General features: G+C 36.3%; 99 protein-coding genes, 3 pseudogenes, 5 riboswitches and 1 other annotated feature. Of the genes and pseudogenes, 75 read left to right on the forward strand and 27 right to left on the reverse strand.

The genetic code is table 11. The annotated features are described in order from the left end of the window. The first annotated feature begins 110 nt into the window (after positions 1–110). A complete protein-coding gene (locus tag ABDZ63_RS10265; protein WP_343783433.1) occupies positions 111–566 on the forward strand; it encodes a YndM family protein in 456 nt (151 codons plus the stop codon). Between the two features lie 6 nt (positions 567–572). Here the strand turns inward: ABDZ63_RS10265 and ABDZ63_RS10270 are convergent, their stop codons facing one another. Continuing rightward, positions 573–842: a YqhV family protein gene (locus tag ABDZ63_RS10270; protein ID WP_343783434.1), complete on the reverse strand. Its 270-nt coding sequence runs from the start codon at positions 840–842 to the stop codon at positions 573–575. A 103-nt stretch (positions 843–945) separates the two neighbouring features. Further along, positions 946–2,163, reverse strand: a complete 1,218-nt coding sequence (locus ABDZ63_RS10275; RefSeq protein ID WP_343783435.1) for an MFS transporter — start codon at positions 2,161–2,163, stop codon at positions 946–948. A 198-nt stretch (positions 2,164–2,361) separates the two neighbouring features. On the opposite strand from ABDZ63_RS10275, the gene ABDZ63_RS10280 reads away from it, so the two are divergent. Further along, complete coding sequence (locus ABDZ63_RS10280; RefSeq protein ID WP_343783436.1) at positions 2,362–3,969, forward strand: ABC-F family ATP-binding cassette domain-containing protein; 1,608 nt, start codon at positions 2,362–2,364, stop codon at positions 3,967–3,969. Between the two features lie 492 nt (positions 3,970–4,461). Next, positions 4,462–5,586 carry a putative lipid II flippase FtsW gene (gene ftsW / locus ABDZ63_RS10285; RefSeq protein WP_425541983.1) on the forward strand — a complete coding sequence of 375 codons (1,125 nt, stop codon included), beginning with the start codon at positions 4,462–4,464 and terminating at the stop codon, positions 5,584–5,586. A gap of 71 nt (positions 5,587–5,657) precedes the next feature. Here the strand turns inward: ftsW and ABDZ63_RS10290 are convergent, their stop codons facing one another. From ABDZ63_RS10290 to ABDZ63_RS10305, 4 genes are all read right to left on the reverse strand, one after another. Then, entirely contained in the window at positions 5,658–6,068 is a 411-nt protein-coding gene (locus tag ABDZ63_RS10290) for a Fur family transcriptional regulator (protein ID WP_343783438.1), read from the reverse strand. 5 nt (positions 6,069–6,073) lie between these two features. Then, complete coding sequence (locus tag ABDZ63_RS10295) at positions 6,074–6,919, reverse strand: metal ABC transporter permease (RefSeq protein WP_343783439.1); 846 nt, start codon at positions 6,917–6,919, stop codon at positions 6,074–6,076. Positions 6,920–6,940: 21 nt separating this feature from the next. Continuing rightward, positions 6,941–7,693: a metal ABC transporter ATP-binding protein gene (locus ABDZ63_RS10300; RefSeq protein ID WP_343783440.1), complete on the reverse strand. Its 753-nt coding sequence runs from the start codon at positions 7,691–7,693 to the stop codon at positions 6,941–6,943. Between the two features lie 105 nt (positions 7,694–7,798). Further along, the gene (locus ABDZ63_RS10305) at positions 7,799–8,839 is read right to left on the reverse strand and encodes a metal ABC transporter solute-binding protein, Zn/Mn family (RefSeq protein ID WP_343783441.1); all 1,041 of its coding nucleotides are present in this window, start codon (positions 8,837–8,839) and stop codon (positions 7,799–7,801) included. 172 nt (positions 8,840–9,011) lie between these two features. On the opposite strand from ABDZ63_RS10305, the pseudogene ABDZ63_RS15845 reads away from it, so the two are divergent. The 10 genes and pseudogenes from ABDZ63_RS15845 to ABDZ63_RS10355 all read left to right on the forward strand — a co-directional run. Further along, positions 9,012–9,161: pseudogene (locus tag ABDZ63_RS15845) on the forward strand (PCYCGC motif-containing (lipo)protein); the annotation flags it as partial. Between the two features lie 72 nt (positions 9,162–9,233). Then, entirely contained in the window at positions 9,234–9,440 is a 207-nt protein-coding gene (gene copZ / locus ABDZ63_RS10315) for a copper chaperone CopZ (RefSeq protein ID WP_343783442.1), read from the forward strand. 133 nt (positions 9,441–9,573) lie between these two features. Beyond that, a complete protein-coding gene (locus ABDZ63_RS10320; protein ID WP_343783443.1) occupies positions 9,574–10,491 on the forward strand; it encodes a proline dehydrogenase family protein in 918 nt (305 codons plus the stop codon). A 163-nt stretch (positions 10,492–10,654) separates the two neighbouring features. Then, positions 10,655–13,039 (forward strand): 3-hydroxyacyl-CoA dehydrogenase/enoyl-CoA hydratase family protein, encoded by a 2,385-nt coding sequence (locus tag ABDZ63_RS10325; RefSeq protein WP_343783444.1) that lies wholly within the window; start codon positions 10,655–10,657, stop codon positions 13,037–13,039. A gap of 42 nt (positions 13,040–13,081) precedes the next feature. Beyond that, positions 13,082–14,257, forward strand: a complete 1,176-nt coding sequence (locus ABDZ63_RS10330) for an acetyl-CoA C-acetyltransferase (RefSeq protein WP_343783445.1) — start codon at positions 13,082–13,084, stop codon at positions 14,255–14,257. Positions 14,258–14,282: 25 nt separating this feature from the next. Next, a complete protein-coding gene (locus tag ABDZ63_RS10335) occupies positions 14,283–16,061 on the forward strand; it encodes an acyl-CoA dehydrogenase family protein (protein WP_343783446.1) in 1,779 nt (592 codons plus the stop codon). Between the two features lie 264 nt (positions 16,062–16,325). Continuing rightward, positions 16,326–16,682 carry an arsenate reductase family protein gene (locus tag ABDZ63_RS10340; RefSeq protein WP_343783447.1) on the forward strand — a complete coding sequence of 119 codons (357 nt, stop codon included), beginning with the start codon at positions 16,326–16,328 and terminating at the stop codon, positions 16,680–16,682. Between the two features lie 76 nt (positions 16,683–16,758). Further along, the gene (gene gcvH / locus ABDZ63_RS10345; protein ID WP_343783448.1) at positions 16,759–17,142 is read left to right on the forward strand and encodes a glycine cleavage system protein GcvH; all 384 of its coding nucleotides are present in this window, start codon (positions 16,759–16,761) and stop codon (positions 17,140–17,142) included. A gap of 75 nt (positions 17,143–17,217) precedes the next feature. Then, positions 17,218–17,580 (forward strand): toprim domain-containing protein, encoded by a 363-nt coding sequence (locus tag ABDZ63_RS10350; RefSeq protein ID WP_343783449.1) that lies wholly within the window; start codon positions 17,218–17,220, stop codon positions 17,578–17,580. Beyond that, positions 17,577–17,897 carry a thioredoxin family protein gene (locus tag ABDZ63_RS10355; RefSeq protein ID WP_343783450.1) on the forward strand — a complete coding sequence of 107 codons (321 nt, stop codon included), beginning with the start codon at positions 17,577–17,579 and terminating at the stop codon, positions 17,895–17,897. The genes ABDZ63_RS10350 and ABDZ63_RS10355 overlap by 4 nt, the downstream gene beginning before the upstream one ends. A gap of 51 nt (positions 17,898–17,948) precedes the next feature. Here ABDZ63_RS10355 and ABDZ63_RS10360 read toward each other — a convergent pair whose 3' ends face one another. Next, the gene (locus tag ABDZ63_RS10360) at positions 17,949–18,374 is read right to left on the reverse strand and encodes a TlpA disulfide reductase family protein (protein ID WP_343783451.1); all 426 of its coding nucleotides are present in this window, start codon (positions 18,372–18,374) and stop codon (positions 17,949–17,951) included. Between the two features lie 92 nt (positions 18,375–18,466). Beyond that, positions 18,467–18,577: riboswitch (SAM riboswitch) on the forward strand. A 97-nt stretch (positions 18,578–18,674) separates the two neighbouring features. Beyond that, positions 18,675–18,785, forward strand: a riboswitch (SAM riboswitch). Positions 18,786–18,873: 88 nt separating this feature from the next. On the opposite strand from ABDZ63_RS10360, the gene ABDZ63_RS10365 reads away from it, so the two are divergent. From ABDZ63_RS10365 to ABDZ63_RS10460, 20 genes and pseudogenes are all read left to right on the forward strand, one after another. After that, entirely contained in the window at positions 18,874–19,899 is a 1,026-nt protein-coding gene (locus ABDZ63_RS10365; RefSeq protein ID WP_343783452.1) for a methionine ABC transporter ATP-binding protein, read from the forward strand. Then, positions 19,892–20,560, forward strand: coding sequence for a methionine ABC transporter permease (locus ABDZ63_RS10370; RefSeq protein ID WP_343783453.1), 669 nt, complete (start codon positions 19,892–19,894; stop codon positions 20,558–20,560). Before ABDZ63_RS10365 ends, ABDZ63_RS10370 begins: the two co-directional genes overlap by 8 nt. Positions 20,561–20,626: 66 nt before the next feature. Then, the gene (locus ABDZ63_RS10375; RefSeq protein WP_343783454.1) at positions 20,627–21,469 is read left to right on the forward strand and encodes a MetQ/NlpA family ABC transporter substrate-binding protein; all 843 of its coding nucleotides are present in this window, start codon (positions 20,627–20,629) and stop codon (positions 21,467–21,469) included. 208 nt (positions 21,470–21,677) lie between these two features. Continuing rightward, complete coding sequence (locus ABDZ63_RS10380; RefSeq protein ID WP_343783455.1) at positions 21,678–21,848, forward strand: YuzK family famiily protein; 171 nt, start codon at positions 21,678–21,680, stop codon at positions 21,846–21,848. Positions 21,849–22,242: 394 nt separating this feature from the next. Beyond that, positions 22,243–23,028 carry a Fe-S cluster assembly ATPase SufC gene (sufC, locus tag ABDZ63_RS10385; RefSeq protein ID WP_343783456.1) on the forward strand — a complete coding sequence of 262 codons (786 nt, stop codon included), beginning with the start codon at positions 22,243–22,245 and terminating at the stop codon, positions 23,026–23,028. Between the two features lie 19 nt (positions 23,029–23,047). Further along, positions 23,048–24,355, forward strand: coding sequence for a Fe-S cluster assembly protein SufD (sufD, locus tag ABDZ63_RS10390; RefSeq protein WP_343783457.1), 1,308 nt, complete (start codon positions 23,048–23,050; stop codon positions 24,353–24,355). Further along, positions 24,355–25,578: a cysteine desulfurase gene (locus ABDZ63_RS10395; protein WP_343783458.1), complete on the forward strand. Its 1,224-nt coding sequence runs from the start codon at positions 24,355–24,357 to the stop codon at positions 25,576–25,578. Before sufD ends, ABDZ63_RS10395 begins: the two co-directional genes overlap by 1 nt. After that, the gene (gene sufU, locus ABDZ63_RS10400; protein ID WP_343783459.1) at positions 25,568–26,017 is read left to right on the forward strand and encodes a Fe-S cluster assembly sulfur transfer protein SufU; all 450 of its coding nucleotides are present in this window, start codon (positions 25,568–25,570) and stop codon (positions 26,015–26,017) included. Before ABDZ63_RS10395 ends, sufU begins: the two co-directional genes overlap by 11 nt. A gap of 45 nt (positions 26,018–26,062) precedes the next feature. Further along, on the forward strand, positions 26,063–27,460 hold the full coding sequence (sufB, locus tag ABDZ63_RS10405) for a Fe-S cluster assembly protein SufB (protein WP_343783460.1): 1,398 nt from the start codon (positions 26,063–26,065) through the stop codon (positions 27,458–27,460). A gap of 235 nt (positions 27,461–27,695) precedes the next feature. Further along, positions 27,696–27,857: pseudogene (locus tag ABDZ63_RS10410) on the forward strand (DapH/DapD/GlmU-related protein); the annotation flags it as partial. 164 nt (positions 27,858–28,021) lie between these two features. Next, on the forward strand, positions 28,022–28,342 hold the full coding sequence (locus ABDZ63_RS10415) for a GRAM domain-containing protein (protein ID WP_343783461.1): 321 nt from the start codon (positions 28,022–28,024) through the stop codon (positions 28,340–28,342). A gap of 174 nt (positions 28,343–28,516) precedes the next feature. After that, positions 28,517–29,347, forward strand: a complete 831-nt coding sequence (locus ABDZ63_RS10420) for a sulfite exporter TauE/SafE family protein (protein ID WP_343783462.1) — start codon at positions 28,517–28,519, stop codon at positions 29,345–29,347. 20 nt (positions 29,348–29,367) lie between these two features. Continuing rightward, the gene (locus ABDZ63_RS10425; RefSeq protein WP_343783463.1) at positions 29,368–30,741 is read left to right on the forward strand and encodes a bifunctional metallophosphatase/5'-nucleotidase; all 1,374 of its coding nucleotides are present in this window, start codon (positions 29,368–29,370) and stop codon (positions 30,739–30,741) included. 62 nt (positions 30,742–30,803) lie between these two features. Further along, on the forward strand, positions 30,804–31,109 hold the full coding sequence (locus ABDZ63_RS10430) for a YunC family protein (RefSeq protein ID WP_343783464.1): 306 nt from the start codon (positions 30,804–30,806) through the stop codon (positions 31,107–31,109). A 75-nt stretch (positions 31,110–31,184) separates the two neighbouring features. After that, positions 31,185–31,970, forward strand: coding sequence for a sporulation protein YunB (gene yunB / locus ABDZ63_RS10435; protein WP_343783465.1), 786 nt, complete (start codon positions 31,185–31,187; stop codon positions 31,968–31,970). A gap of 59 nt (positions 31,971–32,029) precedes the next feature. After that, positions 32,030–32,198, forward strand: a riboswitch (Lysine riboswitch). Between the two features lie 112 nt (positions 32,199–32,310). Then, positions 32,311–33,852 carry a Na+/H+ antiporter NhaC family protein gene (locus ABDZ63_RS10440; RefSeq protein WP_343783466.1) on the forward strand — a complete coding sequence of 514 codons (1,542 nt, stop codon included), beginning with the start codon at positions 32,311–32,313 and terminating at the stop codon, positions 33,850–33,852. A 480-nt stretch (positions 33,853–34,332) separates the two neighbouring features. Further along, complete coding sequence (locus tag ABDZ63_RS10445) at positions 34,333–35,733, forward strand: sodium-dependent transporter (protein ID WP_343783467.1); 1,401 nt, start codon at positions 34,333–34,335, stop codon at positions 35,731–35,733. A 77-nt stretch (positions 35,734–35,810) separates the two neighbouring features. Further along, positions 35,811–36,173 (forward strand): hypothetical protein, encoded by a 363-nt coding sequence (locus ABDZ63_RS10450; RefSeq protein ID WP_343783468.1) that lies wholly within the window; start codon positions 35,811–35,813, stop codon positions 36,171–36,173. A gap of 42 nt (positions 36,174–36,215) precedes the next feature. After that, complete coding sequence (locus ABDZ63_RS10455) at positions 36,216–36,302, forward strand: hypothetical protein (RefSeq protein ID WP_343783532.1); 87 nt, start codon at positions 36,216–36,218, stop codon at positions 36,300–36,302. Further along, the gene (locus tag ABDZ63_RS10460) at positions 36,268–36,396 is read left to right on the forward strand and encodes a hypothetical protein (protein WP_343783469.1); all 129 of its coding nucleotides are present in this window, start codon (positions 36,268–36,270) and stop codon (positions 36,394–36,396) included. Before ABDZ63_RS10455 ends, ABDZ63_RS10460 begins: the two co-directional genes overlap by 35 nt. A 49-nt stretch (positions 36,397–36,445) precedes the next feature. Here the strand turns inward: ABDZ63_RS10460 and ABDZ63_RS10465 are convergent, their stop codons facing one another. Then, positions 36,446–37,420: a M23 family metallopeptidase gene (locus tag ABDZ63_RS10465; protein WP_343783470.1), complete on the reverse strand. Its 975-nt coding sequence runs from the start codon at positions 37,418–37,420 to the stop codon at positions 36,446–36,448. Positions 37,421–37,535: 115 nt separating this feature from the next. Between ABDZ63_RS10465 and ABDZ63_RS10470 the strand changes: the two genes are divergently transcribed. After that, the gene (locus tag ABDZ63_RS10470; protein ID WP_343783471.1) at positions 37,536–37,808 is read left to right on the forward strand and encodes a YutD family protein; all 273 of its coding nucleotides are present in this window, start codon (positions 37,536–37,538) and stop codon (positions 37,806–37,808) included. Between the two features lie 64 nt (positions 37,809–37,872). Here the strand turns inward: ABDZ63_RS10470 and ABDZ63_RS10475 are convergent, their stop codons facing one another. Both ABDZ63_RS10475 and ABDZ63_RS10480 read right to left on the reverse strand, forming a co-directional pair. Next, complete coding sequence (locus tag ABDZ63_RS10475) at positions 37,873–38,148, reverse strand: cytosolic protein (protein ID WP_343783472.1); 276 nt, start codon at positions 38,146–38,148, stop codon at positions 37,873–37,875. Between the two features lie 23 nt (positions 38,149–38,171). Further along, the gene (locus ABDZ63_RS10480; RefSeq protein WP_343783473.1) at positions 38,172–38,459 is read right to left on the reverse strand and encodes an SAV0927 family protein; all 288 of its coding nucleotides are present in this window, start codon (positions 38,457–38,459) and stop codon (positions 38,172–38,174) included. Between the two features lie 119 nt (positions 38,460–38,578). On the opposite strand from ABDZ63_RS10480, the gene ABDZ63_RS10485 reads away from it, so the two are divergent. After that, positions 38,579–39,028 carry a DUF86 domain-containing protein gene (locus tag ABDZ63_RS10485; RefSeq protein ID WP_343783474.1) on the forward strand — a complete coding sequence of 150 codons (450 nt, stop codon included), beginning with the start codon at positions 38,579–38,581 and terminating at the stop codon, positions 39,026–39,028. Positions 39,029–39,032: 4 nt separating this feature from the next. Next, complete coding sequence (locus ABDZ63_RS10490) at positions 39,033–39,803, forward strand: TIGR01457 family HAD-type hydrolase (RefSeq protein WP_343783475.1); 771 nt, start codon at positions 39,033–39,035, stop codon at positions 39,801–39,803. 1 nt (position 39,804) lies between these two features. Here ABDZ63_RS10490 and ABDZ63_RS10495 read toward each other — a convergent pair whose 3' ends face one another. Then, on the reverse strand, positions 39,805–40,296 hold the full coding sequence (locus ABDZ63_RS10495; RefSeq protein WP_343783476.1) for a phosphatidylglycerophosphatase A family protein: 492 nt from the start codon (positions 40,294–40,296) through the stop codon (positions 39,805–39,807). Positions 40,297–40,415: 119 nt separating this feature from the next. Here ABDZ63_RS10495 and ABDZ63_RS10500 point away from each other — a divergent pair, with 119 nt between their 5' ends. Then, entirely contained in the window at positions 40,416–41,384 is a 969-nt protein-coding gene (locus ABDZ63_RS10500) for a 2-hydroxyacid dehydrogenase (RefSeq protein WP_343783477.1), read from the forward strand. Positions 41,385–41,433: 49 nt separating this feature from the next. On the opposite strand, the gene ABDZ63_RS10505 is transcribed toward ABDZ63_RS10500, so the two are convergent. Beyond that, complete coding sequence (locus tag ABDZ63_RS10505) at positions 41,434–41,655, reverse strand: NifU family protein (RefSeq protein WP_343783478.1); 222 nt, start codon at positions 41,653–41,655, stop codon at positions 41,434–41,436. 177 nt (positions 41,656–41,832) lie between these two features. Between ABDZ63_RS10505 and ABDZ63_RS10510 the strand changes: the two genes are divergently transcribed. The 4 genes from ABDZ63_RS10510 (at position 41,833) to ABDZ63_RS10525 (ending at position 43,789) form a co-directional block, all read left to right on the forward strand. After that, positions 41,833–42,159 carry a DUF1462 family protein gene (locus ABDZ63_RS10510; protein WP_343783479.1) on the forward strand — a complete coding sequence of 109 codons (327 nt, stop codon included), beginning with the start codon at positions 41,833–41,835 and terminating at the stop codon, positions 42,157–42,159. 86 nt (positions 42,160–42,245) lie between these two features. Beyond that, complete coding sequence (locus ABDZ63_RS10515; RefSeq protein WP_343783480.1) at positions 42,246–42,482, forward strand: YuzB family protein; 237 nt, start codon at positions 42,246–42,248, stop codon at positions 42,480–42,482. 25 nt (positions 42,483–42,507) lie between these two features. Further along, complete coding sequence (gene dapF / locus ABDZ63_RS10520; protein WP_343783481.1) at positions 42,508–43,371, forward strand: diaminopimelate epimerase; 864 nt, start codon at positions 42,508–42,510, stop codon at positions 43,369–43,371. 61 nt (positions 43,372–43,432) lie between these two features. After that, positions 43,433–43,789 carry a HesB/IscA family protein gene (locus tag ABDZ63_RS10525; RefSeq protein WP_343783482.1) on the forward strand — a complete coding sequence of 119 codons (357 nt, stop codon included), beginning with the start codon at positions 43,433–43,435 and terminating at the stop codon, positions 43,787–43,789. Between the two features lie 319 nt (positions 43,790–44,108). Here ABDZ63_RS10525 and ABDZ63_RS10530 read toward each other — a convergent pair whose 3' ends face one another. Further along, positions 44,109–45,104: an NAD(P)/FAD-dependent oxidoreductase gene (locus tag ABDZ63_RS10530; RefSeq protein WP_343783533.1), complete on the reverse strand. Its 996-nt coding sequence runs from the start codon at positions 45,102–45,104 to the stop codon at positions 44,109–44,111. 297 nt (positions 45,105–45,401) lie between these two features. On the opposite strand from ABDZ63_RS10530, the gene ABDZ63_RS10535 reads away from it, so the two are divergent. From ABDZ63_RS10535 to ABDZ63_RS10545, 3 genes are all read left to right on the forward strand, one after another. Continuing rightward, entirely contained in the window at positions 45,402–46,622 is a 1,221-nt protein-coding gene (locus ABDZ63_RS10535; RefSeq protein WP_343783484.1) for an NAD(P)/FAD-dependent oxidoreductase, read from the forward strand. A gap of 232 nt (positions 46,623–46,854) precedes the next feature. Then, the gene (locus ABDZ63_RS10540; protein WP_343783485.1) at positions 46,855–47,172 is read left to right on the forward strand and encodes a YuiB family protein; all 318 of its coding nucleotides are present in this window, start codon (positions 46,855–46,857) and stop codon (positions 47,170–47,172) included. Between the two features lie 76 nt (positions 47,173–47,248). Next, entirely contained in the window at positions 47,249–47,908 is a 660-nt protein-coding gene (locus ABDZ63_RS10545; RefSeq protein WP_343783486.1) for a 3D domain-containing protein, read from the forward strand. 264 nt (positions 47,909–48,172) lie between these two features. Here the strand turns inward: ABDZ63_RS10545 and ABDZ63_RS10550 are convergent, their stop codons facing one another. Further along, positions 48,173–48,646 carry a divergent PAP2 family protein gene (locus ABDZ63_RS10550; protein WP_343783487.1) on the reverse strand — a complete coding sequence of 158 codons (474 nt, stop codon included), beginning with the start codon at positions 48,644–48,646 and terminating at the stop codon, positions 48,173–48,175. 137 nt (positions 48,647–48,783) lie between these two features. On the opposite strand from ABDZ63_RS10550, the gene ABDZ63_RS10555 reads away from it, so the two are divergent. Next, positions 48,784–50,271: a leucyl aminopeptidase gene (locus ABDZ63_RS10555; protein WP_343783488.1), complete on the forward strand. Its 1,488-nt coding sequence runs from the start codon at positions 48,784–48,786 to the stop codon at positions 50,269–50,271. 71 nt (positions 50,272–50,342) lie between these two features. On the opposite strand, the gene ABDZ63_RS10560 is transcribed toward ABDZ63_RS10555, so the two are convergent. The 3 genes from ABDZ63_RS10560 to ABDZ63_RS10570 all read right to left on the reverse strand — a co-directional run bounded on the left by ABDZ63_RS10560 (position 50,343) and on the right by ABDZ63_RS10570 (position 52,914). Further along, the gene (locus ABDZ63_RS10560; RefSeq protein WP_343783489.1) at positions 50,343–50,951 is read right to left on the reverse strand and encodes a biotin transporter BioY; all 609 of its coding nucleotides are present in this window, start codon (positions 50,949–50,951) and stop codon (positions 50,343–50,345) included. Between the two features lie 248 nt (positions 50,952–51,199). Beyond that, positions 51,200–51,907, reverse strand: coding sequence for a purine-nucleoside phosphorylase (deoD, locus tag ABDZ63_RS10565; RefSeq protein WP_343783490.1), 708 nt, complete (start codon positions 51,905–51,907; stop codon positions 51,200–51,202). A gap of 203 nt (positions 51,908–52,110) precedes the next feature. Next, entirely contained in the window at positions 52,111–52,914 is an 804-nt protein-coding gene (locus tag ABDZ63_RS10570) for a VLRF1 family aeRF1-type release factor (RefSeq protein ID WP_343783491.1), read from the reverse strand. A gap of 253 nt (positions 52,915–53,167) precedes the next feature. After that, a riboswitch (FMN riboswitch) is annotated at positions 53,168–53,308 on the forward strand. A 35-nt stretch (positions 53,309–53,343) separates the two neighbouring features. Here ABDZ63_RS10570 and ribD point away from each other — a divergent pair. The 7 genes from ribD (at position 53,344) to ABDZ63_RS10605 (ending at position 58,558) form a co-directional block, all read left to right on the forward strand. Then, positions 53,344–54,447: a bifunctional diaminohydroxyphosphoribosylaminopyrimidine deaminase/5-amino-6-(5-phosphoribosylamino)uracil reductase RibD gene (ribD, locus tag ABDZ63_RS10575; protein ID WP_343783492.1), complete on the forward strand. Its 1,104-nt coding sequence runs from the start codon at positions 53,344–53,346 to the stop codon at positions 54,445–54,447. Next, the gene (gene ribE / locus ABDZ63_RS10580) at positions 54,447–55,100 is read left to right on the forward strand and encodes a riboflavin synthase (protein ID WP_343783493.1); all 654 of its coding nucleotides are present in this window, start codon (positions 54,447–54,449) and stop codon (positions 55,098–55,100) included. Before ribD ends, ribE begins: the two co-directional genes overlap by 1 nt. A gap of 11 nt (positions 55,101–55,111) precedes the next feature. Continuing rightward, on the forward strand, positions 55,112–56,299 hold the full coding sequence (locus ABDZ63_RS10585; protein WP_343783494.1) for a bifunctional 3,4-dihydroxy-2-butanone-4-phosphate synthase/GTP cyclohydrolase II: 1,188 nt from the start codon (positions 55,112–55,114) through the stop codon (positions 56,297–56,299). Positions 56,300–56,314: 15 nt separating this feature from the next. Continuing rightward, on the forward strand, positions 56,315–56,782 hold the full coding sequence (gene ribH / locus ABDZ63_RS10590) for a 6,7-dimethyl-8-ribityllumazine synthase (RefSeq protein ID WP_343783495.1): 468 nt from the start codon (positions 56,315–56,317) through the stop codon (positions 56,780–56,782). A gap of 91 nt (positions 56,783–56,873) precedes the next feature. Then, a complete protein-coding gene (locus ABDZ63_RS10595; RefSeq protein WP_343783496.1) occupies positions 56,874–57,080 on the forward strand; it encodes a hypothetical protein in 207 nt (68 codons plus the stop codon). A 167-nt stretch (positions 57,081–57,247) separates the two neighbouring features. After that, entirely contained in the window at positions 57,248–57,820 is a 573-nt protein-coding gene (locus ABDZ63_RS10600) for a superoxide dismutase family protein (RefSeq protein WP_343783498.1), read from the forward strand. A 150-nt stretch (positions 57,821–57,970) separates the two neighbouring features. Beyond that, on the forward strand, positions 57,971–58,558 hold the full coding sequence (locus ABDZ63_RS10605; RefSeq protein ID WP_343783499.1) for a hypothetical protein: 588 nt from the start codon (positions 57,971–57,973) through the stop codon (positions 58,556–58,558). 42 nt (positions 58,559–58,600) lie between these two features. On the opposite strand, the pseudogene ABDZ63_RS10610 reads toward ABDZ63_RS10605, so the two are convergent. Beyond that, positions 58,601–59,770: pseudogene (locus tag ABDZ63_RS10610) on the reverse strand (MalY/PatB family protein). Between the two features lie 288 nt (positions 59,771–60,058). Between ABDZ63_RS10610 and yugI the strand changes: the two are divergent. From yugI to ABDZ63_RS10625, 3 genes are all read left to right on the forward strand, one after another. Next, positions 60,059–60,454 carry a S1 domain-containing post-transcriptional regulator GSP13 gene (gene yugI, locus ABDZ63_RS10615; protein WP_343783500.1) on the forward strand — a complete coding sequence of 132 codons (396 nt, stop codon included), beginning with the start codon at positions 60,059–60,061 and terminating at the stop codon, positions 60,452–60,454. A 318-nt stretch (positions 60,455–60,772) separates the two neighbouring features. Then, positions 60,773–61,936 carry an iron-containing alcohol dehydrogenase gene (locus ABDZ63_RS10620; RefSeq protein WP_343783501.1) on the forward strand — a complete coding sequence of 388 codons (1,164 nt, stop codon included), beginning with the start codon at positions 60,773–60,775 and terminating at the stop codon, positions 61,934–61,936. Positions 61,937–62,080: 144 nt separating this feature from the next. After that, entirely contained in the window at positions 62,081–62,509 is a 429-nt protein-coding gene (locus ABDZ63_RS10625; RefSeq protein WP_343783502.1) for a YugN family protein, read from the forward strand. On the opposite strand, the gene ABDZ63_RS10630 is transcribed toward ABDZ63_RS10625, so the two are convergent. The 4 genes from ABDZ63_RS10630 to ABDZ63_RS10645 form a co-directional block, all read right to left on the reverse strand. Next, a complete protein-coding gene (locus ABDZ63_RS10630; protein WP_343783503.1) occupies positions 62,498–63,502 on the reverse strand; it encodes a potassium channel family protein in 1,005 nt (334 codons plus the stop codon). The two genes, ABDZ63_RS10625 and ABDZ63_RS10630, sit on opposite strands and share 12 nt — an antisense overlap. 114 nt (positions 63,503–63,616) lie before the next feature. Then, positions 63,617–63,958, reverse strand: coding sequence for a TraR/DksA C4-type zinc finger protein (locus ABDZ63_RS10635; protein WP_343783504.1), 342 nt, complete (start codon positions 63,956–63,958; stop codon positions 63,617–63,619). A 9-nt stretch (positions 63,959–63,967) separates the two neighbouring features. Beyond that, complete coding sequence (locus ABDZ63_RS10640) at positions 63,968–64,357, reverse strand: hotdog fold thioesterase (protein ID WP_343783505.1); 390 nt, start codon at positions 64,355–64,357, stop codon at positions 63,968–63,970. 49 nt (positions 64,358–64,406) lie between these two features. After that, a complete protein-coding gene (locus tag ABDZ63_RS10645; protein ID WP_343783506.1) occupies positions 64,407–65,348 on the reverse strand; it encodes a 1,4-dihydroxy-2-naphthoate polyprenyltransferase in 942 nt (313 codons plus the stop codon). A 358-nt stretch (positions 65,349–65,706) separates the two neighbouring features. Between ABDZ63_RS10645 and ABDZ63_RS10650 the strand changes: the two genes are divergently transcribed. The 9 genes from ABDZ63_RS10650 (at position 65,707) to ytkD (ending at position 75,069) form a co-directional block, all read left to right on the forward strand. Further along, on the forward strand, positions 65,707–67,110 hold the full coding sequence (locus tag ABDZ63_RS10650) for an isochorismate synthase (protein WP_343783508.1): 1,404 nt from the start codon (positions 65,707–65,709) through the stop codon (positions 67,108–67,110). After that, positions 67,097–68,830 carry a 2-succinyl-5-enolpyruvyl-6-hydroxy-3-cyclohexene-1-carboxylic-acid synthase gene (menD, locus tag ABDZ63_RS10655; RefSeq protein ID WP_343783509.1) on the forward strand — a complete coding sequence of 578 codons (1,734 nt, stop codon included), beginning with the start codon at positions 67,097–67,099 and terminating at the stop codon, positions 68,828–68,830. Before ABDZ63_RS10650 ends, menD begins: the two co-directional genes overlap by 14 nt. A 1-nt stretch (position 68,831) precedes the next feature. Continuing rightward, positions 68,832–69,629, forward strand: a complete 798-nt coding sequence (gene menH / locus ABDZ63_RS10660; RefSeq protein ID WP_343783510.1) for a 2-succinyl-6-hydroxy-2,4-cyclohexadiene-1-carboxylate synthase — start codon at positions 68,832–68,834, stop codon at positions 69,627–69,629. A 20-nt stretch (positions 69,630–69,649) separates the two neighbouring features. After that, complete coding sequence (gene menB, locus ABDZ63_RS10665; protein ID WP_343783511.1) at positions 69,650–70,468, forward strand: 1,4-dihydroxy-2-naphthoyl-CoA synthase; 819 nt, start codon at positions 69,650–69,652, stop codon at positions 70,466–70,468. A gap of 169 nt (positions 70,469–70,637) precedes the next feature. Next, entirely contained in the window at positions 70,638–72,104 is a 1,467-nt protein-coding gene (locus tag ABDZ63_RS10670; protein WP_343783512.1) for an o-succinylbenzoate--CoA ligase, read from the forward strand. Positions 72,105–72,109: 5 nt separating this feature from the next. Beyond that, positions 72,110–73,216 (forward strand): o-succinylbenzoate synthase, encoded by a 1,107-nt coding sequence (menC, locus tag ABDZ63_RS10675; protein WP_343783513.1) that lies wholly within the window; start codon positions 72,110–72,112, stop codon positions 73,214–73,216. A 57-nt stretch (positions 73,217–73,273) separates the two neighbouring features. Next, the gene (locus ABDZ63_RS10680; RefSeq protein WP_343783514.1) at positions 73,274–73,609 is read left to right on the forward strand and encodes a hydrolase; all 336 of its coding nucleotides are present in this window, start codon (positions 73,274–73,276) and stop codon (positions 73,607–73,609) included. Between the two features lie 395 nt (positions 73,610–74,004). After that, a complete protein-coding gene (locus ABDZ63_RS10685; protein ID WP_343783515.1) occupies positions 74,005–74,562 on the forward strand; it encodes a hypothetical protein in 558 nt (185 codons plus the stop codon). A 30-nt stretch (positions 74,563–74,592) separates the two neighbouring features. Further along, complete coding sequence (ytkD, locus tag ABDZ63_RS10690; protein WP_343783534.1) at positions 74,593–75,069, forward strand: RNA deprotection pyrophosphohydrolase; 477 nt, start codon at positions 74,593–74,595, stop codon at positions 75,067–75,069. A 35-nt stretch (positions 75,070–75,104) separates the two neighbouring features. Here the strand turns inward: ytkD and pckA are convergent, their stop codons facing one another. Next, a complete protein-coding gene (gene pckA, locus ABDZ63_RS10695; protein ID WP_343783516.1) occupies positions 75,105–76,697 on the reverse strand; it encodes a phosphoenolpyruvate carboxykinase (ATP) in 1,593 nt (530 codons plus the stop codon). A gap of 179 nt (positions 76,698–76,876) precedes the next feature. Then, positions 76,877–76,983, forward strand: a riboswitch (SAM riboswitch). A gap of 155 nt (positions 76,984–77,138) precedes the next feature. Here pckA and metK point away from each other — a divergent pair. Next, positions 77,139–78,341 (forward strand): methionine adenosyltransferase, encoded by a 1,203-nt coding sequence (gene metK, locus ABDZ63_RS10700; RefSeq protein WP_343783517.1) that lies wholly within the window; start codon positions 77,139–77,141, stop codon positions 78,339–78,341. 89 nt (positions 78,342–78,430) lie between these two features. On the opposite strand, the gene ABDZ63_RS10705 is transcribed toward metK, so the two are convergent. Beyond that, a complete protein-coding gene (locus tag ABDZ63_RS10705; RefSeq protein ID WP_343783518.1) occupies positions 78,431–78,949 on the reverse strand; it encodes a gamma carbonic anhydrase in 519 nt (172 codons plus the stop codon). 248 nt (positions 78,950–79,197) lie between these two features. On the opposite strand from ABDZ63_RS10705, the gene ABDZ63_RS10710 reads away from it, so the two are divergent. Both ABDZ63_RS10710 and ABDZ63_RS10715 read left to right on the forward strand, forming a co-directional pair. Continuing rightward, positions 79,198–79,335 (forward strand): hypothetical protein, encoded by a 138-nt coding sequence (locus tag ABDZ63_RS10710; RefSeq protein WP_343783519.1) that lies wholly within the window; start codon positions 79,198–79,200, stop codon positions 79,333–79,335. Positions 79,336–79,342: 7 nt separating this feature from the next. Beyond that, on the forward strand, positions 79,343–80,413 hold the full coding sequence (locus tag ABDZ63_RS10715; RefSeq protein WP_343783520.1) for a tetraprenyl-beta-curcumene synthase family protein: 1,071 nt from the start codon (positions 79,343–79,345) through the stop codon (positions 80,411–80,413). A gap of 412 nt (positions 80,414–80,825) precedes the next feature. Here the strand turns inward: ABDZ63_RS10715 and ABDZ63_RS10720 are convergent, their stop codons facing one another. From ABDZ63_RS10720 to mnmL, 3 genes are all read right to left on the reverse strand, one after another. Beyond that, positions 80,826–81,227: a hypothetical protein gene (locus tag ABDZ63_RS10720; protein WP_343783521.1), complete on the reverse strand. Its 402-nt coding sequence runs from the start codon at positions 81,225–81,227 to the stop codon at positions 80,826–80,828. A gap of 186 nt (positions 81,228–81,413) precedes the next feature. Then, complete coding sequence (mnmM, locus tag ABDZ63_RS10725) at positions 81,414–81,977, reverse strand: tRNA 5-(aminomethyl)-2-thiouridylate-methyltransferase MnmM (protein ID WP_343783522.1); 564 nt, start codon at positions 81,975–81,977, stop codon at positions 81,414–81,416. Next, on the reverse strand, positions 81,974–82,933 hold the full coding sequence (gene mnmL, locus ABDZ63_RS10730) for a tRNA modification radical SAM protein MnmL/YtqA (RefSeq protein ID WP_343783523.1): 960 nt from the start codon (positions 82,931–82,933) through the stop codon (positions 81,974–81,976). The genes mnmM and mnmL overlap by 4 nt, the downstream gene beginning before the upstream one ends. 242 nt (positions 82,934–83,175) lie before the next feature. Between mnmL and ABDZ63_RS10735 the strand changes: the two genes are divergently transcribed. The 8 genes from ABDZ63_RS10735 to ABDZ63_RS10770 all read left to right on the forward strand — a co-directional run bounded on the left by ABDZ63_RS10735 (position 83,176) and on the right by ABDZ63_RS10770 (position 91,557). After that, positions 83,176–84,078, forward strand: coding sequence for an ATP-binding protein (locus ABDZ63_RS10735; protein WP_343783524.1), 903 nt, complete (start codon positions 83,176–83,178; stop codon positions 84,076–84,078). 4 nt (positions 84,079–84,082) lie between these two features. Next, entirely contained in the window at positions 84,083–84,805 is a 723-nt protein-coding gene (locus tag ABDZ63_RS10740; protein ID WP_343783525.1) for an ENY2 family protein, read from the forward strand. A gap of 12 nt (positions 84,806–84,817) precedes the next feature. Further along, positions 84,818–85,144: an STAS domain-containing protein gene (locus ABDZ63_RS10745; protein WP_343783526.1), complete on the forward strand. Its 327-nt coding sequence runs from the start codon at positions 84,818–84,820 to the stop codon at positions 85,142–85,144. Continuing rightward, positions 85,141–85,977, forward strand: coding sequence for a PP2C family protein-serine/threonine phosphatase (locus ABDZ63_RS10750; protein WP_343783527.1), 837 nt, complete (start codon positions 85,141–85,143; stop codon positions 85,975–85,977). The genes ABDZ63_RS10745 and ABDZ63_RS10750 overlap by 4 nt, the downstream gene beginning before the upstream one ends. A gap of 12 nt (positions 85,978–85,989) precedes the next feature. Further along, on the forward strand, positions 85,990–88,044 hold the full coding sequence (locus tag ABDZ63_RS10755; protein ID WP_343783528.1) for a flagellar assembly protein A: 2,055 nt from the start codon (positions 85,990–85,992) through the stop codon (positions 88,042–88,044). A gap of 13 nt (positions 88,045–88,057) precedes the next feature. Next, positions 88,058–88,384 (forward strand): STAS domain-containing protein, encoded by a 327-nt coding sequence (locus ABDZ63_RS10760; RefSeq protein ID WP_343783529.1) that lies wholly within the window; start codon positions 88,058–88,060, stop codon positions 88,382–88,384. A 72-nt stretch (positions 88,385–88,456) separates the two neighbouring features. Next, positions 88,457–88,672 (forward strand) — a binding site (T-box leader). A 95-nt stretch (positions 88,673–88,767) separates the two neighbouring features. Next, entirely contained in the window at positions 88,768–91,182 is a 2,415-nt protein-coding gene (gene leuS / locus ABDZ63_RS10765; protein WP_343783530.1) for a leucine--tRNA ligase, read from the forward strand. Positions 91,183–91,245: 63 nt separating this feature from the next. Continuing rightward, positions 91,246–91,557, forward strand: a complete 312-nt coding sequence (locus tag ABDZ63_RS10770; RefSeq protein WP_343783531.1) for a rhodanese-like domain-containing protein — start codon at positions 91,246–91,248, stop codon at positions 91,555–91,557. Positions 91,558–92,071 lie beyond the last annotated feature (514 nt).

Genomic DNA, 92,071 nt, shown 5'->3' on the forward strand with positions numbered 1-92,071 from the left:
ACAAGGCCAAATGGCATAAATAAGGAGTGCTCTTAAGAGAGCACCCCAACATTTGACTTAGAACCAAAATAAATGATGAGAATGTTTAATTAGAGTGAGGAGGTGGATTGATGAACCATTTTGGGCTCATTTTAACAAAGGTTGTTGCGACATTTATTTGGCTATATATTATTTTGGGGTTATGGTATGGTGTTAGCTTTGTTAACATTGTTATGTTTACATTGATCTTAGGTGCCATTTCATATTTCATAGGTGATTTATTAATTTTCCGTAAAACAAATGAGCGTTACAATCATACGGTTGCAACGTTTGCAGACTTTTTCTTAGCGCTTATTGTTGTTTATGCTTTTTTAGACCTATTTGCAAATGTCATCAATATAGTGGCAGCTTCGTTCTTCTCAGCTGTTGGTTTAAGTGTTTTTGAAGCGTATTATCATCGTTCAGTTGAGAAAGGCTTCAAAAAGAGTGAGGGCCGTGATCGAGGTAGGTTAAACCCTAACTTAAAACTTCAAACCGAAGCCTCAGAAGAAATTGACCCACAAGATTATCGAAAGCGCGATCGATAAGGCTATTCATTTTATTCGCAGGCTAATGACAATTAATAATATGCCTGCTACAAGTAAGAGAGCCTTTAGTAAAGATATTCTTCCTGCAAGGCCATATAACCCAATAAAAGTAGTTAATAGTAACACACCTGGTCCAACAAATGCTAACAGACTGTTGATCACAAAGGCTTTATAAAGATCATTGAATTTATACATTAAGAAGGCAGCTGCTACTTCGATTGTCCCTGAAAAGACCCTAATCATTATAATGGCTAGTAGTAGTTTATCTAAGCTCATTGAAAACTCTCCCTAAAAAATCATTCAATCTAATATATGGTAGAAGATGGGGAGCTAGTCCTAAAACAATTAAAAAATCTCCGGAAAATAACCGGAGATTTTATTATGTTTGTTCGGGTTGAATCCATTTCCATGATAAGACGAATAAAAGAACGCCAATTACACCAGCCATGATATAACCTACATTGATATCTATTGGCATCATTAAAGAAACAATGGGTGGTCCTGCTGCAACGCCAATAAACCTTGCAGAACTATAAAAAGATGTAATCGTTCCACGGGTTTCTTTACTTATACTTTCTGTAATCATCGCATCTAAAGTCGGTAGTAAAGCGCCGATTGCTAATCCATTTAAGCTTGTTGAAATTAGTAGTAGTGTAATCGAGCCACTTGAAAAACCAACTGTTGTAATACTAAGGGCTAATAAGGCTAATGCACTCATAATAATAATTTTCATGATTCTAAGATCACCTTTAATATTGCGCCCTGTAATAAATGAAGTGATACAAAGCACGACTAATGGGTAAGCAAGGACAACCCCTTTAGGCACTCCATCGACATTATATTGTTTCTCAAGTATGTCGGATAAGTAAAATAAGATCCCAAACAGTAGTAGCATCGTATAGGCACCAATGAAGAAAATAGTGTACAACCATTTACCTTCTACTTTGAAAATTTTCTTTGTTTTCTTGAGAAATTGGTTGAATTTTAAGGGTTCTTCCTTTTCTTTAGGTACTTTTATAAAGAAGATGACAGCTATTAACGAAATTAAACTGAAGGCAGAAATTGAAAAGAAAGGTAAGTACCATAAAACAGTTGCGAAAAAAGCCCCGATAATCGGGCTTAAAACTTTCCCGAATGTATTTGATGTTTCAACAAGACCTAGGCAACTACTTGCTTTTTCATCATCATCTTTATATAAATCCCCGACTAATGGCAATATAATTGGAAGTGCACCGGCAGCACCTAACCCTTGAAAAATACGTCCTAATATAATCCATCCAAATGGGTTTTCAACGAGTAGTGATGCTACACCGGCAATTAATCCACCAATAAATGTTAATATTAAACCAGGAACCATGATCATCTTTCGTCCATAGCGATCAGATAAATAACCAGCCAGTGGAATGACGAGAATCGCGGCGATTGAATAACTTGTAATGATCATACTTGATTGAAATGGTGTAATCCCGATTTCTTGTTCAAAGACTGGCAAGACAGGGATTAACATTGAATTACCAAGTGTCATGATTAATGGGATCGATGCAATCGTAATGATACACCATATCGATATATTGTTTGTTTGATTAACTTTCTCCATAAATCCACCTCTAAGAGTCAGATGTTCTCTGTTTAATTTCTGCAAATAAACTATTTCTATAAGAGGGATAAAAAGGGAATTTTAGTGAAATGATGAATTAATGAGGTTTAAGTAAGTGAAATAGATGTAAAAGCATCGGCAATTTTGTTCATAAATGTTATACTAGGTTCGGTATATTATGAGAGTGGAGGATATGTCATGTTACAAGCGACTAATGTGGGCTTACGTTTTTCGGATCGTAAGCTATTTGAAGATGTTTCAATAAAATTTACAAAAGGGAATTGTTACGGATTAATCGGAGCTAATGGTGCTGGTAAATCAACATTCCTTAAAATTCTTGCTGGTGAGATTGAGCCGCAAGAAGGTAATGTTTCAGTTGGTAAAGATGAACGAATTGCAATGTTAAAGCAGGATCACTTCGCTTATGAAGAGGAAGTCGTGCTACAAGTTGTCATGAGGGGGCACGAACGTCTTTATGAAGTGATGCAAGAGAAAGATGCGATTTATGCAAAGGGTGAGTTCACTGAAGAAGATGGTATGCGTGCAGCTGAACTTGAAGGTGAATTTGCTGAGTTGAATGGTTGGGAAGCTGAAGGTGATGCGGCTTCATTAATAACTGGTTTAGGTGTCGATGATTCACTTCACCATAAACAAATGAAAGATTTACCAGAAGCGGAAAAAGTTAAAGTCCTTTTAGCGCAAGCATTATTTGGTACTCCAGATATTTTACTATTAGATGAGCCGACAAACGGTTTAGATATTCATGCGATCCGTTGGTTAGAAGAGTTTTTAATTAACTTTGAAAATACCGTCATAGTTGTATCACACGACCGTAACTTTTTAAATAATGTGTGTACACATATTGCGGACTTAGACTTTGAGAAAATTACGCTTTATGTTGGTAATTACGATTTCTGGTATGAATCAAGCCAATTAGCACAGAAAATGGCACATGAACAAAACAAGAAAAAAGAAGAGAAAATTAGTGAACTAAAAGAATTTATCGCAAGGTTCAGTGCCAACGCATCAAAGTCACGACAAGCAACATCTCGTAAAAAGCTCTTAGATAAAATTACGTTAGATGATATTAAACCGTCTTCAAGAAAGTATCCTTACATTGCCTTTACACCAGATCGTGAAATTGGTAATGACTTATTAGAGGTTGAAGGCTTGTCGAAAACAATTGATGGCAAGAAAGTGTTAAATAATGTGACTTTTAGAATGAATAAAGATGATAAAGTTGTTCTTTTAGGTGATGACGTTGCAAAAACGACGCTGATCCAAATCTTAATGGGTGAAATAAAACCAGATGAGGGAACGTTTAAGTGGGGTGTAACAACATCACAATCTTACTTCCCTAAAGATAACTCTGAGTTTTTCGAAGGTAATGACAAGAACTTAATTGATTGGTTACGTCAGTATTCGCCAGAGGATGAAAGTGACACATTTTTACGTGGCTTCTTAGGCCGAATGTTATTTTCAGGTGATGAAGTGTTTAAGAAGGCGAGTGTTTTATCCGGTGGTGAGAAAGTACGTAGCATGCTTTCACGTATGATGTTAAGCGAGGCGAACGTCTTATTATTAGACGATCCAACGAACCACTTAGACTTAGAATCGATTCAGTCACTGAACGAAGGATTAACCAACTTTAAAGGGTCGGCTATCTTTACTTCACATGACCACCAATTCATTCAAACGATTGCTAATCGTATTATTGAAATTACAGATGAAGGCGTTATTGATCGCGAAATGACGTATGAAGAATATTTAGAAGACGTGAAAAAGGTACAAACACCAACAGTATAATGAATCAAGGAAGCCCGTCCGCATTTGCGGACGGGCTTTTTCTTGGTAATATCGTGCGAGAGGCTCAAAGAAAGGCGCGAGAGGCTCAAAATATCGTGCGAGAGGCTCAAAGAATCGCGCAAGAGGCTCAAAGTACGGTGCGAGAGGCTCAAAGAACGGCGCAGAGGCTCAAAATATCGTGCGAGAGGCTCAAAGCATCGCTCAAGAGGCTCAAAGTAACGCGCGAGAGGCTCAAAGAACGGCGCAGAGGCTCAAAGAACGGCGCAGAGGCTCAAAATATCGTGCGAGAGGCTCAAAGAATCGCGCAAGAGGCTCAAAATATCGTGCGAGAGGCTCAAAGAACGGCGCAGAGGCTCAAAGTATAGCGCAAGAGGCTCAAAGCTAACTCTATCAAAAGTTGAATAAGCTTATTTTTTATAAAATAGTCCTAAAATCTACTATCCATATATAGCGTTTTTCCGGTATGATGGTAGATATAGGAGAGTGTTGAAATTGAAAAGGCATTTAAAAAATATAGATTATCCTTTATTTATTATAATTGTGATTCTTTCTTGTATTGGCCTTGTTATGGTTTATAGTGCTAGTTTTGTATATGCAGGGATGGATCCTAATATAGATAACCCTTCACATTATTTTAATCGTCAACGGCTGTGGGTGATATTAGGTTTTATCGTTTTCCTCCTTGTCAGTCTTTTTTCATATAGAAATCTAGGGGGATTAATCAAGTTTTTTATCATCGCGACTATTGTTCTATTAATTCTTGTACTAATTCCAGGAGTTGGGGTAGAACGTAATTTCTCTACAAGATGGCTTAGCTTAGGTCCGGTATTATTTCAACCCTCTGAATTAGCAAAAGTGGCGATGATTCTATATTTTGCGAAAGTATATACGAATAAACAGGATAAGTTACATAATTTTGGACAAGGGGTATTACCGCCTTTAATTGTACTTGGTATTGTGTTTTTATTTATCGTGCTACAACCAGACTTAGGTACAGCTGCGTCAATTATTTTAGCTTGTGGTATGATTTTATTATTTGCTGGGATTAAAGTGAGACACTTACTATTTTTAGGTGCTGTAGCGGTCGTAAGTGTTGTGTTATTAATATGGGGAGCAGATTATCGAGTGGGAAGGTTTACATCATTCTTAGATCCGTTTGCTGATCCGGCTGGGGATGGTTATCAGTTAATTCACTCCTTAATTGCAATTGCAAATGGTCAAGTGACCGGGGTTGGTTTAGCTAACAGTGTCCAGAAGTCAGGGTTCCTGCCAGAGGCTCATACTGACTTTATTATGTCAGTCATTGCTGAGGAGTTAGGTTTAATAGGAGCAATTACGGTGATTTCAATCTACTTTATCTTTATGTTTAAAGGGATTTTAATTGCTAAACGTGCTCAAGATCAATTTGGCCGCTTATTGGCATATGGAATTACCTTTCAAATCGTGACACAGGCGATGATTAACTTTGCTGCTGTATCTGGATTAATGCCTATTACAGGGATTACATTACCGTTAATTAGTTATGGTGGTTCATCCATGCTAATTACCTTTTTCTTACTTGGGATCTTAATGAATATCGCGATTAAAGGGAATATAGCAAGGAGAGAAGAAGCATAAATGCATGATAACAGCTGAAATACGAAAAAAGGTCTTTTCTCAACAGTTTAAGAGAAAAGACCTTTTTCATATTAATGACAACTAGGGCATTGTCCGTAAATTTCAAATTTATGATTTTCAATTGTATACCCTGGAAAGTCTTGTTGAATGAAGTTCATGGGACAAGTGTTAATAGCCTTAGTTTTACCACAAGTTTGGCAAATAAAATGGTGGTGATGTTCATCATGACCGCATGCTAATCTGAAATGCTTTTCACCGTTCAGATCAGTAGATTCTAAAATATTAAGCTCGCGAAATAAATGAAGGTTACGATAAATCGTATCAAAGCTAAGGCCATCATATTTCTCACTCATAAACGTTAATAAATCACCCGCAGTACGATAACCATCTTCTTTAGTAAAGAAAGTTAAAATGTCTTCTCTTTTTTGCGTATACTTATAGCCCTCTTGTTTTAATAAGCTTAAAGCTTCTTGTAAATTCATAAACGTCACCCTTTATAAATGTAAGCCAAATACCATTTTTTAATAAGCAGTGTTGATCCTAGTAATATAGCAGATGTAATCACGATCGTTCCACCTGGTGGAATCTCTAAATAGTAGCCTGAGATTAGGCCGATAATAACAGCTACTTCACCATAAATGATACTATAGATGATTGTTTGTTTAAAGCTTTTAGCAACGCGCATAGCAGTAGCAACAGGTAGAGTCATCAGAGCAGAAACGAGTAAAACACCAACGATTCTAATCGATGCGGCGATGACTAATGCTGTCATAATAATAAATAAATAGTGGATGACTTTAGCCCGAATACCTGATACAGTTGCAAACTCTTCATCAAACGATAATGCAAATAATTCCTTATATAAAAATATGATGACCGTGATGACAAATACTGCCGTGATTAAGATTAAATATAAATCAGAACGGCTAACGGCTGCTACTGACCCAAATAAATAAGCGTATATATCTGTATTAATACCATCAGCTAAAGCAATAAATACAACACTTAACCCGACTCCAATAGATAAAGTGATTGGAATGGCAATTTCTTGAAAGGCTTTATAAACCCCTCTTAAATTCTCAATGACGATCGATCCAATAATTGAGAAAATAATTCCCGTGTGGAAAGGGGTTAATAGTAATAAAGTGTGTTGTTTTTGCATGAATAATCCGAATGAAATACCAGCTAAGGTAACGTGAGATAGTCCATCAGCGATTAAGGACAATCGCCTTACGACAATGAAAGTACCTAATAAAGGGGCAAGTAACCCAACAATTAATCCGGTATAAAATGTGTTTCTTAATATTTCAAAGTTTAATATAGCATCTAGCACATTTGCCCCTCCAATCATTCCTTAATGTTCATGTGTAATCGTGTGCATGTCATGGCCGTACAATGTTGATCTTTGTTCATCAGTCATTTGTTCAAAGTCACTAGGGTTTCCATGATAGTGAACGGATTTATTTAAACAGAGTAAGTCAGTTACATGTGTTGTAATCGTCCCAATGTCATGTGATACCAAAATTAATGTAATGCCTAATTCTTTATTTAACTGAGATAATAGTTGATAGAATTGCTCAACGTTTTCAGTATCGACCCCAACAGTTGGTTCGTCTAAGATTAATAGACTTGGATTATTTACAATAGCTCTAGCAATAAAAATTCGCTGCTGTTGTCCACCTGATAAGTCCCCAATGTTGTGATTAGCATATTCCATCATATTAACGCGGTCTAAGGCTTCAAAAATCATGTACTCATATTTTTTAGTCGTTGGGCGTAATGGACTAACTTTAGAGGTTAATCCCATACTCACGACCTCTTTTGCAGTTGCTGGAAAGCCACGACTAAATGAGTTTGCTTTTTGTGAAACAAAACTAATATGCCCTTTATTGTGAAACTTTTCAATAGGTTTGCCGAATGTTTCAACGGTTCCTTTTTGTAATTTTTCAAGACCAAGCATCAACTTAATAATCGTCGTTTTCCCAGATCCGTTCGGGCCTACTAAGCCTATGAAAGATCCTTTTTTAATCGAAAAGCTGACATCTTCTAATACTTTGTGTTTATCGTAGCGGTGAGTGACACCATTAACCGTTATTAAGTTAGTCATACTTCTTCCTCCTTTCATGAAGGCAATTATTATAACAAGCAAATAAAGGCGATTGATGTACAATAAGGCAATAAGTGTCCGCTTCGCCTTTTAAATCCTACCATACTATTCTTCAATTGTTTCTAGTAATAGATCAAGGTTTTCTAACATAATATCAATGTAATCTTGATCATTTTCGATGTCTTCTTCAGTTAGTGTCTCTAAATTGTGTAATTCATAAATTGCTAAATCAAATTCATTAGCAATGTTATATGCTAGACGGTCTTCACGGTTTTTCTCAAGAAACACGTGATTAATATTCAATTCATCAAGTGACTCAAATAGTTCTTGTAGTTCACGCTGAGAAGGCTCTTGAGATGATGACAAGCCACGAATGCTATATTGATTAATGCCATATGATTGCTCCCAATAACCGAAAGCCCCGTGAGCGACTAAGATATTTACGTCTTGGTCGACTGTTAGTGCTTCTTGGAAATTAGTATCCAATTCAAGCATGTTATTAGCAAACTGTTCATAGTTTTCTTGTAATAGGTCTTCATGTTCTGGGTAAATTTCACTTAATTCGTCTAAAAGAATTTGACCAACTGAAATCATACGTGATGGATCTAGCCAGAAATGAGGATCAAAATCACCATGGTCATGATCGTGATCGTGACTGTGATCATCGTCGTGATTATGCTCATCTTCGTGATCGTGTTCTTCTTCATGGTTGTGATCGTCTTCATGATCGTGATCATGTTTGTGATCATCTTCATATTCCATAAATAATTCTTCTTCAAAGTTTGATAGAGCTAATGTATATACCCCTTCATCTTCAATTGTATTGGCCATCGTTTCAGCGAAAGCCTCCATTCCCTCACCAATATAGAAGAAAGCATCACTATTAGCTAATTCGATCATTTCTCTAGTAGATGGTTCGTAGACATGGGCATCTGCTCCTGGTGGAATGACTGTTTCGACAGTTGCTAAATCTCCAGTAATCTCAGAAATGATATATTCAATAGGATAAAGCGACGTAACGATTTTACCGATTTCTTCTGCTTCAACCTCTTCATTTTCACTAGCAGTAGTGTCTTCGTCTATACTCTCTCCGCAAGCGGCTATAGTTAATAAAAGGCTGATAAATATGAGTCCTTTAAGTTTCAAAATCTTTCTCTCCCTTTAATTTTCCGTTTGTCGTTAACCAAAAATGATTATACCGTAATGGTTACGATTTGTAAATAGTAATAATTACGATTTAAGCTTTGTTTTCAACAATTATTGTTTTGGGTAAACTAATTATAAATGCATAAAATGGAGGGCTTTGTATGTTTGATTAAAGCTATTGACGAGGCGCAGTGATGTACTCGATTATATGCTATGTTATTGTGGTTGTCATGAAATGGGACATGAAAGTAATCGGGATGGTTTTGTAACTGAAGTCAATGGTACAGGGTTAGAGCCAATGCCAACTCCAATGCCTGAATAATAGTTAATGATTGAAAAATATCTGAATATAGGCAATAATGGACATAAAGATTGAAAGGTAGGTATTAATTTAATGGAACTTACGCTTAATGTACAAGGTATGTCTTGTGGGAATTGTAAACAAGCCGTTCAAAGTGCACTAAAAGATTTAACAGGAATCGCTTCAGTTGAAGTTCATTTAGAAAGTGGAAAAGTTGATGTGAGCTTTGATGAAGATACAGTGAGTACAGAAGAAGTGAAAGAAGCGATTGAAGAGCAAGGTTATGATGTAACAAACTAATTAAACACAAACACTAAACTTCAATTAAGAAGTTTAGTGTTTTTTTATAAATAAAAATTAAAATTTCAGTAAAAAGATGATAGAATAGTAAGCGGTTTCAATGAAATATACACACAAACAGGAGGATTGGGTCATGGAGAAAGTATTACGTAAATTTTTCTTATTTTTATCTAACAATAAATTATTAACGTCATTAGCAAAGCGATACGGCTTTCGCTTTGGGGCGAGCCGCTTTGTAGCTGGCACTAATATTGGACATGCCGCTGAGAAAATCCGCGAGCTTAATAAACAAGGTTTATCAGTCACACTAGACCACTTAGGTGAATATGTTACAGATCAGAAAGAAGCACATGAACGTACGAAAGAAACGGTTAAATCGATTAAAGTAATCGATAAGTTAAATTTAGATTCTCAAGTTTCAGTGAAAATGACGTCAATGGGATTAGATATTTCCAAAGATTTGGTCTTAGATAATATGAAAAAAATTTTAGATGCAGGTAAAGAGCATAATGTTATGGTAACAATCGATATGGAAGACCATGAGCGTTGCCAGACGACTATAGATATTTTTGAAACATTAAAGAAAGAATACGAATTAGTTAGTACTGTATTGCAGTCTTACTTATACCGTACCGTTGATGATTTAGAATATTTGAACCAATACAGCCCTAACATTCGCCTTGTAAAGGGTGCGTATAAAGAGCCTGAGGAAGTTGCTTATCCTGATAAAAATGATGTCGATGAAAATTTGAAAAAACTTATTGCAATGCATTTAGATAATGGGAACTTTACAGCTGTAGGTTCACATGACGATGCTATGGTCGAATTTACAAAGCAGTATGTTAAAGAGAATAACATTCCAACTGCTCAGTTTGAATTTCAAATGTTATATGGCATGAGATCAGAGTTAAAAGAACAATTAGTGAAACAAGGTTATAATGTAAGAGTTTATGTACCATATGGTCGTGATTGGTTTGGTTATAATATGCGCCGTTTAGCTGAAAGACCAGCCAACGTATTATTTGTCCTTAAAGGTGTATTTAAAAAGTAGTATTAATTAGTAGAAAAAGAAACTTTAGATAATGTTTGCGAAATATCTGAAAATATTTTATAGTATAAATAGATGAATTTTTTGGATAGCTTGCTATCCAAAATTTTTTACACAAAAATGAATGAGTATTCATTCAAACTAACAATGGATAGGAGGAGCATTCATGAATGGAAGTATAAAGCGCGCAGCAGTCCTAGGATCAGGGGTAATGGGGTCAGGTATTGCAGCGCACTTAGCGAATTTAGGAATTCCTACGTTAATGCTAGATATTGTTCCTAAAGATTTAAAAGAAGAAGAAAAAGAAGACCCACGTGCGCGCAATAAAATTGCGAAAGAAAACAAGAAAAAGTTATTGAAACAAAATCCATCTCCAATCACGACGAAGAAAAGCTTAGATCTAATCTCAGTTGGTAACTTTGAAGATCACATGGAAGATTTAAAAGACGTTGATTGGATCATTGAAGTAGTTGTAGAAAACTTAGAGGTTAAACAAAAAGTTTACGCAGAAGTTGATCAATACCGCAAAGAAGGTAGTATTGTGAGCTCGAATACTTCAGGGATTTCAATTGATGCTATGGCAGAGGGGCGTTCAGAAGACTTTAAGAAGCACTTCTTAGGTACGCACTTCTTTAACCCGCCACGTTACTTAAAACTACTAGAAGTTATTCCGACGAAAGATACGGATACAGAAGTATTAGAGTACATGAAGCGATTCAGTGAAGATGTATTAGGAAAAGGTGTTGTTGAAGCAAAAGACACACCTAACTTTATTGCAAACCGTATTGGTACATACGGCTTACTAGTTACTGTACAAGAAATGCTTAAAGGCGGTTACAGTGTCGGTGAAGTCGACTCGGTTACCGGTCCAATGATTGGCCGTCCTAAAAGTGCAACATTCCGTACGTTAGATGTCGTTGGTTTAGATACATTTATCCACGTTGCTAAAAACGTGTATGACCAAGTTGAAGGTGAGGAGCAGAATGTATTTGACGTACCTGAATTCATGAGAAAGATGAATGAAAAGGGTATGTTGGGTGCTAAGTCAAATCAAGGCTTCTACCTTAAGAAAAAAGGTGAAAAAGGTAGTGTGATCTACGAGCTGAACCCAGAAACGCTTGAGTATGAGCAGGAACAACAAAAGCTTAAAACACAAGCCTCTGGTGCAGCTAAGCAAGAAAAAGGTCCGAAGCGTAAATTAAAAGCGCTTGTATCAGCTAAAGGAGACCGTGCAGGGGATTTAGTTTGGAATATTTCAAAACCAACACTTATATACTCTGCAGAGCTTTTAGGTGAGATTGCTGATGACTTAACGCAAATTGACGATGCGATGAAGTGGGGCTTTGGATGGGAAATCGGACCATTTGAAATGTGGGACGCAATCGGAGTTGAGAAGTCTGTAAAACGCATGCAAGAAGAAGGTCAAGAAGTCCCTGTGTGGATTACAGATATGTTGGATAATGGTGTGGAGTCTTTCTATAAGCGTGAGAATGGCAAACTATATTTCTACCATAAAGGTGAATACGTTGAAAAGAAAGTGAATGAAAAGGAAATTAACTTAAAGCTTCATAAAGAGGTAAATGGCGTTATTAAGAAAAATAGTGGTGGTAGTTTAATAGATCTTGGTGATGACGTTGCTTTATTAGAGTTTACATCACCGAACAATGCGATTGGGTTAGATGTCATTCAAATGATTAACCAGTCCTTAGAAGAGGTTAATAACAATTATCGCGGTTTAGTCATCGGTAACCAAGGTAAAAACTTCTGTGTTGGTGCGAACTTAGCGATGATTTTAATGGAAGCTCAAGAATTTAATTTCTTTGAGATCGACATCGTTATTAACCAATTCCAACAAGCGATGCAAAATATTAAGTTCAATGAAAAACCAGTTGTTGCAGCACCATTTGGTATGACACTAGGTGGCGGTACAGAGATTGTGCTTCCAACAGCTGCACAACAAGCATCACCTGAGACTTACATGGGACTTGTAGAAGCAGGAGTTGGTTTGATCCCTGGCGGTGGTGGTAATAAGGAGTTTTATATTAATCAATTAAAAGACCTTCCAGAAGGTGTTGATTTAGATCTTCAAAAAGTAGCTAATGATGTATTTGAAAAGATTGCAACTGGTAAAGTATCAACATCAGCAGCTGAAGCAGTAGAGCATGGTTTCTTAGATGGTCATGACTCTATTAGCTTAAACAAAGACCACCAAATCTTTGATGCGAAAAACAAAGTACTAGCTTTAGACCAAGGAGGATACCAACCACCAAAACACGAAAAGGTTCCAGTTGTTGGTGAACCTGGTTATGCCACGATGGTATTAGGAGCTAAACAAATGCAATTAAGTGGTTATGCATCAGAGCATGATATTAAAATTGCTAAAAAACTAGCAAACGTATTAGCTGGTGGTCGAGTTAAGTACGGGACTAAAGTTGATGAACAGTATTTGTTAGATTTAGAGCGTGAAGCGTTTTTAAGCCTAGTTGGTGAACAAAAGACTCAAGAGCGTATGATTCACATGCTACAAAAAGGAAAACCTTTACGTAACTAAAGGAAATAGCATATAAAATCCAACCTAAGAGGAGGATCAATCGTGAAAGAAGCAGTTATTGTTTCAGGTGCACGTACACCTGTAGGAAAAGCAAATAAAGGAACGCTTGCTCATACACGTCCAGATGATCTAGCTGCCTTAACTATTAAAGAAACATTAAAGCGTGCAAACAATTACGGCGGTAATATTGATGATGTCGTTATTGGATGTGCTATGCCTGAAGCGGAGCAAGGAATGAATATGGCAAGACAAATTGCTGGTTTAGCTGGTTTAGACCATGATGTCCCAGCAATTACGATTAACCGTTATTGTTCTTCAGGTCTGCAAAGTATTGCCTATGCAGCAGAACGCATAATGCTAGGTTATTCTGATGCGATTATTGCTGGTGGAGCAGAAACTATGTCGATGATTCCAATGGGCGGTAATGTTATAAGACCAAATCCAACTTTAGTTGATGAAGCACCAGAATATTATATGAGTATGGGGCATACGGCAGAAGAAGTAGCTAATCGTTATGGAATTACCCGTGAAGACCAAGATGCTTTTGCGGTTCGTAGTCATCAAAGAGCGGCACAAGCATTAACAGAAGGTAAGTTTGAAGATGAAATCGTTCCAGTTGAAGTAACAGATCGTTCTTTAGGAGAAGACAACACGTTACAAGAACGTACAGTGACATTAACACAAGATGAAGGTGTTCGCCCAGATACGAGTGCAGATGGCTTAGCTAAATTAAAGCCAGCGTTTAATGTTAAAGGTTCTGTTACAGCAGGTAATTCATCACAAATGAGTGATGGTGCTGCATCAGTGTTAGTCATGGACCGTGAAAAAGCGGAGCAAGAAGGACTTCAACCCATGGCTAAATTCCGTTCATTTACAGTAGCGGGTGTTGAACCAGAAGTGATGGGAGTTGGACCAGTAAAAGCAATTCCTAAAGCAGTTGAGCAAGCAGGCTTAACGCTTGATGATATCGGGTTATTTGAATTGAACGAAGCATTTGCTTCTCAAGCCTTACAGGTTTGTCGTGAACTGAATCTAGATCAAGATATTGTGAATGTTAATGGTGGTGCGATTGCATTAGGTCACCCACTTGGATGTACTGGTACGAAATTAACACTATCTCTAATTCATGAGATGAAGCGTCGTGATGTTAAGTATGGTGTTGTAACCATGTGTATCGGTGGCGGAATGGGCGCTGCTGGCGTATTTGAATTACTATAATTTCATTTAATTGGGGGAATTTTAAATGATCGATGAAAAATTATTAAAAGGTGGCTCATTTTTAGTTGAAGATGTGGACCCTGATGAGGTATTAACACCTGAGGATTTCACTGATGAGCATAAAATGATCGCTAAAACAACTGAAGAATATATTAAAAATGATGTATGGCCTGTACTTGAAGACTTAGAAAATCATGAATTTGATAAGTCAGTAACGTTATTACAAAAAGCTGGAGAACTAGGGCTATTAGGAATTGATGTGCCAGAGGAATACGGTGGTCTTGAACTAGATAAGATTACCTCATCACTAGTAACTGAGAAAATGTCACTTGCAGGTGGTTTTTCAATTACCCATGGTGCTCACGTAGGAATCGGATCTCTACCAATTGTGTTTTTCGGTAATGAAGAGCAAAAACAAAAGTATTTACCATCTTTAGCAACTGGTGAGAAGATTGCAGCATATGCATTAACTGAGCCTGGTTCTGGTTCAGATGCCTTAGGTGCGAAGACGACAGCAGTATTAAATGAAGAAGGAACTCATTACGTGTTAAATGGTGAAAAACAGTGGATTACAAACTCTGCTTTCGCTGATGTATTCGTTGTATATGCGAAAATAGATGGAGAGAAGTTCTCTGCATTTATTATAGAGCGTGATTTTCCAGGTGTTTCGACGGGTCCTGAAGAGAAAAAGATGGGGATTAAATCATCTTCTACTCGTACATTAGTACTTGAAGATGCGCAAGTACCAGTAGAAAACGTACTAGGTGAAATTGGCCGTGGTCATATTATAGCCTTTAACATCCTAAACGTAGGTCGTTATAAGTTAGCTATTGGTGGTGTTGGTGGTGCAAAACGCGCATTAGAATTAGCAGTGCAATACGCTAATGAACGTAAACAGTTCCAAACACCTATTTCAAGCTTTTCATTAATTCAAGAGAAGCTAGCGAATATGGCGACACAAACGTATGCGAATGAAAGTGCTGTATATCGTACAGTAGGTTTATTCGAATCACGTCTAGGTCAGCTATCTAAAGAAGAGCTGAATGATGGTTCTGCTGTTGCAAAAGGTATTGCAGAGTATGCGATTGAGTGTTCAATGAACAAATATACAGCAACTGAACTATTAGACTATGTTGCTGATGAAGCGGTACAGATTCATGGTGGTTACGGCTTTATGGCAGAGTACGAAGTAGAGCGTATTTACCGTGATTCTAGAATTAACCGTATTTTCGAAGGTACAAATGAAATTAACCGTCTATTAGTACCAGGCACTTTCTTGAAAAAAGCAATGAAAGGTGAGCTTCCATTACTTGAAAAAGCAATGGGACTTCAAAACGAACTAATGGCAATGATGCCAGAAACACCTGGTGACGAAGCGTTAGAACAAGAGAAATACCTTGTAGGTAACGCGAAGAAAATTGGGCTACTAGCAGCGGGTATTGCCGCTCAAAAGTACCAAGAAAAATTAGAGCAAGAACAAGAGCTGCTATCGAACATTGCTGACATTGCAGCGGACGTTTATAACATGGAATCAGCTGTTTTACGTACAGCTAAAGCCATTGCAAGAGATGGTGAAGAGAAGAGTAGACAGAAGCTTCTTTACACTCAAGTATTCGTAGAAGAGACGTTAAACAACATTGAAGCTCATGCGAAAGAAACGTTAATTGCAGTTGAAGAAGGCGATAACTTACGTATGATGCTATCAGCACTTCGTAAGCTAACACGTCGCGAGCACATTAACGTGATCGAGAAGAAGCGTGAGATCGCAAGCACGTTAATCGAAGAAGAAAAGTATTACGTTTAATATTTAACTAATTAAAGGCACTGACCGCTATAGTGGTTAGTGCTTTTGATTTGGTATAAACTGTTATATCAGCGATTTTGTTGATATTCCGGCGAAAAAAATTATAATCCGGCGAAAATCAAAATAATCCGGCGAAAAATTAAATATATCGGCGAACGCCGAATTATATCAGCGAACGCCGATAAATAGATTAGGAAGCCCTATGCTTATCGAGTGAGGGAATCAATCTCTTATGGTAAAATTACAATGAGGAGGTGCTATAATATGTCTCTAACAGTATATCAATACCCGAAATGCGGTACTTGCCGTAAAGCCTTAAAGTGGTTAGATGAGAATGGGATTAATTATGAATCAGTACATATAGTGGACAATCCCCCATCAAAGGAAAATCTTGAGGAGTTAATTAAGAAGAGTGACTTACCTGTTAAGAAGTTCTTTAACACATCTGGCAAGAAATATCGTGAATTAGGTTTGAAAGACAAGTTGAAAGACATGCCAGAAGAAGAGCAAATTGATTTACTAGCATCTGATGGTATGCTTATTAAACGACCAATCACAACTGATGGAAGTCGGGTAACGGTAGGCTTCAAAGAAGAAGAATTTGAACAAACTTGGAAATAATGAGTTGAATAATGCATTCAACTAAGGATTGTTGTATGATAAACTTGTGAATATTGATAATAATGGAGGGTCAGAAATGAGTTTACCAAAAGACTTACGTTATTCTGAAGAACACGAATGGGTAAAAGAAGAAGGAGAAAAACTACGTATAGGAATTACTGATTTCGCACAATCTGAGCTTGGTGATATCGTATTTGTTGAGCTTCCAGAAGAGGGCGACGAAATTGAGTTAGACGAGCCATTTGGTAGTGTTGAATCAGTTAAAACAGTATCTGAGCTTTATGCTCCAGTAACTGGTAAAGTAGTAGAAGTAAACGAAGAGCTTGAAGATAGCCCTGAGTTTGTTAACGAATCTCCATATGAGAAAGCTTGGATGATTGTTGTTGAACCAAGTGATCGTTCACAGCTTGATGATTTAATGGATGCAGATGCTTATAAAGAAATGACTGAAGACGAATAATATCTAAATAAACAAATTAGAGAGACTGATTCCAAGTAAGGATCAGTCTTTTCTATAAGTCATAGGTGTGAAAGTATGGATCAGTTAACTCAAGTTTTAATCGTCGAAGGTAAACAAGATCGAAAGAAATTAAATAAAGTATTAGCAAATGAAGAAGAAATCATTTGTACATTTGGGACGTTAAGTGCTTATGCATTGGATGAATTGATTGATGAGTATATGCTTTTTGATCGTGATGTATTTATTTTTACAGATACTGATGACTCTGGTGTGAAGTTACGAAAGTTATTAAACCAGGAGCTCTCACATGCGGAGAATTTATTCATCGACCCTAAATATCGTCAAGTTGAAGACACACCGGAATACGTGATAGCATCTATTTTGCAAGCAGCAAACTTTGATGTGAACTTAGAATATTTGAAAGGGTCTGAAACATGATGCAAGAAATTAGCCGAGAACAAGCGCAGTTTATTATACGTAAAAAGGACTACCACACATTATTCGTTAACAGCCCTTTTTGTGGGACGTGTAAAGTAGCTAAGCGGATGCTCACCTATATAGAAGAAACACTTGAAAGAGAGTGTTTTTTTGAATTGAATGCAACATTAGCACCAGATTTCATGCAGCAGTTTAATATTAAAAGTGTACCATGTTTAATTGTGTTTAAAGCTGGTGAGCCGGTAGAGCGGGTTTATACTTTTAACTCTGTACCCTATCTATTAAAAGAAATGGGACCTTACTTAATAGAAAAGTAGACTAAAGAAAAAGCCAAATAGTCATGAAGACTGGTTTGGCTTTAATCTAGGCTATTGAGTTGAAAAATACTGACCTACTATTTTAATCACTTCAACAAAGTCATCTTTATCCCCGAATCTTCCAGCAATATTACCATCTAAATCAATGACAATCGTCGTTGGCACAGAATCACATTCATATAGATCATATACTTCTCTGTCACGATCTTTCAATGTTGGTTGTGATAAAAATTGATCTTGGAACTTATAGGCTTCTTCTTCATCACGTTCACGAGCAGGTACATTAATCGTGATCATTTCAATGTTGTCATTACGCATCGTTTTATAGAATTGTTCTTTTTTGGGCATGTCTCTAGAACAATCAGGACACCATGAAACCCAAAATGTCAGAACGATTACTTTTTGGCCAATGACGTCTTTTAAATTAAACGTTTCATCACGGTCTAAATATGGTAATTCAAATAATGGTGCTTTCATTATCTCACCCTTTTAAAAATTTTTCTGAAATTGAATTGACGTAATTCATTACCTATGCTAACATACAATTTATCGAAAGTTGAATAATTAAATTCTTATCCAGAGTGGTGGAGGGAAAGGCCCTGTGAAACCCGGCAACCGTTATAGAACCGTCTATAATAGGTGCTAATTCCTGCAATGTTATTGACATTGTAAGATAAGATTGAGCTTAAGACTCTTTCTTGTTCTTACAAGAAAGTTTTTTTATTTATTAACACGTTAGTTTAGTAATGTGTGAAGTGATTAAAATATTATATAAATCTCTTATCCAGAGTGGTGGAGGGACCGGCCCTGTGAAACCCGGCAACCGTTATGGAAACGTCCATAATAGGTGCTAATTCCTGCAAAGCGATGAGCTTTGAAAGATAAGAGAACAAAAGGTTAGCCATTCTTAACCTCTCTGTTCTCTTACCTGAGCAGAGAGGTTTTTATTTGACTGTAAAACTAGGAGGGGAACGCATTGATTTCAATCAAGAACCTGTCGAAGGTATTTAATACAAAAGATCAAACGGTTCAAGCTGTTGATGATGTATCGATCAACATTCCAAAAGGGGAGATTTATGGTGTTATTGGTTACAGCGGTGCAGGTAAAAGTACATTTATCCGTTTAATCAATCGTTTAGAAGACCCAACTGAAGGTGAAATATTATTAAATAACCAAGATATTACAGCTTTACGAAAAGGTGAATTGAGAAAACAGCGCCAGAAAATTGGCATGATCTTTCAACATTTCAACTTACTATGGTCACGAACAGTTTTTGAAAACATCGCATTCCCTTTAGAAATCGCAGGTATATCAAAACAAGAGCGTGAACGTAAAGTATTAGAATTAATTGATCTTGTAGGCTTAAAAGGACGTGAACAATCTTATCCTTCACAACTAAGTGGCGGTCAAAAACAGCGTGTCGGTATTGCACGTGCACTAGCGAATGAGCCGACTGTGTTACTTTGTGACGAAGCGACATCTGCATTAGACCCAGAGACGACAGATGACATTTTGGATTTACTCGTTTCGATTAATGAGAAGTTAAATTTAACGATTATTTTAATTACACACGAAATGCACGTAATTCAAAAGATTTGTCATCAAGTCGCGGTGATGGAGCAAGGTAAAGTTGTTGAACAAGGTGAAGTGCTAGATGTATTCGTAAAGCCGCAGTCAAAGACAACGAAACGTTTCGTTCAACAATTAAGCCCATTAGAGCATCAAATAGATCGATTAAATCAATTTATTACAAATGATGAGCAATCTGAAGTGGTCAAACTTCACTTTATCGGAAATAACGCCAAACGTGCACTCATTAGTGAAGTTTCAAAACAGCTCGATGTAGAGATAAATATATTACAGGGTTCAATATCACCAACGCAAGAAGGTGCTTATGGCACGCTTTATGTTGAAATTAAAGGTAAGCCTAGTGTGATTCAAAACAGCATTTCTTATATTGAATCCTCTGGTGTGGAAGTAGAGGTGTTAAGACATGTTTAATGAATTATTCCCGAATGTACAAATGGATCATCTGTGGACAGCGACTTATGAGACATTTTATATGACGATCATCTCTGTAGTTGGAACATTTATATTTGGAATACTATTAGGTCTCTTGTTGTATTTAACAGCTCGAGGAAACTTGTGGCAGAATTCGATAGTTAATTCAATCACAGCAACTGTTGTCAATGTTTTCAGGGCGATTCCTTTTATTATATTAATTTTACTGCTATTCCCGTTTACTGACTTTTTAGTAGGGACTATTCGAGGGCCAGAAGCAGCATTACCAGCCTTAATCATTGGTGCTGCTCCATTCTATGCTAGATTAGTAGAAATTGCATTGAAGGAAGTAGATAAAGGAGTTGTTGAAGCAGCGCAAGCAATGGGGGCTAAAGCACACACGATTATTTTTAAAGTATTACTACCTGAGTCGATGCCAGCACTAATTTCAGGAATTACAGTCACAGCAATTGCGTTAATTAGTTATACAGCAATGGCAGGCGTGATTGGCGCTGGTGGGTTAGGTGACTTAGCTTATATGCAAGGGTTCCAAAGGCGTAATTTTGATGTTGTATTTCTATGTACTGTCTTTATTGTTGTTATTGTATTTATCTTTCAATTTATTGGCGATTGGTTCTCAAGGAAAATTGATCATCGTTAATAACAAGTTTGTGATCATGCAATCTTGTCATTATAAAGGATTTAAAAATGAGGGGAGTTATTTAAGATGAAAAAGTTTTTAACAGTATTATTCGTTTCATTATTAGCTATAACATTACAAGCTTGTGGTACAGGAGAGGCTGAAGGTGGAACAGATAGCGGCTCTAGTGATGAGCCAGTAGAAATTGTTGTAGGTGCATCCAATGTACCTCACTCTGAAGTGTTAGAAGAGGCTAAGCCGTTGTTAGAAGAAGAGGGCGTTATTTTAGAAGTAGAAGTGTATCAGGATTATGTGTTACCAAATGAAGATTTAGATAATGGCACATTAGATGCGAACTATTTTCAGCATATTCCTTATTTAGAGAGTCAAATTGCTGATGTAGGTTATGACTTTGTAGAGCTTGGTGGCGTTCATATTGAGCCGATGGGGATCTATTCTAAAAACGTAACAGACATTGATGAAATTGAAGAAGGTACAGAAGTGATTATGAGTCGTTCTGTTGCAGATCATGGTCGTATATTAACTTTACTACAAGAAAATGGTCTAATTGAAATTGACCCAGATGTTGATTCTGTTTCGGCTGAAATTGATGATATCGTTGAAAACCCATATAATTTAGAGTTTGACCCAAGTATTGAAGCTGGATTGCTACCTGAGTTTTATGAACGTGAAGAAGATGCGCTAGTTGCGATTAACACAAACTATGCTATTGAAGCGGATCTAATTCCAACTGAAGACGCTCTAATTATAGAAGGTTCAGATTCACCTTATGTGAATGTCATTGCTACACGTGCTGAAAATGAAGACTTAGAAGCCTTACACACACTAGTTGAAGTGTTACGTTCAGATGAAATTCAAACATTCATGGAAGAAGAGTACGAAGGTGCAATCGTACCTGTTAGTGAATAAGTTTCTTAGCAAATTTAGAGTATTTACGAAGAAATGAAAGAAACATATATGTATTATACAGAGAAAGGGTATGAACATCTTTGTGGTGTTCATACCCTTTTTTACACAAAATAATCAAGTTAAATGGGGTTTTTGAATCAACTTGTCACATGTTATCCTTAAAAGGTAAACAAAATGAAAGGATGATTTAGTCATTTTACAAATCGACATGAACTACACAAGTGATATGGAGAAAGCGATGCAGCAGTCTCATGGTATCGGATATCAGGAGTATAGTCGAAAATTAGATTATAGGCTAGCTGTTGAGAAGCAGAGAGAACAAGAGTATCTAAAATCACAAGTGATGGTTTCAGAAGTTGATCGAATGATTCACCGTTAGTATAATATATGACAAAACATTGTGATCGTTAATTAAATGCTAGTGATCGTGTAAAAACTTAAACAATTTCTTGTGAGTCTCAGTTATAACCTGAGGCTCATTTTTTATAATGACTTGATTGATCAACTAATTTAGAGAAATTCTGATTTTTTAGATGAAATCAATATATTTGACCTTAAGTTCCATAGTTTTACAATTATATAAGTACTATTTGTAACATCCAAACGCTTATCGTTTAAATTCATCGTATTTTTTACTATAATGGAGAAGGTAGGTATTGGTTGGTTATTCTTATTTGAATAAGTTGATAATAGTTTGGAAATGTTTTAAACTAATAATGATAATAAATTGAGAATGACCAGACATTGTAATAATAGAAATTGGAGGTATTCAAATGGCAGGATCAACTTTAGAGATTAAAGATCTTCATGTTGAAATCGAAGGAGAAGAGATTTTAAAAGGTGTTAACCTTACAATTAATGGTGGAGAATTCCACGCAGTAATGGGGCCTAACGGTACGGGTAAATCAACTTTAGCTAGTGCGATTATGGGGCACCCAAAGTATGAGATCACTAAAGGTGAAGTGCTTCTTGATGGTGAAGACGTACTAGAAATGGAAGTTGATGAGCGTGCTCAAGCTGGTTTATTCCTAGCGATGCAATATCCTAGTGAAATCAGTGGTGTAACAAACTCTGACTTCTTACGTTCATCTATTAATGCCCAGCGTGAAGAAGGTAATGAAATTCCTTTAATGCAGTTCATTAAAGAAATGGATAAAACAATGGATCAATTAGAAATTGATAAAAATATGGCGCAGCGTTACCTAAATGAAGGTTTCTCTGGTGGTGAGAAAAAGCGTAACGAAATCTTACAGCTAATGATGTTAAAACCAGCAATCGGAGTTTTAGACGAAATTGACTCTGGTCTAGACATCGACGCGTTAAAAGTAGTATCTCAAGGTATTAACCAAATGCGTGATGACAAATTTGGTTGCTTAATCATTACACACTACCAGCGCTTACTTGACTACATCACACCAGACCACGTACACGTTATGATGCAAGGTCGCGTTGTTAAATCTGGAGGCCCAGAATTAGCTCAACGTTTAGAAGCAGAAGGTTATGACTGGATTAAAGAAGAACTAGGAATCGATGACGAAACAGTTGGCCAAAAAGCGTAACAAGATAGGAGGGTAACGAATGGCTGTGGAAACACATTTACCTTATGACAAGCAGTATGTCACAGAATACTCTGAAAAACGAAATGAACCAACATGGTTTAAAGATATCCGCTTAAAGGCATTTGATTTAGCTGAAGAGCTGCCAATGCCTAAATTAGAAAAAACGCGCATTCGTAACTGGAATTTTACGAATTTCAAACACGATGTAGCAGGTAATAACATCGAAAGCTTTGATGAACTACCTGAAAAAATTCGTGTACTTCGAGGTGAAGGCGTTGAAGATCGCAACTTAATCGTTGTTCGTAATAGCGATGTTGCTTATGCAAAGTTAAGTGAAAACTTGAAAGCAAAAGGTGTTATATTTGAAGACATCTTTACAGCTATGGAAGAACACAGTGACTTAGTTCAAAAATACTTCATGCAAGATGGTGTTTCTGTTGATGAAAACAAGTTAACAGCACGTCATGCTGCGCTATTAAATAGCGGTGTATTTTTATACGTTCCGAAAAACGTAGTTGTAGATGAGCCAATTCAAGTGGTTTTCTGGCAAGAAGACAATGAAGCGGCGCTTTATAATCACGTATTATTAGTTGCTGACCAGCATAGTCAAGTAACATATGTAGAAAACTATGTTTCAAACAACGAAGAAGAAGAGACTGTAGCTAATACCGTAAGTGAAGTATTTGCTTTAGATGGGGCTAAAGTTTCTTATGGTGCCGTTGATAACTTTGCAAAAGGTACGACTTCTTACGTTAACCGTCGTGGAACAGTTGGCCGTGATGCAACATTAGAATGGGCATTAGGTCAAATGAATGACGGTAACACAATTTCTGAGAATATTACGAATTTAATGGGTGATAATTCATTATCACACGCTAAAGCTGTAACAGTAGGGCGTGGCAATCAAAGCCAGGACTTCACTGCAAATATCCGTCACTACGGTAAAGATTCTGAAGGGTATATTTTACAACACGGTGTTATGAAAGATCGTGCTTCATCGATCTTTAATGGAATTGGTAAAGTTGAAAATGGCGCAACTAGATCAAACGCTGAACAAGAATCTCGTGTGTTAATGCTTTCTGAGGGCGCGCGTGGAGATGCGAATCCAATTCTTTTAATTGATGAAGATGATGTTACAGCAGGTCACGCAGCTTCAGTTGGTCGTGTAGACCCACTTCAGTTGTTCTATCTAATGAGCCGTGGTATTAGTCAACAAGAAGCAGAACGTTTAGTTATTCATGGTTTCTTAGACCCTGTTGTTCGTGAAATCCCTATTGAAACAGTACAAAAACAACTTCGTGAAGTAATTGAAGGGAAAGTATATTAATGACAAACTTGGATCATGTTCGTAACCATTTTCCGATTTTAGATCAGGAAGTTAATGAACATCCATTAGTCTATCTTGATAGTGCCGCTACGTCTCAAAAACCGAAATCAGTAATTGAGGCGTTAGAGGACTATTACAATCGATATAATTCAAATGTTCACCGCGGTGTACACACACTTGGTTCTCATGCAACAGATGGTTATGAAGGTGCCCGTGAAAAGGTTAAAAACTTCATTAATGCACCAAGTATTAAAGAAGTAATCTTTACACGTGGTACTACAACAGCCATAAATACTGTAGCTTATAGTTATGCTCGTGAGAATTTAAAAGAAGGCGATGAAATTGTCTTAACGTTAATGGAGCACCATAGTAATATCATCCCTTGGCAACAAGCCGCAAAGGCAACAGGTGCTACTTTAAAGTATTTACCGTTACAAGAAGATGGAACAATTTCTCTTGAGGATGTACGTGAACTTGTTACTGAAAAGACGAAAATTGTAGCTATGACTCACGTATCTAATGTGTTAGGAACAATTAATCCAATTAAAGAAGTAACGGAAATTGCTCACCAAAATGGCGCAGTAACAGTTGTTGATGGGGCACAAGGTGTTCCTCACATGAGTGTGGATGTTCAAGATTTAGATGTAGACTTCTACGCTTTCTCTGCTCATAAAATGTGTGGTCCTACTGGGATTGGTGTTCTATATGGTAAAGAATCTCTTTTAGAGGAAATGGAGCCAGTTGAATTTGGTGGAGAGATGATTGATTTTGTAAACCTTCATGATTCAACATGGAAAGACTTACCTTGGAAGTTCGAAGGTGGTACTCCAATTATTGCAGGAGCTATTGGGTTAGGTGCTGCTATAGATTATCTAAATGAAATTGGAATGGAACAAATTGAAAAACATGAGCATGAACTGGTACAATATGCATTAGAACAGATGAATACAATCGACGGTATAACAATTTATGGACCTAAAGAACGTGCAGGGCTTGTAACATTTAACTTAGATGATGTTCATCCGCACGACCTAGCAACAGCATTAGATTCTTTAGGTGTTGCTGTTAGAGCTGGTCATCATTGTGCACAACCATTGATGAAACATTTACAAGTCGCTGCAACTGCACGAGCTAGTTTTTACCTGTATAATAATAAAGAAGACGTTGATGTATTTGTCGAAGGACTTAAGAAAGCGAAGGAGTATTTCGGCGATGTCTTTTAATAACCTAGATACACTATACAGACAAGTTATTATGGATCACTATAAAAACCCACGAAAACGTGGCAAGTTAGAAGGTGACCATATTACAGTCGAATTAAATAACCCTACTTGTGGTGACCGTATTGATTTACAGTTGAAAGTAGAAGATGGTGTTGTTAAGGATGCGATGTTTGAAGGGGAAGGCTGCTCTATTAGCATGTCCTCTGCATCCATGATGACACAAGTTGTTATAGATAAACCTGTAAAAGACGCCTTAAAAATTTCTGAAATGTTTTCAGATATGATGCTTGGTAAAGAAATGGAAGGCTATGATTTTGATATCGAAGAACTAGGCGATATTCAAGCATTACAAGGAGTCTCAAAGTTCCCAGCACGTATTAAATGTGCAACGTTAGCTTGGAAAGCAATGGAGCAAGGTGTTGAAAAGGACGAATCGTGAGGTAGTTTATTAACCTCGCATAATCTTTTGAAGGAGGGTGACATTATGGCTAAAAAAGCACCTGAAGTAGGTGATTACAAGTATGGGTTTAATGATCGTGACGTATCGATCTTCCGTACTGAAAGAGGCCTAACAGAAAACGTTGTTCGTGAAATTTCACGACAAAAAGATGAACCTGAGTGGATGTTAGAATTCCGCTTAAAAGCGTTTGAACAATTCCACAGTATGCCTATGCCACAGTGGGGTGGCGACTTAAATGAATTAGATTTTGATGAGATCACTTATTATGTTAAACCTTCTGAACAGACAGAACGCTCTTGGGATGAGGTACCTGATGAGATCAAGCAAACTTTTGACCGTCTAGGTATTCCAGAAGCTGAGCAAAAGTATTTAGCTGGTGTATCAGCTCAGTATGAATCAGAAGTAGTTTATCACAATATGGAGCAAGAACTTGAGGATATGGGTGTTGTATTTAAAGACACGGATACAGCGTTACAAGAAAATGAAGAGCTTTTCCGTGAATATTTCGGTAAAGTCATTCCACCATCTGATAACAAGTTCTCTGCATTAAACTCTGCAGTATGGTCTGGTGGTTCATTCATTTATGTTCCGAAAAATACAAAAGTAGAAACACCTCTACAAGCGTATTTCCGTATTAACTCAGAGAATATGGGTCAGTTTGAACGTACGCTAATTATTGTTGATGAGGGTGCGTCTGTACACTATGTAGAAGGTTGTACAGCACCAGTTTATACAACGAACTCATTACACAGTGCAGTTGTTGAGATCTATGTTCAAAAAGACGCTTATTGCCGTTACACAACAATCCAGAACTGGGCTAACAACGTTTATAACTTAGTTACTAAGCGTGCAACAGCTGGAGAGAATGCGACGATGGAATGGGTTGACGGTAACTTAGGTTCTAAGTTAACTATGAAATATCCAGCTGTCTTACTAAAGGGTGAAGGTGCTCGTGGTATGACACTGTCAATCGCATTAGCTGGTAAAGGGCAGCACCAAGATGCTGGTGCAAAAATGCATCACTTAGCACCGAATACGTCATCAACGATTGTTTCAAAGTCCATCTCAAAACAAGGTGGTAAAGTAACGTATCGTGGTATTGTACACTTCGGTAAGAAAGCAGAAGGTGCTCGTTCAAACATCGAATGTGATACGTTGATCTTAGATAACGAATCAACATCAGATACAATTCCTTACAACGAAGTGCTTAATGAAAACATTTCATTAGAGCACGAGGCGAAGGTATCTAAAGTATCTGAAGAGCAGTTATTCTATCTAATGAGCCGCGGTATTTCAGAGGAAGAAGCAACAGAAATGATCGTAATGGGCTTTATTGAGCCATTCACGAAAGAACTACCAATGGAATACGCAGTTGAAATGAACCGTCTTATCAAGTTTGAGATGGAAGGTAGTATTGGTTAATATTAATATAACTCTCCTCACGACAATTGTGATGGGTTATATAAGGCATGAGTTCTTAATGTGTGCCAATTTAATTTGACTTCTTTTATATAAGAGGCGAACTTTAAAGTTTGCCTCTTTCTTTTTAATGTTCAAGTTATCAATGAAGTGAAGTTGTATTTATCCTATAATTATTTTTAAGTTGAAATTTTAAGGGAAGATGCATGGTGAAAACTGAAAAAATAAGATGCTGGATGGATATAATATATGGATTGGTGGTGGTGCAATAGTAAACCCAGGTGTTCATGTAGGAAATAATGTGGTAATCGCATCCGGTGCAGTCATTACAAAGGATATAGAAGATAATGTATTTGTTGGTGGTAATCCTGCGAAAATAATTAAACAGATTGAAACATAATTTAGCGGCCTATAACGATGATGTGCCTAAATCCCCTTGTTGTATTTATTTGCTGTAAGATCTTTATTCAATTAGTATATTTAGCATATTGAACATCCTCTTTATAAAGGTATAATAGCAATTAAGAAGAAAATACTGGAACTATTATGAGAGGAGAATTCAAAATGGATGAAACTATTAAGCAAGGGCTTTCAAACTTATGGAAAGGTAAAGAAGCTGTTGGCGGAAAACTATTTTTAACTAAACAACATTTGACGCATCAACCACACAAGGCGAATATTAAAAAAGAAAAAGTAGTTATAAAATTAAGTCACATTAAAAATATTGAGTTTTATACAAATAAGGTTTTTGGGGTTCCTTTGATGAAAAACGGGTTAAAAGTTATTTTAAACTCAAATGAAATATACTTCTTTGTTGTAAATAAAAGAGAAGAATGGAAAGAAGCAATAGACCATTTGTTAAGTGAACAAGTTGAAATGATGTGAAGAACTGTATGTGAATATGTATAAATATTTTAATTGGTTGATCATCTTAATAGTATGGTATGATAGTAGGCGTGAGGTTAACCTTACGCATTTTTTAGTTCTCCGAGATTGTCGAGAGATTGGGCTACATAAATATCAACAATGTAAATCTTCTAAGAATGAAGGGATATCGTAATGGTTTTTATTATAATGTTTATTATCGGTTTATTGAGCTCCTTTGTTGGCAGTATTGCTGGATTAGGTGGGGGAGTTATTTTTGTTCCGGTGTTACTATTTTTTGCTGAGTTCAGTGATAGCTTCTCGTGGGTAACACCTCAAAATGTTGTCGCGATGTCATTAATAGTGATGATCTTCACAGGTCTATCATCCACATTAACTTACTTAAAGCGTAAACGAGTTGACGTATTTAGTGGTTCATTATTTTTAATAGGAAGCATTCCAGGAGCTTTAACAGGCGTATATATTAATCAATTTGTTCATCTTGATACATTCCAGTTATACTTCGGTTTACTCATGTTATTCGTTGTCAGTATGTTTTTTGTTAAAAAGAAAGCAGTTAATGAACCGACAATCCCTAATATGAAAACAGGGCGATTTCAGATTACAAGAACATTTGATTTATATGGGAAAAATACAACCTATTCGTATTCAGCTATTTTAGGTATATTCATTGCCTATTTTGTTGGTATGATGTCTGGATTATTTGGCGTTGGTGGAGGCTCATTAATGGTTCCAGCTATGATTTTATTATTTGGTTTTCCAGCCCATATTGCCGTACCAACTTCTATGTTTATGATTTTCTTCTCTAGTGTCGTATCATCTAGTGCACATATTGCAGCAGGTCATGTGTTGTGGGCATTTACCTTAGCTAGTATTCCAGGTGCTTGGCTAGGTGGTTATTTAGGAGCTGTTGTGAATCAACGTTTAAATAGTCAGGTCATTGAGTGGATTTTAAGAATTGTTATGATTATAATCGGCATAAGATTAATAATACAGTCTTTCTAGAATGAAGGGGATTAATCTGTATGAATGAAGAGATCCATTTATATTTCACAAGTGACTTACATAGCCATTTTCAATACTGGCCACATATTATGGCTTCTATTAATGAAAAAATAGAAAACCATGAACAGAACGATGAATTTTACTTAATATTAGATAATGGGGATCATATAGACCGTGTTAACCCAATTACTGAGGCAACGTTAGGTGAAGCCAATGTTAAGTTATTAAACTTAGCTAATTATGATGTCGTCACTCTTGGGAATAATGAAGGCATTACTTTACCTAAAAGCGGCCTTTATCATTTATATGATGAGGCAGAGTTTGAGGTTGTTTGTGCTAATTTAAAGCCGCAGTATGAACATAAGCCGAACTGGTTAAAGGCTTATAAAGTCCTTACGACAAATAATAACACGAGAATCGGGGTAGTCGGATTAACTGCACCATTTAAAACGTTTTATGAGCAATTAGATTGGCATGTTGAAAAACCCTTTACCGTTTTAGATGAAGTGATTCCTCAACTTAAAGCGGAGTGTGACATCATTGTTTTGTTATCACACTTAGGGATTTACGATGATGAAGCTATTTCAGAAAAATATCCGATAGATGTGATCTTAGGTGGGCATACACATCATCTTCTTGAAGAAGGAAAGGTGACAAATGGTACAATCATCAATGCTGTAGGTAAACAAGGTAGGCATTATGGTTATATTAATGTTTCATACAATAAAGCTAAAAGACATGTCGAGTCATTAGTTGGAGAGGCTATTCCAATCTCACCTCAAATTGATGAAGCTACACTAGAATACTTAAATGAGTTAGAAATACAAGCAAATCAACAGTTAAATCAAGTTATAGTAAACTTAAGTCAGCCGTATGAAATCAGTTGGTTTGAAGAGACGCTTATCATGAAGTCTTTTGTTAATACTTTAAAGGAGTGGACAAAGGCTGATGCAGCTGTCTTAAACTCAGGGGTATTATTAAAAGGGTTTAATACAGGTTCAGTTACTAAGAAAGACATTCATGAAAGCTGCCCACACCCGATGAATCCTTGTACAATGGTTTTAACGGGGGATGAATTAATCGAAACGGTGAAATTATTTGAAACAGAACGATTTACTAATTTTAAGCTAAAAGGCTTAGGTTTTAGAGGTCAAGTTATTGGGAAGATGATATATTCAAATATTGATTTTGAGTATAATCATTATTCTAATCAAATACAAAAGGTCTATTTAAACGGAGAAATCGTTGACCCAGCTAAAAAATACACGATTGCAACAGCAGATACATTTTCATTCCCATGGCTGATTCCACCGATCTCCCATGTAGATGAGAAAAAGTATTTTATGCCAGAATTTTTAAGAGATGTATTAGAGAAGTGTTTGTCTGAAAGGTAAAATTATGACAGGCACTTCTTTTTTATAAGTTCATAACTTATAAAAGAAGGAGGTTGGTGTCATTGATTCACGTAGAGCCTATCTGGATTGAAGATGGCGCATTTACCTTTACTCATGTTGAATTACCAAAGACAGATTTACTAGTTATTTCTAATGACATCGGGTATATTATGTGTGGCGCTTTAGACGTTGACTTGCTGAACAACAAATTACATGACCGCCAAATTGTTGCAGCGCGTGCGGTAGGCGTTCGTAACCGAGATGAGTTGTTATATGCCCCTTTACAAAAAGTAACGAAGTACGCTGAAGAGAAGTACGGATGGTATGAAGGCATGATTGGTAAGCAAGCATTAATGAATTTAAATTAAATTTTTGGACCCTCCAACATTTAATACATGCCCCCCTAAACCTAAGCATACAGTTTAGGTAGAGGGGGTTTTTACGTGCGTCGATTCAAACCAAGAACATTTAACAAAAGAAAACCCAAGACGTTAAGTCAAATCCTCATGCTCACATTTGTTTCTTTCATTGTTGCCATTATATTATCAGTCTGGATTATTAACAGAGGAATTGAGCCGACTTTAATTGAAATCGCTGAAACAAAAACCAATCAATTTGCAAGAGAAGCTATTAATGAAGCGGTTAGTAAGAGAATAGCAGATGATTTAGAAGCTGATGAATTAATTGACATTGAAACAGATGGTGATGGAAATATTGTATCTTTAAATTGGAATAGTGTCGTAATTAATCGTGTGTTACGTAATACGACGTTTCGTGTTCAAAACTTCTTAAAAAGAATTGAACGAGGTGAAATAACGCCAGAAGAGACGTTGAACTTTGATTTAGATGATGACATTATTATTCAAGAGGATACTGTAGAAGAACATAGAGCGATTGTGAGGATCCCGATCGGTCAAGCAACCCAAAATGCTTTATTAGCAAACTTAGGGCCTCAAGTACCCGTTCATTTCAGAGTGATCGGTGATGTGCAATCAGATGTAGAGAGAAGAGTTACGGAATACGGAATCAATAATGCGATGATTGAGTTAGATATCCATATTCAAGCTAATGTGCAAATCGTTATACCGTTTGCGACGAAAACAACGCAAGTAGAAACAAATGTGCCAGTCTATGTTGGCGTTGTGCAAGGGCAAGTGCCTGATTTTTATAACCAAGGAGCTTCTGATTCTCCAAATGTTTCTATACCATTTAGGGATTTACAAGATTAACTTGACATGGTATATTAACTTTTGTGTTAAAAATTAAATATAAGCAAGACCTTATCTATCGATGAGGTAGAGGTGCGCTTAGTATCAGTAACATATGTGAGGATGACAACAAGGATCATATGTGAAAGGGTTAAGTGCCGAAATGCTCATTTAGTCGTTATTTGAGCATTGGTGTATTTCTGAATAAGGGGTACACTCTCGCGTGAGAAGCGGGGAGCTACTGATCGAGAAATAACCGACTTTCAAAAGTAATGGTAGATTTCTCTATCATTACTTTTTTTTGGCTTCACGCCGAATTGATAAAAGCGGAGTTCTCGAATAATAACAAGGAGGGGAAATAATGGAAGCAACAGTTTGGTCATTACTTCCACCACTTGTGATGATCGTACTTGTATTATTAACACGCAAAGTACTATTATCACTAGGTGCTGGAATCATTGTTGGGGCTTTAATGGTAGAAAGCTTTAACATTATTGGGACTGCTGAACGCATTTGGAACACCTTTCAGCATTTATTTTACATGGAAGGCGATTGGGATATTTGGAGCCTGCAATTAGTCGCTTTCTTACTATTACTAGGTATTTTAATTGCGTTTCTAACAGCAACTGGAGGAGCAGGGGCCTTTGGTAATTGGGCTGTTGGACGGATTAAAACAAGGAAAGGTTCACAATATACAACAGGATTATTAGGTTTAGGTATTTTTATTGATGATTACTTTAACAGTTTAACCATTGGGCAGGTATCTAGACCAGTTACTGACCGTCAAAATGTCTCAAGAGCAAAATTAGCTTATTTGATTGACTCCACATCAGCTCCAGTTACGGTATTAACACCAATATCAAGTTGGGGTGCCTATATTATTGGAATCATTGCTTCAATCATAGCAACTCATGAATTAGCTAATATGGGAGCATTAGAGGCGTTCATTCAAATGATTCCGTATAACTTTTATGCTATTGCTGCTATTTTGCTTGTATTTTTAGTCATTTACTTTAAATTAGATTTTGGACCAATGAAAAAGCATGAAAAGCGGGCTCAAGAAACAGGTGAGTTAATTGACCCGAACAACACAGATGTACCAGGTGACTTAAAAGGTGGCGTCATCGAAAATACAGGGGGTAAAGTCTATCATTTACTGATCCCAATTCTAGTATTACTAATTACAACAGTGACATCCATGATTGTAACAGGTGTTCAAGCAAGTGAGGGTGAAGCGACATTAGTATCGATCTTCGCAAATACAGATGTTAATTTATCACTTGTTCTTGGTGGTACTATCTCAGTTGTCGTTGCTATGTTGTTCTATAGTGTACAGCAAGGTGAGAAAACGAACTTCTTCTTAGTGACATGGGAAGGCATTAAAGCAATGCTTCCGGCTGTATATATATTAGTATTAGCTTGGATGATTGTATCGATTATTGAAGCCATTGGTACAGATCAATATCTAGTTGGTCTAGTAGAAGGTGCGGATTTAAATGCAGCGTATCTACCGTTAATTATTTTCTTAGTTGCTGGTATTATGGCGTTTGCAACAGGTACGTCTTGGGGCACATTTGGGTTAATGTTACCTATTGCTGGTTCAATGGCTGTAGCATTAGACCCAGGCTTATTAATTCCAGCATTGGCAGCTGTACTAGCTGGTTCTGTATTTGGAGATCATTGCTCACCAATTTCAGATACATCTGTCTTATCATCAACAGGTGCTGGGTCAAATCACTTAGACCACGTCATTACGCAGATCCCATATGCAGTTATGGCAGCATTATCAGCAACTTTAGGCTATCTAGCTTTAGCTTTAACAAGTTCTGTTTTTGTTGGTTTAATCCTAACCATAATTGTACTAGTAGGTTTAGTCTTATTATTAAAACAAATATTGAAATAGTTTCAATTAAAGATAGAGGACAACAATATTAGTTGTCATAATAGAAAATCCGAACGATTCATCATTTATGAACGCGTTCGGATTTTTTTCGTTTCGATTACGCGAAATTAAAGAAGCTTGAATGCTGAAAAAACTACCCAATCGAAACGTAAGATCTTTATAATAGTGTGAAATAATCATCCGTTGCTGCATATCCCTAAAAGGTAGAACGATTATTTTAAATATTTTAAACAACTATTGTCAGTTGGTGTCGATCTTTGTTAATATAAATATCGTTGCTCTCTTTAAAATATTGAATAATTCAAACTTTTTGACTAAGACTTTATAAAGTTTTTCAATTTTACTTGCAAAAAAATTGTCAAAAAATTATAATAAAACAAAATAGTCAATATATTTAAGGTGAGAGGGTTAGTACACTTTTAAATTTAAACAAGCAAAAGATGTACTAATTAAAAAAGTAATTGAAAGGGGAATATGATTATGCAGGGACGTGAACAGTGGGCTACAAGGCTCGGGTTTATTCTTGCGGCTGTTGGTTCAGCTGTAGGTCTAGGTAACATATGGCGTTTCTCTTATGTACTAGGAGAAGGTGGAGGATTTGCATTTTTACTAGCTTATATTATTTGTATCTTCTTAATTGGTTTACCGGTGTTACTAGCTGAGATTACAGTTGGTCGTAAAGGTCAATCAGATGCAGTTGGCTCATTTAATAAGCTAGCACCAGGAAAGTGGTGGAAACTCGGTGGTATTTTAGGTGTTTTATCTGGTACACTAATTCTTTCATTCTATGGTGTAATCGCAGGTTGGGTTATGTATTATGTGTATAGCTATTTAACAGGTTCTGCTGGAAGTGTTGCAGAAGGTGAATATGGTGCATATTTTGAAGGATTTGTTGGAAGTCCGATCGCACCAGTTTTTTGGCAAGTATTATTTATGGCAATAGTAATCGGTGTTGTATACTTCGGTATTAAGAAAGGAATCGAATTAGCAAACCGTACATTCATGCCGTTACTAGCTTTATTAGTGATTGTATTAGCGATTTATGGTTTAACGATGGAAGGTGCTGGTGAAGCATTAAACTTTATGTTTGCACCTGATTTTGCCCAATTAGGTAATATGGAAGTTTGGGGTATGGCAATTGGTCAGGCATTCTTCACTTTATCACTTGGTATGGGTGCTATGATTACATATGCATCTTACTTACCTAAAGAGACAAAGCTTCCAAGTGCTGCTGGTACAATTGTAACGTTAGATACGTTATTTGCGATTTTTGCTGGTTTAATGATTTTCCCAATTGTATTTACTTTCGGTTTAGACCCAGGAGATGGCCCAGGCCTAATCTTTATTACATTACCTGAAGCATTCGGTCAGTGGGGCACTGGTGGTACAATATTCGGTTTGTTCTTCTTCTTATTAGTTGCTGTTGCAGCTTTATCATCTGCAATTTCGCTATTAGAAGTAGGCGTATCGTGGGCGATGCGTCGCTTTGAATGGAGCCGTAAAAAAGCGACTTTAACTGCTGGTATTATTATTACAGCATTTGGTGTTCCTTCAGCATTATCTCAAGGTGGACCATTAAGCCAAGAAATTTTCGGATTACCGTTCTTAGATTTAATCGATACCGTTACCGACCAATACACATTAGCTCTTGGTGGTATGATTACAGCGCTATTTGTTGGTTGGGGTTGGAACAAGATAGAAGTATTACGTGAAACAGGTTTACAAGATACGACTGTTGGTGCTCTTTGGATTTGGTTCCTAAGAATCGTAGCGCCAATTGGAATCCTGTATATTGTAGCAAATAACTTCTATAACATGTTCTTAGCTTCAGAGGAATCAATGAGTTATTTAATCATCCAAATGATTAATTACTTCTTATAAGATAACATTTAAAAGCATGTGACTGTTTAAAAGCAGTCACATGCTTTTATTAATGGCTCTAATATATATGTTGGGGTTTGGATAAAATTCTGGCAAGTTTGGGTGGAGGCATTCGAGGAATTGCTTACCGGCGGACGCTTTCCGCGGGCACGGCCTCAGCTAACTTTGGCAAGAAAAGCATTTGCCAAAGTGGATCTTCGGCTCGCGCTGTTCCCGCAGGAGTCGCCGCCTCACGCAATTCCTCGGATGCTAGAAACGAGAGTGTCCCTTTTTCGACAAACAAGACTGGTATCTTCATCACTAGTGATAAATCCTCCTTATTGACGGAGGCCTATCTATTTAAAGAGCTTTATTGTGACTGGTTCCAAGAAGCGAAAGAGCTGGGACGTGAACATCTAAAGCAAATAAAGGAGCGCTTATACGACTTCTATACAGCGTGAAAAAAAGCAGGAATTCTTGAATTCGAAAAAGCTATAGAAACCATTCAAAACTGGCAAAAAGAAATCATGAATAGCTTTGGTTATAACTTACACAATGGTTACATTGAAGGGACAGACGAAAGTGATTAAGCGCCAAGCGTTTGGTTTTCGGCGGTTTGATCGCCTGCGACGAAAAGTGTTATTGCATCATAAATATAAGGATATACAAAGCCAAATGGCATAAATAAGGAGTGCTCTTAAAAAAGCACCCCAACATTTGACTTAGAACCTATTTATTCCCAACGCCTTAATGAAGGATATGGGTCAAACGCCCATTCGTGCTCTCCGTTATAACGATACATACCATAATGTAAGTGAGGTGGGAATTTGCCGGATGTTCCGACTGGTCCATAGCCTGATGAACCGACATATCCAATCACCTCCCCAGGTTCAACCATTGTCCCTTCTTCAATTCCGTCTTCAAATCCATTTAAGTGTGCATAATAATGATAAATATTTTGTGTATCTCGTATACCTACACGCCATCCTCCATAACGATTCCAACCCATAATTTCCACGATTCCATATGAGACAGAACGGACGGGTGTTCCATAAGAAGCAAAAATATCTGTTCCTTCATGGATGCGGTTACCCCCATATCCACGACCTGCTCCCCATGTTGAGCGATAAGAATAGTTATGGTATTCAGGAATTGGGAAGGCACGTTCATGTAAATCAACCGTTTGAAAGTGGTCAAACACCTTTGCATATTGATTAATTAGTTTTGCTGCTTTTTCTCTTCCATAAAATAATTCGAAAATTTCATCGTAAGTTTTTCCATTTCCTAATTGTTCATAAACATACATTCCCATTGTATATAATGCATCTTCATCATTGTTTGGATCTGCATATCCATTACCATTACCATCTTTTCCAATTCCATCAAAAAGCTGAATGACAGATTCTAGATGCTCTGTTTCAGAATCAAACGCTAATTGTCCGAACCATTTATGGTCAGGAAATTGAATTCCTGTTAATCGCTCATCATCAACTTCATTTATATTTCGTTCGTATTGATCAATGGCAGCTAAGTAGTACCACGGTATACTCGTTAGATTCTCAGTTTTTTTGTATAAATTGACTCTTTCATCATATTCATTAAATTCCTCATCATCTTCTTCAGCTAATATAGAATAGCCAGTAAATATAAAGAAAAGGCATGTGAATAGTATAGCGAATGAAAGCCTATAAGTTCTGCTATAGTTCATTACAGATAAACCCCTTTTATCGTGTTCTAAGATTTAGTGTGTTCATCTTTTTTAAAATCATGAGAGCGTTATTTAATGAATTTATGATACACTAGACTTAATCGAGGTGAATGACATGGAATTATTAGGACAACGTTATGAATTAATATATAGTTATCGAGATGGTTTTCAAGAAGATGTGATTGAGGAACGCTTTACAGACATTTTGACTAAGTATGATTATATTGTTGGCGATTGGGGATTTGGTCAATTAAGGTTAAAAGGGTTTTATGATGACCAGAGTCAAAAAGCTACATACGATACGAAAATTTCAACATTAGAGGATTATTTATACGAATACTGTAATTTTGGGTGTGCGTATTTCATTCTTAAACGTTCAGGAGAATAAGATGACCGGAAGCTTGTGTGATTCCGGTCATTTTTGAATTCGTCATTAAGGATCTTCCACTTAACTAATTCTTTTTACTGTCATCATCTAGCCCTTCGTTATGAGGATAATTTTCTGGCTGATGAGCGAAAGGATATTTACGTGGTAAATCTTCGTGAAGGTTTTTATTTTCATAGTTAAAGTTAGAATAATGACGCCGTTTAGGATCATGCTCTCTAGCTTGAAGGGGCTCATCATTAATGGGATTCCCATATGTCCCCTCTGGAAATTCTTGAGCGGCTTGATAATTTTGTTGGACTTCAACTGTTGCGAAGTCATCATGTTTTTTGCGTTTACCCACTGTATACCACCTCCTTATGTCCTTTAGTTAATAGCAGTAGACTCATTGCTAAAAACATTGCTTAAATAACCATGTAATTCTTCTGCCTCATAGTTATTTAAATGTAAAAAGTGGCAAAAATAATCAATGTCTTCCATTTGTGAGTCACATACTTCAGTGTAGCGAGATTTTTGTAGATCAATAATTAGACTTTTTTCATGATCACGATCGCTTTTAACAATTGCAATATCATAACGTCTTGAATCCCCCATGAAACTTACATAACGAATTTGTGCTTCATTTGTTTCATCTGCAAGGGTTCTGTTTAACATAAAGTCTCAGCTCCTATGGTATTCTTCACCTATAGCATTCCTCAAGTTTTAAGAAATATGAGAACTATAAAATGAAGAATTAATTGTGTTAAACTAATGACTTGAAAGGAAGTGGTTTAGTGTATTTTGTTGACCAGGAAAAAATCGACCAAACGTTATTCTATATGGATCAAATGTTAAATACATATGAAAACAATTCGTTTAATACTCATGTCGAACAGCTTGCTATAGAACGAATTGTTCATATGACAATTGAATCGATTATTGATGTTGGGAATATGATGATTGATGGCTTTATTATGCGAGACCCAGGTAGTTATGATGATATTATTGATATTTTAATCGATGAGAAAGTAATACCCGAACATGATGAAGATTCTTATAAAAGCATTATTGCTCTTAGACATATGTTAGTTCGAAATTATTCTAACGTTAACCATAAAGAGTTGGTTGAGATAATGGACCAACAGATTAATACTTTAAAGAATTTTTCGAAGCATGTATTTGCATACTTAGAGAAGGAAATGGGTCCTATTACAGCTTTTAAAAAAAGAGAAGGTGAAGTTTAAGGTTATGAAAGCATATAAAGCTTATTTTATTGATTTAGATGGAACGATGTATAGAGGGAAAGAGGCCATACCAGAAGCAAAAGAATTTATCAGACAACTGCAAGAAAATCAAGCGCCCTATCTATTTGTGACCAATAATTCTTCTAGAACTAGGATGAAAACAGTTGAAAATCTTAAGAAGCACGGTATCGAAGCTAAAGAAGAGCAAGTCTTAACCCCTTCGATCGCAGCAGCAAATTATATTAAGCAGAATGATCCTCATGCCACAGTTTATTTTATTGGTGAAAAAGGTGTAGAAGATGCATTAAGGAGTGAAGGGGTCGAACTGACAACGAAAAACCCTGATTATGTCGTTGTTGGAATTGACCGTCACAATAGTTATAAGAAGATTAAGGATGCTTGTCTTCATATACAAAATGGAGCTAAATTTTTAGCGACGAACCCTGATATTCGTGTACCAACAGAAGAAGGGTTTGTTCCAGGAAATGGGGCATATGTTAATTTAATAAAAGAAGTAACGAAAACTGAACCCATAATTGTTGGGAAGCCTGATCGTTTAATGATTGATGTAGCTTTAAAAGAATTAAATGTAGAGCCTAGTGATGCGATTATGGTTGGAGATAATTATGAAACAGATATTAAAGCAGGCATTCGAGCAGGTTTGGACACTCTACATGTTCAAACAGGCGTCACTTCAAAAGAGGACTTAAAAGATGTAGAAGTTCAGCCAACGTATTCTCTTGCTACGCTGGCTGAATGGCAAGTGAATGTTTAATTTAATCATCTTCCGGTTCGCGATACTCTTGACTGTGAGCTAAACGACTTGAGGCTGCTGCGGCAATTGCACCAACGATATCATCTAAAAATGTGTGGCAACCGTTTGCTTTGTCATTTAATGCTTCAAGAATACCGGGTTTAACTTTATCTATATACCCATAGTTAGTAAATCCAATTGACCCATAAACATTAATAATTGAAAAAGCTATTATTTCATCTATTCCATATAATCCTTCATCATTTTCAATCATCGTTTGTAATGGTTCTTGTAATTGTTCTTGCTCAGCTAGTTCATCAATTTGAATCCCAGTCAGTATTGCATTTTGGACTTCACGTTTTTGTAGTACTTTTTCTACATTTTCAAAGCATTCTTCTTGTGATAAGTTTTCATGATATTTAGACTGGAGAAAATGAACTAATTCAGCAATATCATTGATAGTAACACCGCGTTTTTCCAACAATTGTATAGCAGTTATTTCTAAAGATTCCATAGCAACTGTTCCTTTCTAGATTATTTCATTTAATTTATGCGAAACTAACACTCAGTATTAGTTAGATTGTACGTTTAAAGTAAAACAATGCAATGAGCTTATAAACTTGAGGTGATGGTATGACTAGACCGTTTGTTTTTATTACACGAAAAATATCTGATAATGTTGTGTCCATGTTAGAGCAACATTTTTTAGTTGAAATGTGGTGTGAGGAAGAAGAGGTGATTCCACGCGAGCTGTTAATGGAGAAGGCGAAACAAGCTGATGCGTTATTAACAATGTTAACAGATAAGATTGATGAAGAGTTACTCACTCAATCACCATATCTTAAAGTCGTTGCCAATTTAGCGGTCGGCTACGATAATATTGACTTAGAAGCGGCAAAAAAGAACAATGTTACGGTGACAAATACACCTGATGTATTAACGGATACAACAGCTGATTTAACGTTTTCATTATTGACGGCAACAGCTAGAAGAATTCCAGAAGCGATTGATTATATAAAGGATGATCAATGGAAATCTTGGTCGCCATATATGCTAGCAGGTTCAGACATTCACCATAAGACAATAGGTATTGTTGGGTTAGGTAATATCGGTCAAGCCGTTGCGAAAAGAGCGACAGGATTTGATATGGAGATTCTTTATTACAATCGATCAAGAAAACAGGATATAGAGTCTGAACTTGGTGTGAAATATGTCTCATTTGAAGACTTGCTGAATAGATCTGACTTTGTTGTTTGTATGACACCACTATCAAAAGAAACAGAAGGTATGTTTAATCGTGAAGTATTTAAACAAATGAAAGACACTGCTATCTTTATTAATTCATCTAGAGGTGGTGTTGTGAATGAAGAAGATCTATTCAAAGCGCTAGAAAGTGGCGAAATAAAAGCAGCGGGATTAGATGTCTTTCAAAATGAGCCGATTGGTGCGGACCATCCGTTGTTAACATTAGATCAAGTTGTTGCTTTGCCTCATATTGGCTCTTCCAGTTTGGAGACGAGAACAGAAATGATGGAATTAGCAGCTCGGAACATAAAACAAGTACTAAACGGGGGAAAAGCTTTAACACCTGTGCACATTTAATTATAAAAAAGAGCTGGTATTTAAAACCAGCTCTTTGGCTTTGGGTGGATTAGAAGATTTGTTCTACTTCTTGTACGCCAGGTACTTCTGCGATTAATGCACGTTCTATTCCAGCTTTAAGAGTGATCGCTGAGCTTGGGCAATTTCCACATGCACCTTTCAAACGAAGAAGCACGATGCCTTCATCTACATCTACTAATTCAACGTCTCCACCGTCTCTTAGTAAAAATGGGCGTAATTTATTAATAACCTCTTGCACTTGATCGAACATCGCTCATCTTCCCCTTTCATATTTATATTATAAATAAGATCTGTAAAAAAATCTATTCTTGAACACGAAAACGCTAAAATTTATTGAGAACCATTTTCATTTTAACTTGAAGCAAAAGTTTTGTAAAATATAATAAAGTATAGTTAAACGTATTTGACTGCTAAAGGGAGGATCATGATGGAGAATCAAATTGAGTTAGTTGTATATGGTGCAGATGTGCTATGTCCAAGTTGTGTTAATTTACCGAGTTCTAAGGAACAATATGATTGGTTACAAGCTGCTATTTCAAGAAAATTTGGCGATAATGGCGTCATTTATAAATATGTCGATATTTATAATCCACCTGAAGAAAAGCCTTATCAACAGTTTGCAACTAAGGTGATTGATGAAGATATGTTTTATCCAGTCGTATTAGTTGAAGGAGAAGTTGTCGGGGAAGGGAATCCTCGTTTGAAAACGATCTATAAAGCTTTAGAGAAAAAAGGTTTAAAACCTGAGTCGTGAGCATAATTGCGTGTAATAATAACCTTATGCTAGCATATCTGCAGGGTTCTATAATTGAAGAAAAGAACTTTAGGAGTGTATGAAAAATGAACCCGATTATCGAATTTTGTGTTAATAATTTAATTAGTGGTTCACAAGCTGCATTTGAACAATTAAGTAAAGACCCAGATTTAGATGTCATTGAATACGGTTGCACGAGTCATTGTGGAATATGTGCAATGGGGCTATTTGCGATCGTAAACGGTGAATGTATCATGGCTGATTCAGCAGATGAGCTTGTTGATAAAGTTTATGAACATTTAGAAGAAAACCCTGTATTTTAATCAAAATAATAGAGAGGTAAGACCGATGAAGATTCCTTTTACGAAGATGCACGGCTTAGGTAATAACTATATTTATATTGATGGTTTTCAATTTGAAATAAAAGAAGACAAAATACCGGAAGTTTCAAAGGAAATTTCCAATGTTAATACAGGTATTGGCTCTGATGGTTTAATTATGGTGTTACCATCAAAAATTGCCGATGTTCGTATGCGTATCTTTAATAAAGATGGTTCTGAGGCTATGAATTGTGGTAATGGTTTACGTAGTGTAGCAAAATTCGCTTTTGAACATGGGTACGTCCAATCGACAGAATTTCAAATCGAGGCTAAGTCTGGTGTAGTTAATGCGACTGTTCAATTAAATAATGATGAAACGGTTGATAGTATTACAATTGATATGGGCCCGCCGATTCTTGAACGAGAAAAAATTCCAATGAAAACTGAACAAGGAAACCCTCATGAACGCGTAATTGCTGAATCATTCGAAGTAGAAGGTGAAGAATATTCAGCTACGGCGGTATCAATGGGTAATCCTCATATCATATTTTATGTAGAGGATATAGAGAAAGCTCCAATTCACGCAATAGGCCCACTTGTAACAGATGACTCTCGTTTCCCAGAAGGTGTCAATGTTGAGTTCGTTCAAGTAATTAATGAGCGTGAAATTATTTTTAGAGTTTGGGAACGTGGTTCGGGTATTACCCAAGCGTGTGGAACAGGTGCATGTGCGGCAGTTGTCTCGTCTGTTCTTAATGGTTATGTTAATAAAGGTCAAGAAGTAACCGTACATTTAGACGGTGGTGATTTATGGATTTCATGGTTAGATAATGGCCATGTGTTAATGAGAGGTCCTGCAGTTACAGTTGCAGAAGGAGTGTTTTGGTCTTAAGCTCGTTTAATTGAATGACTGAATATAAGCTAGTATACTTGAAGTAGGGGAGGTATTATGTATGGCTATTAACTTATCAGAAGCAGCAAACTTACAAGTAAAAGAAATGTTAAAAGATGAAACAGCTGAAGAAGTTTACCTACGCTTTGGTGTGAAAGGTGGCGGGTGCAGCGGCTTATCTTATAAATTAGGTTTTGATTATGATAAGAAGGAAACAGACCGCGAATTTGAACAAAATGGCATTCCGATTATTATTGCTGAGATGGACGTTCCAATTATTGAAGGAACAACGATCGATTTTAAACAAAATATGATGGGTGGCGGATTTACGATTGAAAATCCGAATGCAATCGTATCATGTGGTTGTGGTTCATCGTTTAAAGCTCCTGGTGTAGAAGGCCAACCAGGTAACTGTTAATGTCAGACTTTTGCTGATTTTAGTTAACTAAAAGAGATTGGGACAAAAGGATTGATGTCTGGTGAAAACACGAACGTTTAGTATTTCACCTTAGTTGACCAGTTACTTTATGGAATCAAAATGCGTAGACTCCCGCGGGTGCAAAGGCAAAGGTGAGACTACAGTGCATAGCACGAGTAGGCTCACCAGGCCCGCGGAAAGCGAAGCATTTTGCATTTTGGTGGAGCGATGATTAGAAAATTAGACCCGAACGAATTTGAATTATAATTTCGTTCGGGTCTTGTGTATTAATGCTTAGTTTTGTCTCAGCCTCTTTTGTTTAATCATTAAACATATGCGTTGAGTGTTTCGGTTGCAGACGTGCATTAGGGTCCATTCTAGCCATTGCATTATTAACAGCAGTAGGACCTTCACCGAAACCAGCAGCAATTAACTTGACCTTTCCTGGATACGTAATAATATCTCCAGCACCATAAATTCCTTCAACATTTGTTTCCATTCTTGTATTAACGACGATATCATTTTTCTCTATTTCTAAGCCCCAATTCTTAATTGGGCCTATTTGTGAAACGAACCCGTAATTTACAATCAAGTCGTCTACATCAACTTCTAATATTTCTTCTGACTTCGCTTTTTGTAAAATAACTTTTTCAATCGCTTCTTCACCCTCTAATGATTGCGGAATGTATGGCGTTAAAATTTCAACAGATGATTGCTTTAACTGAGCAACACTATGCTCATGTGCTCGGAATTGATCACGTCTGTGTACCAGACTAACTTGTTTGGCTATTGGCTCTAACATTAAAGCCCAATCAACTGCTGAGTCACCACCGCCACAAATCATGACTTTACGATCACGGAAGGATTCAATATTTGTAATATAGTAATGCAGGTTATGGTCTTCATACTGTTCAGTTCCTTCAATGCGTAATTTACGTGGTTCAAAAGCACCGTTTCCTGCGGTTATTATGACAGCTTTTGCATAAAATACATCTTGATTAGTTGTTAATTTAAATAGGTTCTCCTCAATCTTCTCTATGGATTGCACAGCTTCATCGAGCGTAATCGTTGGATTAAAAGGTTTAGCTTGTTCATATAAACTATCGACAAGACCTTGAGCTGTAACTTTCGGAAAACCTGCAACATCGTAAATATATTTCTCTGGATATAAGGCAGTAAGCTGACCACCGATATGAGGTAAGCTTTCGATGATTTGTACATCAGCTTGACGAAGCCCACCATAAAAGGCAGTGAATAAACCAACAGGGCCAGCGCCAATAATAGCTATATCTTTAACGTGTTCGTTCATATCTATTCCTCCAACTTCCTTAAAAAATCATATAAACACCATCAAACATTATAACATCACATGTATTGATTGATAAATGTTTTGCAAACTAAAAAGCGACTATATAAATAGGTAATTATCTGAAACATTAGAAATCAAAGAAAGGGTTGAAAAACAAGTCAAAAAGTTCTATGATTATTTTTAGGTGAGTATTGCGTTTATTTGACAAATTATTACGTAACTACGTGAAGTAATTCACAAAGAACTTATTTATTTATTTTTTATTTCAATCTTTTTAAAATTTTTTGGATGGATGTGATGTAGATGAACAAACCGAACATTGTTGTTTTAGGTGCTGGTTATGGTGGGATCATGACAACTATTAAGCTTCAAAAGTTAATTGGTGACAATGAAGCAGACATTACATTAGTAAACAAGCATGATTACCATTATCAAACGACATGGTTACATGAAAACGCTGCTGGAACGTTACACCACGATCGTACTCGTATTTCAATTAACGATGTGGTTGATTTTAAACGTGTTAACTTTGTACAAGACACTGTTGAATCAATCGACCCAAGTAATAAGAAGGTAGTCTTAGAAGATGGCGAGCTTACATATGATTACCTTGTCATTGGATTAGGGTTTGAATCGGCAACATTTGGTATTGAAGGATTACAAGAACACGCATTCTCAATCAATAGCATTAATAGTGCCCGTTTAATTCGTGATCATATTGAGTATAACTTTGCTCAATATAACAATGAAGAGGGCGATCGCCAAGACTTAATTACCATTGTTGTTGGTGGTGCTGGATTTACTGGTATTGAGTTTGTTGGTGAGATTGCTAACCGTGTACCAGAGCTTTGTCAAGAGTATGATGTTGAGGCAAGTAAAGTGCGTGTCATTAACGTAGAAGCAGGCCCAACTGCATTAGCAGGCTTTGATGAAGAGCTTGTTGAGTATGCGATGAACCGTCTTGAAGAGAAGGGCGTTGAATTCCGTTTAGGCACAATGCTGAAGAAGTGTACTGAAGATGGAATTATTGTTGAGAAAGATGATGAGCAAGAAGAAATTAAAACGAGAAACATCATCTGGGCTGCAGGAGTTCGTGGTAATTCAATCGTTGAGGATTCAGGGTTTGAAGTGAGCCGTGGAAGAGTTCCTGTACGTGATGATCTACGTACACCAGATTATGATGATGTATTCGTTGTAGGTGACTGTGCGGTAATATTCAATGAAGAAACTGAACGCCCATACCCACCGACTGCCCAGATTGCGATGCAAATGGCAGACACAGTTGGTCATAATTTAAAACAATTACTTAATGATGGTGAAGATTTCGAATCATTTAAGCCAGATATTAAAGGTACAGTAGCTTCATTAGGTCATACAGATGCAATTGGTGTTGTCTTTGATGAGAAGAAGTTATATGGCCGTTCTGCATCAATTATGAAAAAGGTGATCGATAACCGTTACTTAGTAAAACTTGGCGGTGTTGGTTTGCTCCTTAAAAAAGGTAAACTAGATATGTATCACTAAATAGTTTGAACAAAGGTAGTTTCTCATAACTACCTTTGTTTTATGTTCTATGATTTTTGAAAATATTGTGACTCCCCAGTTTGAGGCTTATTAAAATTAGATGATCTATGATAGAATTGTTTTAGTTTGTTATACGTTAAAAAGATTTAAGTAGTGAAAAATTGATGTTTAATCACTAGAGAGTTTGGTGATTAAGACAGTTTTTCTTAATTGAAGTAGGAGGATCTCATCAATGGGGATTGTACAAGTCTTTGTGTTATCATTGTTATTTTTTGTTTTGTTTTTTGGAATTGCATTTATTTTGAACATGCTACTTCGTTCAACATGGGTTATGGCGGTTGTATTTCCGATTGTTGTTATATTCATTGTGGATGATGTAGCATTTACAGAATACTTCACACAGCCAGGCGAGGCGTTTCCGGCCTTGTGGCAAGACATAATTGGTCTTCAAGCTGTTGATTTATTTATTTTATTTACAGGTTTTGCAGGTACGATCGTATCAGGTATTGTCATTAGAATATTACGTGCAAAAGGTTATCAAATGTTTTAAAAATTCTGATAAAAATCTCGTTCATGTATAAAAGTTTCTAACTTTGGTTACGCTTTGTGGCAAAGAGGTGTTCACAATGAGTAATCAAATTAGAAACTTTTCTTTTTTATTAGTAGGAGTCATAATCATATTGTTCGTGGCTTCCTATTTCGTAACGAGCTCAATTCATAGTGAAGAAAACCGAGAATCGACGTCATTAAAAGTAAAGGGTGCAACAGAGTTAAGTCATAAATCTTTTGAGTGGACAGAAGAAGAAGCGGAAGATCAAGCAGTTGTAGAATTGGCTTCATTAGATGAAGAAGTTGCAACAGAAGTAGCCTTTAGACAGTTCCCAACTAAAACAGTTGTCGCAACAGGATATACTGCGGGGTATGAATCAACTGGTAAAACAGAAGGACACCCTTTATATGGGGTCACTTATTCAGGGTTAGATGTTCAACGAGAGACTATTTCAACTATTGCTGCTGATTTAAATGTTTTCCCTTTAGGAACAGTATTATATATCCCAGAATACGGCTATGGGATTGTAACGGATATTGGTGGTGCTATTACAGGCAATAAAATAGATTTGTACTATGAAACAGTTGATGAGGTATTTAATCAATGGGGAAAACGTGAAATCGATGTTTATGTAATCGAAGAAGGTGATGGACAAGTTTCAGAAGATGACCTTATTTATTGGGAAGAAGCTATTCAATCTGAAGCGGTTCCAGTAATAGGTGGCCAATATTATTAAAAATGAAGTAGGGCAAAATAATTGTCATAATAGAAAATCCGAACGATTCACCATAAATGAAATCGTTCGGATTTTTGTGCTGATAAAAAGGCCTGAACGCTGATAAAAAGACCTGGACGCTGATAAAAGTGCCTCGAACGCTGTAAAAAATCCCTAAGCGCTTTATAAAATTATCCGCTCGGGAAATTGCTGAACTTATACAATGTTCATATTTTAACAACACTTTATCTCTTAATATAAAGGCTCAAATTATGTTAAAAGGCATTATAATAAATTATAAGTGATTATAGCTAAGAAAATTCCTGTTAATGCACCAAAAAATACTTCAATAGGTTGGTGGCCTAATAATTCTTTTAACTCTTTCTGCTTTTCAGCTTCCTCTTTTTGATCCCAATGTTTAGCATCATCAACAATACGCTGAAAGTCTTTAACAAGTTGGTTTAATATAGTTGCATGTTCACCAGCGTGGCGCCTTATTCCAGTTGCATCATACATGACGATAATACTTAACACACATGAAATGGCAAAGTAAGGTGAATCCACCCCGTGTTCAATCGCAATAGTAGTTGTTAAGGCTGAAACAGCTGCAGAATGACTACTTGGCATACCTCCAGTACTGAAGGCTAAACCTAGGTTAATTTCTTTTGTAGCGATGAATTGAATGGGAATTTTAATAACTTGTGCAAAGATTACAGCAAATAATGCGATCCATAAAGGGGTGTTGTATAAGATTTCCATGATTTTGCCGTCCTTTCTCTCTAATTATCATCATACCCTAAAATCCTCACGTAAAAAACGGTTTTAAAAAAATAATTATTTCGAATTATGAATTATTTTGGTATGATAAATAATAATAGAGTAATGGAGGGGTTATTATGTTTAAAGTGACGAATGAGTCAATCGAAAAACATCGAACTGAAGCTTTAGTTGTTGGTTTGTATGAAGAAAATAAAGAGCTTCAAACAATTTATCAGCAATTAAATGACAAGCTTAACGGAGAGTTAGATGAATTAGTGCAGAGTGGAGATATTTCTAATCACAATAATTCAGTTTCAAAAGTACATACATTTAGTTTAATTGAAGCTAAAAGAATTTATTTCATCGGTTTAGGCAAAAGAGATGAGAGAACGGTTCATACGGTTAGAAAAGCCTTCGGAAAAGTATTCAAACAGCTATCTCAAGATAGAATTGGACAAGCTTCAATTCAGTTAGATAGTGTGATTACAGGTGAGGGGCAAGCTGATTATGTGGAGGCAATTGCTGAGTCAATGGCTATGGCACCCCATCAACTTCAAACATATCATACAGAGCGTGATGAGAAATCTATAGAGTTAACAAATATAAATTATTTAACTGAGCAAAGTGCTGGTGTTGTTGAAGCAGCGAATACGGGATATGCTTTAGGAAATGGAGCTAATATCGCACGTCATTTAGTTAATTTACCGGGAAATCTTTTGACCGCTTCTGATTTAGCCACATTCGCAGAAAATATTGCGGCAAAACATAACATAGAAATAGAAGTATTTGATCAAGCAAAAATTGAAGAGTATGGGATGGGGGCTTTATTAGCTGTTAATCAAGGATCAGAAGAACCCCCTCGTTTTATCGTTATGAAATACCAAGGTAAAGAGAAATGGGAAGATCCTGTTGCTTTTGTAGGTAAAGGGATTACGTTTGATACAGGAGGCTATTCATTAAAGCCTAAAGACGGTATTATCGGTATGAAAATGGATATGGGTGGTGCAGCGTCAGTTATTGGTGCTATGGATGCGATTGGCCATATTAAACCGAATGAAAACGTGATGGCGTTAATTCCAGCGACTGATAATATGATTAGTCACACAGCATACAAACCAGATGATGTGATCGTATCGATGAGTGGAAAAACGATTGAAGTACGTAATACAGATGCAGAAGGCCGCTTAGCGATGGCTGATGCTGTTACTTATGCTAGGCAAAATGGAGCAGTTAAAATTGTAGATGTTGCGACATTAACAGGTGGGGTCGTTGTTGCTTTAGGTGATCAAGTGACAGGAGCGATGACGAATAATGATGATTGGCTTAATGAGATTAAGCACGCTTCTCAACAAGTGGATGAACCAGTATGGCAACTACCTTATTTAGATGTATACCAAAAACAAGTAAGAAAAAGCCATATTGCTGATTTAAATAACTCCCCTGGAAGAAAGGCACATGCAGTTATGGCAGGGTGTTTTGTCGGCGCTTTTGCTGAGGATACTCCGTGGGTTCACTTAGATATTGCGGGTACAGCAATGGCTGATAGTGAACACGACCTAGGGCCTAAAGGGCCAACAGGAGTAATGGCTAGAACTCTGGCAAAAGCAATGATGAACGTTAAATAGAATATTTCAAGTCCATTTAATCAAAAAGCTAGGCCGTCTCTAAAGCCTAGCTTTTTGATAATGTATTTTTCTTAGGATGAGGTGCGAGTTGGAATGGATGAGTTAGCAGTTGATAAACGTCCAAGAATTTTAGGAAGTAACACCGCTGCTCCCATCGTAATTACAAAATCCTTTATGAAAAATGGAGTCATCGCCAGAATACCTTGATTTAACGTTAAAGGGACTTCTAATACAATATTAGTTGATGCGACCATGAATGGTGTACCAATGATATAGTTTGCTAAAAGACCAGCAAACGTAGCTATTAGATAGACTTTCACGTTTGGGTTTTGACTCTTCTCTACAATATAACCTGTCACCCATGCTATAGCTATAAAGGATAATAAAAAACCGCCCGTAGGTGTAATGAATGCAGTTGGACCTGAACTCATCTCAGCAAAAACAGGAACACCTGCAAGTCCAATTAACAGATAAACAATAACTGTAAAGCTACCTAACTTTTTACCTAAAATTAATCCAGCTAAAATGACAAAAAACGTTTGTAATGAGAGCGGTACAGAACCGGCGCCGTATGTAATCTTTAAAAATGGAAACCAAATGGCTATGTTAGCGCCGATCATAAATAATACAACAAATACGGACCCTAAAGTTAATTCGCTTGTACTAAATTTCCTTTTCATGACTCTTCCCCCTTTGTTGATATTAATATACCGAAAACGAGCTTTAATTGTCAACTTCATTTTGTTTTTAGGTGAACAATAGAGTGGTGAGGGGGTGTTGATCAGCGCTCAAGCATATTGTTATAGCGGTATCGAAAAGCAAAAAATCCGAACGAATTCATTTTATTGATTCGTTCGGATTTTCTATTATGACAATAAATTCATCCCATCATCTTACATGTAATGGCTTTAAAAGAGATTTCAACTGACTACTTAATCGCTGCATCTAATGCAACTTCGATCATATCGTTAAATGTCGTTTGACGTTCTTCAGCTGTTGTTTCTTCACCACTTAAGATGTGATCACTGACTGTTAGAACAGCTAATGCTTCACGATTATATTTAGCTGCGATCGTGTATAGTGCCGTTGCTTCCATTTCTACAGCTAATACATTATATTCAGCTAGTTTGTTGAATAACTCCATCGCGTTGTCACGATAGAAGCTATCACTAGTAAAGACATTACCAACACGTAAGTTTAAGCCGCGTTCTTCACCAACATCATAAGCATTCTTTAATAAACCAAAATCAGCAGCAGGAGCATAATCAATTCCACCAAACACCATGCGATTCATTTGCGAATCAGTTGTTGCAGTTTGCGCTAAGATGACATCACGTACTTTTACGTCTTCTTGAAGAGCACCACAAGAACCGACACGGATTAATTTCTGTACGTCATATTCTTGAATTAATTCATTAACGTAAATCGCAATACTTGGTACTCCCATTCCTGTACCTTGAACAGAAATGCGCTCTCCTTTATATGTACCTGTAAACCCATACATACCACGAACTTCATTGTAACAAGTTACATCTTCAAGAAACGTTTCTGCAATATACTTTGCACGAAGCGGGTCTCCTGGTAGTAAAATCTTATCAGCGATATCGCCCTTTTTAGCACCAATATGTGTACTCATTTAGCATTTCCTCCCTAAGTATTATTACTTAACTAAGCTATCATAAAAGAAACTCACAAACAATTTATAACATGTGGGATTAATTAATTCATTATTTTCAACCAACTTTCTATTGAAATATCTCACTCACATATTATATTTCTCTTTTAGCTCTTTTATATGTAAAGAAGAGCCGAACAACAGTTTTGTCCGGCTCGTGTTACCTACATGACTTCTTCAATAATTTTCATTTCTTCATGATCTAGCAAGTTTTTATTGATTTTATCATCGACTTGTTTGTTCATATTTCTCTCTAATTCATCTACTTCAACTGAACTACCAACTAAGTAGATAGCATCCCAATTATTGTTTTTAGCGTATTGATCGATTTTTGGTGCGATTGATTTATACCAACGCGAACGGTTCTCTTCAAATCGCTCAGCTAATTCGTCTTTTTTAGATGATTTTACACCACCAGACCCTAAATTGGAATCGGCATGGTGTGGTCCTTGGTGCTGTTTCCAATCCTCTGTGTTAAGGTCTAACTCATATAAAGTCGTATCGTTAACAGCACCTAACTCTGCATCAATTAATTTGATTTGTTCCTTTTGAGTTAAGACAATACCTGTTTTTGGAAATTGTTTATTTAATGATTTTAGTTGGTCTAATACAGGTTGATCTTCCCAGTGAAATGCTGTTTGTACAGGCATTTGTAATCGCTCTGAAAACCAGATGTCACCTTCACCAGTGGCAAAGATTACGACACTTTTCTTTAAATCTTTTTGGTGTTCATGCATATAGTTTTCAACTTTTTCTTTGACTGCCCAAAAGTTACGTTTTTCATCAGAGTCGCCATCTTTTTGTAAATAGTGCTCAAAGTTATTTAATCCGTTTTTAAGATGGATTTTCCACTCTCCACCTTGTTGGTCTTGATCGGCAAGGTCTGTATTTAAATACATGGTGAATACACGGTTTGGTTTTTCACTTTTGTAGTTCTCGAGTTGCTGTAATACTTTTCTTAGTGCCATTTTGAATCCACTCCTTTTCGTGTATTTGTTTGTCCCATTCCCATTAGAAAAGCAAGATAAACAATGATTTAGAGAAACTTTGCTAACTTATAAAACAGTTTTATAGCATAATCGAAAAATGTAGTTTATAATAAAGTTGTTTATTTATAAACATTGAATTGTTCAACTGTTGGGCAAATTAATTTTGAAATTAAGCCATTCATTTGAATGATCTAAGTAGGAGTTTAATGTATTCAGTCATTATATCTGAATACTGATTCTTCGGGGCAGGGTGAAACTCCCGACCGGCGGTGTTGAATCGAGTTTGATTCTTAGTCCGTGACCCGTATTCGTTACGGTGGATCCAGTGGGAATCTGGGGCCGACAGTTATAGTCTGGATGGGAGAAGGATCAGATCGTTAATCCGGTGAAACTAAAGGGGGTTAACGATTGAAAGACGAATCATTTTATATGCAACACGCAATTGATTTAGCGAGATTAACTATTGGACAAACGAGTCCTAATCCTTCTGTTGGAGCAGTCATCGTAAAAGATGGGGTTGTGATTGGTACTGGAACCCACTTCAAACCTTCTAAGCCACATGCTGAGGTTTATGCTCTAGAGCAAGCACAAGAGTTGGCTAAAGGTGCGACGATGTTTGTCACATTAGAGCCATGTGCTCACTACGGTAAGACACCGCCATGTGCTAAAGCCATTATTGATTATGGAGTTAAGAAGGTTTATGTCGCAACCCTAGACCCAAACCCAAAAGTGGCAGGTAAAGGTGTTCAATGGTTAAGAGATGAAGGTATAGAAGTAGAAGTTGGCTTGTTTGAAGAACAGGCACAACAAATTAATCAAAAATTCTTCCACTTTATGAAGGATAAAAAGCCATTTGTGACACTTAAAACTGGAGTTTCGATGGACGGTAAAACGACAGCGAACAGTGGTGATAGCAAGTGGATTACGAGTGAAGAATCAAGACATGATGTCCATATAAATCGTCATCTTCATGATGCGATTTTAGTTGGAAGTAAGACCGTTTTACGAGATGATCCTCAATTAACCACCCGTTTGCCCCACGGAGGTTTAAACCCTACACGTATCGTTCTGGATACGAACTTATCGATTCCTTTAAATGCTAATTTATTAACAGATGATCAAGCGAAAACGATTATAGTATGTGCCCAATCAGCAAGTGATCAAAAAAAGCAATCAATCCAAGCAATTCCGCACGCTGAGGTTTGGTGTATCAATCAAGATCAGATTGATTTAAATTGGCTATTAAAAATGATGGTAGAACGAAAAATAATGAGTGTTTATGTAGAAGGTGGCTCAACTATTCATTCACAATTTATCCAAAAGAAGTTATTTAATGAAATCCATTTATATATGGCTCCAAAACTAATTGGTGGTGAGTTTAGTAAAGCATTTTATAACCAATTAGGTTTTGAAGAAGTTGAAGATTCTGTTCGAGTAGAATTTTCAACTGTCGAAATGATCGGGCCAGATATTAAAATTACAGCAAAACCTCAAGTGAAGGAGGTCACTTAATGTTTACTGGGATAGTTGAAGAAGTAGGTACTATTAAAAGTATTACACAAGGTTCTGAATCTTTGCAGTTAACAATTGATGTAAAAAAGATTACTGAAGATGTCCGGCTAGGCGATAGTATTTCTGTGAATGGCGTTTGTTTAACTGTCACAGACTTCACAGACACAGCATTTAATACAGATGTTATGCCAGAGACGTTCCACCATACAGCGTTAAAAAGTTTAACAGTTGGTTCAAAGGTTAATTTAGAACGTGCGATGCCAGCAGATGGTCGTTTTGGTGGTCATTTTGTATCTGGGCATGTAGACGGATTGGGTAAAATTGTTAATCGTGAAAAGAAAGATAATGCTGAGTATTTTTACATTGAAGTCGATTCAGAACTTGCTAAATATATGATGTTAAAAGGCTCAGTTAGTGTAGAAGGTACTTCATTAACAATATTTGGATTAGAAGACAACACTTTTACGATTTCTTTAATTCCACATACACAAGATGAGACGATCCTAACGACTAAATATACAGGTGATCTCGTTAATATTGAGTGTGATATGTTATTAAAATATGTTTTCCAATTAATAAACCCTGAAAAAGAGGAGAAAAAGCAAGGGGTATCACTGGAAGCATTGCGTGAAGCAGGCTTTCTTAATCAGTAGGAGGGGCGTTAATGTTTGATTCTATTAAAGATGCTATAGAAGATTTAAAGCAGGGGAAAGTGGTCATTGTTGTTGATGATGAAAATAGAGAAAATGAAGGTGACTTTGTAGCATTAGCTGAACATACAACACCAGAAGTCGTTAACTTTATGGTCAAAGAAGGCCGCGGTTTATTGTGTGCGCCAATTACACAGGAAAAGGCTAATCAATTACAATTAGAGCTAATGGCTGATGTAAACACAGACAGTCACGGCACGGCATTTACTGTTAGCATTGATCATGTTGAAACAACAACAGGAATAAGTGCAGCTGAGCGTTCTAAGTCGATTATGCGTTTAGCTGAAGATGATGGGGTACCAACTGAATTTAAAAGGCCAGGTCACATATTCCCACTAATTGCAAAAGAAGGTGGCGTTCTGCGTCGTGCTGGTCATACAGAAGCGTCAGTTGATTTAGCAGTCTTAGCAGGAGGTAAACCAGCTGGTACTATATGTGAAATCATGAATGAAGACGGCAGTATGGCAAGGGTGCCTGAGTTGCGTCAAATTGCTGATGAACATGATTTGAAACTAATTACCATTGAAGATTTGATTAAATATCGCCGTATGCATGAAAAACTGGTTGAGCGCGCTGTTGAAATCAATCTTCCAACTTCTTATGGTGATTTTAAAGCCATTGCCTATACAAATGTTATAGATGGTAGAGAGCATGTTGCGTTAGTCAAAGGAGAGATCACACCGGCTGAACCTACTCTTGTTCGTGTGCATAGTGAATGTTTAACAGGAGATGTGTTTGGTTCGAATCGTTGTGATTGTGGTCCACAGTTAGATGCTGCTTTATCACAAATTGAAGAAGCTGGTAAAGGTGTTTTGTTATATATGCGCCAAGAAGGTCGTGGAATTGGCCTGTTAAATAAACTAAAAGCATATAAGCTTCAAGAAGAAGGTTATGACACAGTTGAAGCAAACGAGAAATTAGGCTATCCGGCTGACTTGAGAGACTATGGGATTGGAGCTCAAATTTTAGAAGACTTAGGTGTTCGTAAAATGAGCTTATTAACAAACAATCCACGTAAAATAAAAGGACTTTACGGTTATGACTTAGAGATTGTCGAACGCGTTGGCTTAAAGATGGAAGCAAACAAAGATAACGAAAAATATTTAGAAACTAAACGCGATAAATTAGGACACTTATTTTAAACAGGAGGATTACTCATGAAAACATATGAAGCAAGCTTAGTGGCACAAGATTTAAAAATTGGCATTGTTGTAGGGCGTTTTAATGCATTTATTACGGAAAAATTACTAGATGGTGCAATAGATGGTTTAAAGCGTCACGGTTTAACTGAGGACAACATTGAGGTTTCCTGGGTACCAGGTGCTTACGAAATTCCGTTAGCAACTAAGAAAATGATTGAATATGGCGATTATGATGCTGTCATCACCCTAGGTACGATTATCCGTGGGGCAACACCACACTTCGATTATGTAAGTGGTGAAGTAGCAAAAGGAACTTCATCAGTAAGTCTTGAAACAGGTGTACCTGTCATTTTCGGAGTTCTAACAACAGATACAATAGAACAAGCAGTAGAGCGTGCTGGTACTAAAGCAGGCAATAAAGGTTATGAAGCAGCTGTAAGCGCAATTGAAATGGCAAATTTATTGACAGAGTTTAAGAAGTAGATTGTCATAAAGATGAAACATTAATTTATGAATGTTACACGGAGTTCTGATACAATGGCATTAATAGTGATTAGAAGTAGGTGTATGCATTATGATGGATTTTCTTTATTTTCCAGAGGATAAAACATTATATATCCCAGCAATTCTAACATTAATTATATTTATGATTGGTGCTTATATGTTTTATAGATGGATTATTAAAGTTTCTAGTAAAGAGGAACAATCTTTTAATGAGAGGTTTTCTAACGAAGGCCAAAACGATCAGCATAATCAAGAAATCAATTCAAAAGAACATTAAATTATAACATTTAAAAAGAGGTGACCCCAAGAGATCGCCTCTTTTTTCATAATAGTAAGTTGTAAAGAAAGGTAATCAGAATATTAAAAACTAATTAGATAAATAATTACATAGTTAAAGTTTAAATCCATTTTATTCTACCCATAATAAAATTAGAGGTGATAAGAATGAAATGGTTTTATTTGTTAGGATTGGTCTTTCTCCTATCAGCTTGTCAGGAAGAAGCCCAAGTTACAACGGCAGATATTATTAATACGGATTATGATGTTATTGGTGAAGTAACTTTAACTGAAGATGCTGAAGGGGTAGAAGTAGAGGTAGAAGTTGTCGGTTTAACACCGGGATTCCACGGTATACATATTCATGAAAACCCTGAATGTGTTGGTCCTACTTTTGAAACAGCTGGTGGTCATTGGTCAATTGATGAAGAAGCAGAGCACGGGTTGATGCATCCAGATGGCCCTCATATTGGTGATATGCCGAACATTCTAGTTGAAGATGATGGTTCTGCTACCTTTGATTATGTTCTAGAAGAAGCAACTTTATTAGATGGTAGAGGATCTTTCTTTAATGAAGATGGTGGGAAGTCTTTAATTATTCATGAAGATGAAGATGATGGCATTAGCCAACCAGCAGGTGATGCCGGCGATCGTGTAGCGTGTGCTGAATTAACGCAAGAAGACGATGCTGAGGAAACAGATAACCCTGCTGAAGGTGAGGAAGAAGAGGAGGAAGAATAATAATAATCAATTAAGACCGAATAAATTGTAGTCACAACAGTCTATCGATTCAAGTTCAAACTTGATTTAATAGGCTGTTTTGTTATTTTAAACTCTGGATAGGTATGTTAGACTGTTTAGCAAGTAATTCTAAGGGAGATCCTAAATTAAATGTATAAAACAGTATTATTTATAATTGTTGCTTTACTCACTTTAAGTGCTTGTAATAATGATAATACAATTACTTCGACTGATTTATCCGAATTAGAAAACACGATCTTAACTGTAACTTCAGAGCGTTCTAGTGTGCATGAGTTTAATATTAATGATGATTATGAAAGAGTAGAAGTATGGGTGGAGAAGTATGTTGAAGGAGAGTTAGTATCGGGCGATTCTGGAGGAATGAGAGCGGGTGTTCAAGATGATGGGTATATTATATTTGGAACAGAAATAGACACGGATTCAAAAGAGTTTTCATACGACCTTGGTGTAAGTAGCGGTGGTTCAATTGTTTCAACTAAAGGGAATGATCTTATTTCAGAAGAACAACAGACACAAGCGAGTTCTTGGGCTAGTAAATCATCAGAAGAGATACCAATTGATCATGAGCATGAATTGGCTTTAGCTATTGCAACTTTTACCTTTTCCCCTGATGAAAACATGGGAATGCCTGCTGACATACTTTCAAACTTTGATGAACATAAGGATCAATTTGATGTAGCGTATGTACTTAAGCTCGAGTTTTTAAGTGAAGAGTAATTATAAACCCGCTTGGTTCTAAGGTTTCCAAGCGGGTTTAAGTTATTTCCTAGAAAATGATGCAACTAGTCTTTTTACTGCTTCTTCAACTGTTTCAGTGGGTGCAGCGATATTGATGCGCATAAATTGCTCACCTTGTACTTGACCAAATGTAATCCCGTCATTTAAACCGACTTTAGCTTCTTCTTTAAGAATTTTGTCAATTTCTTTGTGGGAGTAGCCTGTTTTAGTGAAATCTAACCATACTAAGTAAGTGCCTTCAGGTTGAATTGGTTTTATTTCAGTGTTATTTAATAATTCACTTTCTAAGTGTTCATAATTTAATTCTAATAAGCTGATTAATTGTTGTAACCATTCATCTCCATATTGATATGTTGCTTCCATTGCAACGTAGGCAAATGTATTTAATAAGCCGAAGCCTTGATTGCTTAACTGTTTTTCTAGTCTTTTCTTTTTTTCTTTATTTGGACTAATGACAAAGGACCCTTGTAAGCCAGCTACATTAAATGTTTTTGAAGGTGCCATTAATGTAAAGGTTAACTCCTTAATATCTTGATTCAAGCTTGCAATAGGAATATGTTTATGGTTACTAAAAATAATATCTGAGTGAATTTCATCTGAAAATAAATATACTTCATATTTGACACACAATTGAGCTAGCTTTTGTAGTTCATCTTCTGTCTACACACGTCCTACAGGATTATGAGGGCTACAGAGGATGAATGCTTTTGCCCCATTTTTAAACTGTTCTTCTAATTGCGCAAAGTTGATCTTATATTGTCCACCTTCATAAAGAAGTGGGTTTTTAATTAATTCTCGCTTATGATTCTGGATAACAGAAAAGAATGGAGGGTATACAGGTGGCTGTATAACAATTTGATCCCCTTCATCTGTAAAGGCCTGAACTAATGCATGTAAAGCAGGGATTACCCCAGGGCTAAAAGTAATTTGATCTGGGTCAATAGAATAATTGTGTCGACGTTTAACCCAATTTTGTATGATTGAAAGTAATTGATTGTCGTGAGTCGTATAACCATAAAGGTTATGTTCTGCACGTTTTATTATAGCTTCCTGCAATTCTTTAGGAGCGGGTAGGTCCATATCGGCAACCCACATTGGTAAAATATCTTCTCGACCAAATAATTTCTCCCTAAAGTCATACTTAGCTGAACGTGTATTTTCACGATTGATCGTCTCTTTAAGTAAGTTCATATCTATTCCCCCTTGAAATTAATCGTACACTTAAATAAGCATAAAAAAAAGGGCAAAGTGAAAAGCACTTTGCCAAAGGGGGAATACGAGAAAGTATTACACTAATAGTTATAACCGATTTACAAAATTATAAACATGTTTTTTAAAAATATTTTTATTTTTTATGGTCAAAATGTAGGGTGTATAAGTTTTGATGGTCATTTATGTGACAAAGTAGTTTTTGAATAAAGAAAATCAGTATGTTAAAATACGTAACGGTATATAGACTAGAATTGGGAGTTGTATAATATGAGTAACGTAATTGAAGAAGGACAAGTTGTTGATGGAAAAGTAACTGGAATCCAACCTTATGGAGCCTTTGTAGAAATTGGAGAAAACCAACAAGGGCTAGTTCATATTTCAGAAATCACTCATGGATTTGTTAAAGATATTAATAATCACTTGAGTGTTGGTGAAGAAGTAAAAGTAAAAGTGATTAATGTTGATGAAGGAAATGGAAAGTTTTCTCTGTCGATTCGTGCTACTGAAAAAAAGCCAAGTGTTCAGTCAAAGCCAAAATCGAAACCGCAACAAAAGCAAGCTATACAGCATAATAACGAAGATGATGGGTTTAATATTCTAAAAGACAAATTAGAAGAGTGGATTGAACAATCAAAAGAGCGCGAACAAACTTATCGTAATTAATTTTTCATTGATTGAAGTGGCCTTGGATCGGTAGTGACCCCCAAAAGCTAGATTTTTACTCTAACTTTTGGGTGCAGCACCATCTTGAGGTCACTTTTATTATGTTAGTGTGTTGATTTAATTGCTTAATCAAAAGGAGCTTCCATGAGATTGGAATCTCCTTTTTGTTTTAATGGCTTCTTATATCCCTATTCAAATTCACGGACAATCCTTAACATGCTTGAAATAACATAGACTCTTTCGAATTATGTATTTCTTTTGCCAATTAAAAGTGATTAATTCATAATGATGGTAGAGGAAGGAAAAGGAGTGTTTAGTATGGAGAATTTTAATTTTCATAACCCAACGAAATTAGTTTTTGGTAGAGGTCAATTAGAGCAATTGCCATCATTAATTCCAGAAGGTGTTAAACGTGTTTTAGTCATTTATGGTGGTGGAAGTATAAAGCGTAATGGAATTTTTACAAATGTCATGAAGAAATTAACTAGCAATGGTTATGAACCGTTTGAATTAGGTGGTGTAGAGCCAAATCCTCGTTTATCTACAGTTAATAAAGGTGCTGACTTATGTAAGGAAAACGGTATTGACTTCTTATTAGCTGTCGGTGGAGGGAGTGTAATTGATTGTGCTAAGACTGTTGCTTCTGCGGCTAAATATGATGGTGATGCGTGGGACTTAGTGACAAAGAAAGTTCATCCTGAAGAAGCGTTACCATTAGGTACGGTGTTAACTTTAGCTGCTACAGGGTCTGAGATGAATACTGGTGCGGTCATTACGAATTGGGAAACAAATGAAAAGTATGGCTGGGGTTCACCACTCTCTTATCCGGTTTTCTCAATTTTAGATCCTGTCCATACATATTCAGTACCAGAAGATCAGACTGTGTACGGGATGGTTGATATGATGAGTCATATTTTAGAGCAGTATTTCCACACACCAACGAATTCTCCGGTTCAAGATCGTATGGCTGAAGGGATTTTACGTTCGATTATTGAAACAGCTCCGAAATTAATGAATAATTTGGAATCGTATGAGCATCGTGAAACCATTATGTATGCTGGTACTATGGCGTTTAATGGTATTTTACAGATGGGATATCGCGGTGATTGGGCAACACACAATATTGAGCATGCTGTTTCAGCAATTTATGATATCCCTCATGCAGGTGGGTTATCGATTATCTTCCCTAACTGGATGAAACATAATTTAAATGTTGATGTAACTCGATTTAAACAATTAGCAACGCGCGTATTTGGTGTTGAGCCTACAGGTAAATCTGATAAGGAAGTCGCTTTAGAAGGCATTGAGCGTTTGAGACAATTTTGGAGTGCTTTAGGTGCACCAACACGCTTAGCTGACTATGATATTGATGATTCTAAACTTGAATTAATGGTTGATCGAGCAATGGCTCGTGGGCCGTTTGGTAACTTCACTAAGCTACATGAAGACGATGTTAGAAGTATTTTACAAATGTCATTATAATTAAGAAATACCCCCCAACCTGTCTAGTTGTATCTAGGCAGTTTTTTCATTCAAAGTCCAACACTAAATGCAGCGATTTTTGTTTACCAGTTCTTTTCTTAAATTAAATTAACAAATGCGTACACACTATGACCAACTAAAATAATGGAAGATGGTGATGATAAAATGAAAGCACTTGATTCAGGAATTGAAAATCAAGCATATTCATTTGAAGATATAGAAAACATATTAAGTCCTTTAGAATTTTCAGTAGGAGGAAATTGGGAATACGATCATGCTTATTTTGATCATAAACTTGAGCGAAATGACGAAGAGTATGCATTTATTCGTATACCTGTCTCGACTGAGATTGGTACAATTGGTGAGAAAAATGCCCAGATAAGAGTAGGAAAACCGTTTCTTTTAGTTCATAGGTTTGAAGCGGGCATTGATCATCAAAGTATTTCAGGAAATGTACAAGCTGGTTTTAACCAGTTCCAAGCACCAGAAGACCCTGATGCTGAAGTGGATGATAGCTATGTACAGCGAGCTGAAGCAGTCATGAAAAAAGTAGATAGAGCCTTATTGCAGTAGCTCTTTTGTTACAATAATTTTATCTTCTGCTTTAAATGTTTGATCTGAAGGTGGGTTGATAACAATTTCGTCGTTACGAATGTAGCCAATTAATAATTTACCGTTTTCTTTTGCTTGATTAGTTAATTGTAATACGGTTTGGTCAACCCACTGATCTTCAACTTTATGAACAATAAACTGTTGTTGAGAAAGTAAAGCCATGATGTATTCAAAAGCTTTCACGTATTCATGTCCTGATAATTCGTGAAAGAAAAGTGTACTTGTTGATTCATTTGTACAAATAACTTCTGTTGCCCCAGCACGCTCAGCATTCAATTTTTGCTTCTCTGTTAAAATTTCGACTAAAATGGGTATACGATGGTTTAATCCTCTTGCGGTAATAATGACAAGAATGGTATGAATATCTGCTTCTCGCTCGACTTTTGATTGATCCGCTGTGACAATAATTTTATTTGCTTTTTCTAAATTGGCAGTTTCCCATGTATGGTCAATAGATGGGTCACCATTAATAAAGTGAACGTTAGTATCATTCACCGGATCTTCTTTAAGTGTTTCATCAATTAAGACGATATCGACCTTTCCTTCATATTGAGTGTCAATTAGGTTAATTAAGTTGCGTGTTCGCTCATTCCAACCGACAATAATATAGTGTTCTTCACCGTGGAAAGCAACTTGGCCACTTTTATAATCCTCTTCTCTTTTAATTGCACCGCTTGAGAGTGTCACCATATAAAAAGTTAATAACCCTCCTCCTGCCAATATTAGTAAGATCGTTAAGAGTTGGCCAAGAGTTGATTGTGGAACGAAATCACCATAACCAACTGTAGCCCCTGTTATAAATGCAAACCAGATCCCCTCAAACGCCGTTTTGAACTCTTTTGGCTCTACTAAATGCATAATGTATCCAAATACCAACATAATCGTGAGAACGGTTAGTAAAAGTCTTAGAAAAATCGGAATTTGAAAATAAATACGAAAAAAACGGTAAATCATCTGATCACCCCTATCTCTCTAATGTTCATTGTTACCTTACTTGAATATTTTTATAAATCTTTCATGAAATAAAAAAAGCATATGAAAATTAATTCACATGCTCTGTAATCTGTTCTATAGTTTAAAACGAGCTGTAGGCATTGCCTCTAACCTTTCATATGGAATTAAATCTCCAGTCTTTTCACAGATTCCATATGTTCCTTGCTCCATCTTTTCTAAGGCGTGATCAATTTCTTTTAATTGTTCCTGAGCTCTAGAATGCATTGCAGTATCTTTTTGTCGTTCGTATAATTCTGTTGCTGAATCTCCAGGATGTTGATCATCTAGTGAATTCAGCTCTCCAACCGATTCTTCTATTAATGCCGGAGCCTCTTCAAACTCCTCGATTTGTTTTACAAGTCGTTTGCGCTCTTCAAGCATTTGTGCTCGAAGTAAACTCCATTGTTCCAAAGACATTATGACACCTCATTTTTTTGTGTGTTCAACGACACCAATCGTACACCGTGAAGTGGAAATTAATTGTTCATTTTCATCGTTAATGCTAATTTCCCAAACCATGGTCATTCGACCGATGTGAACGGGGGTTGCTTTAGCGAATACCATTCCGTCGCGTTTACTTTTAATGTGATTCGCATTAATTTCGATTCCAAATACACTATATTTTTCAGGATCGACATTTAAATAAGCACCTAAACTAGCAGCTGATTCTGCTAAAGCAACAGAAGCCCCACCATGTAAATAGCCTAATGGTTGGTGTACAGTTTCGTTAACTGGCATCGACAAAACAACTTGTTCTTTAGTTGCTTTTTTCACTTCGATATTTAATGTGTTGAACAACGTTTTACTTAAATCCATCGTCATCCTCCTCCATAATGTATACAAGTAACAATGAAGCTATACGATTTTAAAATAGGAATGTTATTAAATGTTCTAATAAGAAACTGACTCCATATAAGAAGCCAAAGATTGTATTCATTTGAGCTGTATATTTCATAGCCGGCATCATTTCTAAAGGTGTATTATTATTTTTAAAGGTTTTGTAAGCATTGATTGCCTTTTTAGCACTTAATAATGTGATGAACGCCCAAATGGGTAATAGTCCAATTGCCATGAAGATCGCAGTAAAAGCAAACGCACTAATAAAAAATAGGGCTAATACACGTATAGCATTTTCCCTACCGACTAAGATCGCTAACGTTTTTCGGCCGTTTTCACGATCTCCTTCAAGGTCACGAATGTTATTAGATAATAAAATCGCACCAATTAAGATGGCAGGTGGTATAGATAATAAAATAATTCCAGAAGTAATAGCTTCAATTTGGATATAATAACTAATACCGATAATGACTGTACCCATAAAAAATCCAGCAAATAACTCCCCAAAAGGTGAGTAGGCAATTGGGTATGGCCCACCAGTGTATAAATAACCAAATAGCATTGAGATCAGTCCGATTACAGCGATCCAAAACGTCGTTTCAATACAAATATAAAAGCCTAAAAGAATAGCGATTCCATAAAAGACGAATGCAAGGTTTCTAACTTGTTTTGGTGGTATACCATCTCTTACAATCGTACCACCAATCCCAACGGAAGCTTCTGTATCTAATCCTTTAACGTAGTCATAATATTCATTGAACATGTTCGTAGCAGCTTGGATTAGCATTGATGCAATTAACATGGCGAAAAATAGGCCGACATGTACTGAAGTATGCATGCTAGCTGCTACTGTTCCAATAAATACAGGAACAAAAGAAGCAGTAAGTGTATGTGGTCGTAACATTCGCCACCACACTTGAAACCCGGGTTTCTCCCCAAGTGCTTCTTGAACTGATTGATCTTTACTCATTCTGTCATCCCTCTCTGTGTATAAACATCTAAAATAAGTTTAGTGAAAGGCTTCACATGTGTCAATGAAAGGAAGTTGTGTAATTCTTGTCGTTTCGTTAAAAAAGTCATAAAATATATATAGGCATCTATACGAATTGATGCTAGCGTTTGTTTTTGTTTTGTTAGAGGCTAAGACATCTTATTTCTAAAGTTGAAAGCTCTTTATAAGTCCGTTGTTGTGATTGAGTCGCTTTCCCGAGTGACGTTATGACTGCCATCAGTCTCAGAGGGGACGTCCCAACTTTTTAACTATGCCTCTAACTTTGTCTAAAGAGCTTGCCAATTGGCAAGAGGTTTTCTTTATTGGAGGATAAAATATGCTTAAAACAGATAGTATTTCAATTAATGATCAGCTAGATGATTTAATAAATAAAATGGATTCAAACGGTCAATTTATCTCGATTGTTCATAAAATAAATCATGTCGACCCAATTTCAGTATTCGCTAGCCGACCTGATTTAAAAGGGGAACGCTATTATTGGACAAGTGCAGATGGACAATTAACGTTCGTCGGTTTAGGGTTTTCAAATCAACTTTACTCTTCACATGCTTCTGATCGTTTTACTGCGATTGAATCAGCGTTACAAAGTCAAAAACATCGTGTATTTCGATCTACTAATGCCCGAATTACAGGAACTGGTCCAGTTTATTTTGGCGGCTTTTCTTTTTTTGATGATGATCATAAGGGTGAATGGAAACACTTTCCGACTAATCATTTTGTTTTGCCTAAACGTTTAGTAACAGTTACTGATCAAGGCTGTTATTTAACGTTAAATATTTGGATTGATCAAAGTCATTCAGTTGATGAAGTACATTCAATTATTGAAAGTGAAATATCCCAAATTGAGTCAGTTGAATCATATGAAGAAAAGTCAATGAAACAAGTGGACTTAAAAAATGAAATGACTTATCAAGAATGGGAACAGTTAATTAATCAGGCTATTCATGAAATCCAATCAACTAAGCTTGATAAAGTTGTATTAGCTCGAGAAATTGAAACCTATTTTAATCAAGATATTCCTATTGAAAAAGTATTGAAAGCATTGAGTGAGCAACAAGAGAGAAGTTATATTTTTATTATGGAAAATGATGATCAGGCTTTCATTGGCGCAACTCCAGAGCGTTTAGTGGAGGTTCATAACAATGAAATTCAATCAGCATGCTTAGCAGGAACGACCTCACGAGGTAGTTCAATGGACGAAGATGAATGGAAGGCCATTCAATTATTAAAAGATGAAAAGAATCTAGAAGAACACCAATATGTCGTTAAAATGATTCAAGAGGCCATTTCACCTTTATGTGATAGTCTGAGAGTTCCAAATCAACCAATGATTCGAAAGTTAAGTAAAATTCAACATTTGTTTACACCGGTAACAGGTTCATTAAAAACAAATGTGACGATATTCGATGCGTTAAAACAGCTTCACCCAACACCCGCTTTAGGAGGTGAGCCTCGCGAGATTGCAATGGAGTTTATTAAGCAACATGAACCTATTGAAAGGGGCTGGTATGCTGCACCAATTGGTTGGTTTGATGATGAGCTTAATGGTGAATTTGCAGTTGCCATTCGCTCAGCTCTTATAACTGGTGAAAAAGCTAATTTGTTTGCTGGTTGTGGTATTGTAGCTGATTCTGAACCAAAAGCAGAGTATGAAGAAACACACTTGAAGTTTTCACCGATGTTAGATGCACTAGGAGGTCACAATCATGACAATGAATGATAACACGTATTATGTTTCGTATTTTGTCGATGAATTGTATCAAAATGGTTTAGAAGATGTTGTGATCTCTCCTGGTTCAAGATCAACCCCTTTAGCCATGTTGTTTGCTGATCACCCTCATCTTAATGATTGGTTACATTTTGATGAGCGCTCAGCAGCTTTTTTTGCTTTAGGAATAGCCAAGGCTAAAAAAAAGCCTGTTGCTTTAGTATGTACATCAGGTACGGCAGCAGCTAACTATTTCCCAGCAATTGTTGAGGCTTATTATAGTCGTGTGCCATTAATTGTGTTAACAGCGGATCGCCCCCATGAATTACGCGATAATGGGGCTCCACAAGCTATTGATCAAGTAAAAATGTATGGTGATTATGTTAAGCATTTTCATGAAATGGCTATACCTGAGGCGAATGATTCTTTATTGAAATATAGTCGCAGACAAGCAAGTCGAGCTTATACTTTAGCCAATAGTTCGAATAAAGGTGTTGTGCAGTTTAATTTCCCATTTAGAGATCCATTAATTCCAGATTTACAGCTCGATGATTTATGGGGAAGACATCATGAGCCATTTTTAAACCATTCAGGTGGTAAAGAAACAGTTTCTAATAATGAAGCGGAAGCTATATTAAATAGTATTAACAAGTACAACCGTGGACTAATCGTTTGTGGAGAATTATCAAGCGAAAGTGAAGTTGAAGCAGTATTAAAACTTGCTAGGGAGTGGAATACACCTGTCTTAGCAGATGTATTAAGTCAACTAAGGCAATTCAATGATGATGATGATGAGTTAGTCATTTCTACATATGATGCTTTGTTAAAGCATGACGATTTTAAAGAACAATATAAACCAGACTTTATTATTCGTTTTGGCTCAATGCCAGTCTCTAAACCGTATTTTCTCTGGTTAATGAATCATGAGCCTGATTTACATATCGTCGTCGATGAACAAAGCGCTTATCGTGAGCCTGCAAATATACGTACTCACTTGGTTTATAGTGAGGTGAATCATTTAGTAGAGGGGTTATTAGCTCAAGGTGAATATAAGAGTGATCAAGACTGGACCAATCAGTGGATTAATCTTGATTCAGAAACAACAGCTATGTTACGTGAATTGACAAAACACGACTTAACAGAGGGGTCAGTTATATCAGTTTTATCTGAATTCCTCCCACATGGCCATACAGTATTTGTAGGTAGTAGTATGCCGATTCGTGATATGGATACATTTTTCTTAAAAAAGCGTAATCGCGTTAATGTAAACGCTAATCGAGGAGCTAATGGTATTGATGGAGTTGTATCCTCAGCATTTGGAATGAGTGCTGCGGGTGAAGAAGTGACATTAGTGATTGGTGATTTGTCATTTTTACATGATTACACCTCACTTTTATTAGGAATTAAGAATCACTTAAAAATACGCATAATTGTCATTAATAACAATGGTGGTGGAATCTTTTCATTCCTTCCCCAATATCAAAATGACCAACATTTTGAAAAGCTATTTGGGACACCATTCAATCCACCGATTAAACACATGGTTGAGTCATTAGGCGTTAACTATCACTCTGTTAATTATAATGAAGAGCTAGCAGGTTTAATTAAACAACCAATCGAACAAATTGAGATCATTGAAGTGAAAACGAATCGTGATGAAAACTTTGAGTGGCATCAGCAAATTAAACAACATGTTCGTAAAATATTGGATGCTCATAAGGATGAGTCGTGATATGTATTATCAAATTAATGACAATCAATATTATGTAGAAGTCCATGGCACAGGTGAACCACTCATTCTATTACACGGATTTACTGGAGCTACAACGACTTGGAATGATGTTCTTGAGCAATATAAGGATAAATATCAAGTGATCATGATTGATTTACCTGGTCATGGCCAAACTAAGGTGAATCAATTATCAGGTCTAAATCAAGCATGTCATGACCTTAAAGAGTTATTTAATCAACTGGGCCTTCCTTCAATTAATTTATTAGGTTATTCAATGGGTGGAAGGACAGCATTACTATTTGCTTTACTTTACCCAGAGTATGTAAAAAAATTAATTTTAGTGGGTGCTTCACCTGGGTTAAAGGAAGAAGAGCAGATGAATCGTCAAAAACAAGATGAGAAGCTAGCAGATTATATTGTGAAAGAAGGCATTGAAACCTTTGTAGATTATTGGCAGTCTATTCCATTGTTCGAAACGCAACAACAATTATCTGCTAGGAAACAAAAACAAGTTAGACAAGAAAGAATGAATCAATCTGAGGACGGATTAGCCCTTTCGTTAAGAACGATGGGAACAGGGTATCAACCTAACCTTTGGGACCATTTATCAAAAATTAATTTACCGATTTTATTAATCGTCGGTCATCTAGACTCGAAATTTGTTAAAATAAATAAAGAGATGGAGAAAAGCCTACCTCATGCACATTTAGAAATCGTAAATGAAACAGGACATGCAGTACATCTGGAAAGTCCTAAGATTTTTGGTAAAATAGTAAGTAGGTTTTTGGACCATACATAATGATTTAAGGAGGTACTTGAATGGCAGTAGAATGGATCGAAGAAAGAAAGTATGAAGAAATTATTTATGAAACATATAATGGTATTGCCAAAATTACCATTAATCGTCCACATAAACGTAATGCATTTACACCTTTAACCGTACAAGAGTTAATTGATGCTTTTGCTTATGCAAGAGATGATTCTAAAGTTGGTGTAATCGTATTAGCGGGTGCTGGCGATGAAGCGTTCTGTGCTGGGGGGGACCAGTCTGTTCGTGGACACGGGGGATATGTTGGGTCTGACCACATTCCACGTTTAAACGTACTAGACTTACAGCGCTTAATTCGCGTAATTCCAAAACCAGTAGTCTCAATGGTCTCAGGTTATGCTATTGGTGGTGGACATGTATTACACGTTATATGTGACCTAACAATTGCAGCTGATAATGCTGTATTTGGACAAACTGGCCCTAAAGTAGGTAGCTTTGATGCGGGGTATGGTGCAGGCTTATTAGCGCGTATAGTTGGTCATAAGAAAGCACGTGAAATTTGGTACTTGTGCCGCCAGTATAGTGCTGAGGAAGCAGAGAAGATGGGGCTTGTTAATACAGTTGTTCCACTCGACAAATTAGAAGAAGAAACGCTCCAGTGGTGTCAAGAAATGCTTGAAAAATCACCAACAGCATTACGTTTCTTAAAGGCTTCATTTAATGCAGATACAGATGGCTTAGCAGGCTTACAACAAATGGGTGGCGATGCGACATTACTTTATTACACGACAGATGAAGCAAAAGAAGGACGCGACTCATTTAAAGAGAAGCGCAATCCTGACTTTGATCAGTTCCCACGCTTCCCATAAGTTTGTGAGAAAAATCGCACCGAGGAATTGGTGCGATTTTTTTAAAAAAAGCCTGATATATTTGTTGAAACATCTTTCCAAAGTGTCGAAACTTGATTTAAATGGTTTCTTAGTACACCTATCACCATAGTATACATAATAGATACATAACAAGAAAGGATCTTTACATATGACTACGATGTTAAACTGGTTAACGAAACGAGCGGAATTATCACCTACTCAAGATGCGGTCGTATTAAAAGATGGGACGACTTATTCATTCGAACAATTAAAAAATCATGCCAAACATATGGCTAAATATTTAATGGACTTAGGTGTGAGTCAAGGAGACCATGTTGCTGTTATTGCAAAAAATAGTTATCGATTTTTAATAACTGTTCATGCTTTAAATTATGTAGGGGCTGTGAGTTTTTTAATTAATACACGTTTAACGAATCAAGAAATCGATTTTCAGCTAAAAGATGGTCAGGTTAAATATTTATTATTTGATGAAAACTTAAAACAACAAATCAGTGAATTAGATCATCAAGGTATTCAACTTACTAACATACACCAGTGCCCATTAGAAGTAGCGGACATTAGTCAAGTGGAAGATGAAATAAATTTAAATAACAAGTCCCATATTTTATATACGTCAGGGACAACCGGAGAGCCTAAAGGTGTACAACTAACTTATAACAATCATTGGTGGAGTGCGAATGCGTCTTTATTGAACTTAGGTTTATATGCTTATGACCGTTGGCTATTAAGTTTACCGATGTTTCATGTTGGTGGATTATCAATTGTTTATCGGAGTGTAATCTACGGGATTCCGATTCATCTTCATGAAACATTTGATGTCGAAGCGATTCATCATGATTTAACTGAACGAAATGTTACGATTGTTTCAGTTGTTACTGTTATGTTAGAACAACTATTAGAACGATTAGGTGAAGAGCGTTACCCAGATCATTTTCGCTGTATGTTATTAGGCGGTGGGCCAGCTCCTAAAGGCTTATTAGAACAAGCAAAAGAAAAAGCCGTACCTGTTTATCAATCGTATGGAATGACTGAGACGGCTTCACAATTTTGTACTTTAGACAATGCCAATGCGCTAACAAAGATTGGTTCAGCTGGAAAGCCACTTTTTACAAATCAATTAAAAATTGTCCATAATGAAACAGAGTTACCTCCACATGAAGTGGGTGAAATAGTTGTAAAAGGTCCAACAGTGACAATGGGTTATTATAAACGAGATGATGAGAACGATAAAACATTACAAAATGGTTGGCTTAAAACGGGTGACTTAGGCTATTTTGATGATGAAGGATTTTTGTATGTTGTAGACAGAAGAAAAGACTTAGTGATCTCAGGTGGTGAGAATGTATATCCTGCTGAGATTGAAAGTGTATTAAAGTCTCATCCTAAAGTAAAAGATGCAGGTGTTGTTGGACAAAGTGATGACAAATGGGGGCAAGTGCCTGTTGCATTTATTGTTCCAAAAAGCTCAATTGATTTTGTTGAACTCGAGGAATTTTGTTCTAGCCAACTCGCTAAGTATAAAGTTCCTAAAGGTTGGCATAAGATCGATGTGCTTCCTCGTAACGCGTCAAAGAAATTATTGCGTCATCAATTAGTTAAGCAATTAGGAGAGTGAGAGTGTTGGACTTAAAAGAAGTTGTTGTTCGTCAAGTAGCGATGAAATTGAAAAAGCCGTTTCAAACCGTTAATGGTTTAGTTGTTGTAAGAGATACACTAATTATTGAAGCCTATGATCATAATGGAAATGTTGGATATGGTGAATGTGTTGCGTTCGCTGATCCATTTTATACACCGGAAACAACGACTACAGCTTGGGATATGCTTAAATATTTCTTGCTACCAGTATTAAATAAAAGTAAACTGCAACACCCTAGTGAGGTACATGAGATTTTCAAGAGTGTACAAGGGCACCAAATGGCTAAATCAGGAATCGAAACAGCCTTGTGGGATTTATATGCCAAACAGCAGAAAGAAAGCTTAAAAGAAATTATTGGTGGTAAATATGATGAGGTTGAAAGTGGCGTTGTTTTGTCTTTAACTGATGATTTGGAGAAACAAGCAAAAGAATTTAGTAAAAAAGGCTACAAACGATTTAAATTAAAGGTTCAAAAAGGAAAAGAAAGAGAAACGATTGAAAAAGCAAGGCAATATATTGGTGATGTGCCTATTATGTTTGATGGTAATGGAACATATGGGCCAGAAGACATGCTACATTTAAAAAATTTAGATGATCTTAACTTACACATGATCGAACAGCCTTTTAGACAAGATGATTTCTATTATCACCACCAACTACAAAAAGAGATGAATACATATATTTGCTTAGATGAGACTGTGAAATCTGAGCACGATGCTTTTCAGGCTATTGAATTAAATTCAGCAGATTGTATTAATGTCAAATTAGGACGTGTTGGCGGTTATCAAGTCGCTTTAGATATCCATAATTTTGCTAAAGTAGCTAATATGCCGTTATGGTGTGGAGGCATGTTAGAAACAGGTATAGGAAGAGCACATAATGTTATTTTAGCCTCACTTGAACAATTTCAATTGCCAGGTGATTTATCTGAATCTGAACGATACTGGGAAGAAGACATTATTGACCAACCCTTTAAAGTAAAGAATGGAAAAGTGAAAGTCCCAACTAAACCAGGTATAGGTGTGAAAGTTAATGAAAAACGATTAGATGAAAGAACGGTAAGGCAATTTGAATTTGCAATGACTTCATAAGCATCAATTGCATAAATTCAATCCCTCTATGCCACATTAAGTGTAGAGGTGGGATGAATGGATAAAAGAAAATTTTATATCAGTGTCGAATCTGGTGAAATCTCTGAGTATAAAGCTGGAGATAATGATGATTTCATTATATACGGAGACCCAGATGAGATTATTGCACTTAGAGAATGTATGGATAATTTAAAAGGAGCTGAAGGTGGAACAGGCTTTAGGGCTATTATTCCTTTTAGAGAATACCATAATGACGATGAAAATGACCTTTATGATTATCAATTAATGAAAAGTTATAAGATGATTTATAATTTAGGAGACGATACGACAAAACGTCATATTGAAACGATGCCATTTTTTGGTGAGTTCAATAAAATCTCTGATGATCAGTAATGGTGTGTGATCTGTAAAAAAGGACAATTTTAAAGGTGACGCCGATTTTAGTTAAGGCGTCACCTTTTTGGTTTGGTTAAGAAGGGCTTTCTCTTTAAAATAAAAAGGTTTGGACAGAAGAACTTTTACAATGGAAAATTTGAATTAATTGAAATGTGACGTGTAAATTACCCGCTACGGAAATATACTCCGCTTTCCTTCATTTATACTTGAATAATTAGAACTAACAACCCACCATATTTAAATACACGATCATACTATAGTGTTCTATGAGGCTAGAGTTATTTTTCGAAGATTCTATTAAATGTTTAATTGGGGTCTAATAGAGGAATAATAGTCATATAGATAATAAAAATACTTAACTTGATCTGTTATAGAGGAAGGTGGTTTTGATTATGAAACAATTGGTCTATTTATTGGTCGTGTCAATCATGATGTTTATCATTACGATTTCTCATAGTCAATTAAGTGCAGCACCAGCTATGTTTACTGTTTCTGAACAACAATCCCACCAAAGTCTCTTAATTCAAAAAGAACAAATTAACATAGATGAAAGTATAAACCATCAATTGTCACATGAGGATATTGTTGGCGTCATGGATCAATTCATGGAACAACTTGTGCAAGAAACGAAAGAGGATTATGAAGTCATTCAATATGACTCAGTTGAACAGTTAAAAGACAGTTTCTCTGAATTTGCCTCTAGTCGTGTAACTGAACTGTTTGTTGATGATTATTATTATGAAGAGCAAGGCAACCTTTATATTATCCCAACGGCAACACCACCATGGTTCATTGACGGTGTAGAATATGAGCAAAAGAAAGTCGAGTCTGGACATTACTTAATAAAACAAGAAAATGTAACTGATTTTGATGGTGAATACACAATAATTATTGAACTACAATTGAAGGATGGAAACCAACCGTATATAATGGACATACAATATGAGTAGGAATAAAAATTGATAAAGGAACGTGTTCGAGTGGAAGTATTTAAAGACTACTATCATAATACAGTTAAGTTCGTTATGAATAAACAATATTTTTCAGAGCACCCGAAACATGTATGGATCATTGCAAAATATAATGACCAGTGGTTACTGACGCAGCATAAAAATAGAGGGATTGAGTTTCCTGGTGGAAAAGTTGAACTAAATGAAAGTCCTGAAGAAGCGGCTAAACGAGAAGTCTATGAAGAAACAGGTGGACTGGTTGAGCAGTTAGATTTTATCGGGCAATATTATGTTGATGGTAAGGGTGGAGACATTGTTAAAAATGTTTATTTTGCACAAGTTTCACATTTAGAAGAGAAGTCGCATTATTATGAAACAGAAGGGCCTGTTTTGTTAGATTTAATCCCTGAGGATGTTAAAAGTGATTCAAATTATAGCTTTATGATGAAAGATCAAGTATTGAAAATTGCTGTTCAAGAAGTGGAAAAAAGGAGTATGCGTAATTAAAAACCGTGTAGGGTATGCCTACACGGTTTTATTGGTTAATTTTTAAACGAAGGGCCTGCTGCGACAATCTCTTTAGGCACATCATTAAATTTATTGAAGTTTTCGTGGAACTTATCCGCTAATTCTTTAGCTTTTAGGTCGTATGCATCTTGGTCTTCCCAAGTTTTCTTAGGGTTAAGTACATCACTTGGAACACCAGGGCATGTCGTTGGCATATATAAACCGAAAAACTTATCTTGATTAAAATCAACGTTATTAAGCTCACCTTCAAGTGCTGCATGAACCATGGATCTTGTGTGGCTTAATTTCATTCTTGAGCCTTCACCATATGAACCACCAGTCCATCCTGTGTTAACAAGGAATACTTGCACATCATGTTGGTCAATTTTTTCACCTAACATTTTTGCATATGTTGCAGCTGGTAATGGTAAAAATGGTGAACCAAAGCAAGTGGAGAATGTCGCTTCCGGTTCTGTTATTCCTCGCTCAGTACCTGCTAGCTTACTGGTATATCCGCTTAAGAAATGATACATGGCTTGCTCTTTCGTTAATTTACTAATTGGTGGTAATACGCCGAAAGCATCTGCTGTTAGGAACACAATTGTGTTAGGGTGACCAGCAATACTTGGTTTAATAATATTATCAATATGATCAATTGCATAAGCTGCTCTTGTGTTTTCCGTTAAGCTAGTATCATCATAATCTGGAAGTCTTGAATCCTCTTTAACGACTACATTTTCTAATACAGAACCAAACCGAATGGCGTTATAGATTTGAGGTTCTTTTTCTTCAGATAAGTTGACACATTTAGCATAGCATCCTCCTTCAATATTGAAGACACCGTTTTGTGACCAACCATGTTCATCATCACCAATTAAACGACGATTTTCATCTGCTGATAAAGTTGTTTTTCCTGTTCCTGATAAACCAAAAAACAAAGCAACGTCACCTTCTTCACCAACATTTGCTGAACAGTGCATTGAAAGAACATCACTTTTTTGTGGTAACATATAATTCATGACAGAGAAAATCGACTTTTTAATTTCTCCAGCATACTCTGTTCCACCAATCAAGACTATTCGATGTTTAAATGATACAATAATAAATGTTTCTGAGTTTGTACCGTCTACAGATGGGTCCGCTTTAAAGTGCGGTGCAGAAATCACCGTGAAATCTGTCTCATGATTTTTAAGTTCTTCGTCTGTAGGTCGAATGAATAATTGATTTGCAAATAAATTATGCCAAGCAAATTGTGTAACAATCTTAATCGATAGGCGGTGCTTTTCGTCTGCACCGGCAAAACCACGGAAGGAGAACAATTCACCTTGTTCTGATAAGTAATCTGTCACTTTTTGAAGTAAGTTATTGAATTTGTCTTCACTGATTGGTTGATTGACTTCTCCCCAATCAACTTGATTTTTTGTTTCTTCATCTTCAACAATAAATTTATCTTTAGGAGAACGGCCGGTATAATGGCCTGTAGTTGCTCGTACTGCGCCTGTAGAAGTAAGAATTCCTTCATCTCTTGATAGAATTTTTTCGACTAGCTCTGCAACAGGTAAATTTTCTTGCACTGTATCAAATTTCGCTAGTTTTGAGACAAGTGTGTCCACATTGATTGTCTTCATATTTAGATCACCCTTTTACATTTGTATTTATAGATATTCCTTTATGTTTAAGTCAGTTAATAGTATAACACATTTATTTAAATAAACCATACTATTAATAAAATTTTCATAAATAATAAAAGAAGGCGAAAGTTGACACGTTTTGCCCTTCACGTTATTATAATGCAGAAACGGTATATCTCTTATCCAGAGTAAGTGGAGGGAACAGGCCCAATGAAGCTCGGCAACCATCACATCATGTGACAGGTGCTTATCCTGATGCAAGGTACTCCTTGGACGATAAGAGTGAAAGGCAGTTAAAACCTTTCCCTTGTCTACATGGGAAAGGTTTTTTAATGCACATTAATAAACAAAATGAGTTCGTTTAAATAAAAGTAGTGAAATGCTTTTTGCTAGGGTATGAGATCCGTTCAATTTATTAATTAGGGAGGATACATTTTTATGACGAATCAACGTCGACTATTTACGTCTGAATCCGTCACAGAAGGACACCCAGATAAAATGTGTGACCAAATCTCAGATGCTATTTTAGATGAAATTCTAACACGAGATCCAAATGCTCGTGTAGCTTGTGAAACAACGATTACAACAGGTTTAGTATTAGTATCAGGGGAAATCTCAACTTCGACTTATGTGGATATTCCGACAATTATTCGTGATACGGTTAAGGAAATCGGCTATACTCGAGCTAAGTACGGATTTGATTATGAGACTTGCGCTGTCTTAACTTCAATTGATGAGCAATCACCAGACATTGCACAAGGGGTTAATGAAGCATTTGAGAAGCGAGAAGGCCAAATGTCAGATGATGAAATTGAAGCCATTGGTGCAGGTGACCAAGGTTTAATGTTTGGTTATGCAAGTAATGAGACAGAGGAATTAATGCCTTTGCCGATCTCATTGTCTCATAAATTATCAAAACGTCTAGCTGATGTACGTAAAACAGAAGTATTGCCGTATTTACGTCCAGATGGTAAAACCCAGGTGACAATTGAATATGATGATAATGGTAACGCTGAGCGAGTTGATACCGTAGTTATTTCAACACAACACCACCCTGATATTGACTTAGAACAAATTAAGTCCGATCTAATGGAACACGTTATTCTTCCAGTTGTTTCTAATGAACTAATAGATGATCACACTAAATTCTTTATAAATCCAACTGGCCGTTTTGTAATTGGTGGTCCTCAAGGTGATGCTGGGTTAACAGGTCGTAAAATAATCGTTGATACGTATGGTGGTTATGCTCGCCATGGTGGTGGAGCATTTAGTGGTAAAGATGCTACTAAAGTTGACCGTTCAGCTGCTTATGCTGCAAGATATGTTGCTAAAAATATTGTTGCAGCAGGATTAGCTGACCAATGTGAAGTACAACTAGCTTATGCAATCGGTGTTGCAAGGCCTGTTTCTATTTCGGTTAATACATTTGGTACAGGTAAAGTTTCTGAAGAACGTTTAGTTGAAGCGGTTCGTGAAACATTTGATTTACGTCCAGCTGGTATAATTGAAATGTTAGATTTAAGACGTCCGGTTTATAAGAAGACAGCTGCTTACGGCCATTTTGGTCGTACGGACGAAGACTTCACATGGGAGCGTACTGACCGAGCTGAACAATTAAAACAAATAATTGGTATCGAATAATAAAAGAAGCTTTGTATGTCCAGGTTTAGGACATACAAAGCTTTTTACTTTAGCTAGATTAATAACTACATCTAGTAAACAGGCTTCACTTAACGGTTTTGTTGTTCTTCTTTATAAACTTGACCTTTATCAACATATGTTTGCCGGATACGGTTCATTTCTTTAAGGTCTTCTTCAGTGATCTCACGAATGACTTTAGCAGGCCTACCAAACGCTAAGCTATTTGGTGGGATCTTCTTACCTGGTGGAACTAAGCTTCCTGCTCCAATGAAAGCATTCTCGCCAATTTCAACTCCATCTAATACAGTAGCCCCCATTCCGATAAGAGCATTCTCTCTTATTACACAAGAATGTAGCATGACTTGATGTCCTACTGTTACACCATCTTCAATAATTAAAGGTTGATTTGGACTTTGGTGGAGCATACTTTGGTCTTGGATATTAACATTTTGACCTATTTTAGTGGGTGAAACATCACCACGTATAACCGTTTTAAACCAAATACTACTATGTGCTCCAATCGTCACATCACCCGTAATTACGACATCCTCAGATATGTAAGCAGAAGCATCAATAGTTGGGTATTGTCCTTTATAAGGTAGTATCATTGTTGACCTCCTAAATGAATAATATGGTAAGATAATTATAACAAAATTCAAGGACATTTTGTTATGGGAGGAGAATATATGTTAGTGAGAGAGAGTGATGCTTTCAAAGCCGTTATTGTGTTAATACATGGGGCGTTCATATAGCGTTTAACAAAATTGCGGATTATAAAGAAGTCCCAACATTAATTTTACAGGCTAAAGAAGATCATTTAGTCCCTGTTGAACGTGTGGAAAATTGGTTTTAGAAATTGCCCATAAAAGATAAAGAGCTGCAAATTTGGCAAAGCTTATATTATGAAGTGTTTAATGAACAAGAGCGTGATGACGTTATGAAGCAAGCGTTAAAGTTTATAAAACAACAGGTAATTATAAAACAGGAGGGCTAATACTTTTATGAAGATTCCTAATTCACTGTCGCAAGTTCTAGCAACCTGTTATAAAGATTTATTTCCACAAGTGAATAACATGTTATCGAAATGGCGAGATTATGCAAATCAAATCCCTAACGAAGAGTTAAGAACACAAGCTTTAGCAAGTATTGATTCGAAAACGTTCCACTGTGAAGGTGGTTCGATCTATGCCACACTTGCCAGAGAAAAATGGCAAAAAGCGATTGATTTTATCGTTTCATACCAGACGATTAGCGATTACCTTGATAATTTATGTGATCGGAGCCAATCACTAGACCCTGTCGATTTTAGGCAATTACACCAAGCACAATTAGATGCGATTCGAATAGAGCCTGAAATTGATCAAGTTAATTATTATAAGTATCGTGATGATCAAGATGACCAAGGGTATTTGAAAAGTTTAGTGCTAGAATGCCAAAGAATAATAAAACAAATCCCTAATTATGACCAAATCCAACCTTATATCGAACGCTTAGCATCTTTATATGTTGATTTACAAGTTCATAAACACGTTGTTGAACATGAGCGCGTCTATCGATTAACTGAATGGTTTGAACATGAAAATGAGGATGAAGATTTAAGGTGGTACGAATTCTCTGCAGCCACTGGTTCTACGTTAGGTGTATTTTGTTTAATTTCGTACGGGTTAGCTAATGAACAACATGGTCGTGTCATACAAGAAGCATTCTTCCCATCTTTGCAAGGATTACATATATTGTTAGATTACTTCATTGACCAACATGAAGATGAGGTTGAAGGCGATTTAAATTTTGTTAATTATTATCAAGATGAAAATGAAAAACTAGAACGAATGGCTCAAATGATCAAGCAAGCCAGACAGAACTTGACTAATATACCAGATCAAAACTTTCACCAACTCATCGTAGACGGGCTTGTTGGCCTATACTTATCAGACCCTAAAGTTAAACAAATCAAAACCTCTGACAATGCGATAAAATATTTACTACAAAGTGCAGGTTGGCGAGCGAAAATCGTTTATTGGAACGGAAAGGCTTATCGAAAATTTAAAAGCTATAAATCTAAATCAGCGTAGTATTAACTGAGTCGTGAGAGCTACTAAAGAGGGGGTAGTCAAGGGGGGGACAAAGGTGTAATATGTCCTTTTGAAATTTACTGGTCATTTGAAACGTTACTCAATAACGACATGATATAACTACTGAGGTTGGAGTTTTTCATTTGAGTTGTTGGGTTGTGGTGAGCGAAGGTGGCGACTCCAGGTTGATTAATATTTTCATGCATCCGCTAAAACCTAAAAGCGTCCTGTTCGCTACTCGGAGGCCACCACACCCTTATGAAAGTACACCCTTAGCCTGTGATTACTCGCTGTACAGAACCTATTGTAGCCACCATCGACACTAGAGAAGTCCAGGTCGCCTTAATGCTTGTACCAAAAGTGATTCACAATAACATTAACTAAGCCTTAACTGGGAGACATTGGATATAATCTATAAGCTTAATTCCTTAACTGTAATAGCTCTTGAGCGTTTTTCTTTTTTACAACCTGAGAATTCATCTTCATTTACTAAATCTAACTTCATTGCAGATTCTAGCTTTTCTGTATCTGGAAGTTTAACTTGTAAAATAAAATCTTCTAAATTTAAATCTTCTAATTTTTGAATTGTCTTTTCATCGTCGTATTTAATAGAAGATCGAATCGTGCGCTGTACTTTATATTTCCCAATTTTAACTTCACCCTTCTCCTCTTCTCCAAACTGTTCATCTAAGTAGCTATGGATTTGTTTTTTGATTTGATTCAAGTCTTTTTCGATCTCTTTTTTCTCGGTGCTTAAATCATAGTATTTTTTTAATAACTCTTCTGTTAGTTTCTCCTCGTTTGAATTGGCCATCTTCATTCCCCCAGTCTATTGTGGTTAGTAAATTTATATGAGACTGGATCGCATTTATGCAATAGACTTATAATACATAGATTCTTCCTGAGTAAAAAAGTCTATGTTTTATAAGAATTTAGGTAAAAAAACATCAGGAACACCTGATTAGTAGGCTGTCTGTGACTAGTTATATCACTATTAATTCTATTTTTTATAGATTGCTACAACAAAAGGGGCTTTTTCGCTACGATTCACCATTTGATACTTTACAATATCGACTTCTTTAGCTGGTTTGTTTTTAAGATAATTAAGCAGTTCGTCTTTTTCAATTTGCCCAGTTTCATGCCCAGGATAAATGACAATAACAATCAGTCGCTCTTTCTTAAGCAGCTTTAACAATCCTTCAATTGCTTGAATTGTCGTGTTAGCCGTCGTCGTAATCGATTGGTCACTACCTGGTAAGAAACCTAGGTTAAAGATTACTCCACCAATGTTTTTTATATCACGTTTGTTTAACTCTTCATAGGCATGTTCATGACCTTGTAAAATAGTTGTGACATGCTGAACATCGTGTTGATTAAATAGTTGTTGAGCTTGTTCGAGCGCTTGTTTTTGAACATCGAATGCAAAAATATGCCCATCACGCCCTACTAATTCGCTCAACATTAGACTATCATGTCCATTACCTAATGTCGCATCGACTACAACTTCACTTTGTTTTACTGAATCGTATAATAGCTGGTGAGCATATGGGATGATTTGTTTCATGATTGCGTCAGCTCCAATGATTGATCATGTTTACCTTGCCAGCTGAATCGACGCTTGAATTCGGCATCGATTTCGTTAAGAATATTGAACTTGTCCATACTCCACATCGGCCCTACCATTAGTTCAATTGGACCATCCCCGGTAATTCGGTGGACAATCATTTCAGGAGGTAACACTTCTAATTGGTCAACAACTAATTGAATATATTCATCTTTTGTAAGGAATTTAACGAGTCCTTTTTCATACTGCTTAATCATCGGTGTATTTTTTAATAAGTGTAATAAATGTATTTTGATCCCTTGTACATCCATTTGTGATACGATCTTAGCTGTTTCAAGCATCATGTCATAATCTTCGCCGGGTAGCCCATTAATAATGTGCGAACAAACTCGAATATTATGTTTTCTTAATTTATTAACACCTTCGTAATAACAATCTAAATCGTGAGCCCGATTAATGAGCTGACTCGTCTTTTCATGTGCTGTTTGTAATCCGAGTTCAACCCATAAATAAGCGCGTTCATTCAGTTCTTTTAAATATTCAACGACATCATCTGGCAAGCAATCAGGTCTTGTCCCGATTGATAACCCAATGACACCTTCTTGTTTAAGCACTGTTTCAAATTTCTCTCTTAACTCTTCAACCGGAGCATGAGTATTTGTGAAAGCTTGGAAATACGCCATATATTTACCGTTCTTCCATTTATCATGCATGTTGTTTTTAATAGTATGAAATTGTACTTTTAAATCTTCCGAACGATCACCCGCGAAGTCGCCACTACCAGCTGCTGAACAAAACGTACAGCCTCCATAAGCAACTGTACCATCACGATTCGGACAATCAAAGCCTCCATCTAAAGCAACTTTAAATACTTTATGTCCAAATGTTTGTTTTAAATGATAATTCCATGAGTGATACCGTTTATGATCAAAAGAATACGGAAAAGGGTTTTGCATAGTTAGACTCCTTAATACTTAGATTCATTTATTTAATTTTAACACGTTAATAAGAAGGATTGTCATATTAAGGTGTCGAATAAAATATTAAATTTATAAATTATAATATTGCGTCGAATAGTGTCGTTTATTTGTTATAATATACCTAAGTATAATGTTCTAGGTACTTGAGTTTTATTAAACAGTGTTAATAATATTAGTATTAAGTTAAGTTTTTTTTAAGAAGGTTGGTGGTTAGGTGGATGAAGTCAGTTATTAGTAAGCTTAAAAATATAAATAAAGCAAGTAAACAACAATTAATTGAGTTAGATCCCAATACAAGATTAATAGATTTATTTAATAAAACGATTATTGGGTTTTTGGCTAAGGAAATTGGTAAGGAAATGAATTTGTCGACAGAGGCAGCTCATGTATTGTACTATTCTGCTATTTCCTCAGGTGAGGAGTTTTCTAACAACGATGGTTTGTTTTTTGATTATGCCTACAAAATAGTCGATTGGTGCGAAAGACATAAAGATGTAGAGGCAGAAATTAATAGCCTTGATGCTTCAGAGCTAATGAAACAAGCTTTAATTACGGTTTATCACAAACATAAATATGACTTAAATCATCTAACAGTAATCAATAAACCAAACTATGAAGAAAATCAAGAATGGCAAATTTATCGTGAAGCAATGTATGCTGCTTCACAAGAGAAATTTCTACTTATTTCAAAACAAGAATTAGATGAGTGTTATAATGGTGAAATTTTGGCTGCACAAACGATCTTAGACCGACAAGACATACCGATTTGTCGACAGAAAACTACTCAAGCACTTGAAAGCTTACAAGTTAACCAAACTGAATTGAGAAGTTGGCTTTTAGTCGTTTCTGAGGCGGTAACCAATGTTTTAAAACATGCAGACTCAGGAAGCATGGTCATCATTAATGGTGAAGATGAAGTTAGAATAATTGTAAAAGATAATGGGAGAGGTTATCCCATTAAAGAATTGCCGAACCTTATTTTGCTATCAGGCTTTTCAACGAAACAGTCATTAGGACAAGGCTTTACATTAATGATGAAAATTGTTGATTTAATATCACTTTATACTGACCATAATGGTTCTTCAATTGTCCTAACAAAAAGGTTAAATAAAAATGGGTGAAAATATGATGGACTTATTTGGTAAATTAAAAAAAATGATAAATAGCGCAGCTTTTATTTTATTAAGTGCTGCTGTTTTAATTAATTTAAGTGGTTTACTCGGTTTCATCAATGGCACAATAGTTTATTTAACTACAACTATATTAGTAACTTTATCTATAATTGTGCTATTTATTTACCAAAGAAATACACTAAACGATGTCAAAAAAATGAAGGGAAAGTTAAAGCGTATGCGTGAAGGTATTTATACTGATGCGGTAAGCTTTAATCGGTTCTCAATCAATCAAGAAATCCAAGATGATTTGAATGGCTTAAGTAAAGATGTACAAAACAGTTTACATTATGTACAAGATCATGCGTTAACGATTCAAAAATTTTCTTATTTATTGAAGGAAGATGCAGAAAAAACAGTCCATCATTTATATGATTTATCTATTGAAATTGCTGATAGTGCTCAAGGAGATCTACAAGCCTATGAAGATTTTATTTCATCTGTTCATTCTCACCTTCAGTTTCAAAGTGAGTTTTCAAGTGATACTACTTTAATTAAGTATAAATTAGATAAGGTTAAAGACTTAGAAAAGAATAGACAATCAGAAGTGATAAGTATTACAGTCACTTTATCTGACTTATTTGAAACGATTGAACAACAATCAAGAGAGTTGTCTCATATCTCAGAAGAATTAATGAAGCAAATCGAACGTTTTTACAAACAACCGTCAAAATAGGAGGAGAATGATGTGAGTTTAGAGATTAAAAAATTAAATACGGACCAAGGTGATTATGAATTAGTATTATCAGGTGTTCTTGATATATCAACACGTTCTACTTTCGATGAAGTATTTGATAGCTTAGTTGACCTTCAATCTCTTAAGTTAAATTTAGAAGAATTAGAATTTATTGATTCAACAGGAGTTGGGGGTATTATGGAAATTATCTTTGCTTCAAATGAGAGAGGCTTTCAACTAACTGTATTAAACATCAATGATAACATTGAAGAAATATTAAGTACACTTGGTGTATTTACCATTATGGAGAGCTTGCAAGTAGAGAGGTGTTCTACGTGAGTGGAGATAATAAGCAAAGCAATTATTCAATCATTATAGAAGAAGGTAAGGAAGACCAAACGCTACAAAGGGAGATTAGGCTAGCTCGAAATATTCAAATGAAGCTATTAAATGGCTCAGACCCTGAAATTGATCATACCAGTCTAGCAGGCACATCATTACCTGCGAGATTAATTGGTGGGGATTACTATGATTTTTATAAGCTTTCGGATAATAAGATTCGTGTCGTCATTGGTGATGTAATGGGGAAAGGCATTCCTGCTGCTATGCTTATGATCTTAACTCGTGGTGCATTTAGGTCAGCTTCAGAAAATACCCAAGGACCTGCTGAGACGTTAACAGCTATGAATAATGCGATATATAGAGATTTAAAACAATTGAAGTCATTTGTTACACTTTTTTGTTGCGATTGGGATGTTGAGCATAACACTATTACATACGCGAACGCTGGCCACGTGTTACCTATGCATATCAAAGAAAAGGGTGTTGAGTCACTAGAAACTGTTAGTGGCATTATGCTTGGCGGATTACCGAATCAAGCTTATGAAGAAAAAAGTATTAGTATAGATCATGGTGAAACAGTCTTTTTCTATACTGATGGAATCGTTGAAGCTCAAAATGGTAAAGGTGAATTTTACCAAACAGAACGATTACGCAACTTGTTACAAGAACTATATGGTAATGAGGTATCTGAAATAGAAGAAGCGGTTTCAGATAGTTTGTTTCAGTTCACTCAAGGAGAAGCGCAAAAAGATGACATCACGATGGTGATTTTACAAAATGATGACCCAAACTCAGCCATACAAGGCTATAATTCACCTATTAATACATAGGGAGGTGAACTAATGAAACGTTCATTAATTTCTAAAGGTAAAAGTGTTAATGAAGCAATTGAAGAAGGATTGAAAATATTAAATAAGTCAACTGATGAAGTCAATATAGAGGTTTTAGAAAGTGGGAAGAAAGGTGTCTTGTTTCTAGGTGGGAAAGAAGCCAAAGTTAAATTAACCGTTTTAGAACATGTTGTGATGAGTTATGATCAAGCTAATGTTGAAATGAATAATTTAGATCAATCTATTGAACAATTAGTAGACGACCTAGATTCTATGTCTAATCAAGAGAATACTCCACGTGATCAATCGTTTATGAATGAGGATCATTTAATTGTGATTAAAGATGGGGATATTCACACTCGGGAAGGTGAGGATTATTATCCGACGATCAAACCAGGTAAAGGGATTAAACTGTATAAAAATGGAGAGCCGCTCGTAAAGACTACTATTATAACTAACGAAGATCAACTAACATATGAGTTAGAGGAGAGCATCGAGGAGCTGTCGTGGAGTATCGATGTGAGTGAAGATTCTATGCAAGTCCATTGTTATATTAAACCAGAAAAGCTTATGAAGTATCAACTGCCCGACCAAGAAACTGATCGCTACTTAGAAGTTAAAACTCAAAAGACAGAAACAGTTGTTAATCACCTCGAAGCACAAGACCTTATAAAAAAATTAGAAGAATTAAATGTTATTTACGGCATTGAACATAAACAGATTGTTGAAGCTATTGATAGTTTAAAAGAAGGAAGGTTTATAGTTGCTCAAGGAACAGAACCAAAAGCAGGTGTAAACGGACGATTAGATTTTAACATTGATATACAAGGCCAAAAAGGTAAACCTAAACATAATGATGACGGAACAGTAGATTTTAGGGAAACGTCGTATATTCCATCTGTTGATAAAGGGGATGTTTTAGCACGACTTATTGATCCAACCCCAGGTGTACCGGGTAAAAATGTTTTTGGTGATTTAATTCCTCCACCTAAAAGTCATGAGGCAATCGTGAAAGTGGGGAAGGGTATTGAATTAATTGAGGAAGAACTTGTTGCAACTGAGTCAGGAAAGCCACAAGTTCAAATGCGTGGGTTACTTTATAAAGTCCAAATACTTCCGACATTAGTTCATGAAGGTGATGTATCGATTGAGACTGGAAACATTCATTTTACAGGTGGTGTCGAAGTGTTGGGCGATGTCCTAGAAGAAATGGAGGTCTCAACAGTTGGTGATGCTAAAATCGCTGGAAGAGTAGATCATGCTAATATTGTTTCAGCTAGTAGTATTTACACCGGTAAAAATGTGATTAACTCGCGTTTGACAGCTGGAAAAGGGAATTTAGTCATTTCGAATCTTGGGCAAATTTTAAGTGGTTTATCAGATCATTTATATCAAATTATTGGTGCTGTTAAACAATTATTAAATTCGCAAGCTTTCAAAAGCTCTGATTTCTCTTCTAATGGAATTTTGCCTTTATTGAATATTTTGTTGGAAAAGAAGTTTAAAGACGTCCCGCCATTAATTAAAGATTATATTAATCTAGTTAAAGAGAATGAAGAAACGTTAGATGATGAGTGGATTTCTTTATCCCGACAGTTAAAAGGGTTAACTCACCTAACGCCTAATAAAACATATTCAAGCCCACAAGAGTTACAAAAGTTAAAGGAAGAAGTTGATCTACTTTGTGAAATTAGTAGAACTCCCCCAGAACCTAATTCAAGTATATCTATACCATATGCGATGAATAGTGAACTATATTGCTCTGGTGATATAACGATTGGGAAAGATGGGAGCTATCATTCCGATCTTCATGCTGGAGGCTTTTTAAGTATAAATGGGGCGATTATAGGTGGTGAAGCTTATGCTCAGTCAGGGATGGATGTACAAGAAGTAGGCTCTAAAGGTGGGCAAAAAACGCTTTTATCTGTTCCAAATGATCAAAGCATTAAAGCTGAATTAGTAAGGCAAGATACTGTTATTCAAATAGGAAAAAGAAAGTATCATTTTCAAGAAGACAGGCAATTTGTTACGGCAGTATTAGTAGAAGATGAAATTGTTATTAAATAGGGAGATGAAGGCTTTGAATTATGAGATTAAATTAGAGGGTGAAAAAGTAACATTATTATTGTTAGGCGATTTAGATATAGAGGCTACTGAAACATTTGAAATAGACTTCTTGTCAAAGGCAAAAGAACACACCAATTATCATGCGTGGCATATTGATTTAAAAGAGGTTCCTTTCGTTGACTCTACGGGTGTTGGACTATTAATTCATTTTGTTGAAACACTTAAGGAACTTGAATTTGATGTAAAAGTCATTAATATACAACCTTCTGTATATGATATTTTTTCATTAATGCAAGTTGATGCAATTTTAGGAGTCGAACTTCTTAAAGAAAAAGCCTAACTGAATATAACTTGACATTTGTATAGACGTTGATTAAACTAAACTTTAATATAAACAAATGTAAGTGTATAAATTGAAACGATGATAAAGGAGTAGTAAGAATAATGGCAAATATAGAGAGGTAACGGTTGGTGAAAGTTACTTTTGTCGCTTCTGAACTCGCCTTTTAGTTACGTGTATGAACATGAGTAGTATGCGTCGTTTTTCCGCGTTAAGGAACTCGAGTGAGCCACATACATAATGCTGGCTAATTTGGGTGGTACCACGGGTAATACTCTCGTCCCAACTTTTGGGGCGGGAGTTTTTTTATGGTTTTAATCCTGTACACACTTCTTAATTAAGGGGTGGGGAATGATTTTAAACAATAAAAGGAGGAAGTAATAGTGGCTTATAATCATCGTCAAATCGAAGCCAAATGGCAAAGGTATTGGGAAAATAACAAAACGTTTAAAACGAATACGGAATCAGATAAGTCGAAATTTTACGCGCTAGACATGTTCCCGTATCCATCTGGGGCAGGCTTACACGTTGGGCACCCCGAAGGTTATACCGCAACGGATATCTTATCACGTATGAAGCGTATGCAAGGTTACGAAGTATTACATCCAATGGGTTGGGATGCTTTTGGTTTGCCAGCTGAACAATATGCCATTGATACAGGTAATGACCCTGCAGAGTTCACACAACAAAATATTGAAATTTTTAAACGTCAAATTAAATCGTTAGGGTTCTCTTATGATTGGGACCGAGAAATTAATACAACAGACCCGAATTATTATAAGTGGACACAATGGATCTTCATTAAATTGTATGAAAAAGGTTTAGCTTACATTGATGAAGTGCCAGTAAATTGGTGTCCTGCTTTAGGTACAGTACTAGCTAACGAAGAAGTTATTGATGGTAAGAGTGAACGTGGAGGGCATCCGGTTATTCGTAAACCAATGCGTCAGTGGATATTGAAAATTACTGAGTATGCAGACCGTTTACTTGAAGACCTAGAAGAGCTAGATTGGCCTGAAAGCTTAAAAGATATGCAGCGTAACTGGATAGGGAAATCAGAAGGTGCTGAAATTACATTTGATATTGAAGAAACAGACTTAAATTTTAAAGCCTTTACTACACGCCCTGATACAATTTTTGGTGCGACCTATGCTGTACTATCACCAGAGCATCCATTAGTCGACGAAATTACGACTGAAGAACAACGTACTAAAGTTGAGACGTATGTGGATGAAGTGGAAAAGAAAAGCGACCTTGAGCGTACAGACCTTGCAAAAGATAAATCAGGTGTCTTTACAGGAGCTTATGCCATTAACCCAGTAAGTAGAGAGAAAATGCCAATCTGGATTGCTGACTATGTCCTTATGTCTTACGGTACAGGTGCTATTATGGCAGTACCTGCACATGATGAGCGGGATTATGATTTTGCCAAAGCATATGATTTACCGATTGTTGAAGTAGTTTCTGGTGGCAATATTGAAGAAGCGGCATATACTGAAGACGGTGAACACATTAACTCTGATTTCTTAAACGGATTTAAAACTGAAGAAGCAATTAGCAAAGCAATTGATTGGTTAGAAGAACATAAACGTGGAACTAGACAAACAACTTATCGCTTACGTGACTGGCTATTTAGCCGACAACGCTATTGGGGAGAACCAATTCCAATTATTCATTGGGAAGATGGAGAAATGACGCCAGTTAACGAAAATAAACTACCGCTTGAATTACCTAAAACAAGTGAAATTAAACCATCTGGTACAGGTGAATCTCCATTAGCGAATATTACAGAATGGGTTGAAGTAACTGAACCTGATACAGGTAGAAAAGGTCGTATTGAAACAAACACAATGCCACAGTGGGCAGGAAGCTGCTGGTACTACTTACGCTATATTGACCCAGATAATGATGAAATGTTAGCAGACCCTGAAAAACTAAAAAAATGGCTACCAGTTAATATTTATATTGGTGGTGCTGAGCATGCTGTACTTCATCTACTATACGCACGCTTCTGGCACAAGGTTCTTTATGATTTAGGAGTCGTTCCAACAAAAGAGCCATTCCAAAAACTATTCAATCAAGGCATGATCTTAGGTGAAGGTAATGAAAAAATGAGTAAGTCTAAGGGGAATGTTGTAAATCCTGATGACATTGTAAACACACATGGCGCGGATACTTTAAGATTATATGAAATGTTCATGGGACCTTTGGAAGCTTCTGTAGCATGGAGCACTAATGGTTTGGATGGAGCTAGGCGCTTCTTAGACCGCGTATGGCGACTGTTTGCAGATGATGAAGGCTCACTCTCAACTGCTGTAACTACGGAATCTAATTCTGATTTAGAAAAGGTTTATCATGAAACTGTGAAAAAAGTAACGGAATATTATGATGAACTAAGATTTAATACAGCTATCTCACAAATGATGGTATTTATTAATGAATGCTATAAAACAGAAACCGTTCCTTTAGAATATGCACAAGGGTTTGTTAAGTTAATTGCACCAATCGCACCTCATATAGGTGAAGAATTATGGTCAATCTTAGGTCATGGAGATACTGTTACTTATGAAGCGTGGCCAACGTTTGATGAGACGAAACTTGTGGAAGACACAGTAGAGATTGTTTTACAAGTGATGGGGAAAGTAAGAGCGAAAGCAAAAGTACCGAAAGAAGCTACAAAAGAAGAGATAGAAGAAATTGCAATGAATAATGAAACGATTCAAGAATGGATAGAAGGTAAAACAGTTCGAAAAGTGATTGCCGTTCCTGGTAAGTTAGTCAATATTGTAGCTAATTAATTGTAGGAAGGGGAGATTCCCTTTCCTACTTAAATATACTTAAATTATTGAGGAGGTAATTTCATGAGTGAAGAAGTAAATGAGCTATTACCAGAAGAGTTAGAGAAAGACCTTGAAGGTGAATCCCAATATAGCATTATAGATGTAAGAGAAGATGAAGAAGTTGCAACTGGAATGATTCCGGGCGCTAAACATATAGCTTTACAATCCATTCCAGATCAACTAGACCAACTTCCAAAAGACAAAGAGTATGTCATGGTATGTCGTTCAGGAAGAAGAAGCCATAATGCGTGTTTGTTTTTAAATGAACAAGGGTATAATACTTTAAACCTTAAAGGTGGTATGCTTGATTGGACTGGTGAAAAAGTCTTTTAAAATTTGCTATTGACGTTTACTCGTTGAGCAGGTTATACTTTTCCCTGTCGCTCAAAAAGATTAAACAAAAGAAAGTGCGACAGGGGATAATTACCAATGTTAAGTGATTGACATTGTTAGATGATTTAAGATATAATTTTTATTACAAACTTAAAACAACAGAAAAACAACAAAAGTTGCTGATTGTTAACTTTATTAAGTCGCTTTTTGCTACTGACACAAAACAAAAACGTGTTTAAACGTTTTTCAAAAAAGTTGTTGACTTCATTAGTTTTGAGATGTTAGATTAGTTGAGTCGCTTTTTTGAAGTGGCGCACAACAATGTAAAAGTTGTTATTTAAAAAAATATAAAAAGTTGTTGACGAAATGTTTTCAGTTTGTTATATTAATAAAGTCGCTTTTTTGAAGCGGCGTACTTCGAACCTTGAAAACTAAACAAAATAGCCTGTCGTCAATTCTAGTTTTCTTCTTATTGACTTGTAGAAGAAAACAAAGAGATGACATTAAACGAGTC

It is taken from the genome of Alkalibacillus silvisoli, from assembly GCF_039521975.1.
GTDB classification, from domain to species: Bacteria; Bacillota; Bacilli; order Bacillales; family Alkalibacillaceae; genus Alkalibacillus; species Alkalibacillus silvisoli.

Coding starts and splice junctions, on each gene's coding strand:
- ABDZ63_RS10265 (WP_343783433.1), top strand. CDS start 111: ATGAACCATTTTGGGCTCATTTTAACAAAGGTTGTTGCGACATTTATT.
- ABDZ63_RS10270 (WP_343783434.1), bottom strand. CDS start 842: ATGAGCTTAGATAAACTACTACTAGCCATTATAATGATTAGGGTCTTT.
- ABDZ63_RS10275 (WP_343783435.1), bottom strand. CDS start 2,163: ATGGAGAAAGTTAATCAAACAAACAATATATCGATATGGTGTATCATT.
- ABDZ63_RS10280 (WP_343783436.1), top strand. CDS start 2,362: ATGTTACAAGCGACTAATGTGGGCTTACGTTTTTCGGATCGTAAGCTA.
- ABDZ63_RS10290 (WP_343783438.1), bottom strand. CDS start 6,068: ATGAATTTACAAGAAGCTTTAAGCTTATTAAAACAAGAGGGCTATAAG.
- ABDZ63_RS10300 (WP_343783440.1), bottom strand. CDS start 7,693: ATGACTAACTTAATAACGGTTAATGGTGTCACTCACCGCTACGATAAA.
- copZ (WP_343783442.1), top strand. CDS start 9,234: ATGGAACTTACGCTTAATGTACAAGGTATGTCTTGTGGGAATTGTAAA.
- ABDZ63_RS10320 (WP_343783443.1), top strand. CDS start 9,574: ATGGAGAAAGTATTACGTAAATTTTTCTTATTTTTATCTAACAATAAA.
- ABDZ63_RS10325 (WP_343783444.1), top strand. CDS start 10,655: ATGAATGGAAGTATAAAGCGCGCAGCAGTCCTAGGATCAGGGGTAATG.
- ABDZ63_RS10335 (WP_343783446.1), top strand. CDS start 14,283: ATGATCGATGAAAAATTATTAAAAGGTGGCTCATTTTTAGTTGAAGAT.
- ABDZ63_RS10340 (WP_343783447.1), top strand. CDS start 16,326: ATGTCTCTAACAGTATATCAATACCCGAAATGCGGTACTTGCCGTAAA.
- gcvH (WP_343783448.1), top strand. CDS start 16,759: ATGAGTTTACCAAAAGACTTACGTTATTCTGAAGAACACGAATGGGTA.
- ABDZ63_RS10350 (WP_343783449.1), top strand. CDS start 17,218: ATGGATCAGTTAACTCAAGTTTTAATCGTCGAAGGTAAACAAGATCGA.
- ABDZ63_RS10355 (WP_343783450.1), top strand. CDS start 17,577: ATGATGCAAGAAATTAGCCGAGAACAAGCGCAGTTTATTATACGTAAA.
- ABDZ63_RS10360 (WP_343783451.1), bottom strand. CDS start 18,374: ATGAAAGCACCATTATTTGAATTACCATATTTAGACCGTGATGAAACG.
- ABDZ63_RS10370 (WP_343783453.1), top strand. CDS start 19,892: ATGTTTAATGAATTATTCCCGAATGTACAAATGGATCATCTGTGGACA.
- ABDZ63_RS10375 (WP_343783454.1), top strand. CDS start 20,627: ATGAAAAAGTTTTTAACAGTATTATTCGTTTCATTATTAGCTATAACA.
- ABDZ63_RS10380 (WP_343783455.1), top strand. CDS start 21,678: ATGAACTACACAAGTGATATGGAGAAAGCGATGCAGCAGTCTCATGGT.
- sufC (WP_343783456.1), top strand. CDS start 22,243: ATGGCAGGATCAACTTTAGAGATTAAAGATCTTCATGTTGAAATCGAA.
- sufD (WP_343783457.1), top strand. CDS start 23,048: ATGGCTGTGGAAACACATTTACCTTATGACAAGCAGTATGTCACAGAA.
- ABDZ63_RS10395 (WP_343783458.1), top strand. CDS start 24,355: ATGACAAACTTGGATCATGTTCGTAACCATTTTCCGATTTTAGATCAG.
- sufU (WP_343783459.1), top strand. CDS start 25,568: ATGTCTTTTAATAACCTAGATACACTATACAGACAAGTTATTATGGAT.
- sufB (WP_343783460.1), top strand. CDS start 26,063: ATGGCTAAAAAAGCACCTGAAGTAGGTGATTACAAGTATGGGTTTAAT.
- ABDZ63_RS10415 (WP_343783461.1), top strand. CDS start 28,022: ATGGATGAAACTATTAAGCAAGGGCTTTCAAACTTATGGAAAGGTAAA.
- ABDZ63_RS10420 (WP_343783462.1), top strand. CDS start 28,517: ATGGTTTTTATTATAATGTTTATTATCGGTTTATTGAGCTCCTTTGTT.
- ABDZ63_RS10425 (WP_343783463.1), top strand. CDS start 29,368: ATGAATGAAGAGATCCATTTATATTTCACAAGTGACTTACATAGCCAT.
- ABDZ63_RS10440 (WP_343783466.1), top strand. CDS start 32,311: ATGGAAGCAACAGTTTGGTCATTACTTCCACCACTTGTGATGATCGTA.
- ABDZ63_RS10445 (WP_343783467.1), top strand. CDS start 34,333: ATGCAGGGACGTGAACAGTGGGCTACAAGGCTCGGGTTTATTCTTGCG.
- ABDZ63_RS10460 (WP_343783469.1), top strand. CDS start 36,268: ATGGTTACATTGAAGGGACAGACGAAAGTGATTAAGCGCCAAGCGTTT.
- ABDZ63_RS10465 (WP_343783470.1), bottom strand. CDS start 37,420: ATGAACTATAGCAGAACTTATAGGCTTTCATTCGCTATACTATTCACA.
- ABDZ63_RS10470 (WP_343783471.1), top strand. CDS start 37,536: ATGGAATTATTAGGACAACGTTATGAATTAATATATAGTTATCGAGAT.
- ABDZ63_RS10480 (WP_343783473.1), bottom strand. CDS start 38,459: ATGTTAAACAGAACCCTTGCAGATGAAACAAATGAAGCACAAATTCGT.
- ABDZ63_RS10490 (WP_343783475.1), top strand. CDS start 39,033: ATGAAAGCATATAAAGCTTATTTTATTGATTTAGATGGAACGATGTAT.
- ABDZ63_RS10495 (WP_343783476.1), bottom strand. CDS start 40,296: ATGGAATCTTTAGAAATAACTGCTATACAATTGTTGGAAAAACGCGGT.
- ABDZ63_RS10500 (WP_343783477.1), top strand. CDS start 40,416: ATGACTAGACCGTTTGTTTTTATTACACGAAAAATATCTGATAATGTT.
- ABDZ63_RS10505 (WP_343783478.1), bottom strand. CDS start 41,655: ATGTTCGATCAAGTGCAAGAGGTTATTAATAAATTACGCCCATTTTTA.
- ABDZ63_RS10510 (WP_343783479.1), top strand. CDS start 41,833: ATGGAGAATCAAATTGAGTTAGTTGTATATGGTGCAGATGTGCTATGT.
- ABDZ63_RS10515 (WP_343783480.1), top strand. CDS start 42,246: ATGAACCCGATTATCGAATTTTGTGTTAATAATTTAATTAGTGGTTCA.
- dapF (WP_343783481.1), top strand. CDS start 42,508: ATGAAGATTCCTTTTACGAAGATGCACGGCTTAGGTAATAACTATATT.
- ABDZ63_RS10525 (WP_343783482.1), top strand. CDS start 43,433: ATGGCTATTAACTTATCAGAAGCAGCAAACTTACAAGTAAAAGAAATG.
- ABDZ63_RS10535 (WP_343783484.1), top strand. CDS start 45,402: ATGAACAAACCGAACATTGTTGTTTTAGGTGCTGGTTATGGTGGGATC.
- ABDZ63_RS10540 (WP_343783485.1), top strand. CDS start 46,855: ATGGGGATTGTACAAGTCTTTGTGTTATCATTGTTATTTTTTGTTTTG.
- ABDZ63_RS10545 (WP_343783486.1), top strand. CDS start 47,249: ATGAGTAATCAAATTAGAAACTTTTCTTTTTTATTAGTAGGAGTCATA.
- ABDZ63_RS10550 (WP_343783487.1), bottom strand. CDS start 48,646: ATGGAAATCTTATACAACACCCCTTTATGGATCGCATTATTTGCTGTA.
- ABDZ63_RS10555 (WP_343783488.1), top strand. CDS start 48,784: ATGTTTAAAGTGACGAATGAGTCAATCGAAAAACATCGAACTGAAGCT.
- ABDZ63_RS10560 (WP_343783489.1), bottom strand. CDS start 50,951: ATGAAAAGGAAATTTAGTACAAGCGAATTAACTTTAGGGTCCGTATTT.
- deoD (WP_343783490.1), bottom strand. CDS start 51,907: ATGAGTACACATATTGGTGCTAAAAAGGGCGATATCGCTGATAAGATT.
- ABDZ63_RS10570 (WP_343783491.1), bottom strand. CDS start 52,914: ATGGCACTAAGAAAAGTATTACAGCAACTCGAGAACTACAAAAGTGAA.
- ribE (WP_343783493.1), top strand. CDS start 54,447: ATGTTTACTGGGATAGTTGAAGAAGTAGGTACTATTAAAAGTATTACA.
- ABDZ63_RS10585 (WP_343783494.1), top strand. CDS start 55,112: ATGTTTGATTCTATTAAAGATGCTATAGAAGATTTAAAGCAGGGGAAA.
- ribH (WP_343783495.1), top strand. CDS start 56,315: ATGAAAACATATGAAGCAAGCTTAGTGGCACAAGATTTAAAAATTGGC.
- ABDZ63_RS10595 (WP_343783496.1), top strand. CDS start 56,874: ATGATGGATTTTCTTTATTTTCCAGAGGATAAAACATTATATATCCCA.
- ABDZ63_RS10600 (WP_343783498.1), top strand. CDS start 57,248: ATGAAATGGTTTTATTTGTTAGGATTGGTCTTTCTCCTATCAGCTTGT.
- ABDZ63_RS10605 (WP_343783499.1), top strand. CDS start 57,971: ATGTATAAAACAGTATTATTTATAATTGTTGCTTTACTCACTTTAAGT.
- yugI (WP_343783500.1), top strand. CDS start 60,059: ATGAGTAACGTAATTGAAGAAGGACAAGTTGTTGATGGAAAAGTAACT.
- ABDZ63_RS10620 (WP_343783501.1), top strand. CDS start 60,773: ATGGAGAATTTTAATTTTCATAACCCAACGAAATTAGTTTTTGGTAGA.
- ABDZ63_RS10625 (WP_343783502.1), top strand. CDS start 62,081: ATGGAAGATGGTGATGATAAAATGAAAGCACTTGATTCAGGAATTGAA.
- ABDZ63_RS10630 (WP_343783503.1), bottom strand. CDS start 63,502: ATGATTTACCGTTTTTTTCGTATTTATTTTCAAATTCCGATTTTTCTA.
- ABDZ63_RS10635 (WP_343783504.1), bottom strand. CDS start 63,958: ATGTCTTTGGAACAATGGAGTTTACTTCGAGCACAAATGCTTGAAGAG.
- ABDZ63_RS10640 (WP_343783505.1), bottom strand. CDS start 64,357: ATGGATTTAAGTAAAACGTTGTTCAACACATTAAATATCGAAGTGAAA.
- ABDZ63_RS10645 (WP_343783506.1), bottom strand. CDS start 65,348: ATGAGTAAAGATCAATCAGTTCAAGAAGCACTTGGGGAGAAACCCGGG.
- ABDZ63_RS10650 (WP_343783508.1), top strand. CDS start 65,707: ATGCTTAAAACAGATAGTATTTCAATTAATGATCAGCTAGATGATTTA.
- menD (WP_343783509.1), top strand. CDS start 67,097: ATGACAATGAATGATAACACGTATTATGTTTCGTATTTTGTCGATGAA.
- menH (WP_343783510.1), top strand. CDS start 68,832: ATGTATTATCAAATTAATGACAATCAATATTATGTAGAAGTCCATGGC.
- menB (WP_343783511.1), top strand. CDS start 69,650: ATGGCAGTAGAATGGATCGAAGAAAGAAAGTATGAAGAAATTATTTAT.
- ABDZ63_RS10670 (WP_343783512.1), top strand. CDS start 70,638: ATGACTACGATGTTAAACTGGTTAACGAAACGAGCGGAATTATCACCT.
- ABDZ63_RS10680 (WP_343783514.1), top strand. CDS start 73,274: ATGGATAAAAGAAAATTTTATATCAGTGTCGAATCTGGTGAAATCTCT.
- ABDZ63_RS10685 (WP_343783515.1), top strand. CDS start 74,005: ATGAAACAATTGGTCTATTTATTGGTCGTGTCAATCATGATGTTTATC.
- pckA (WP_343783516.1), bottom strand. CDS start 76,697: ATGAAGACAATCAATGTGGACACACTTGTCTCAAAACTAGCGAAATTT.
- metK (WP_343783517.1), top strand. CDS start 77,139: ATGACGAATCAACGTCGACTATTTACGTCTGAATCCGTCACAGAAGGA.
- ABDZ63_RS10705 (WP_343783518.1), bottom strand. CDS start 78,949: ATGATACTACCTTATAAAGGACAATACCCAACTATTGATGCTTCTGCT.
- ABDZ63_RS10715 (WP_343783520.1), top strand. CDS start 79,343: ATGAAGATTCCTAATTCACTGTCGCAAGTTCTAGCAACCTGTTATAAA.
- ABDZ63_RS10720 (WP_343783521.1), bottom strand. CDS start 81,227: ATGGCCAATTCAAACGAGGAGAAACTAACAGAAGAGTTATTAAAAAAA.
- mnmM (WP_343783522.1), bottom strand. CDS start 81,977: ATGAAACAAATCATCCCATATGCTCACCAGCTATTATACGATTCAGTA.
- mnmL (WP_343783523.1), bottom strand. CDS start 82,933: ATGCAAAACCCTTTTCCGTATTCTTTTGATCATAAACGGTATCACTCA.
- ABDZ63_RS10735 (WP_343783524.1), top strand. CDS start 83,176: ATGAAGTCAGTTATTAGTAAGCTTAAAAATATAAATAAAGCAAGTAAA.
- ABDZ63_RS10740 (WP_343783525.1), top strand. CDS start 84,083: ATGATGGACTTATTTGGTAAATTAAAAAAAATGATAAATAGCGCAGCT.
- ABDZ63_RS10755 (WP_343783528.1), top strand. CDS start 85,990: ATGAAACGTTCATTAATTTCTAAAGGTAAAAGTGTTAATGAAGCAATT.
- ABDZ63_RS10770 (WP_343783531.1), top strand. CDS start 91,246: ATGAGTGAAGAAGTAAATGAGCTATTACCAGAAGAGTTAGAGAAAGAC.